We start from the raw sequence: 111,966 nt of genomic DNA, 5'->3' as shown, positions 1-111,966 counted from the left end.
GTACAGCCTGTTCGATTGCCACCGCAAACGCGTTTTGGTTTGCAGCGCCGTGGCTCTTGATCACGGTTCCCCGCAATCCTAACAGACATGCACCATTATACTGGTCGGGGTTCAGATGACCAAAACGCCTTGCCACCCTTTTTTGTAACCAACGACCCAACAATTTTAACCACCACGCCTGTTTTCCCCCATCGGAGGATGACTTGAGTAGCGACAAGAACAGTCTTATCACACCTTCCATGGTTTTCAGAGTGACGTTGCCGACAAAGCCGTCGCAGACCATCACATCGGTTTTACCGGTGAGCAGGTCGTTGCCTTCCAGATAACCAATATAGTTGATTGCCTGCGTTTTTTTAAGTACGGCGGAGGCTTCGCGGATATTATCCAGTCCTTTGGTTTCTTCTTCGCCGATATTGAGCAGTGCCACACGTGGCTGCGCGATACCCAATACCTCTTCCGCCATCACTGCTCCCATGACCGCGAACTGCACCAGCATCGTGCTGTCGCATTCTACGTTGGCCCCCAGATCCAGCACCACGGTTTTACCGCGCTGTTGGTTAGGTATTACTGTCATCAACGCCGGGCGTTCAATGCCGTCCAACGGTTTGATCAGCAGCTTGGCCAGCCCCATCAACGCCCCGGTATTCCCTGCACTGACACAAGCCTGCGCCTCACCACTTTTAATCAACTCCAGCGCAATGCGCATAGAGGTGCCTCGGCTGGCCCGGATCGCTTGTGAAGGCTTCGCGTCACCGGCAATAACCGATTCGGCAGGTACGACTTGCAAGCGTTCCAGGACAGACGGATCGGCTTTGGCAAGTAACGGGGAGATGACGTCGGGATCGCCGACTAACAGGAGATGAAGCTGTAAATTAGAGGCCAGTGCCTGCAATGAAGCAGGCACTGTGACGCAGGGACCGAAATCCCCGCCCATTGCATCTAACGCCAGGGTTAGACGAGTCAAAGTATCGCTGACTTAGCCGATAACCTTGCGACCGCGGTAGAAACCGTCGGCAGTGATGTGGTGACGACGATGAGTTTCACCGGAAGTCGCATCTACAGACAAGGTGGTGGTGGTCAGGGCATCGTGTGAACGACGCATGCCACGTTTGGAACGGGTTGGTTTATTTTGTTGTACGGCCATGGACCTTACTCCTCGATTACTTACGCTTTAAACTGGCTAATACGGCAAATGGATTTGGTTTCTCCGCCTCAGGAGGCAGTTTGCCAAACACCATGTCCGCTTCGGACACTTCACAGTGTTCAGATTCATGTACCGGAACGACAGGCAGTGAAAGAATAATTTCATCTTCAATCATTGCCAACAGATCGACTTCGCCAAACTCGTCAACTTCGATCGGTTCGTACGCTTCCGGTAATGCCTCAGCCTGCTCATCATTGACGACCGGGCTAAAACAATATGTTGTGTGGACCTGATACTCAAACGGGACACCACAGCGTTGGCACATCAGCGTTACCGCGACGTCCGCATGCCCTGTTATCACCGCGAGGCGCTGGTTATCAATATCAAACGACAACTGCACTTCGACATCACTGTCCACACTGACCACGGAGTCGGCAACACGTGTAACCAGCTCAGGCGCATAGGAACCAACATAGTCCAGGCGTTTCTGAGCGGTACGTACCGCATCAATGGTCAAGGGTAATTTTACCTTTTGCATAGGGCGCGCATATTAACTTTGTAACGTCATAGAGTCAAAGAAAAAGGCCCTAAAACGGCACCTTTCACCAATATTCGCTTCCAGAGCGGCCGACAGTTTAAGATGAGCGACATATTTACGCTATGGTTTGTGGAAAAAATTATGCAAAGACTCTTACTCGCCTCAACGTCAGTCTACCGCCAGCAACTGTTGGAGAAGCTGCACCTGCCCTTTATTTGTGCGGCACCGCAAACCGATGAAACACCGCTGCCCGGTGAAAGTGCCGAGGCTTTAGTGCTGCGCCTGGCGGCGGCCAAGGCTCAGGCGCTGGCTATGGCCTACCCTGATTATCTGATTATCGGTTCCGATCAGGTCTGCGTGATCGCCGGAGAAATCACCGGTAAGCCCCATAGCGAAGAGAACGCCCGCCAGCAGCTACGTAAGGCCAGCGGCCAGCAGGTGACCTTCTATACCGGTTTGGCGCTCTATAATAGCCGTAGCCAACGCCTACAGGTGATGTGTGAACCTTTCCACGTTCATTTCCGTGCCTTGAGCGAAGTGGAAATCGAAACCTATGTGCGCCTGGAACAGCCGCTCAACTGCGCAGGCAGCTTCAAGAGTGAAGGTTTGGGGATTGCGCTGTTTGATAAGTTGGAGGGCCGCGACCCGAATGCGTTGATTGGCCTGCCGCTGATCGCATTGTTGGAAATGTTGCGGGCTGAAGGGATCAACCCGCTGGTATAAACTTATTTTTTGGCTGCGGCGGTCCGTTGGCGCAATACCTGCAGGCAATGACGCAGTTCGTCATCCATCGGCGCTTCGATGCGCATCGTTTCGCCGGTGGCAGGATGTTCAAAGCGCAGCGCTGCCGCATGCAGGAACAGGCGTTTCAGGCCGGTGCCCGCCAATTGGCGATCGAACTCCCGGTCACCATAACGGTCATCAAAGGCGATCGGATGCCCAGCATGCAAGGTATGCACACGAATCTGGTGGGTACGCCCGGTGATCGGGCTGGCCTTCACCAGCGTGGCATGTTCAAAGCGCTCTTCGATCTTGAAGCGGGTCTCCGAAGGTTTGCCTTCGCTGTTGACGCGGACAATGCGCTCCCCGCTCTGCAAAATATTCTTCAGCAACGGTGCCTGCACCGCTTTGCAGTGCGACTGCCACTCGCCGCGCACCAACGCCAGATAATCCTTCTGCATCCCCTTGAGGCGCAACTGCTCGTGCAGCGAACGCAGCGCCGAACGCTTCTTGGCCACCATCAACACGCCGGAGGTGTCGCGATCCAGACGGTGCACCAGCTCCAGAAAACGTGCTTCCGGACGTAATGCCCGCAATCCTTCGATCACGCCAAAACTCAGGCCACTGCCGCCATGCACCGCCGTTCCCGAAGGTTTGTTGAGCAGCAACAGGTGATCGTCCTCATAAAGGATGCAATCCGCCAGGGCAGCAACTTTATCCAGCTTGGCGGAAACCGGCGCATCTTCACGCTCGGCGACCCGAACCGGAGGAATGCGCACCACGTCGCCCGCCGCCAGTTTATATTCAGCCTTGATGCGGCCTTTATTGACCCGCACCTCGCCTTTGCGCACGATGCGATAAATCATGCTTTTCGGCACGCCTTTCAGGCGGGCAAGCAAAAAATTGTCGATTCTCTGACCGGCTTCGTCGTCAGAAATCGTCACTAATTGTACTGCGGGAATGTTCGTTTTCATGGGGCGGGATTCTAAATAGAGCGCGTCAATAGCGCCACCTCTTTTTATGTGCTTAACTGTCTCTCAGACTGTGAAAGAAACGCCAGCGAACAATAAGGCAGCAAGCAAGGTTGATCGTTTGCGGTTTCCGCCACAGTTAGCGCAAAGTCACCTTGCTATAAAGGTACTTGCAATGGAATAATGCTGTAACTTTCCGTGCCGATCCCCTTGAAACGAGGAGAATTGCGGAATTATACAGTTTGTCTGGTTGCACAAAAACGCAGCAATGGCGTAAGACGTAATGTGAAATCAAACAATTAGCGGGCTGCGGGTTGCAGCTTGGCCGGCAAATGGAATCAGATCTGTCAACATACATCAGAGGCTATTCCCTGAGTCAAAAGCGCTGTGTTTCACAAAGAAATACAGGCTTACCGAGATAATGCGCCCCTATGCAGGCGACAACCGTGAGGTTGACGGCTTTGCGAGAAGACACGGGGTTTTCGGTTTTAACCTGGCCATGAGGTTATTTTGCCCGCAGCTTTGTCGATAATGTAAAAAAAACGAGTAAGTTAAGATGAAAAGAATGTTGATTAACGCAACTCAGCAGGAAGAGTTGCGTGTTGCCCTTGTAGATGGACAGCGGCTGTACGATCTGGATATTGAAAGCCCTGGCCATGAGCAGAAAAAAGCGAATATTTACAAAGGCAAAATCACTCGAATTGAACCTAGTCTCGAGGCCGCGTTCGTTGATTACGGCGCTGAACGACATGGTTTCCTTCCGCTAAAAGAAATCGCTCGCGAATACTTCCCAAGCAATTACTCTTCCCATGGTCGCCCAAACATCAAAGATGTGCTGCGTGAAGGCCAGGAAGTCATCGTTCAGGTTGATAAAGAAGAACGGGGTAATAAAGGCGCCGCCTTGACCACCTTCATCAGCCTGGCCGGTAGCTATCTGGTTCTGATGCCGAACAATCCGCGTGCCGGTGGTATTTCCCGCCGCATCGAAGGTGACGACCGTACCGAACTGAAAGAAGCGCTCTCCTCGCTGCAATTGCCAGACGGCATGGGTCTGATTGTCCGCACCGCTGGCGTTGGCAAATCTGCCGACGCTCTGCAATGGGACCTGTCATTCCGCCTCAAGCACTGGGAAGCGATTAAAAAAGCCGCCGAAGGCCGCCCTGCTCCGTTCCTGATCCACCAGGAAAGCAACGTTATCGTGCGAGCATTCCGCGATTACCTGCGTCCGGACATCGGCGAAATCCTGATCGACAACCCGAAGGTACTCGATCTGGCCAAAGAGCACATCGCTGCCCTGGGCCGCCCGGACTTCAGCAGCAAGATCAAATTGTACAGTGGCGAAATCCCGCTGTTCAGCCATTACCAAATCGAATCACAGATCGAGTCCGCGTTCCAACGTGAAGTGCGTCTACCTTCCGGTGGTTCCATCGTGATTGACACCACCGAAGCCTTGACCGCTATCGATATCAACTCCGCGCGTGCAACCCGCGGTGGCGACATCGAAGAGACCGCATTCAATACCAACCTGGAAGCCGCAGATGAAATTGCTCGCCAATTGCGCCTGCGCGACCTGGGTGGCCTGATCGTTATCGACTTTATCGATATGACCCCGGTTCGTCACCAGCGTGAAGTGGAAAACCGTCTGCGCGATGCCGTCCGCCAGGATCGTGCCCGCATTCAGATTGGCCGTATCTCTCGCTTCGGCCTGCTGGAAATGTCCCGTCAGCGCCTCAGCCCGTCACTGGGTGAGTCCAGCCACCACGTGTGCCCGCGCTGTACCGGTACCGGCACCATCCGTGATAACGAATCGCTGGCGCTGTCTATTCTGCGCCTGATCGAAGAAGAAGCGCTGAAAGAGAACACCAAAGAAGTTCACGCCATCGTACCGGTTCAGGTTGCTTCCTACCTGCTGAACGAAAAACGTGATTCTGTCAGCGCGATCGAGAAGCGCCAGGGTGGCGTGAAAGCGGTCATCGTGCCAAACGATCAGATGCAGACTCCGCATTACTCCGTGCTGCGCGTACGCAAGGGTGAAGAAACACCAACCCTGAGCTACCTGCTGCCGAAGCTGCATGAAGAAGAAATGGCCCAGCCGCAGGATGATGCGCCAGTCGAGCGCAAACGCGAGCAACCGGCTCTGGCTTCCTTCTCTCTGTCACAGGATGCTCCTCCGCAGGAAGAAGAGCCTGTGGTTAGCAAGCCTGCCGTTGCCGCCAAACCGGCAGTTGCATCAGCCCCTGCTGCTGAAGCCAAACCTGGCCTGTTGAGCCGTCTGTTTGGTGGCTTGAAGTCACTGTTCGCCGGTGAAGAAACGCCAGTGGTTGAAGCTAAGCCGGTTGTAGCTGAGAAAACAGAAGACAGCGACAACCGCCGTCAGGATCGTCGTGGCCAACGCCGCCAGGGTTCTGGCCGTAAAGGTGAACGTGGCGAGCGTAAAGAACGTGGCGAAGGGCGTGACAACCGTGAACGTGGTGATCGTGAGCCACGCGAAAATCGCGAGCCGCGTGAACCACGTGAAAACCGTGACGACCAGCGCCGCAACAACCGCCGTAACGCACAGCAACAGACTGCACCAGCGACTGCCAATACCGAAGTGCAGACTGAAGAAGCAGCCAAGGTACAGCGCGAAGATCAGCAACAGCGCCGTGAACAGCGTGCCGAGCGTCAACGCCGTCGTCAGGAAGAAAAGCGCCAGGCTCCGCAAGACGTCAAAGTGCCAGAAACGGCGGAAGTCGTTGTTGCCAGCCATAGCAATGATGAAGATGAAGACCGTCATCAGCAGCCAACCCAGCGTCGTCAACGCCGTCCACTCACGCAGAAAGTTCGCGTCCTGTCGGCGGAAGAAGAACTGCATCGCGCCGCTGAAGAGCTGTTAGCGCCTAAAGTGCCAGTTGCCAAGGTAGAAGAAAGCCAGGCTCCGGTAGTGGCTGAGAACGTTAAACTGTTGCCACAGACCATTGCGGCCCAGTCTGAAGATGATGCGCAAACTGACAACCGTGGAAACGGTGAAAACGGCATGCCACGTCGCTCTCGTCGTTCTCCACGCCATCTGCGCGTCAGTGGTCAGCGCCGTCGTCGCTATCGTGACGAGCGTTATCCGAACCAGTCGCCAATGCCGTTGGCCGGGGCGTTTGCCTCACCAGAGATGGCTTCAGGCAAGGTTTGGATCAGCTATCCTGTGGCACAAGCCGCCGTCTACGTTGAACACGAAGAAGCTCAAGCGCCAGTGGCGGTAGAAACCGTAGCCGTTGCTGCTGCACCGGTGGCTGTTGAAGCCGCTCCTGTTCAGCCTGTAGTCAACGAAGCGCCAAGCGTAGTTGAAACCGCTCCGGCAGTAGCTGAATCGGTAGCAGCACCGATAGTTGAAGCCCCGGTAGAAACTGCACCGGTTGAAACCGTTGTCGAGGCTGTCGTCGCTGCCGAGCCAGCCGCTGTTGTGGTAGATGAAACCGTTGTCAGTGAAACAACTGAGGATGAGACGGTTGCAGATGCCGCAGTACAAGCTGAACCCGTTATTGCTGAGCCCGCAGTGCAAGAGCCTGTAGTTGAAGAAACTGTAGTGGAAGCCGTTGTGGCCGCCCCTGTAGAGGCTACTGTAACCGCAGAGCCGGAAGTCGTGTCAGCACAGCCAGAGGCTGCTCCAGCTCCAGTGCAAGCGGTCCCAGTGGTTGCACAACCGCAACCGGCACTCTACAAGCATATCGCTACCGCCCCAATGACCAAAGCGCCTGCGCCGGATTATCAGCCGGAAGCCGCGAAGACCAGCGAGTGGCAGCGCCCTTCCTTCAACTTTGACGGAAAAGGTTCTGCTGGCGGCCATGCAGCGGCGAATCAGGCCACTGCTCCAGCGACCAAACCGCAGCCGGTTAACGACTAAGTTAATCCCTGCCATAAAAAAACCCGCCTAAATGGCGGGTTTTTTCTTACTACTGAACACTCATACCCTTCTTTTCAGTTTGTTAACGCTCAATGCCCAAGTTGCTCTGTTCGCCTAAGCCAACTGATTTCAACTTGTCATTAACTAACAGATGCATCCAAACCGTTTTCCGCTTATCCTTTCACCCCGGCGTGAATAACCCCCGTTTATTCGCTTTTATTAAGATTTTTTGACCGCCGGAGCTCTGCACCATGACCGCACAACCCCAAGCCCTGAAAATCCGCCGCCCTGACGACTGGCATATCCATTTGCGTGACGACGACATGCTGAAAACGGTTCTGCCCTATACCAGTCAGGTGTTTGGCCGGGCGATTGTGATGCCGAACCTGGCCCCACCGATCACCACCGTTGCCGCGGCACGTAGCTATCGTGAACGTATTCTGGCTGCGCTCCCCGCAGAACATAACTTCACGCCGTTGATGACCTGCTACTTGACGGATTCCCTCGCTGCGGCGGAGCTGGTCAACGGGTTTGAGCAAGGGGTGTTCACCGCTGCCAAGCTCTATCCAGCCAATGCCACCACCAATTCCAGCCACGGCGTGAGCGATGTGACCGGGATTTATCCCCTGCTTGAGCAGATGCAGAAGATGGGTATGCCGCTGCTGATCCATGGTGAAGTCACCGATGCCAGCGTGGATATCTTCGATCGCGAGGCTCGCTTTATCGAACAGGTGATGGAGCCGGTACGCCGCCAGTTCCCGGAATTAAAAATCGTATTCGAGCATATCACTACCCGGGAAGCCGCTCAGTACGTGCAGGAAGGCAATCGTTTCCTTGGTGCCACCATTACGCCACAGCACCTGATGTTTAACCGCAACCACATGCTGGTAGGCGGGATCCGGCCACACCTGTTCTGCCTGCCAATCCTCAAGCGTAACATCCATCAGGAAGCGTTACGCAGCGCCGTTGCCAGCGGTTGTGACCGTTTCTTCCTCGGCACCGATTCGGCACCTCATGCCAAACACCGTAAAGAGACCAGCTGTGGCTGTGCAGGGGTATTTAACGCCCCGAACGCGATGCCCGCCTATGCCACCGTATTTGAACAATTGGGCGCGCTGGAGCATCTGGAAGCCTTCAGCTCGCTGAATGGCCCGCGCTTCTACGGCTTGCCGGTTAACCAGGACTTTATCACGCTGCAACGCCTGCCGGTGTCCCAGCCAGAGGAGATCACGTTGGGTAATGAAGCCGTGGTGCCCTTCCTGGCCGGTGAGACCATTAACTGGTCAGTGACCGACTGCTAAATATTTTATTTCTGCTCTTGCCTCCGGCGCCAGTTGACTGTATAAATATCCAGTAGACAGTTCCGGGGGCAATTATGCGTGTTGAAGTCACTATAGATAAAACCAAACCACTGCCGCCGGGGGCTATCGAAGCCCTGACCGGCGAATTCAGTAAACGGGTCAATCGCCAGTTTCCTGACACTACCGTCCAGATCCGTTATGCCGGTGCCAATGGCCTTTCCGTCATGGGCGGTGCCAAAACAGATAAAGACCTGATCGAGGAGATACTCCAGGAAACCTGGGAAAGTGCCGACGATTGGTTCAGTGCAGAATAATTCTGCAATGTAGTTGTTGCCGGGGGTCGCTCTCCGGCTTTTTTGTTTCTGCCGTATCGTCGTTTTGCCTGGAAGAAACAGCACTTGTGGTCTGTAATGATTAGACAACTTATGGTGCAACAAAGGTATAAACAATGGTTCCTGATAAAGACAAGCCCGAAGAAGCGATGACCTTTGGCGAGTTGCTGGCCCTGATCGCCGATCAAAAACGGCGACTGAGCGTACTCGAGGTCGCTTTCTCTTATTTGTCTTTTGGCTTGAATGACAAAGCCAACCAGTTGCTGATCCACAGCCTGAAACTGGAAGCACAAAATCAGAACCGCGATCCTGAAATGCAAAAGCATTTCGCCCATTTGGCAGCCGAATTGGAAAGTCATGCGCACGTGAAACTTCCTCCTGCCGCCGAAGAGTAATATTGTTAGATGACTTAAGCACGGGCGCAGCATGCAGCTGCCCCAACCCTTTACCTAAAACCCCCAGCTATCCACTCCGCTAGCCGATTAATTACGCAAAAAATATTTATTTGCAATAAACCGCAGGAAAACACCCCACGCCAGATCCTGAATGCGTATACTGTAAAAGCTCACCATGAAGGTGAGACACATTGATCCTCGTTAGTAACTCCAGCTAGTCACTACTTGATAAGGGGTCTTTATGGACAGAAATGATGAAGTAATACAGACACATCCGCTTGTTGGCTGGGATATCAGTACCGTCGATGTTTATGATGCCATGATGATTCGCCTTCATTACCTGTCTTCACTAGACCAAACAGCCGAAGAAGCGCAAGTGGATCGGACTCTTTGGCTAACCACAGACGTTGCCCGCCAATTAATCAATATTTTAGAGGCTGGCATCGCCAAGATAGAATCTACGGATTATTTAGACCTTGATCGAAGAAAACATTAACCCATTCACCCTCAACCGCTAAGGCGTCGGTAATTAACCGGCGCCTTTTCTTTTGTATCGACCCGCATCGGTTCATGGTGCATTACCGCCGCCAAACTCTTATCATATCCGCCATCAGCGACACATCGAAGAAAGGACATGGCACGTGGAATATGACTTGATCATCGTGGGTAGTGGCTCGGTTGGGGCTGCTGCAGGCTATTATGCGACAGCCGCAGGCCTTAAGGTCTTAATGATCGACAGCGCTTTCCCCCCGCATCGTCAGGGCAGCCACCACGGCGATACCCGTATCATCCGCCATGCTTACGGCGAGGGCGAAAAATATGTGCCTTTTCTGCTGCGTGCCCAGGCACTGTGGAATGGATTAGAGCAGAAAAGCGGCGACAAGCTGTTTCATCCCTGTGGCGTACTCACCCTGGGGTCCCAAGACAGTGAATTTGTCACCATGGCACAGCGCAGTGCCAAAAACTTTAACCTCAATACCGAGTTACTGAGCGCCGAACAGATCCAACAACGCTGGCAAGAGTTCACCGCGCCAGCGGGTTATGTCGGCCTGTTCGAACCAGATGCAGGAATACTGCGCTCGGAACTGATTGTTGCCAGCTACGTCAGATTGGCCAGAGAAGCGGGCTGCGCCCAACTGTTTAATTGCCCGGTTACCGCCATCGAGCCAATCGAGCAAGGGGTTGAGGTCGTGACTTCAGAGGGGCGCTACCAAGGGCGTAAAGCCGTGGTCTGCGCGGGAACCTGGGTCAAAAATCTGTTACCACAGCTTCCTGTTTCACCGGTGCGTAAGGTGTTTTCGTGGTATCAGGCAGATGGTCGTTACAGCGAAAACAACCGCTTTCCGGCTTTCACCGTTGAAGCGCAAGACGGCTGCCACTACTACGGTTTCCCCTCTGAGAATGACGGCTTAAAGGTCGGTAAACATGATGGTGGACAACCGATGGAGACAGCGGATCAGCGCAAGCCGTTCGGCTCCCTGGCCAGCGACGGTACCGAAGTATTCGGCTTTCTGCGCCACTTCCTGCCAGGGCTTGGCGTCTGTCTGCACGGTGAAGCCTGTAGCTATGATATGAGCCCGGATGAAGACTTTATTATCGACACCCTGCCTGGCTGCCAACGCCTGATGGTGATCACCGGCCTGAGTGGCCACGGATTTAAGTTTGCCAGCGTACTGGGTGAGATAGCCGCGCTGTTTGCGCAAGATAAGCCTTTATCCCTGGATATCACACCCTTCAGCCTGCGGCGTTTCTGACCGTTCAATCCCCTGTTCGCCCCGCTCTGGCCAGCGGCAGGGGAAAACCCCAGCGATATGAATACACCAACATACTGATATTACTGAAAAATAAGCTATAGACGGAAATATCTTCCTATAGCCACTGGATTTCCGAATTGATCCCACAACCGGGTAAGGCCTATTTTACATAGTTAGGCTCTAGCCGTTTTGTATCTTCAACAAGGACGTCACTATGAAACTACTCGTTGTGGACGAATGCTGTTTCACTCGTATTGGGATTGCCAACCACTTTACTGACAACGTATTTACGTCAGTAAACTGCTGCCCAGACATCGACACCGCACTCCCTCTACTCGCCAGTTTCAAACCCAGCCATATTTTGGTAAATCTGACCAACTACTGCCGCTGCACAACCGATAATCAACTGCTTTCCGCGTTTATCACGGCGGCGTGGCGTGCAACGGTACATATTTATCTGGATGCTCCTTATCCCTACAATGAAAGCCCACTGCGCATTGCCAGCAATACTTTTTTATTTAACAAAGCCGTACTCCCCGTTGCGCTAAAAACGCTAAGTAAAATCCCAAGTGAGCTAATGAAGGATGAAGAGGCTCATTCGCTTTTCAGCCCGCAAGAATTGACGGTAATGCGCTATTGGATGTCCGAAATGCCGAATTATCGCATCGCCAAGAAATTACAGATCAGCGCCCATACGGTGTACGTGCATAAACGCCATATCACCGAGAAAATCAACGTGCGTAACCGGCTTGAATTTTATTCACTGTATAACATACTGCGTTATTTCTATCCGCCAGAACCCACCACCTTTAAGCCGGTGGGTTCGGCTTCGTTAGAACTACGGGCCGCCGTTTAAGCTTCATTTCGGCGTGATTTCGTTTATCTGGCGCCCATCACCGAGGAGCATGGCCACCTTGCGTCCTCCATCCATGGTTTCCAACGTGATGCGCGCGATAATGGTCAAGGGGACCGAAAGCAGCATCCCCACAGGCCCCATCAGCCAGCCCCAGAAGATCAGGGAAAGAAACACCACCAGCGTAGAAAGCCCCAGCCCACGGCCCATGATCCGCGGTTCCAGCATATTACCGATGATCAGGTTGATCAGAATATAGCCCGCAGCCACTACGGCCGCATCGGCAAAGCCGTTAAACAGCAAAGCCTGGATCAGCGGCGGAATAGCAGCAATGATCGAGCCAATATTGGGCACATAGTTGAACATGAACGCCATCATGCCCCAGATAAAGGCAAAACGAACGCCAACCCAACTCAGAAAGCCCCAGACGATCAGGCCAGTTGCCAGGCTGATGGCGGTCTTTATCACCAGATAGTGTGTGACCCCCTGCAAGGCCCGGCGGATAGTGGCCATCCCTTCGGTGGGATTATCCAGCGCCTGCTGCAGCTTAAAGGGCAATACCTTCACCTCAAACAGCATAAAGACCACCGTCATCAATAACAGGAAGATGCTGGTCATAGCCCCGGAAAGGTGCCCCAGCAGGCGAGTCACCAGGTTCATGGTGGCACCAGGATCGACGTATTTGACCACCGCATCTGCCGAGAAGGTAATATCCAGATTGAAGCGTTGCGCCTGGTATTGCAGTTCACCCAGCTTCTCCAGCATCATGCCCCGATACTGCGGCAAGGAGCGAGCAAACTCATTTAATGAAGCACCCAGCATACCAATCAAGGTCAGCAACAGCACAACGATGGTAATCACCAACAGCGTCACCCCCAGCGCCCTAGGCACACGAAAGCGTTCCAGTAGCAGTACCAGCGGGTTTAACACAATGGCCAAGAACACCGCCAGCAGGAATGGCACCACAATATCTGCCGCCGCCTTTATGCCAGCCAGGATCACCACCAGCATGGCCAGCATCATGATCAAACGTAGCTTGCGGTCATTAAACTCGGGTATACCCATGAAATTTCCTTGTGTGATACAGGCCCGCCAGAGCCACTGATAAATACATGTTAGCAAATTATTCCTTGCTGTCGCAGGCATATTACCCTCAAGTTGCTGAAGGAATTAAATTAATCCTGGTCGACAGGGTGAACAAATAATCGTCGCTAGTCGTTATTCAATTATTTGCCAAGGTTTCCGATGGTATTTACGAAAAATGACAAAAGCTGACAATGAAGAATAAAATCGATAGATTTCAATTGGCCGGTGTTTCCCCAGCATTGCCAAAAAAACACCTTCTCCAACGATTCCTTTGACCAACTTGCCACAACTCAAACAAATCTACTGATTAATATTTTTATGATGTTACTTAGTTAAATTTATTATTGATTTATGTTTCTTAAAGTTTAAGTATTGCTGTCGGTAAATGAGTTTTGTAAGGAAAACTGATGCTCTGGAAAAATACCGCCGACCGCTTTGGTCACGTTTCTGTACTGATCCACTGGCTGGTGGCGCTGACCGTTTACGGCATGTTCGCCCTCGGATTATGGATGGTGACGCTGGGCTACTACGACGTTTGGTATCACCAGGCGCCGGAGATCCACAAAAGTATTGGCACGCTGCTGTTTATCGTCATGGTGGTACGGGTGGTTTGGCGCTTTATCTCGCCGCCGCCAAAGCCTCTGGCCAGTTATAGCCGTCTTACGCGTATCAGTGCCGTGCTCGCCCATATCGCACTTTACACCGTGCTGTTCGCCATCCTGATCAGCGGCTACCTGATCTCGACCGCCGATGGTCAGGCAATCAGCGTATTTGGCTGGTTTGACGTACCGGCTAGCGTGACAGGTTTGCCACAGCAGGCCGACACCGCCGGGACTATCCACCTTTATCTGGCTTGGGCCGTCGTCGTGCTTTCGGTACTGCACGCCCTGGCTGCGCTTAAACATCACTTTATTGATCGTGATGTTACTTTGAAACGGATGCTGGGTCGCAGCACCGATTAACCCTTTGGATTTATGGAGATATTGCTATGTTGAAGAAAACCGTATTAGGCCTGGCCGCAGGCGCCCTACTGTTAAACGCCGGTTCCGCTCTGGCGGCCAACTATAAAATCGACAAACAAGGCCAGCACGCCTTTATCGAATTCCGCATCCAGCACCTGGGCTACAGCTGGATTTATGGCTCTTTCAAAGATTTTGACGGTGGCTTCACCTTCGATGAAAAAGACCCTGCTAACGATAAAGTCAACGTAACCATTAACACCGCAAGCGTAGACACCAACCACGCCGAGCGTGACAAGCACCTGCGCAGCGCCGATTTCTTGAACGTCGAAAAGAACAAGCAGGCTACCTTTACCTCTACCGAAGTGAAAAAAGACGGTGAAGGTTATGCTGTAGTCGGCAACCTGACGTTGAACGGCGTGACCAAGCCGGTCACACTGGCAGCCAAACTGGTCGGCGAAGGTAAGGATCCTTGGGGCGGTTACCGCGCCGGTTTCGAAGCCAACGGTAAAATCAAGCTGAAAGACTTTGGCATCACCACCGACCTCGGCCCGGCTTCCCAGGAAGTTGAGCTGATCATCTCGGTCGAAGGCGTTCGCGAGAAGTAATACATTCTTTATACAACAAGGGCGCTGAATTTTCAGCGCCCTTGTTACTATTTCTATCCTACGCGCAACACCCTACTCTTTCGGTTCTGGGATATGCATGGTGGTTTGCAACAGCCCTTTGGACTTATTGAAGATTTTTACGCCATTCTCGCGGCCAGCCCGGCGGGCTCGCTGTTCTTCACGCGGTAATTTCAGCTCTTCACGGCAGGTCTCGCTGCAGCAGCCAGCAAACTTCTCGGCACAGCTTGGGCACTGGATAAACAGCAGATGGCAGCCGTCGTTCAGGCAGTTGGTATGAGTATCACAGGGCGCACCGCACTGATGGCAGTTGGCAATCACGTCCTCTGAGATACGTTCCCCCATGCGCTCGTCAAACACAAAGTTCTTGCCGATGAACTTCAGTGGCAACCCCTTCGCCTTCGCCTGGCGGGCATACTCGATAATACCGCCTTCCACGTGATAGACGTTTTTGAAGCCATTATGCAGCATATAGGCGCTGGCTTTCTCACAACGGATCCCACCGGTACAGTACATGACAATATTTTTGTCTTTCTGCTCCTGTAGCATCTCCACCGCCATCGGTAGCTGATCGCGGAAGGTGTCGGAAGGCACTTCGATCGCCTTCTCAAAGTGCCCGACCTCGTACTCATAGTGGTTGCGCATATCGACAAACACCGTATTCGGATCGTCGATCATCTGGTTAACGCGATCGGCCTGCAGATACTCACCCACATTGGCAGGGTTGAAGGTCTCATCTTCAATCCCATCGGCCACAATACGTTCACGCACTTTCAGACGCAGTACCCAGAAGGATTTGCCATCGTCTTCCAGCGCAATATTCAGACGCACCTGATCCAGAGCCGGGTGCGAAGCAAACAGCACGGCTTTGAACGCGTCAAAGTGACTCTGCGGCACGCTGATCTGCGCATTGATGCCCTCTTTGGCCACGTAGATACGGCCAAACACCTTCAGCTTATCGAACTGAATATACAGGCTATCGCGAAATGCCTTGGGGTCGTCAATGGTGAAATATTTATAAAAAGAAACTGTGGTGCGTGGCTCGGTTTCGGCCAGCATACGCGCCTTCAGTTCCTCATTAGAAATTCGGTTATGTAACACTGGCATGGTGTACTTTCCTGTCTTTCGGGAGGTGACTGATTGAGTGCCCACGGGCCGTTAGCCCGCGCGCGGCGCACATCATACCCGAAAATAGGCGGCAACACAGCATTAACCCAGCGGCAATGATTTCCGCACAAAGCTTGACGTTATTGGCAAATACCGATAAGCCTAGTGCAAGTTGTAGCAACGAATTTTGACGGACCTTGAGGAAATTATGAGCCAGCTGTTTACTCCGATCACCCTGGGGCTACTGCGGTTGCCTAACCGTATCATTATCGCCCCCATGTGCCAGTACTCTGCCGACAATGGCAAAGCCACCGAGTGGCATACAATGCACCTCGGCCATCTATCCCTTTCCGGGGCGGGTTTGCTGATTGTGGAAGCCACTGCGGTTTCACCGGAAGGCCGTATTTCTCCGGGGGATCTGGGCCTGTGGGACGACGCTACCGAACAGGCACTTGCCGACGTGGTTCAGGCCGTAAAAAAACACGCCACCATGCCTTTGGGGATCCAACTGGGGCATGCTGGCCGCAAAGCTTCATGCGCCCTTCCCTGGCAAGGCGGGGCTCAGTTGGCCAAGAGTGAGGGCGGCTGGCAAACACTTTCTGCCTCCAACCAGCCCTTTAACCCTCTGGATGAGGCTCCACAGGCCATGAGCCTGGAGCAAATCGAGCAGTTAAAGGCACAGTTTGTTGCAGCGGCACGGCGCGCCGACCGTCTCGGCTTCGATCTGATCGAATTGCACGGGGCGCATGGTTACCTGTTGCATCAGTTCCTTTCGCCACTGGCCAATCAGCGCACCGATCAATACGGCGGATGTCTGCAAAATCGTATGCGATTGTTGCTGGAAATTTTCAGCGAGGTGCGGGCGGTGTTCCCCGCCAACAAAGCGCTTGGCGTGCGGATCTCCGCCAGTGACTGGGTTGAAGGCGGCTGGAACGAACAGCAATCCGTTGAGCTGACCAGCGCTTTAAAGGAATTGGGCTGCGATTACATTCATATTTCCAGCGGCGGCCTGTCGCCGCAGCAAAAAATCCCGGTGGGGCCGAACTACCAGGTCCCCTTTGCCGAAACCATCAAACATAAAGTAGGGATACCAACCATCGCCGTGGGGTTGATCACCGAACCGGAACAGGCAGAAGCGATCGTCGCCACCGGTCAGGCCGATATGGTCGCGCTAGCGCGCGGTATTCTCTATAACCCCCGCTGGCCGTGGCACGCAGCTGCAAAGCTGGGGGCCCAAGTGCAGGCTCCGCCACAGTATTGGCGCTCAGAACCACACCGGGTGAAAGGATTGTTCAAAGATCATTAAAACGGCCTCAAGCGGGTGTTTAGCGCCCGCTTGACCATTCCGTAGCCCCCGAGAGGATCGTCCCCGCCAGCAACCCGATCCCCGCGACGGTTAACAAAGGGTTGTACTGCATATAGGCACCAAGACAGCCAAGTAACCCACCGATCACCAATAGCCCAGCGCTTAACCATGATGCCAACATAGTTACCTCCTGAATCAATAAACGAATAAAATACCGCCTGAGTTATAGGTCGACTCTTACTTCATTTGACCAAAAAAACAACAACCACACCTGATTTAGGCCTAAAAAGGGTGTTTTAATGCGGTGAGTTTTCCTGTTACATAAGAAAAATGTCACAATACGCTACTATAAACGGCAGAAAACCATCGCATAGACCGAGTCGTTCAAGCAACCCGTGGTCAGCAAAAAATTCTGATTGCGACCCAAAACACGACTTATGGCAACTCGACGTGTCTATGCATTTTATCTGTCATTACTGTTAAATGACTGCTTTTAAGCTGAGAACCCATGACGCAAGTTCCTTCTTTCAATCGATCTTTACTGCATCCGCGCTACTGGCTCACCTGGTTTGGCATCGCCTTACTCTACCTGCTGGTCCTGCTGCCATACCCAATTATTTATCGTTTGGGGACCGGATTGGGTCGCTTTTCAATGCGTTTCCTGAAACGCCGGCGAGCGATAACTGAGCGTAACCTGGAGCTGTGCTTTCCGGATATGCCGAGAGCCGAACGTGATGCGTTGATCGCCAAGAACTTCGAATCCGTGGGGATGGGGCTGTTTGAAACCGGCATGGCCTGGTTCTGGCCCAACTGGCGTATCGAGCGCTGGTTCAGCGTCAGCGGCCTGGAGCACATTCAAAAGGCACGGGACAATCATCAAGGGGTGCTGCTGATTGGCCTGCACTTCCTGACGCTGGAGTTGGGGGCTCGTATCTTTGGCATCCACAATCCGGGTATCGGCGTCTACCGTCCACACGATAACAAGCTGATGGACTGGCTACAGACCTGGGGCCGTATGCGCTCGAACAAATCCATGCTGGATCGTAAAGACGTCAAAGGGATGATCCGCGCCCTGAAACAGGGTGAGATCATCTGGTACGCACCGGATCATGACTACGGCCCGCGCAGCAGCGTGTTTGCCCCGCTGTTTGCAGTGGAAAAAGCAGCGACCACCACCGGCAGCTATGTGTTGATACGCATGGGGAAACCGGCGATCATTCCCTTTACGCCACGCCGCCTGCCTGAAGGTAAAGGGTACGAACTCATCATGCAGCCAGCAGTGGAAAATTTCCCGCTGGATAACGAAGTCGAGGCTGCAGCCTTTATGAACAAGGTGGTAGAAAAAGAGATCCTGATGGCGCCGGATCAATATATGTGGCTACACCGCCGCTTCAAGACCCGCCCAGAAGGTGAGCCTTCTCTCTATTAATCGCTACGGGCCGAGATGGCCCGCATGATATTGTCGCTTTCCCAGCAACAGGAGCTTCTATGTATATCGTCAGCCTGACCTACCACCGCCCGATTGAAGAAGTAGAAAGCCATCTTGAAGGGCATATCGCCTGGTTGAAGCACCATTTTCAAGCAGGCAGCTTTATTGCCTCTGGCCGTAAGAACCCACGTACTGGCGGCGTGATCCTGGCAAAAGACATGGAGCGCTCCAAGCTGGATGCCATCCTGGCAGAAGATCCCTTCGTCGCCGTGGCCAATTATGAGGTGACAAACGTCGCTCTCACCACTACCAGCGCCGGATTCGAAGCCTTGGCCGGCGCCTGAAACCCTCGTTCCCGCGTTGTCCTACGCGGGAATAGTTGTCATTCTCCGTTTTAAAACTTTATTTCATTTTCACGCAAAATCACACAGCTGCTCAATTGATAACCTGCGTTATTAGGCGCATACTTACCAAGCTAACTTTTTTTGCCTTGCGCAATCGCCAGGCATCTCTTCTCCCGCACGGAAACCTATGGCCCCGGCAGCAGAACCTATCAATTGGCAACGTAACCTGTTCATTACCTGGCTGGGCTGCTTTCTGACCGGTGCGGCCTTTAGCCTGATCATGCCGTTCCTGCCGCTGTACGTTGAAGCTCTTGGCGTTACCGGCCATCAGTCGCTGAATATGTGGTCCGGATTGGTATTCAGCATCACCTTCCTGTTCTCCGCTATTGCCTCACCGTTCTGGGGCAGTCTGGCCGATCGCCGTGGGCGTAAGCTGATGTTGCTGCGTTCTGCGCTGGGAATGGGCATTGTGATGGTGCTGATGGGCATGGCGCAGAACATCTGGCAGTTTCTGGCACTGCGCGCTGTGCTGGGGCTGCTTGGCGGCTTTATTCCCAACGCCAATGCGCTGATTGCTACCCAGGTGCCGCGCCATCGCAGCGGCTGGGCGCTGGGCACTCTATCGACCGGCGGCGTCAGTGGCGCCCTGATTGGCCCATTGATTGGCGGTTTGCTGGCTGACCAATATGGCCTGCGCCCCGTGTTCTTCATCACTGCCACGGTACTGTTTATCTGCTTCCTGCTGACGCTGTTCTGCGTGCGGGAACAATTCACTCCGGTGCAGAAAAAAGACATGCTGCATGCGCGCCAGGTGTTTGCCTCGCTCAAAAGCCCCAAGCTGATCCTCAGCCTGTTTGTTACCACCATGATTATCCAGATCGCCACTGGCTCGATTGCCCCAATCCTCACGCTTTACGTGCGTGAACTAGCGGGCAACATCAGTAATCTGGCGTTTGTCAGCGGTTTGATCGCCTCGGTACCCGGCGTTGCCGCCTTGATGAGTGCGCCACGGCTGGGCAAACTGGGCGACAGGATCGGCCCAGAGCGGATCCTGGTGTTTATGCTGGTGATTTCCGTGCTGTTGCTGATCCCGATGGCCTTTGTCCAGACACCGTGGCAACTCGGCGTATTGCGCTTCCTGCTCGGCGCTGCCGATGGCGCACTGTTGCCTGCTGTGCAAACCTTACTCATCTACAACTGTACCAATCAGGTTGCCGGGCGAATATTCAGCTATAACCAATCTTTCCGGGATATCGGCAACGTTAGCGGCCCACTGCTCGGCGCTGCCGTTTCTGCCAGCTATGGATTCCGCGCGGTATTCTGCATGACAGCGCTGGTGGTGCTATTTAACGCGTTCTATTCCTGGTGGTGTCTGCAGCGGCGGCCAGCCAGAACGCGTGAAGACACGTTGCAAGAAGAGTAATAGCGCTATTTATCGCCAGTTGTTCTGATAAATATTACCCAAGCCCCGTTTCCCTTACTTTTATTATTGTTACCATCCCGCTTCACCCCTGCCCCAACCACTAAGAATAATATTATTAACACCTTGTTTTTAGACAAAAAAATCACAATCAGAGCAATAAACCACCTGTCAATGAAAATAACGCCATAGCCAACATAAAAACTAATAAAGTAGATGTTTGTCGACTTTTCGTCTAAAAAATGGGATACAGGTACTAGACAAAACCACCATTCAGTTATCAAATGGTTAAATAATATCACGCCAGAAGTAACATTCTGACCAAGTGAATAAAATAGCCTGCAGGGTTTTCAAGCTTAATAGGCCTGCGGCTGAGGTTTTGTCAGGTAATCCGCATCAGCGGGATTACCTCACTTACAGACACAGACATACCACAGTATCTGCTGCCAGCGCGCAGCACATTATATTGGGAATATTTTATGCAATCCTCTGTTAATCAGAAAGAAAGCCGGACGTTCCTCGGCCATCCATATCCTCTCGGCTCGCTGTTCTTCACTGAAATGTGGGAGCGCTTCTCATTTTATGGCATTCGTCCGTTACTGATCCTGTTTATGGCCGCCACGGTTTATGACGGCGGGATGGGTTTGGCGCGCGAAAACGCCTCGGCGATCGTCGGTATCTTTGCTGGCAGTATGTACCTGGCGGCACTGCCGGGTGGCTGGTTAGCCGATAACTGGCTCGGCCAGCAAAAAGCCGTTTGGTACGGTTCGATTCTGATCGCTTTGGGCCACCTGTCGATTGCCCTGTCCGCTATTATGGGCAACGACCTGTTCTTCGTCGGCCTGATGTTTATCGTGCTCGGTTCCGGCCTGTTCAAAACCTGTATCTCGGTGATGGTCGGTACCCTGTACAAGAAAGGCGATGCGCGCCGTGACGGTGGCTTCTCGCTGTTCTATATGGGCATCAACATGGGCTCCTTTATCGCCCCGCTGATTTCCGGCTGGCTGATCCGCTCACACGGTTGGCACTGGGGCTTCGGCATCGGTGGTATCGGGATGTTGGTGGCCTTGGTGATTTTCAGGGTGTTCGCCGTACCGGCCATGAAGCGCTATGACAGCGAAGTGGGCCTGGACTCAACCTGGAATAGCCCGGTTGCCAAGAAAAATGGCGTGGGTGCCTGGCTGATTGCGCTGGCCGTAGGCGTTGCCGCGATCGTGGTTATGATCTCACAAGGCATCATCGTGATTAACCCGGTCGCCGTTGCCAGTATGCTGGTTTACGTCATCGCCGCCTCGGTCACGCTGTACTTTATCTACCTGTTCTTCTTTGCCGGCCTGAGCCGCAAAGAACGTGCGCGTCTGCTGGTCTGTTTTATCCTGCTGATATCTGCCGCCTTCTTCTGGTCGGCCTTCGAACAGAAACCGACCTCGTTCAACCTGTTTGCTAACGATTACACCAACCGCATGATCGGCGACTTCGAGATCCCGGCGGTATGGTTCCAATCGATTAATGCACTGTTCATTATCCTGTTGGCGCCAATCTTCAGTTGGGCCTGGCCAGCTCTGGCCCGTAACAAAATCCGCCTGAGCAGCATCACCAAATTCGTGATTGGTATTCTGTTTGCCGCCGCAGGCTTTGGCCTGATGATGCTGGCCGCGCAACAAGTGTTGGGCAATGGCGGCGCTGGTGTGTCACCGATGTGGCTGGTGGGCAGTATCCTGATGCTGACGCTGGGTGAGCTTTGCCTGAGCCCGATTGGCCTGGCGACCATGACGCTTCTGGCACCGGATAGAATGCGTGGCCAGATGATGGGCCTGTGGTTCTGTGCCAGCGCGCTGGGCAACCTGGCCGCGGGCTTGATCGGTGGCCACGTGAAAGCGGATCAGTTGGACATGCTGCCAACCCTGTTCGCCCGCTGCTCTATTGCGCTGGTGATCTGTGCCGCCGTGCTTATCCTGCTGATCGTCCCGATCCGCCGCATGCTGGAAAATACCCAGGGCAAAAGCGGTGACAAACCGGTCACGCATGCCTGATAGACACTAAGTTATCAGCCTTTAGCCAGCGCAAAGCGCTGGCTTTTTTATGCCTGCCAGGCACGTGCTTGCAACACCACGCGATAACCATCCAAATCTTCAAACGTTTGCCCATGCACATCCCAATAAGGGTTGTAGGCCTGCACTCGTTCAAAACCACTGGCTAGCATCCGATCGCACCCTCTCTGCCAACTTGCAACCTCCGGCACATAAAATACCAACAGGTTGTCCTGTGTCGGTGCGCGCCCAACCAGTACACCACGGTGATGAGTGAACTCCAAATGATAGGCATGGTGCGGATGGCCAAGCATAATGCCATCGAACCCCTGGTGATCTGCAAACTGACCCAGTTGTTCAAACCCCAGGCCCTGGCAATACATGTTGGCAATCGCGGCCAAATGATCGGTGGGCCGGGCGATCCGTAATACCGCGTTGGCAAGATCCATATTTCCTCCCGTTGGCAAACAGCTAGCCTAAGCCGTTTCATGGCAAAACGGCGTACAGGAAATGCGCTTTGCGGTAGCGGCAAGACATGGCATGCTGCAACAGACACGTCATCAGGATCCAGAGGAGAAACAATGCTGTTTAACGTCGATTTTCTCCCAGAGAATCAGTCTATCGTGCCATTTTCAAAGGACTATCAGGATGGTGATAGCGAACCGGATCACTGCCACAACTGCGCCCAACTGATCCATGGCCTTAGCGGCGTGGTACAGGTGAATACGCGCGTAGGCAGTTGGGTGGTTCCGCCAGGTCGTGGCGTCTGGTTACCGGCCAAAGTAGAACATAACCTGCGTTTTAGCGGGAGCGTGGCGGCACGCACGCTGTTCGTCGATCCCCTGGCCCGTGCAGATTTGCCTGCTCAGTGCCAGGTTGTGCAGATTTCTCCCTTATTGCGTGAACTGATTATCAGCGCGATGGATATTCAGCCCGGTTATCGACCCGGCGGACGCGAAGAGCGTATTATGGAACTGATCCTCGATGAGTTGCGTATGTTACCGATCCTGCCCTTACACCTTCCCGAGCCACGCGATGGCGTCTTATTGGCCCTGTGCCAGCACATTCAGCAATCTTTGGCGCAGCCTTGGGAGTTGGAGTTGGCGGCGCAGCACATCAACGTCAGTGGCCGTACGCTTTCCCGTCGCTTCCAACGTGAGACTGGCCTGCGCTTTAGCGACTGGGTGCGTCGTGCCCGCCTGCTGGCGGCGCTCAACGCCCTGGCTGCCGGAAGATCGGTGCTGGAGGTGGCTTTGGATCTGGGCTATGACAGCCCCAGCGCGTTTAGCGCCATGTTCCGCCGCCTGCTTGGCGTTTCCCCCAGCACCTATTTTGCCCAGGCTCAGCCAGCGATCACGGCAAACAGCGGCCAGCCACGTTGAACAGAGCCTGGAGCGAGGCACTGGCCGAGTCGGCGTCAATCCCTACGCCGTAAATTGCCTCCCCCCTTGCTGGGGTACAACGGATATAGGTTACTGCCCGGCTATGGCTCTGATGTCCCAGGGTGTGTTCATGGTAATCGTCGATAGCCAGCACCAGGCCAAAGCGCTGGCATAACGCATCTACCGCGCTGGACAACAGCCCATTACCGCTGCCTTGCAACTGCATGGGTTCCCCCGCCAGAGCCACCTGCGCCGTGAAGCTGTAAGCCGCCCCACCCTGGCTTTGCGTTTGATAGCTGAGCAGCTGTAAGCGCGGCTGTTCCACCAATCCGTAGCTGTTGCGGAACAGCCGCCAGATTTCCGCCACCGTCATCTCCTTGCCGCTTTCATCCGTGGCCTGTTGCACCACTTTGCTGAAATCGATCTGCAAGCCACGTGGCAAGCGCAATCCATGATTCTGCTCCAGCAACCACGCGGCACCGCTTTTGCCAGACTGGCTGTTAACGCGGATCACCGCCTCATAGCTGCACCCCACGTCCGCCGGATCGAGCGGCAGATAAGGCACTTGCCATAACCCATCTTCACGCTGCTGTTGGGCGGCAAAGCCTTTCTTGATGGCGTCCTGGTGCGAGCCCGAGAACGCGGTAAACACCAACTCACCGGCATAAGGATGGCGCGGATGTACCGGTAACTGGTTGCACTGCTCCACCACTTCAACCACTTCCTTCAACCGGCTGAAGTCCAACCCTGGCGCGATGCCCTGGGTGTACAAATTGAGCGCTAACGTCACCAGATCGACATTGCCCGTGCGTTCGCCGTTGCCAAACAGGCAGCCTTCCACTCGGTCAGCCCCCGCCAGCATGGCCAACTCGGCGCAAGCGACACCGGTACCGCGATCGTTATGCGGATGCACGCTGATGGTCACCTGCTGCCGCTGGCTGAAGTGGCGACAGAACCATTCGATCTGGTCGGCATAAATGTTCGGGGTACTCATCTCCACGGTGGCCGGCAGATTGATGATCATGGGCCGCTGGCGTTCAGGTTGCCACACGTCCGCCACCGCCTCACAGATTTGCAGGGCAAACTCCAGCTCGGTAAAGCAGAAAGTCTCCGGCGAATACTCGAAGCACCAGTCAGTTTCCGGATGCCGATCGCACCATTGGCGGATACGGCGTGCGCCATTCACCGCCAGCGCCACGGTAGAGGCCTTGTCCTGCTTGAAAACGATATCGCGAAACATCGGTGCGGTGGCGTTATACAGATGCACGATGGCACGTGGAGCCCCTTGTAACGACTCCATCGTGCGATCGATCAGATCGTCGCGCGATGGAGTCAGCACCTGGATTGAGACGTCATCCGGGATCAGCTGTTGCTCGATCAAGTGACGCACAAAGTCAAAATCGGTTTGCGATGCGGAAGGAAAAGCCACCTCGATTTCCTTAAACCCGCAGGCCAGTAACAGTTGGTAGAACTGTAGCTTGCGAGCGTTATCCATCGGCTCGGCCAACGCCTGATTGCCATCACGCAGATCGCTGGAACACCAGCGCGGTGCCTGCTGCTGGGTACGCCCCGGCCACTGACGATCGGGTAAATCGATGGCCGGGAACGGCCGGTACTTGCTTGCTGGGTTGGCTAACATCCTGATTCTCCTACAGACCAAAGGGTGTAGCCATTATTTCCTGCCCGTAGCCAGGCGTCTCCCGGCTGATGGACAATCATCGTCGCAAAACGGACAACAAAAAATTTGCATCCTGCGACGATGCGACAACAATTAATGCTGATGTTCCCCAAGATGATTGAAAAAGGAGATGAGCATGAGCCTGTATGCCACGCTGGAAGAAGCGATCGAAGCCGCTCGCGAAGAGTTTATCGAAACGGCGGAAGGTGGCGATGATGATGAGCCGCCGGTACCCCAACAGTTTAACCTGCAGAAATACATCATGCTGGATGGCGATACGATGTGGCAGGCCGAGTTTTTCGAAGAGGAAGGTGAGTCTGTCGAATGCATGACGATGCGCAGCGGTGCTGCCGCCCAGGCCATTTTTGACGGTGACTACGACGAGATTGAGATCCGCGCCGAGTGGATCAACGAAAATACGCTGCATGAGTGGGAGGAAGGGGATTTTCAGCTCGATCCTCCGCTGGATACTGAAGAAGGCCAGAGCGCTGCCGACGAATGGGATGAACGTTGAGCCAGTTGGGTGGGCGCCTGGTCGCCCACCCTCGCCTTGACGCCCCTGGCTACGCATTACATGCTACTACATTCTCCCCCTTGACACAGGCAGGTATCATGCTCATCAGGCAAGCGGTTCCCAGTGATTATCCCGCAATTCTGGCGCTACAGGCGCAAAATACTCCAGAGCAACTTAGCCCCCAGCAGCGACAACAGGGCTTTATCGTCTCGCAAATGAACGAAAAGCAGCTGGCAAGTATCAATAACGGCTTGGGTATTTTGATCGCTATCGAAGAAGAACAGTTGGCTGGTTTTGTCTGCCTGATGGCAACCAACGCCCAACCCCGACCGCCCGTAGTGGATGCCATGCTGCACACGTTGGCCACACAGCGGTTTCAAAACCAGGCATTGGATCAACAACGGGTATTTCTGTACGGCCCGGTATGCCTGAGTGCCGATTGGCGGGGAAAAGGCGTGCTACGCCAGTTGTTTACAGCGGTGAAAGCGCGAACTCAGCAGGATTTTGACGTTGGCGCGCTGTTTGTTAATGAGGATAACCCGCACTCGCTGGCCGCCCATGTCGCTGGCCTGGGAATGACGGCGTTGACCACTTTCGATTGCAATAACCAAAGCTATCAGCTGGTGGTCTTCGCTACTAATGGATAATAAATATCCTCCGGCATTGCCGGAGGTTTTTCATATGCGCCTCTAAGGCTCTCTTGCCAGCCGCGCCCTAACAGGCGCATCGCGATCTGACATTTGCATCTATGGATTACTTACGGCCCGTAAACGGGCTACCTGGATACGGGATCAACAACTGCTCATCCATCTTATCCTCTTCCAATTGGTGCTTTATGTATTCTTGTATTCTGGCAGTATTTTTACCAACCGTATTAACATAATACCCCCGGCACCAAAACTCCCTAGTAGGCACCCTAACCAGTACGCGGACATGAACGGCAAATTACATCTATAAGAGACTTTCCGACTTCAACAGAGGTCGGAAAGAACGATCCCGTTGTGGCAGAGAACGGAAAGTGTAATCTCGACACCGTGAAAGCGGAACGCATCTACTCGATCACCAAGTAGCTTGAGATCCACTCTGAGTCGTGCCCACGACAAGAATTGAAATCATAGATGGTTCAAACAAGGAACCCCAGACTGGAAAAGAGTGAAAAATTATCTATACTCGATAGAGTAAAATCATCTCAACAACCAAACCGACATAAGGAACGAGGCGATGTAATTGACATCACAGGGAGGGGAACAATTCAATTCATCGTCTTAATGGTCTTGAGGTGACTATGTTTTTGATATTATTACGATCATTGACTAATTATAGTTGGTTGAGAATACTCGTATTGGCACTGATTTGTAGTTCCGTAGGTTCTGGATTGACTTTTATCATGGTTTTTGGCGAGTTGGCCAGATTGAACGCAGAACCGTCTTCCTTTGCCTTGGCATTTATTCTGTCCACATCCCCCGGTTTTTTGGGAAGTATTGCAGGAAAGTATCTGCTTGCACGTATTGAAGCAAAGTATTGCTTCATGATCGCTGAATGCATCGGCGTACTGGGTTTGATTATTCCCTGGTACGGGTTAACTCATGGTTCTGTTACCATCCTGCAACTTTCTGGTGTTGCCTCATCGGTATCAGCAGGGATCACCATTCCTGCCATTAATCATTATACCAAAGCTAAACTTGCGCCAGAAGATATTGGTGCTGGTGCAGTTATCGACACGTTGGTATTTGCTTGCCAGGTTTTATTTGGTATTGGTATTGGCACATTCCTTTATGGTACCGTTCAGAGTAACACCTACTTGTTAGCTAATCTGCTCAGCTACATTATCGCCATCATATTTATACTCTCACTGCCAACGCTGGTGAGTCATGTCGAACAGAATGTATACGCTCAAGGATTGCCTAAAAGCTTGTCACCGAAACAACGTGCCAGCCTCTATTTATTGCCGGCACTGGCAATAACCGGAGCGCCAGCAATGTCGCTCCTGCCGACATTGGTCAACAATGAAAGTGAGCATAATAAAACACTTCTTTTCCTATTATTCGCACGCAGTCTTGGACAGCTTCTTGGGCCATTTCTGGTCAAGGAAGAACGTTACAAAAATCAGTCTCCATTATTTATCATTGCGTGTATGACGGCATTTGTTGTGTTTTATTTATTCGTTCCTCTGACACCATTCCTGAGTATCTCATTAATACTTGTTTTTTCTGCTCATGTTTTTTCAAATATCATCTATAGCCTTGGCTGGTATAGTTTATTGACGAACTTTGACACCGCACAGGTCGCAGCAGCCTCTGCCAATAGCTACAGAAAGCAGATTATTGTCGGTGCAGTGATCAGCATGATGGCAGGTATACTGGCTGACAGAGTAGGCAGCACTTTGGCACTTGTTATTTGTTCAATTACAGGGTTAGTACTCTCTACTTTACTCATTTTGTATGTAAAACGTCAGTCTTAATTTCCTAAAAGAGCCGGCATTGATTGCCGGCCTTGGCTTCAGCACTTATGAAAAAAACCGGCAACGGAACAACGCATATTATCCCCGGCACTGACATCAACCTTCTTGATGCAATGGGAATAGTTTGGCTTTATGATCACAAGGCGATTGGGTTTAGGGTAAATAAAGGTTCCGACGCCAGATTCATTAATACTTCGCTCACGGATAGTCCAACCAAACTCCGGTCCAACAGCCCCTCCTGTTATACCTGACATGCGTAGAACTTCTTCAGATGCATTGTAGGTTTGTTCAGACAAACCCGCACTGGAATCAACCGGCGTGTTGATGACACAAAGCTCCCCTCCCCAATTAGGCCGCCATTCAGGATGCGCATAAAATATGTATGCACCTTTATATTGTGCATCATCCTCATGCCAGCCCAGTCCGCTACCTGCGGGATACAGGAACGTTGTGAGTGAAAACGCATTCCAGTCTTCCCCTAGGAAATTACGTATTTGTGAGATTATAATGTTGATCTTTTTACTTAAAATATCAATACCTGCAGTAATGACATTGTCATCCACCATGGTTTTTTCTGTCAGCAATGAGTAAAAATAGCTAACACTCACCAACGGTTCGCCGTCGGTCATCCTCCATGATTTTGACCATCCCTGAGAATGGACGAGATAATAACTCTCAAATTGCATATATAGCTGTAGGGCAAAGAGTTCATCTCTGCTCAAAAAATCATCAAAAATTAGATAACCTTCCCCTTCAACGGTATTACTCATAATGGTTTCTCCGAATTGAAATGTTTATCCGTCTCACTTTCTGATTTCCATTCTTCGATGAGTGATTTCCATGGAGGTAAGAAGGCGTCTTTAACGCTATATAAACGTGCGGCTAGATTAACTCGCATCATTATTGCAGAGTCTAATGCCTCATTTATCCATGTTGTTCCTTCAGGCCGATACTCGTCTGAAAGATATTGTGCTACTTTACGACGATACTTAACAATTTCCCCGTAAACATAACAAGCATTGAAAGCCTGGGTATAACTAAAAGTTCGATCTTGCCGTTGAGGAAAATCGATAATCGACTCCCCAATAGTTCCCAGACAATATTGATCACCATGAAATGCGTTGAAAGTATGTACTTGATGATGTAGTGCTTCGTGATAAAGATTTTCGACGAACCCAATGAATCCATATTCTCTTGGAAGCCGATGGTACGGAGGAACAAAAAAGAGTGTAGCATCAGAGATGAAGGTAACATGTGGCAGTTCGTAAAATGAAGCACTTCCATTATTGCTGTTTTCATTCTTAGGGATCAACCATACTAAGGTTGAAATAAAATCGGCGATGAATACCATTTCATTTTCATATAACGAAGAAAATTTGCTCATGCCTTCATTGAGGAATGCCAATCGATTATCACATACTGGTATGCTGCCGACATCAGAAATCCCCATCCGCAATGCCATTGCCTCTCCTGCTTCCGCATTTGCCCAGTGAAATGACCAATTTCCTAAGCTAATCTTTGAGACGTGTTGTCGGGATAATGTAAAACTACATGTATCGCGCATGGCCTGATCGCGGACTTGTGCACAAACAGGAGGCCACTTTTCTTTGATATCGTTGTGAAAGGTCGATTCCTCGCAGCATGCGTAGTAATCATTGAGCATATCGGTTCCACTATAGGAAAGTATTGACATTTCCCCCTCCCGCTAATAAGCATTGATTTCTTTCAAAAATTCAAAGTTTACCCGCTCTTTGCTAGGTAAAGAACTTGGGATAAAAAGCGTATGGCGGTAGGTAACTTTTGAAAGTAATGTCTCGATATCAGAAAGCTCACCTTGTAACTTATCCGCACATTGTCCATTTTTAGTTGAGGCGCTCAACAAGAAAAGCGGAGTATTAGCGGGATAATGCTTTAGTAGCTTCGACTTCAAATACTTGACTTTATTTGAGGCCTGAGGTGATGAGTAATCCGTATTGGCATTCCCAATAGAGCATACATGGTAAATAAAATAATTGACACAGGGATCCATTGCATAATCATAGATAATCAACCGATTAACATCGAGTATACTGCCTCCTTCTTCCAGCGGATCAATACCAATATCATTGATCATCGCGTCGAAACTTGAAATACCAGGATAACAATGAAAAGTAAAAGTCCCATCCTGAGATAATTTCTGTAGTAATTGAACGATCGTCACGCCGATTCTGGGGTGGCCTGGGACGATAAGGGCGACATGTTTACACTCAGTAAGCACATTTTTGATATGCTGAATAATTCTGGTGTAATTATTAATATCAACTCCACCATCTTCATATAAATATGAGAGGTCCTCATGGAGTATTTCATGCTGGGAAAGATATTCTTTTAGACCCGCAATGTCTCCGATCCAGAGAACCCGATCCACACTCTGAATGACGGAAAAACCTTCGGTGGTAATTTGATTGACACCTAACATGCCACTGCCGATGACAGAGATTATGTTCATTAAAATTCCTTTTAAAAATGCCTCAATACGAGATTGAGGCATGGAATATTTAACTAGAAACCACCGATGACCTTAGCCAGGTTCATAGGGGCAGCCGCCTGCAACCGTGGATGCAAGGCCTTGGTGGAATCAAAATCACCAATCACCTTAGCCAGGTTCATGGGTGCGGCCGCTTGCAAGCGCGGGTGTAGTGACTTTGTCGAGTCAAATCCGCCAATGACCTTAGCGAGATTCATCGGTGCTACAGCTTGCAAACGTGGGTGCATTTTTACGTTAACTTTTTCCATGAATATAACCTTATTTTCTAATGAGTTAATGAAATTTGTTTTTCAAATCCAACTTTTCAGAATTACTGGTATTTCATTCATTAAAAGTGACTTACTAGCGTCTATGCATCAGTAACCTTGCAAATACTACGGCATAGACAAGATACAGTTATAGTGTATTTTTTGATCAAATCAATAACAATTCATAAACTTTTTTGACGTAAAAAGTTACGGGTAAGGTCTGGAACTCGGTCGCATAAAGGCGTTGCTGGACACGCCATTTATACATCTATCTAGCTGATATAATTGCTAAATATTTTTTATTGTTATATCGAATTTGGCATTAGAATTTTGGGGATATGAGGGCTAGTGCTACGTGTTCATTTTTTGATACTGCTCACAAATTTATAAACTAGCATGCTTATTAAAATGGAATGGGAAATAGCCAAAAAGGAAACCAATACCCTGCAAACAAAGTTGCTTGAACAGGCACGTCAGGAACAGAGATTGTGGCCTCGAAGATGTGAGTAGAGGTTTCCGCTTTTGACAGAGAACGGAAAGGGGGATTCACCACATCGTGAGGAAGGATCTCACCTGGCCGTCTCCCCCAGCCAACCAACCGAGATCTGCCGTTTACGTCCATTTCCGAGAAATACAGAGAGCGGAAAGGACGATCGTGGAACCAAGAAAGCAGATCGCACCAACGGTTGCCCGCACAGAAAACAGGCGTCGCCATTGCAAACGGAGTAATATGACACGAAAGAGGATGAGCCTAGAAACAGAGGGTTCGTGTTCACCAGGCCAACTGAGAATTGCGGAGCGTGATGATGATAAAGGACAAGCACACCCTAACTCCCAAATACCTGCTGATCAATTATGCACTTGCTATGTTGCTTTATGCCATTCTATTAGGGGGAGCCATCTATGAAAAATGATCTTGGGGAATACGGGGGATTATTATGTCATTGCACTGCCCCTCAGCTTACTCTTATTTCCCTTCTCTCGTTTCTGTGTTGAAAAAATTACCTTGATGTTTATTCTGGACTACCGGTTTTTTCCAGGAAACTGTCGGTAAAAACGGTCTGTGGGCGATCTTTTACATATTCTTTTTTGCCGTTGCCATTCCATTAGGGGGGGCCTATCTGATTTACCAAGTCTTTAATAAATATCCTCCGGCATTGCCGGAGGTTTTTCATATGCGCCTCTAAGGCTCTCTTGCCAGCCATGCCCTAACAGGCGCATCGCGATCTGACATTTGCATCTATGGATTACTTACGGCCCGTAAACGGGCTAACTGGATACAGGATCAACAACTGCTCATCCATCTTATCCTCTTCCAATTGGTGCTTTATGTATTCTTGTATTCTGGCTGTATTTTTACCAACCGTATCAACATAATACCCTCAGCACCAAAACTCCCTGTTACGGTATTTGAACTTCATGCTCATAAAGCATCAGGCTACTCTTTCCCTTCAGGTATCCCATAAAACCCGACACACTCATCTTCGGTGGGATTTCCAGAAGCATATGGATGTGATCCACACAGCATTCTGCTTCTAGAATATTCACACTTTTCCATTCGCACAGCTTTCTTAAGATGCTGCCAATCGCTTTACGTTTTTCCACGTAGAGCACCTGTCTTCGGTACTTCGGCGCAAAAACTATGTGATATTTTCAGTTCCATCGCGTGTGAGCTAAGCTCTTTTCGTCCCTCATAGGGACCCCCTTTTGGTTTCTTGTTGAACGTTTGCAGTTGCCAGACCGTAAACTGTTTTAACAAATCAAAAGGGGTTTCTATAACTGGCTCAAAGCTGAAAGCTTTACGGAACCCCCAGCCTAGCTGGAGGTTTTCTGTGCACAAAAAAAGGGGAACACGCAGTGCGCATTCCCCTTTAATTAATACTAACCGTCAGCGTTGGCCGACGGGGTGAGCCAGTTTATTATGCGGTAATTGCCGATAATGTTCGCGCCAAACCTCGCCCTGCGGCAGCAGCCAAATGCGCTGATGCAGGCGTGACAACGCCACCGGATCGCTTAACAGCTCAAGGCGTTTGGCTTTTGCCAACTTCTCTGGCCCTACTTCCAGCGCCTCGTTCACCCGCTCTTCCCGCGTCCGATCGATAATGGCGCGCAGATGGTGACGAGCCGTTGCCAGCGCGGCAGCCAAGGCGTTGTAGGACGGGTCCACCGCAGCATGCATAAAGCCGTTGCGCAAGGCACGCTGGCGATTAAGCTGCAGATAGGTGTCTGTGGCAACCAGCTCACGCGGCGGATCGTACTCTTCCGGGATCAGGAACAGCTTGGCTCGCTTGCTCTTGAGACCGAGCGTAGCGCGGCTCGACAGCGCCGAAACAAACGGTGACAGGATCAGCGAGAAGACGATCGGTGACAGCCACCACAGGAAGTTCAGATCCAGCAATGCCATGCCACCGCCCCAAACCAGCCCCAGCAGCATTTGCGAACCGTGACGCTTGAAGGCTTCGCCCCAAGGGGTGTCATCATCATCACGCTGCGGCGAGTTCCACACCACTTCCCAGCCCAGGAACGCGCTGACCACAAACACGGTATGGAACAGCATGCGCACCGGCGCCAACAGCACTGAGAACATCACTTCCATCAGCATGGAAATCAGCAGCCGGATCGGCCCGCCGTACTGCTTCGAGCCTTTTGCCCAGACCAGCACGATGCTCAGCAACTTCGGTAAGAACAGCAGCACCATGGTGGTGGAGAACAGCGCAATCGCCAGTTCTGGCTTCCACTGTGGCCACACCGGGAACAACTGCCGGGGTTGCAGGAAGTATTGCGGTTCCACCAGCGTATGCACTATCTGCAACGCGGTGGACAGCGCCAGGAACATAAACCACAACGGTGCCGACAGGTAGGACATTACCCCAGTCAGGAACACCGCGCGGTGTACCGGATGCATGCCTTTTACCAGGAACAGGCGGAAGTTCATCAGGTTGCCATGACACCAGCGGCGGTCGCGTTTCAGCTCGTCCAGCAGGTTAGGCGGTAACTCTTCATAACTGCCCGGCAGATCGTAGGCGATCCACACGCCCCAGCCAGCCCGACGCATCAATGCGGCTTCCACAAAGTCATGGGAGAGGATGGAACCGGCAAACGAACCTTCACCCGGCAACGGTGCCAACGCACAGTGCTCGATGAAGGGTTTCACCCGGATGATGGCGTTATGGCCCCAGTAATGGGATTCGCCCAACTGCCAGAAGTGCAGACCAGCGGTGAACAACGGGCCATAGAGGCGCGTGGCGAACTGCTGCACACGGGCATACAGCGTATCCATGCCTGAGGCTTTTGGCGCAGACTGGATGATACCGGCGTTCGGGTTGGCTTCCATCAAGCGCACCAGGCCGGTGAGGCACTCGCCGCTCATCACACTGTCCGCGTCCAGGATCACCATGTAGCTGTACTCACCGCCCCAACGACGGCAGAAGTCGTCGATGTTGCCGCTCTTGCGTTTCACACGACGGCGGCGACGGCGGTAGAAGATACGGCCGTGGCCCTCAACATCGCGGCACAACTCCATCCAGGCTTTCTGTTCGGCGACGCAGATATCGGGATCGTAACTGTCGCTCAGCACATAGATATCGAAATGCTCGAGCTGACCCGTCGCCTTCACCGACTCATAGGTTGCCCGTAACCCGGCAAATACCCGTTCGACGTCTTCGTTACAGATCGGCATGATCAACGCGGTACGGTGCGCTGGATCGATCGGCTCATCACCTTTGATAGTCGAAGAGATGCTGTATTTATCTTTGCCAATCAGCAGTTGCAGGAACCCCATCAGCGCCGTCCAGAAACCGGCAGAGACCCAGCAGAACAGAATGGCAAACAGGATCAGAATACCGGTCTGCAAAAGATAAGGTAATATTTGCAACATCGACTGCATCAGATCCTGATCGAACATGGCGATAGGATCGATCAGCGCCCAGCCCTGATAAGGCAGGATGGTTTTCATGTACCAGGTGGCGATACCGGTTTGCACCAACATCAGGATCAACAGTACATAACGGCGCATTGAACCGACAATACGCCAGCGGTTTTCCGCCTCGGCTTCTTCTTTGCTGGCATGACGATTGTGCGTCTTACGGCCCAGCAGAGTATCCCAGAAACGCCCCACCGGGTTGGTGCGCCAGGCTTCAGGGAACATGGTGGTCCGTTTTACCGGCGGCGTGGCTTTCAGGATGGTGCGCCCTTCCGGGTCACAATCAAAATCGTCGTCATCGACAGCATCCGGCCAAGCCTGGCTGATGCGCGCCTTGACCGAGGCCAGGGCAATGTCATCGGCAGGCAGCGACGCCACATTGACATCAGAAGCTCCCATCTGACGATGCAAAGCCTCCAGTGCCGGGGTATCACCCGCCATCACTTGTTGTTTGAGCACCCCTGACCGCTCATCGGTCAGGGGCATTGCCGCAAGATATTCCTGGGCAGTTTCAGTAAACTTATTCATTGGCAGGTAGCTGATAGCTCCAGGTTTCCGTCAAGGTCTTGTCACCGTTGACCAACGCAGCACGCATTTCTACCGGCTGTTTCTCATCTTTCACTTTCAGACGCACCGTCAAACGCCAGCCTTTGGTGACCGGATTATAGCGAACGCTGTTTTCCACCATTTCGCCGTTGTCACCAATGCTGATCTGAGAAGCCACCGGCGTATCGGCATCCAGCGCTTTCAGTGCCGGGCCGACGAAGTCAACCAGGAACGCCACGCTGCCGTCCGGCTCACGGATCAGGTTTGACTGCTTCACATCACCGGTTGAACGCATGGTTTTACCCACGTAGCCGATATCCTGCGAATGCAGCTTCTCTTCGTCGCGGGTGAAGTACAGGCGGTAGTTCAAGGCCAACGGCGTTTTTGCATCAGGCAACACGTCCGGCGTCCAGAACGCCACGATGTTATCGTTGGTTTCATCCGCAGTTGGGATCTCTACCAGCTCAACCTTGCCCTTGCCCCAATCGCCGCGCGGCTCAACCCAGGCGCTTGGACGCAGATCGTAACGATCGTCCAAGTCTTGGTAGTCACGGAAATCACGGCCACGCTGCAGCAGACCAAAACCTTTCGGGTTTTCGATACTGTAAGTGCTGACCGACAGGTGCTTAGGATTGTTCAGCGGACGCCAGATCCACTCGCCGTTACCGGCATGGATAGACAGACCGTTGGAGTCATGCAGCGCCGGGCGGTAATTCAGCGTTGGCGAAGGATTGCTCGGCCCGAACAGGAACATGCTGGTCAACGGTGCCATACCCAACTTGCCCACTTTGTCGCGCAGGAACACTTTGGACTGGACATCTACCGTGGTATCGCGGCCGGGGTAAACCACAAAACGGTAAGCGCCGGTGGCTCGTGGAGAATCCAGCAAGGCATAAATCACCAGATGTTTGTCGCCCTGCTTAGGACGTTCGATCCAGAACTCGCGGAAACGCGGGAACTCTTCGCCAGATGGCAAGGCGGTATCAATCGCCAGCCCACGGGCAGAAAGCCCATAAACCTGCCCTTTACCCACCACGCGGAAATAGCTGGCGCCCAGCATGCTCATGATTTCGTCGTTCTTATCCGCACTGTTGACCGGATAGAGCACTTTAAACCCGGCGAAACCGAGCTTCTTCACCGAGTCGGGATCGTGCTTGACGGGACCAAAGTTGAAATAGTCCGGGCTGTATTTGATCTCTTTGACGCTGGTGGCCGTAACCTCGTTGATGGTCACCGGCGTGTCGAAGTACATCCCTTGATGGTAGAACTCAAGCTTGAAAGGGGTTTTCAGCTTACTCCACACGGCTTTATCGTGATTGAACTGGATCTGCTGATAGTCCGCGAACTTCATATCGCGAAACTGAGAAGGAAGGTTGCTCTTCGGGGCTTCAAAGCTTTTTCCTGCCAGATCCTGTGCCTGTTTGGCCACATCGTCGATAGAAAAAGCCCAAGCCTGCGAACTCAACAACGTGCATAAAACGGTAGCACCTAACCAACGTACGCTCGTGGCGCGTGGTTTTTTTGATAATAGATTTACTAGCACATCCCCCCCTATTCGTGTGCTCAAAATATTCAAAATCCATATTAATGGATTATTCTGCTCGCCGACAACATGATAAACGTGTGCTGATGTTTACGGCCTAGAGTTTAAGCAGTTGTGCAGCGTAGCAAGCCGTGCTCCAAGACGCTATGGAAAAATGTCGGTCGCTATAGTAGGGTTTGAGTTTGCGATTACCCCATTGCCGACTTATTAAGCGGGTTTACACTCCCCTGATGCAACCACCAGCGGTAACCTATGACTAACAGCACTAACCAGCGCGAGTTTTTCCTGGATTCGATCCGGGCTTATTTGATGCTGCTGGGCATTCCTTTTCATCTTTCTCTGATTTACTCCAGCCACTCGTGGGCGGTAAACAGCGCGGCCCCGTCGTTTTCGCTGACGGTGCTGAACGACTTTATTCACGCCTTTCGCATGCAGGTGTTCTTCATTATCTCCGGCTACTTCTCCTACATGCTGTACGAACGCTATGACAGCCACCGCTGGTTGAAGGTACGCCTGGAGCGGGTTGCCATTCCGCTGTTGAGCTCTATCCCATTGATTACCCTGCCACAGTTTTTTTTACTCAAGAACTACACCGATAAATTAGCCGGCTGGGATGATTTTACCCCTTATCAAAAAATAAACGTGGCGGTTTGGGAGTTGGTCTCCCATCTGTGGTTTTTATTAACCTTGTGCTTATTGACCTGCGCCTGTTTTTATCTGTTTAAAAAAATTAAGGCGATAAAAACGCCGATGGCACCGCGGCCAATAAATAAAATGACCACTCTCAGCAATATCTCATTGTGGTTTTTATTGTATGCCTTTATATACGGCGTGTTTCATCGCATTATTTTAATCACCGCCCCGCATTTACTGTCTAACGGTCTGTTCAACTTCGTGGTGATGGAAACCCTGTTCTACCTGCCGTTCTTCATTGTGGGTGCCTATGCGTTTAAGTACTCATGGCTGAAAGCGGTGTTCCTCAAACCCTCGTGGCCAGCCGTACTGGGCTCACTGCTGCTGTTGGTAGCCTACATGCTCAACCAGAAACTGCTGGCGCACAGCAGCTTTGGGTTTGAACTGGAGATCATGATCAAAGCCGTGCTCGGGGTCCTGATGACCAACGTGGTGTTCGCATTTGGCCATGCGCTGCTCGATTTCCATTCGCCGCGCATTACCTATCTGGTCAACGCTTCGCTGTTTGTCTATCTGGTGCACCATCCGCTGACGCTGATATACGGCGCCTTCGTGACTCCGCTGATCGATAATAATCTGCTGGGTTTCCTGCTGGGCCTGGTGTTCGTCTTTGCTTGCGCCTTCCTGTTATATGAGTTGCACAAGCGCATCCCGCTGTTACGCTTCCTGTTCTCTGGTAAAGCCTAACCTCCCGCGTAAGGGCGTTGCTTGCAGCGCCCTGCAAACATAATGTTGCCCTCTCGTAGGGGCGCCGCATGCTGCACCTGCTAAGTTATAATTGATCGGTGGTCAGGCACATATTGCTCAACCTATCACGGCCCGCTGCTGCAAATTTGTGCTGGAGCATATTGCAGTGAGTTGTTATAACTACAGTGCATAAGAAAAAATCCACATCCCTGCCTTACGGTAGCGATTGGGCTCACAAACCCTAAGGGATGGCGCATCACCATCGCGTGTGCCGGTAACATTTCCCTTCCGTCACGACAGAGAGGATTTTTAATGACCGATAAACCGACCGCGGCAACCGAAGCCGTAGCAGAAAACGCCACACTTCTGAAAATCTTGGGTAGACTGCTGTCCGCACTGGATTCTTCCATCAGTGGCAAAGATCGCAGCGTATTGGTAACCGAGCTTTCCAGCCTCAACCTGGACGGGATCTCTGAGGCCGAAAGGAAACTGGCAGCCGAATTAATCAAGCGTGCTCTGCAATCACTCGATCACTAACCTCCCGCCTGCAAACCATTAAGCCTCCTGCTGGGGGGTTAATGGTTTTTCATCAATAACCTGTTTCCTACCGTTCTCAATGAGCTGATAAATAGGCACAAAAACCGCAATACCCACCTTTCACCTGTCTTTTCATCAAATTTTGCGGCAACTAGCCATAATGACAGCGTTTTTTTGGCAATCAGCCTTGGCGTTGCACAGGATAAACAGGCTATTATGATCCTGTGTCTTTGCTTTGGCGCCCCCCCTTTCAGCTCAACTCGCAGGAGAACATTATTTTGGATGCCAGCACGATCAACAGCTTGTTCATCATCGGTGCCGTGTTGGTGGGAGCAAGTATTCTGCTCAGTTCTTTCTCTTCACGCCTGGGTATTCCCATTCTGGTGATCTTCCTGGCAATAGGTATGCTGGCCGGTGTTGACGGCCCTGGAGGCATCGCCTTCGATAACTATCCCGTCGCTTATCTGGTCAGTAACCTGGCTCTGGCAGTGATCCTGCTCGACGGCGGTATGCGTACTCGCGTCAGCTCCTTTCGTGTCGCGCTGTGGCCAGCATTGTCACTGGCTACCATCGGCGTACTGATCACCGCCGGTCTGACGGGCCTGGCCGCCGCCTGGCTGTTTAACCTCGATTTGATCCAGGGGCTACTGATCGGTGCCATTATTGGATCGACCGATGCGGCTGCGGTGTTCTCACTGTTGGGTGGCAAAGGCCTGAACGAGCGTGTCAGCGCAACGCTGGAAATTGAGTCCGGCAGCAACGACCCGATGGCGGTGTTTTTAACCATCACCCTGATTGCCATGATTTCCGCTGGCGAAACCTCGCTAAGCTGGATGTTCATCGTCCATCTCTTGCAGCAGTTCGGCATGGGCATCGTACTCGGCCTGGGCGGAGGTTGGTTGCTGATAACGCTAATCAATCACATCAAGCTGGCGGAAGGGTTGTATCCGCTGCTGGCGGTAAGCGGCGGCATCTTGATCTTTGCGTTGACCACGGCTCTGGATGGCAGCGGCATTCTGGCGGTCTATCTGTGCGGCCTGCTGCTGGGTAACCGCCCAATCCGTAACTACCACGGCATTGTGCAAACTTTCGACGGCCTGGCCTGGCTGAGCCAGATCGGCATGTTTCTGGTGCTCGGGCTGTTGCTTAACCCGCACGACCTGTTGCCTATCGCCATCCCTGCCCTGCTGCTCTCGCTGTGGATGATACTGTTTGCCCGCCCGATATCGGTGTTTATCGGCCTGCTGCCGTTTCGCAACTTCAACCTGCGCGAACGCATGTTTATCTCCTGGGTGGGTTTACGCGGCGCGGTGCCGGTGATCCTGGCGGTGTTTCCGATGATGGCCGGGCTGCCCAATGCCAATCTGTTCTTTAACGTCGCGTTCTTTGTGGTGTTGGTTTCACTGCTGTTGCAGGGCACTTCGCTGTCCTTTGCCGCCAAAAAGGCCAAGGTGGTGGTGCCACCGGCATTAGCCCCGATCTCCCGCGTGGGGCTGGATGTTCATCAGGAAAACCAATGGGAGCAGTTTGTCTATCAGCTAAGCGCAGAAAACTGGTGCGTTGGCGCGGCGCTGCGAGAACTCAAGATGCCACCGGGAACGCACATTGCCGCGCTGTTCCGTGGCAAAGAACTGTTACACCCTAGCGGCAGCACCCGCTTGCTAGAAGGCGATACCCTGTGCGTTATTGGCCATGAACACGATTTGCCTGCGTTGGGTAAACTGTTCAGCCAGGCACCTACGGTTACGCTGGATGAGCGGTTCTTCGGTGATTTCATTTTGCAATCTGATGCGCGCCTGAGTGATATCTCTCAGGTCTACGGCCTGAATCTGCAAGACGGTGTGGACGATCAGCAAACGCTCGGCCAGTTCGTTACCCGGTTAATCGGGGGCGAAGCCGTGGTGGGGGATCAGGTGGAATGGGATGGTTTGACCTGGACTATCGCGGAGATGGATGCTAATCAAATCAGCAAGATAGGCGTCAAGATCGTTACCGATTAACCCGTTAATCGCCATTAACCATTCTGTTACGGGAACTAATTCGGCCCGGATAACTCTTAATGACAGTCATTGATGCCCACCCCAACGTTGGGTGGGCCGTTTGCGGTACATCAACCGTCGGATAAGATATTGAACAGCAAAGCGAAGTTCTTTTCAGCCTTGACCATCATCGCTTTAAGCGTTGCCTTACTGGATGTGGGTATCGCCGATTTGGTCCATAGAATACTACTTGGATGATGTAACCTGATGCAAAAACAACAAGAGAAAGATTTACTGGGAAAAGTGCTACTGACCGTATCTGCCCTGTGCCTTGTCACCGTGGCCGGGCTGTTGATCTGGGGTTTTGTGCTGGATTGAAGCTATGTCTGGCGAGCGAGCATAAAAAAACCGCCGCAGCGGTTTTTTTGGCAATTCAATCAGATTTTACAGCCTTCGCAGTCTTCTTCATCTTCAAGAATCTCAGGAACTTCCCGGGCCTTTTGCGCCGCATTTTTTTCCGCTTTGGCTAATTCATCATCAATGTCAAAATCAAAAATATCATCACTCATCGCTATTTCCTAAGAATAGTCTCATGCCAACAGCTATTATAGCCAACCTCGACACCGGTGCAACCAATTCAGCTCAGCGCGGCCTGCGGCGCTGGCTGGGTGGCTAACCTTTTGGCATAAGCCAGATCGTAAACGTCATAGAAATCAATCTCGCCCTTGTTGGCGATGATTTCCTGCATACGGGTTTTCAACACCGAGCTTACCGTAGGTTCGTTCAACAGTGCCTGAATAGCCTGCGGCGACAGTGCGCGCGTAAAGTACCATTCCCCATTGTAACAAACTCGCAGATCCAGTACGCCGATGTCCTCAAAGCGGTAAACCGGCTTGATTTCAATCAGCAGCATAGCAAACATAAACAGCACAAAGGCAGTAAAACCCAGAAACGAATACAGCCCCATGTAGGGCACCGGGTACATCACCGCGATCACCGCAAAATAGCCAGCAAACATGGCAAAACACAGCCAGCGATGGGTACGAGCAAACTCGCTGTTGAAGCGCGGCTTACCGTCACGCCCTTCCCGCCGGTTAATCTGTTCTATCTCCGCAACCAGGATGTTCTTAATCGTATCCATCGCCATACCTTAATGCCTCAGCGCATCGTGACTATCACCAATCTCAGCCCAAGCTATCACAATGACAGTTTATTGAGGTAGATCAATTCCTGCATTATTCGCCGCAAACTGTTATAGGATCAGCGTGACTGTGATGCCCTTCCCTGCCCCTGCGCGACCATAAACATACGCTGTGCAACATCATCCGCCTGCTTGATTTTACGTTTCTGCGGTTCGTCACAGCGATGTGCAGCACGTACATAGGCGATTTCATGTGCCTGATCGATCATCGAAATCACCTTGTCGCAGGCTGTTTTATCCATATTACCTAATAGGGTGGTGATGATTGCCTGGTAGGCATTGGAGGCCGCAGTGAGTGCCTGTTCACGGGCTTCCAATGCCTCTATACGCTGCAAAAGCACTTGAAGCAGTTCGGTATCAGACATATCCACCTCCACTCACCAGGCAACGCTGCCTGTAATAAGTGTAGCAAGGGTTGCGCTATCATGATGGGTTTCAATATGTTGCTACTGGGATAGAATAGCGGCACATCCTTTGGGACCTTCAATACCTATAACAAGGAGCATCACATGCCATCAAAACGTTATCGTTCTATCCCGTTGCTTGCTGCGCTGTTGCTTTGCGCCTGCACCGCGTCACAAAGTAGCGTTGAAAGACACGCTCGCCATGCCACTTATCAGTTGGCGAATGCACATTTCGATCCCAACACGCAGACCAATATCTCGAAGTCAGCTAAAGCCGCCATCCCATTCTTCGAACAGTTTTACCAGGCAGGAAAAAAAGATCGCCAAGATGGACTGACCCGCGAACAGGCACAGCAAAGGGTGAATGGGTTCCGCAACCCTGATTTTTTACCTGAGTCAGAACAAAAGGCGACGATGTATAATCAATCCTATACGGCTGACTCGCCGAAAAAACAGCGCGAGATCCTGCTTGAAAATGCTATCGCCACTTACTGGGATGGCTATGACGGCAAGCCTTAACCAGACGACCAGCTAACAGCACCGCCCCCGCTCTTGCGTCTGTGTGGGGGCTATAACTCTGTATCATTCCTGTACTGTTCGGGGACATCGTAGACAGGTGTTCGGGGACATACTGAACACTTTTCAACCCCCTTTATTGATGAAAATCCACCCATCCCTCAGACTTTCCTGCCGTAAAAGTCACTGAAAAACATAACATTTTTTACTCGGTTTGATTCAAGCTCCAGATAACGCTAAGCTATATGACAAGAAAAACTAATCCTAAGGATGACATTTTTTGTTTAAAACCCTAATTATTGTGATGAGACTCTCAGAAAAAAACCACGAGGACGATCTGCAAAACAGAGGTAACATTAGCCTGACTGATATCTTGACCAATAAAAATGAGCGGGCCGACGAACTCGCCGACGATCAATTTTGCATGGGATGATTTATGAAGCTAAGAAAAAAAAAGCATAAACCACTACAGATTAATGACATCACTATTATTGATGACAGCAAGTTAAAGAAAGCCATTACCGCCGCCGCATTAGGCAACGCCATGGAATGGTTTGACTTCGGTGTTTACGGCTTTGTCGCCTACGCACTTGGCCAGGTGTTCTTCCCTGGCGCCTCGCCTGGCGTGCAAATGATTGCCGCTCTGGCCACCTTCTCGGTTCCTTTCCTGGTACGTCCTTTGGGCGGTGTCTTCTTCGGTGCCATGGGCGATAAATTCGGCCGCCAGAAAGTGTTATCCGTTACCATCATTATTATGGCGATCAGTACCTTCTGTATCGGCCTGATCCCGTCCCACGCCTCTATTGGCATCTGGGCCCCTATCCTGCTGTTGCTGGCCAAACTGGCACAGGGCTTCTCCGTCGGTGGGGAGTATTCTGGCGCAGCCATCTTTGTGGCCGAGTATTCACCGGACCGTAAACGCGGATTTATGGGCAGTTGGCTCGACTTTGGCTCCATCGCCGGCTTCGTATTAGGGGCAGGTGTGGTGGTACTTATCTCCAGTATCGTGGGTGAGGCCAACTTCCTCGACTGGGGCTGGCGTATTCCGTTCTTCCTGGCAGCACCGCTGGGCATAATTGGCCTGTATTTGCGCCACGCTTTGGAAGAAACGCCAGCGTTCCAGCAGCATATGGACAAAATGGAACAGAACGATCGTGCGGCCATTGAGAACCCGCCGAAAACCTCGTTCAAAGAGATCGCTACCAAGCACTGGAGAAGCCTGCTGGTGTGCGTAGGTATCGTGATCTCGACCAACGTAACCTACTACATGCTGCTGACCTATATGCCAAGCTACCTGTCGCATAACCTGCACTATTCCGAAGACCACGGCGTGCTGATTATCATTGCCATCATGCTAGGTATGTTATTCGTCCAGCCACTGGTCGGCATGACCAGCGACCGCATTGGCCGTAAACCCTTCATCATTGGCGGTAGCCTCGGTCTGCTGGTGCTGGCCATCCCTAGCTTTATCTTGATCAACAGTAACGTTATTGGCCTGATTTTTGTTGGCCTGTTGATACTGGCCGTGTTGCTCAACTCCTTTATCGGGGTAATGGCCTCCATTCTGCCTGCGATGTTCCCTACCCACATCCGTTACAGCGCGCTGGCGATTTCATTCAATATCTCGGTACTGGTTGCGGGTGTCACGCCAACGCTGGCCGCCTGGCTGGTCGAAACCACCGGTAACCTGTATATGCCAGCCTATTATCTGATGGTGGTGGCCGCGATTGGTCTGGTTACCGGCCTGTATATGAAAGAAACGGCCAACAAGCCGCTGCGCGGTGCTGCTCCTGCCGCCTCTGACCGCTCAGAAGCCAAAGAGCTGCTGCAGGAAACTTACGATAATATCGAGCAGAAAGTCGAAGATATCAGCCAGCAAATCGCCGATTTGGAGAAGAAAAAGCAAACGCTGATCGACCAGCATCCAAAACTGGATTAATTCTCCTCGGTGAACAAACAGGCCAGAGCTCTTTAGCGTAACGACTCTGGCCTTTTTATTACTCTCAATGGGCGCTGCATGAAGCCGGTCAAGATGTTGTCAGCGGCCTCGTTCAACTTAGCCAAATTATTAGCCTGTAGCAGATTCGCTACGGAGTCTTAACGCCCCTTACCGATGGTTTTACCGTCACGATAAAAATACCCGCCATAATGACCAGCAGGCCAATACCCAGCGTAAGAGTCAATTGCTCCCCCAGGAAGACAACGGACATCAATAAACCTATCACCGGCACCCCGAGCATTGCCGTCGACATGCTGGTGCTCGACAACCACATGCTGGCGGCGTTCACCGCAACAAAGCAGAACGCGGTCGCCAGCGGCCCCATAAACAGCAGTATTTCTATTAACGATGTAGAACCATCGCCTGTATATGGCCCTTCGAAGACCCGAGCCATCAACGCCAACGGTACGCTTGCCAGCAGCATCTGCCAGGGAGCAAGCTCATACGCGCTGCACACTCCTTTATGATAACGCAAGTGCAAAATGCACATCGCCCAGGCAAAGGAGGCCGTCAGCAACATCAGGTTAGCCACAATCAGAACCTTATCGCCCCAGTTAAACGTGAACGGATTGAACAGTACAATGACCCCTACACCACCCAGCAACGATCCCATCAGTTGCCGACGTGACAGTGACTGACGGAAAAACAGCACTGCGATAGGCGTGACCCAGAGCGGCGTGGTGTAAGCCAGGATAGCGGATCTGCCTGCAGGCACTTCGGTCATGGCAAAGGCACCGAGCACGGTAAACGTCAGCATTTGCAGCAGCCCGACGCTCACCACCAACGGCCAGTCCTTGCGGGGCGGGAATCGCAATTTTTTGGTCAATATCTGTAGAGCAAACAGGCACAGCGCACCACTGACAAATCGGGTGGTAGAAAGCCAAATCGGCGTCATATGTGAAAGCCCAGCCTTCATCACCGGCCAGTTCGCCCCCCAAATCACAATGGCCCCAACCAGCAGCAGGACGCCTTTGATTTTCACGCTATCAGGTGCATAGCTCGGCACGCTTGGCGAGCTGGTTAAGTATTTACCCTCAGTATCCACAGCGGTTTCTCATCCATTCATTCAATATGCTAATTTTATCTGGATAACCGGGGAAACTTTCTCTTATTATGTTTTTCAAATCGGTTTTTATGAGTCATTTTAACCTCATAAATCACATTTTAAGGGTAAATTTTCTCATATGAAGAAGCTTGATCGCACAGACGTTGCCATTCTGAACTCGATGCAAACCAACTCGAGGATCACCAATGCGGAGCTGGCCCGTTCGGTCAATCTATCCCCAACCCCCTGCTTCAACCGTGTAAAAGCCATGGAGGAGTTGGGCATCATCAGGGGACAAGTGACTTTGCTGGAACCAGCGGTGCTTGGGCTCCATGTGAACGTATTTATTCAGGTGAGTTTGGAAAAGCAGGTAGAAGGTGCGCTCAGTAACTTTGAGCAAGCCATTGATCAGCGCCCAGAAGTGATGGAGTGTTACCTGATGACGGGCGATGCCGATTATCTGCTACGGGTATTGGTGCCCGATATCCGCGCGCTTGAGCGTTTTATTCTGGATCATCTGACCAAGATCCCGGGCGTAGCCAACATCCGCTCCAGCTTTGCCCTCAAGCAGGTGCGCTATAAAACGGCGCTGCCGCTACCCGCAGAAGGCATCAGCATAGTCTCGATGAAATAGCCGTTTAATAACCAGTTACCTCTGAGCTGACAAACTTCAACCTGAAATAAACTGCGCGGAAACGGGCGCCTCCGCGCATAAAAAAATTATTTTTTCTTGGCTGTAGCCGGGTTTGGTTTGGCTTTCTTTGGTTTGGCAACGACGTCTGCAGTAACGGTTGACTCATTAACCGCTGGAGCCGATGTCTTGGCCCTCGATTTTGCCGCTACGGGGGCCTTGTCGACATTGTTTTTTGCTTTGGCCGCAACCACTGCAGGTTTACTCGGCGCTGTCGCCGCCTTCACTTCCGCGGCTGGAGACTCAATACCATTCTCCTTGGCCACAACGGCAGCGGGTTCAGCAGCCAATGCCTTATACTTTTCCACCAGGTTTTGATAGGTATTTAACGCTTTGATGCCATTAAAGGAGTTATCAATTTTCCCCGCGCGGATCAACTCGATAACCACTTGCTGCGCCGCTAACTCTGGGTGTTTCGCCGGATTAATAATCTCAATTTCAAATTCCATCGTCATCTCCTGACTGAATAGCCGAGCTTGGCAGCATACCATTTACCGCTGACAACGAAATCGCGCTGAATCCATTCAATTTATAAAAAACTGGCATTCATCGGTTGGCCTGCCGAAAAATGCCCATCACGCGAGTGATGGGCACCGTTGTAGCAGCACAGAGGAATAGTTATCCGGTATGTACCCCAAACAATTTTGGCAGGAACAGGGAGATGGCCGGAATGTAGGTGATCACCATCAGCACCAGGAAGAGCACCGCATAGAATGGCAGCATCGCCTTCACCACCTGCTCGATTTTCTGCTTGCTCACCGCACTGGCCACAAACAGCACGGATCCCACCGGCGGCGTGATCAGGCCAATCCCCAGGTTAACCAACATGATCATGCCAAAGTGTACCGGGTCAATACCCAAGGAATTGGTCACGGGCAACAGTACCGGCGTGAGGATCAGGATTAACGGCGCCATGTCCATCAGAGTGCCAATCAACAGCAGCATGATGTTGATGCACATCAGGATCACATATTTGTTATCTGAAATGGAGGTGAACATCTCGGTAATACGCGCAGGCAGCTGCATGTAGGTCATGATGCCGCCGAACGCCGCCGCAAAACCGATCAGGATCATCACGATGGTGACCGTTTTTACCGTGCGGTACATCAGTTTCGGCAGTTCCGACCATTTGTAGTCACGATAAATAAACATGGTGACGAAGAACGACCACAGGCAGGCGATTGCAGCTGATTCAGTGGCGGTAAAGATGCCTGAGAGGATCCCCCCCATGATAATGACGACGGTCATTAATCCCCACAGCGTATCAACGAAAATTTTCACCGCCTGGCGGAAAGGAATCTTTTCGCCTTTCGGGTAACCCCGTTTATGGGCAAAGCAAACGCACATCACCATCAGGCTAAAGCTGAGTAGCAACCCAGGCAAAATCCCGGCGATGAACAGCGCTGCAATCGAGACCGTTCCCCCTGTCGCCAGTGAATAAATTACCGAGTTGTGGCTCGGTGGGGTCAAAATGGCTTGCACCGAACCACTGGCCGTTACCGCTGCGGCAAAATCGCGTGGATAGCCTTTCTTATCCATTTCCGGGATCATCACTGAACCGATAGAGGCAGTATCCGCAACTGAAGAACCAGAGATCGCCCCAAAGAACGTTGATGCCACAATATTGACCAGGGAAAGGCCACCGCGAATAAACCCGACAAAGATATAGGCAAAGTTAACCAACCGCCGGGCTATTCCCCCTTCGGCCATGATCGCCCCTGCCAGGATAAAGAAAGGGATGGCGAGCAATGAGAACTTGTTTACGCCATTGGTTAACTGGATCATCACCGCTTCAAGCGGGATATCGATCCACAAAGCCCCCACGATAGCACTGATACCTACGGCATAGGCAACGGGCACGCCGATAGCCAACATTACGGCTAACGAAGCAACTAATATGAAAGCATCCATGTAATGGCTCCTGGATAGTCTGCTGTATTAACTCTCTGCTGACCCCAACATCACAACCGGGCGCTGCTGTTGAGAACCAAAAAGTATCCGTTCAACAATAAAGAGTATCGTTACCGCCGATCCGATGGGCAGTGGCAAGTAGGTTTCCCCAGCAGTAAGCAGAGGGAATTCCGCCACGGGTTGTTCCCACAGCTCCCGGCACAATGCATAGCTGTAAACCAGAATAAACACGCTGATCGCCAACATCATCAGGTCAGTCAACAAGGCACTGGCTTTTTGCAAATGAGGTGGGAGCCGGTCTGTTACCATGGTGACCGCAATGTGGGAGCCGGCACGATAACTCACCGCCGCTCCAATAAAGGTAAAGGTCACCATGCACATAATTGCGACCGGTTCAGGCCAGGATAACGCGCTATTTAATATATAACGCGCAAAGATACCCACAGGAATTACCGACACCATGAGTAACAGGGCTATCCCTGAAATCCACATAGAAATGCGATAAATAACATCCATGAGCAACGAATAGTATCGTCCCATAATAATCTTACCTATATGAAGAGGTCGCTTGCCAGAACGCCGTGATACCAAATGCTCTGGGCGAGGAGCGTACGACTCCCCTCGCCCTTTTGCCGAGATTAGCCTTTGGTTAGGTGCTCTAAAGAAAGTTACTGTACGTCAGCGATACGTTTGAGCAGCTCTTCGTGGCCCTTTCCGAATTCATCACGCACCGACTGAGTCGCTTTGTAATAATAGTCGGTATCAATATCATGGAATTGCACCCCACCCGCCTTCATCACTTCCAATGATTTCTGATTGTATTCCTTCCACAGTTCACGCTGCTCAACCTGGGCTTCTTTGGCTAGCTGGATCAGCAATGTCTGATCTTCTTTGCTTAACTTATCCCACTTGGTTTTAGAGAACAGGAACACTTCAGGAATAATCGAGTGGCGGCTGTAGGTATAGTTTTTCGCAACCGGCAAATAGTTATGAGCAACAAAAGTAGGCGGGTTATTCTCAGTGCCGTCAACCACGCCGGTCTGCATACCGCTGAAAACTTCACTAACCCCCATCACGACCGCGTTGGCCCCCATGGCTTTCAGCGTGGCCAAGGCGACCGGGCTTGGCTGAACACGGATCTTCATGCCCTGCAGCTCTTCGGGTTTAGTTACCGGGCTTTTGGTGATGAGGTTACGAGTACCGCTATCCATCCACCCCAGGAAGACCATCCGCGATTTTGGGCTGTTCGACAAACGGTCGCCAATATCTTGGCCAACCGCACCATCGAGGACTTTATGCATATGATCTTCATCACGGAATATGTAGGGCAGTGTGAACATGTTGACATCAGGTAGAATTGCCCCAACCGGTGTCATTGAGACGCGAATAATATCAATGGCCCCGATCTGCGCCTGTTCGATAATCTGCTTTTCATCACCTAACACCCCTCCAGGGAAGGTTTTGATCTCCAGACGACCATTGGTGGCAGCTTTTAATTTTTCCCCCATGTGCTGAATCGCCACGACGTTGGGATATCCTTCCGGGTGCACATCGGCAGCCTTAAACGTTTGGGCCAAAGCAGAATGATGACTCAATAGCGTGGCAGATGTCAGGCAAATGCCGAGCAGAATTTTGGATAATTTCATCGGTATATCTCCTGGGGTAATAGTTCTAATTGATTGTTGTCATGACCAGAGAACGTGACGGTCGACGTTGTTCATCGACTTCCCTGCAGCAAGCGCTTTGAAAAAACCAGCAATGAAACACATCGTTACAATAGAAGCACCGTAACTTATCACACAGGTTTTTAAGTTGAACCCAATCACAAAAATGCAAAAATATGAAATGGCGTTCTTATTTTAAAGAACCATTATTTCACAACAATAAAATCAGAGAATGGTGAGCTTACACGGTGGGTAAATGTGATTTATTTAAAAAATATACAATGCAATTGGTTTGAAATTTCACTTCCATTTTAACCACATAGCATATTGAAAAATAAAACAAAAATATCATTGACTAAAGCTACGAATGAATACGATTTCAAGACTGACAAATTAATCAGACGTCCCCCAACAGCAAGGTTGTCAATCCAATTAAAAATCATAGAGTTATAATTATTCCTCATAAAAAATGGGTTGCGGCAGCAAGTTAGTTTGTGTAAATGAATGTTGCTCATTACTTTTTTTGTTTTGTGATCGAGCAGGAGATGTCATAGAGGTTATTGGCTTTGGTCTTACCAAAATCAGGATAGGAAGAAGGCATTTTTTCGTTTCTTGTCGCATCGCATTAAGGGTAGTTGGATGCTAGATTTAGAAAGTTCCTATCGTTCTCGGCGGCAATAGCTTGGCTCATTTTGGAGGAACTCAATGTCAAAAAATGCAGCTCTTATGGTGATGATCTCTCTACTTGGCCTCACCCCGGTCCACGCCATCAACACCAAATTTGCCCAGCAGTTGGAGCGTTCTGGCTGCACCCAAGTGACCGAGGCCCAAGGCTGTGACATTCACAAAACCAAGGCCGAGAATGCCAAGGCCGGTTTTGGAGTCGCCCCCACTGCTGACGCCAGTACCAGCCCATATACCGGTGAGTGGGTTGCCACCTTTCCAGAGACGGGTGCCACGGTAGCGACAATCAGTATCGATGGTAAGGATCGTGTATTGGTCAACGGCAAGCAGGTCAAAGCAAAAAAATCTGATGGCGCGCTGGTGTTCAGAAATGGTCACGTCACTTATACCATTCAAGGAGATCGTCGCCTCAAGGGGGAAGATGTCTGGGTGGATAATGATGTAGGCAGCAAAGGAGTGATTAATGCCAGATAGAGGATATCAGTTGTGCTATTTTTAGCCAGTGAGTGGATTTCAGGCACAAAAACCCCGGCGACTGAGCAGGAGTTTTTCTATAAGGTTGTGGTGGTTGGTGCTGACCTCCGGCATGTGACAGGATGACAATATTCACATTCTTGCCCCTGCGCATTCACCACATATTCAGTTAACCTATCAGCTTACGGTATGTGTGGGTTGCTGATGGCTTTGCTTGCGCATTACGCAACAGCCTCGCAAAGCTGCTCTGCGATGGTCAATCAAAAACCGCCCTGAGGCGGCCAAAATGAATATAATTAGGTAAATATCCTTATCCATGTCATGACACTTTCTTCCATGTCCAATCCGGAACCTCAAAAGGAAACACCTTGAACGTTGCAGTGGCCGTCGCGATAATATCCCCAGCCTCGTTAAATAATTCACCAGATGTAAATATAATCGAACTCTTTGCATGAGCAATGCGTCCTTTGCCATAAATTTTCCCTGGGTAAGCTGCATTTACAAAGTTAGTCTTGGACTCAATGGTTATAGCAACTTTTTATAAATTCAACCTGGTTGCAAAACGCGGGGCCCTTCAGATTTCGAATAGGCAATCAGCGAAGTCTACTTTCGTGGGGTAATTCTGCACGCCAAATATTCATCGTGCCTATCTGTCCGGCGCAAATTTGTAGTGAGTTTTGAAGCGTCAGTGTGTAGCTAAGCGTGTTCGTTCATCACCAACCGTCATGATCCAGGTACACCCGGGACAGCTTTAACGCACATTGGATGAAGCCTAACAAGGCAGCATCGGAGAAGCACCTAAGCCTGAGTTTCGATTTCACGTTCCACGATTTGAAAGTAAAAGGCATCTCTGCTCTGAGCGGAAGCCTGTACGACCAGCAAGCAGTATCTGGCCACAAGAACGTGAGGCAAACGGCACGGTATGATCGGAAAATTGCGGTTGTGACGGTGTTCGGCGGCCAGAATAGGGTGAAATGATATGGCAAAGGGTGATTTCAGGCACAAAAAAACCGCCTCTCGGCGGTACGACATTACTACATATTGCTTTGATTATTCTTAGTGTATTTTCCTGGTACCCGGGGCGGGACTTGAACCCGCACAGCCATAAGCCGAGGGATTTTAAATTCATGGTTAACATAATTAAAAACAATGAGTTATCGAAAATTTCATAACATGGACTACTAAACGCACACTGATAAATCATCGAGTTACCACGCCGAAATAGCCCATCTTCCGAAACCTACCTTGCATTAATCACATGCATTCTTTGCCGCTAACAGCTCCCGTTCATACCCGATCCGCTGGTGACGTTCCGCACGTAGGGCGCGCATCTGAACATCGATAGAAGCACCAATTTTCAGCCGATCAACGGCGAACGCAGGCACGGCTACATCAGCGGTTTTGCATGGCACCGGCACTGGCACTTTAACTTCAACATACGCAGGCGGTGGTACCGGGGCATTACCACAACCAGCAATGACCAACGCGGTAATCACGATCAATTTTTTCATTTGGCGCGCTCCCTGCGTAACTCATCGTCAAAAGCAGATGAGGCAGCGGCACATACTTCACCGTCGCTGCGCTCTGCGAGCACTTCATTGGCTTTACCGTAATCCTCCTGGGCTGCTCTCTGCGCTTTCTGTTGGGCTTCTGCTGCCGTTGCCTTGCGTAATTCTCCCAGCACCTGCAACGCATTAACCCCGGCGTTCTGGCTAGCGATAGATGCGGCCTGCTGCCGATTGCTGCCCTGGCACTCTGTCAGCGCTCGGTTGAGGTTATCGATTGTGGGCTGATAGTGACGACTGGCCAGCCATACGCCAGCACCAATGATGGACGCCAGCGCCAGCAGGATCACCACACCGGCCGCAATCATTGCTGCAGGCGTCAGTTTGACAGGCATAATGCACGCTCCTTAACTCGCCGATTTTCCAGCCCTCTGGACTTCACTCCATTGACGAACACCCAGCGCGGGAACTGGTTACATGCGTCAGCAATGCGCCCCTCTCGGAAGCGCATAAACATGGTTGATTTCTGCATCGCCCCGCAGCCAGCGTTAAACGTAATGCTCACAGCTGCATCGAACGCGCCGATCGGCAGCTTGTCGCCGTTGGCATAACGGATCACGCACTTCTCTGCGTCAAGAATATTGCGCTCCCAGTCAGCAGCTACCTGATCAACGGTCTTGCGTACTCCTGGATTAACCCCGCGCGTATTGCCGATCCCGTCGGTCCACACATTCGCCGGGCAGAGATACGGCTCAAGGCGGCAAGCTTCCGCATTGCCGATAATCTCCAGTCCCTTATGACTAGTGCGCACATTGCCATTGGCTACAACCAGGCCGATAATGACCATCACGGAGCAGGCCACCCCGGCTAATCCCGTCTTTTTCGAATTCATACCTTGCGTTCCCCTCCTGGTAATGACACATAGATGTCGGCATCGTCCTCAGTAATTGCCGGGCGATCGATACGTCGTTTCAGATATGCTGCGTAAAGTTCTGTGCGGCGCTGCTCGTTAAGTCTCCTTGCGCGTGCATCGATACGGCCAAGCGCAAACGATAGAACGGAGATGATTACGCCTACCGCGCCAAACGCGATGAATATCAGGTCTTGTGTTGTTATTCCGGCAGCGCTGGCAATTGCTGCCAGCCATGCGAAAAGCTGAGTAACAAGATTATTGGGATGTTCATTCATTTTCATACCCCACCCCATTGGGTTAGATTTTTACCGCCCCATCAAACTCGGGAAGTGCAATAACTTGCTCCTCGGCCTGCTCAAAAATAGGTTTATCCAAGGTATAAACAAACGGGTAGCTACTATAAGTAACCATATCAGTGCCGTATGCGGTCTTGGATACATTGGCAGTTCCAAAGCCTTCGGCTAATGATGTAAAGCTTTCCACTTTGTAGATGTGCGTAACATCCCTTGATTCGGTGCTTAGAATCTCCCCGCTTTCACTAACCACATTAACTGGTATATTCTTTTTGATTGAAAAAGACATAAAGCCCCCTTAATTTACTTAAGATAAATGTTAACTTCCCGCTCGATTGAATCTGTCGGGGTTAACACCACATCGAACGTAGACGCATCGCTACTCAAATTAGCAATAGCCACTGTTACAACCGCACCAGATGTTCCATATCTATTGGCTGGAACAGATTTCTCCTCTATTATGTAATGCCTTACACCAAAACTTTCCGTAGCAAATTGAATCGTCATCCAATAGAACTCACTATTTCCTGTGTTAACATCCCTAGAGATTATTTCTATTTCACGCGACATATAACGTGAAGTCTCACCGTACTTAGGCTGTGATAGCGGTAGTGTAACAACCTGCCTAGGCATGGAATGCTGCTTTGTCAGTGCGTCAACAAAATTAAACCCGTTGACTGTTCGATTAGCCCCAACGTTTGAGTAGTCATTAATTCCAACATTACCGGAAATTCTTACAGTATCCGGCCTTACCGCCATGTAAACATGCGTCCCTGTTGAGCCTCCAAAGTTGGACCCGTTAATAATTAACGTCATGTCGGTTGAAGCGCCACTGGTGTAAATGGAGTATTCAGGGGTTGTTGCTCCACCACCTACATCATCTGCACCAATTTTGGTTTCTACGGCTGAAATGATAAGTTTTGCGCCCGGGCCTTCCATACGAAAGTGAGTTGAATTTGATGTTCCCGATGCAAAGCGCCCGTTCCTGCGCATCCGCACCCCAGTTACAAACATTTCGGCGCTAATGACTGCAATACCAGCCTTCCCGGCCCTATCGTTCAATTCACCAATAATTGTATTATTTCGCGAACCACTAGCTACAACGTTATTTCCGCCGTTCCATTCTATGCGGCAGTTAATAAAGGAGTTATCGTTAGCGCCCTTCTGAAGGTTGACACCATCATCATCATTTGCGTTGATAGTTACTGACGTAAACATGGAATCGATAGTGTTATAAACGCCCCTGAAATTGTTAGCTATTTGGCAGTCCGTTATCTGAGCACCAATATATTTACCCGCAGGCCCACCGATAGCATGCTGATGACGGTAAAAGCCACATCGGATCGCCCTGAAATTTCGCGGCATATAAGAATCTGCTGTTTGAACGAATGCGATTGTTTTATCGACACCATCAAACACAATGCCTTCCAGCGTGGTTCTTGACCTAAATTTAAAAATAGATGTTGCTCCACGCATTTTCCGTATTACCGAGCCGCACCCGTAAAAATCACTGTCTTCAACTACTGTATAAGGTTTATATGCACTACCCAGTAACCGCATCCCAAACGGCGCTTCTACATCTCCAACGTTGTAACACGCGGCAACAGGTGGAGCATAAATAAACGCTGACTTAGAAAGTGCCTCAATAAATGCACTTGAGTGATCCATTACAGGGTTTGATGAATTAGCGTCGGCCCACTGCTCCTTTGTCATAAATCTGCGTACGCTGAGGAATCCGTCTAGTACATCACCAACGGTGCTAAGCCCATACCCGATTCTATATGCGCCATAATAACCAGCTAATTTAATCGCCAAATCAGCGGTTTCTGTCATAGCAAAAACGGGGATCGGTTGCCCCTGGTCATTCCAGCCTAGCAAGGAATCAGCGCGCTCGGCGGCTGTCGGTAATTGGCTCATTGATGATTCAGGAACGCGCAACGTACGCTTAAACCAGTTATCTCCGACGCTATCAACATAGTTCTTTGTTGCCGCGTCCTGTGCGTTTACCGGGTTACCCAAATTTTCAATGCGGTACCCGTACGCGTTAAACGGGCCGCCCAGCAGCGGGCGTGTTAGCGCTAGGCCAAGATAGATAAAGGCCTGCTGTATCGCCATCCACAACCGATCGAAATCCTTGTTGACCGTTTCGGCCAGCAGATCACCATTGTCCTGGTATTCGGTAAGACGGTAAGTCGGTACCACTCGCTCGAGCAAAACCACTGAGCCGTTAGCCGGTGGCGTGAGGAATGCCACTTCACCACCAGCAACAGTGCCGATACCTGAAATGGTGAAACCGGAGGTCAGTTCCGCGCCGTTGATCGATACGGTAAGGTCGAACGCATTGAGCAGGTAAAACTCATACGGGAAAACGCTGCTGATGCCGTTCGCTGTGAAAATGTTATATGGGGTCTGGTTCGGGATCGCCATGTCGGGCCTCGGTCAATAATCCACGGTGACCTCGTGATCTCCGTCTGATGGTTGCCAATCTTCCCGCCCCTGCGCGGTCGGTTTCCCGACCAATTTACCTATCCTCACTGGTGTTTGACTGATTGCCCCGGCCCCGGAGTCGATATAGTCGTCGTCCTGGTCGGTCAGTATTGGGTTAAAATCTTGCATCTGATCATAGGCTGGCCCGTCGAGAACCTCCGTGTGCGCCCATAGGAAGCGTGAGGATAGCGGCGCTTCAAAGGCATCAAGAATGCGCTTCTGTTTATTGACGACTGAGAACTCCTCGGTCACGCCGCAGCCGGTACCCTTAAGCGCCTGGCGCAAAAGTTTAGGGGCGAAACCGCCCGGGCCGTTAACCTCTACAATGACGCGCGGGATCTGGAACTTGGTTACCAGCTCTCTGATCTGCACCACCTGGCCGCCGTTAATTCTGTCCCGTTCGTCAAAGTCGGCCAACTCCCCCGTTAACCCCTCGCATTTATGCCAGTACAAATGCCCGCGCGAGTCGGTAAACACTATCGATAATGCGCTGGCATCTGACTTTATCTTGCCCAGTGCAACGTCCCAATAAGCCACGGCACCGACGATCTGGATATTGCCCAGCCACATGGAACAACCGCCGTTGGCGTAACGTATTTCCGGCTGCATGTTGTATTCACGCATCCGTTCAGGATTAAGACGCGACTCACTGACAGGCTTACTGTGAAGCTGGTACTGGCTATCCCATTCGTTAAGGGTGCGCGTTTCCTTGCGGCGCTTGGTCATTTCCTCGGGTGTAAAACGTTCTGGCCATTCACAATCGGCGTAACAATCGACCGTTTCATCCGGAGGGCTGGCAAACTCGATACCATCAGCCGTTAGCCGGTAATCGGTACCCTCCACCAGCAGGCGTGCGCCGATATGGATGCCAACGAAAATGTACTCAGGCACGAACGGCAGCGCGTAATGAGTTTGGGTGGCATCCTTTTCTTCGATGCGGTGTTCTTTGTTGAACAGCTTGATCGTGAGGCAGTCGGCGCCCATAGCTTCCACCTCGTCGTATAGGCTGTCGTGCGTGTGCGGGGTGCCGATATAAAGCTTACGGCCACCAGGTACCAAGATGTGCGTTTGCTCCCCCAGCCGGTACCGGAGTTTTTCGCGGGCCTCAGGGGTTTGGATGTTGCGCGGTACTTCCACATCATCGTTTTGACATTCGTCGGCACGGGCCGAGGTGACGTTCGATAAAATGCCCTTGGCGTACATGCTGCCGTTACGCATATCGAGCGCGCCGTTAACCCACCATTGTTCTACAGTTCCCTGACCATCAGGCAGCATGCCACGCGTTAAGGGGTGATTGCGTAGAACGTTCTGTGTGTCGCGGCTGGTCTTGTACGCGGTACCGTCTGCCTCTGATTGGTGAAGAATGCGGTACTGCCGATCCCGGTAATACCGCCAAGCGTTGTACACGGCCAGAATTGTGGATTTTCCGAAACCACGGAAACACCGAAGCACCGCAAGATCCCCGCGATGCTCCAGCCAGTGACAAGCGCGATAGTGGCAGTCCGGCACATCCCACTTCATCCGCTCGGCCCACATGATGAAGAACGCAACGAACGAGATCATTTCTTCTTATTCTGTAGGCGCTCCAATACAGCCATTGCGGCTTTTTCAGCGCTTGCCACCTGCTGGCCTAGCTTGAACGCTTCATCGTCCGGATCATCACCGTCTTTCGGTACCCCGCCGCGCGTGTGCATGCCAATAAGGGAATGCACCTTCACAAGCAGCGTGAGCGATGCAGCCGCATTCTTCTTACACCAATAGCGATCGCCGCGTTCCTGCTTGGTATGCTTCGTGGGTTCCTTGCCTGCGCCCGGCCAGTTATCCGGATCGGCCTCATCAAGAACGACATCGGTTAGCTTGTCGCTCAGTACGGTAAGGCGTGTTCTGTAATCGTTGTGCATAAAAAAGCCCCATAGTTAACATGAGGCTATGGTGCTGCGGGTGTGTGGTCGGTTTCCTGACTATCTGGTTATCTTGCTCTTATTAAAAATCTCTTCGGCTTCAGATGAGGTTGATATCCATACACGGCCACACTGCTCACATCTGCACTGGTATTTTCCATCACCTTTTTGTTCTAACACTGTGATTTGGCGATAATAGTCTTCACCTATTTTTGCCCTTGCCCTGCTTTGCCCTGAGTTATCTCGACATTCTCTACAATACATCCGCTGCGCAGTAACCATATAACCTCCTGTTAACACATTAAAAATGTGACGCTCGTCCTTTATACGGCAGTGTTATATGAGAGGTAAGCTATGTGTAACACGTCACGATTTGCCATCAGATTGGCTCAAAAGTTCCATCTCTTCTTCTGTTGGTTCAACAAACCTCACCCTTTCTATCGGCACTATTTCGTAAGCGCCGTTGCGATAAATGGTGATCGCCTTAGTCAGCCAGTCTATCCCGTAGACAAAGTGCCGATTGTCAGAGCTGCGCATCATGGCAACCATCTTGGGGAAAGGCGGCATGATGCCGTACTGTTTCTTTGCCATGGTGATCATCTCCTTGTCGTGAGAAGTCCCGTTGTGGGCATAGTTTGGGTTGCTCGTTTTTACGCTTAAGGGTACCTTATTTGCCACTTGTACTTATGAGTCTGGGGTTAGGATAATGAAGATAAACAAAAAAAGCTGTACCATAGCCATAACTTTTTTATGCGTAGGTTTTGCAAGTTACCCATTAATTGGGATTATAAAAGACAAGCTTAATGAAAATGACGCATTAGTACTTTCAGGAGATATGGCTTCTTTTTTTAATGAATACTTGGTGCCTATAGCTCAAAATGCAGGGGGTACAAAATTAGACTATCGTTTATTTTATGGTTACGAGGATAAGAAAAAAATAGAGATAAGTGCAAAAAGCATGAAGCTTTCTTATGATGACTTCTATTCACTTGAAAATATATTAGAAGTCATTGATTTAACAAATGAAAAATTAAATGAAGTATATTGTAAATATAGCGAACTTGAACCAGTATTACCGAACACACCAGATGCAGGTTTTATCATGGCAAGAAGAGAAAATAAGGTGATTGGAATCTCATATTACGATAGAACAGGGCAAACCTTTTTATTTGGAATTGGGGTTAGCCCTTCATCTTGTGATAAGTAGTGTTATATCTACTTCATATGATCCTCAACTTTATTCAGTATTGGAGCAATCCAAAACAGGTTCTGCCCCGGGATAAGCTGTCGCGTTGAGTTTACAGCTTTATCATCAAAGTCACCACTAAGTACCCCGGTGGCTATATCAGACAGTTTTCCCATCGAGTCAAACGACGGGCCGAGGATAGAGCCGATCGCGTTGCGGCTAGCGTAGCGCGACTGTGTGCCGGTGCCTAAGGTTGGACCAAGGCCAAGGGTTCCGGCGCTGACCTTTTCCAAGGTGTTATTAAACTCCATTAGCGGTCCTAGGGCACCAGAGCGATCTATACCCTCAAGCACTAATTTCTCCGGTGCATAATCAACTTCTCGACCTGCTAGTGTGTTCTTGATCGCATAGGTCATGGCTCCCAACATGAGTTGAAGCCCTAGACCATAGTAAAATTGCGCATCCCCTGCCTGGATCCCACCAACAGTGGCACGATTGTATGACCCGAAAATGAAGCTCTTAAATTGAAAAACCAATTTGCCCATTTGAGAACTTGACCACAATGGAGTATCACCAATACCCGGCGTTACAATAGTATTATTCACATCCTTTACCACTGCAGACTCGAAAGCGCTGCGCACTACAGGATCATCCCATGCGCTGCTATTGCCGATTCGCAAGCCGTCCACCGTTTTGCCATGTGTCGTAAATTGCTGTTGGATACGGGCAGCCATGCTGTCATCAATGCCAAGCTTCGCTAGGCGCGGATTGGATTTTGCGGAACCAAGGATAATATCTGCTGTATTCATCCCGTTCAGCGACTTATGGAAGGAGTTCCATTGGTTCATTAGTGTGAGATTGCCAAACTTGCCTGTCGCATAATCAAGCCCAGATTCCAGCATAGTACGTTGCGAAAAACCATCAGCTATATCAGCGATCGCCCGGCTGCGGTCTGACAGAACAATATCTAATGCTGTACCCATCTTTCGCATCTCTTCACGGCTGGCCTTCCATGCTGGGGAACGAGACAACCATTTGCCGTAGGCACTGAAAGTCCGACTGAACCCGTTAACCATCACGGCGCGGGCTAAATCTGGCACCGCTGATACCGTCATGCCGCCAAGCTTCGTGAGATAGTTAACATTTCGGAGTATGTTCCCTGCACGCACAAACGTACCAGACGGATCATCAGGCATTTTGTAAGTACCAAGAAGGCGATCGCGCATCGCTATAATATCCGCTTCGTCACGATTCATTCTCTTATGCAGCTTTGCCTGCTCTGCCGGGTTATTGCGTATCATCTCTGTGTACTCGTCGCGAATATCTTTAAGCACTCGCTCCATGGATGAATCACCAAAGTTACGGGTTAACTCGATGTTAGGCGCGGCATCGCGGATATGGCGTTGCATTACAAAACGCACGTCTGATTCAAGGAATGGTTCAAGCAGATCGTCAGGAACATTTAGAGAGCGTGATTTTGTTGCGCCTGGTAGCTTCACGGAAAAGGCGTTAGCGTAGTCCTGTGGTCGCATTGCCCCGACAATTTTATTGATCACTTCATCAGCCGCTATTTCGAGATCTTCCAACGGAACCTTGTTACCGCTACGAGACCACCACCCAGTGATAATATTTCGGAACTCATCACGCCTTGCCAATATTTCCCCCTGGCGATACATACGCGGGAAATAGCTTTGCGCACCAGTAACCTTTAGGTTATCAGCGAGCATGCCAAGAGACTGCATTTCAGTACGGATGTTATCAAGGATAGGTCGTAGAGCCTTTGCTGTTTCCTGCACAACAGCATTAGGGCTGGTATCATTGCGGCGCATTGCCCGGCCAACTTCCTCTGCAAAATCCAGCTTGCTGCCAGTACCGCCCTGCGTCCTGAATTTAGCAAACCCATCATTAGCCGTTATAGCGGAGGCTGCTTCCTCCCTCGCCCACATACGAACCTGTGTTTCTGCGGCGGATGGAGTTGCGATCCCCTCCAGGTTCTTAGCAGTGGTGAGGTTGTTCTCTGCCAGTTGTTGGACAGTCCGGCGCACGGTTACAGAGGGGGAATCCATTGTGCGGCCAAGCGGCGTCATGTTCATTACCTTGTTGACGAATTTTGGCCCCCGCATGGTTTCCTGGGCAAGCGTTGTGGCCGGAACGTTCATCGCCCCCACACTACCGCCGGTGTTGATGTTCCTGAGCGAATCGGCAATCTCTGTTTGCGCAGCGTTTCGAACCTCAGGGCTGAGCAGGTGAGAACCAGCACCAAGCATGCCGCCCAATACCGCGCCGGCTGCCGTGTGAAACAGGCTTTCCTCCGCTGTTCGGGTGTATTGCTGTTGATGCAGAGCCAGCTCACTTATCGCTGTGCCACCAGCTGCAATGGCAGCATTTGAAGCAACGCGAGCAACAAAGCCACCCTGGGCACCAGGTACGAACAAGCTGGCAATAGTAACCGGATCCACAACTCCAGCGGCAATGCTGGCCAGAACACCGGACGCACCGGACTCCGCAAGGAATTGCCTATCCTGATTTTCATCATCAATTCGTTGCCTTATCGATGCTGTCTGTTGTGGAGAACGAGAATCAGAGAAGGCGGTAGCCCAAGGTTCATACCCGCGGATCTCGTCTGGGTCGGTGAATGGATTATATCCTTCCTGTTCTTCGAAATCCGGCGCCGGGTTAAGCAGTCCTGACATGAGATTGTATTGGCGAAACGCAGCCCCCAATACCGATGGACCTTCTTCAACCGGTGCAGGGTTAACACCAGGTGTTGGTGGTGTATCCCAGCCAGGCGCTTGAGGTGCAGTGAAGTTGTTGGCATAAGAATCAGGCGTTGGATAAACAGGCATTATTCTTTACCCCATCTGAAATAGTTTTTAAGTTGAGTTTTTTGTTTTTCAATGCGCTTCTCATGACCTTTCTGATACTGTTCGTCAAACCCACGGTGCGCGTCATAGAACCCCCTGCGCTCTTGGGCCTTCTGCATAGTTTGTTCAACGTTCGCTTTCTGGTCAGTAAGCAACTCTTGATATGGCTTCCAGCTTTCGAGATCGGGCCTGTATCGCAGTGGTCGCCCATCGGCATCAAAGTAAGGTTGTAGCGTTGGCACGCCATCCTTGTCCTTATCGCTGATCATGATGGCGTAATCGCCATTGCGCGGCGTGCTGACGTCAGGAACAAGAATCACGTCACCCTTGACTTTCCGTTCCTGTGTGGTCGTTGTGGCAATGCCTGGACGCCCGGATGTAACCCCAAGAGCGTTAGTGCTGGTTTCAATTGGATCACTCTTTTCGCCGTACGTGAGGCGCTGTTTTTCTTCTTCCCACTGCTGCGCCTGCCACCCACTAGGCCCACCTTGATAAAGTGCCTCTGGCGCGTACTTCATCAACTGTGCGCTGCCGTTAACCTCACTTATCGACCAGGCGCGAGCGATCTGCTGACTTGTAAGCTTCTTGGCAATGTCAGCATCGCCGCCGGATACACGATAGTTGAGGTCATACAGAGATTCATAGTCTTGGCGGAAACGGGTTGCATCTGTGTTCGTATCTTTTGCTGATGGATCGATTCTGAAAAACTTCGAGCGATCGCTGACAAAATCGCTGGCCGCCTTGAGCCGGTCTTTCTTATAGGATGACGATCCCTGTTCAGATGCCAGTTGTGCTTTGAGCGCGTCGGTTTGGTTGTAGGCCAAGTTGTAAGCCTGTTCCACTGCCTTTTCAGGATTAACACCGGCGTCTTTCAGTCGCTTGGCATTCAGGTAAAACGACTGCTTTTCTTTCGGCATGCTGGATACTGCCGCTGGGTTGGTATCATAAATCCGGCTTACAAGCTCCGCTGCTGGAATAGATACGTCAGCGTCTTTAACCGACGACGCAGCATTAAGCAGTGATGCTAATTTGGTTGGGATGACTCCTGTCTTGGCGACAAAGCTGGCCACCTCATTAACATCATCATTGTTATTGATGTCGAATTTGCTGAGATTACTATCAAAATAACTATCTGCGGCGTCCTTATTGCTCTTGTTGGTTGGATCCAGCGCTACGCCATTATTCAGTGCGTTAGCAACCATGGTGCGGCCCTGGTTCCTTTCCCACTCTTTATCCAGCTCGTTGAATTTGGCCTTCATTTTTGTCCAGCGCTGCTGATTGGCTGCGAAGTTTTCAGCATTCGGATTGTTAGGGCGTAGGCGTTCGAGCAAGTCCTCACGTGCAATTGGTGACATATCTTTAGATGCCGCAATAACACTTCCGTAGACCTGCTGTTCCTGCATATCCTGCCACTGTTGCTGGCCTTTCACTGGTCCATAAGCACGATGGAAATCATCTTGTGACGGTATGGCTTGGGGTTGCAGTCCCTCATCAAGAGCGGCGTAAGCGTCCTTTATCGATGTGCCGAGCTGTTGCGCGTACTGTGTACGTTGCTGGTTTAGCTGCCCCTGTGCCATGCTGCGCAGCCGTGCAAGCTGTACAGGGTCAAGTTGTGTGGCCGCAGTTGTTGCGCCAGCTGCGCGCAGCTTAACGCCATCAGGCTGTGGCAGGCTGGTTAATCCAAGGGCCGCCATAGCGCCGGTAGTGATCTGCTCCTTGGAATACGGATTACCGCCATTCTCATGCTGGGTGATGCTGGCGCAGAGTGCGGTAAGCGTATTGATATCGGTCAAATCAAGGGGCTTGTCTGCCGGTACGCCCAAAGCCTTTGATACAGCGGCGGTATAAGCAGCGGTGTCGTTCTGATTCGGCGGTGCCCAGCGGCCAATAATTTGCCCTACCGTGGTATACCCACGTTTGTTATAGGTCAGCAGGTTTTTACACAAAGCACGCAAGCCATGTTCAGGTGTGGCAAACGATGCAAACCGGCCCTCGCCTTTTACCTCACCATCCCAAGTGTTATCAGTCTTAACCAGGTTCCCCGGATTGTTGTTTCGTAGGCCAACGGGATCGGTAGCACTGCCACCACTAAAACGCACCGCGCCACCGACATCCGAAGGCTCGCCCATTAGGCGGGTTGCAGTGGCGGGGTCTGAAACGACAAGATTCTCCATTGTCTTGTATGCGGTTGTTCTTAAATAGTTATTCTGATTTTCTGTAATCTGCTCCGGCGTCCAGCCGTGGGCCTTGCCATATTCTGCAATCTGCTGTTGTGCGCTACCAACCTCTAACTGATAGCTGACATTATCCCCCCAGTAGCTCTGGGCGCGCGTGGAGCTGTTCGCTATTGTTGATTCAAAATTACCCTGTTCAACCTGGCGGCGCTGGCCTAACTCATGCGTTAAGCCGGTGCGTTCAAGCTGAATGCGTTTTGCAATCGCCTGTTGTTGGAACTGCGTACGCATTTCCTCCGGGAGGTCAGCCGCCAGGTTATTGGCGAAATCCTCATACTGCCTGGTGTAGTTTTTGGTTGCCCCTTCGGCGTTCGTTCCCTGTTGCGCCAGTAACCCATGGTCGGGGTCGTTAACCAAGCCGTTGCTGAAATCATCAAGTTGCAATGTCAGCGCCTGCAGTTGGCTCTGGTTGTCCTGTGCAATCCTGCGCTGTTGGTCTTCTGCAACACCGATCCCCACAGTGGCTAAATGCTGTAATGCGTTACCCACCGCGCCTGTATTGCCGACATCTACGCGTGTCGCTTGCGCTGTCGGCGTGACGTTACCGAAATTGCCCGTTGGTATACGCATCAGCGGATCCCCATATTGCTAAACATGTTATTTGATGATGCGCCGGTGCTGCTCGCTTTACTGGCCGCCGGTGTCGGGTTAGCCTTCTTCCATCCGGTATAGGCAGTACCGCCCGCCTGTAGCAGTGAACCACCCGCATTGATATAGCCAGCTGTCGCGGCGTTCTTACCGCTGATACGGTCGGCTTGGGCCTGCGCGTTATATCGTGCGCCGGTATTCATGCCGTTAATGATCGTGGTGTAGGCGTCCTGCTCTGCATCGCCGGTAATATCGGACGTGATGCGCAGTGCGGTACCCTCCCCAGTTTCCACACCAGAAGCCGCTAGCGCCGCGTTAGCCTGTGATGCCTGTTGCCTACCAGCCTTGCGGATACGATCGGCTTCTACCCTGCCAGCTGCGCGTGCTGCATCTGCATCGGCGTTAGCCTGTGCCGCCTGGTAGTTCGCCATTTTCTGCTGCTGCATACCGCCAAGAAGTGATGCACCACCAGACAGGACAGAGCCACCGATAACCGCCATTTCTATGCCAGTACACATATCAAACCTCTACTGAATACAGGGAACCAACGCGGCTCAGGCCAAGACGCTCATACATTTCGCCGGTACGTGCTTCATGTACGCCGGTGGTAATGCCCATATTGACCAGCACCGCACCGTTATCTTTGGCCCAGGCCAAGAACGCTTTCACCATGCGCGGGCCTGCAGATCCGCCGCGGTGCTCCGGCGCAATGAATAAGCCGTACTCGAAGGCCATCAGGCTGTGGGAAAACCACTGTTCACCAATGCCGCCCCCCAGCCAGCCGATGACCTGGCCGCCCTGTTCTGCAACGAGCACAATCCCCGCGTCAGCATCGATCAGCTGTTTGGCCAACACCGCGCACTTATCGGCGTCGAACGCTCCAGACGCATAGCGGGATTCGAGGTACATGCGGGTACCCAGTTCAATCAGTGCCGGAATGTCACCAGCGGTAGCGTGTCGGATCATGGTTACCCCGCGTTAGCTGTGAATGTGGTCATGATGGCCAGCAGATGGAACGGCAGCGGTTGCGGCTGCTGGATGATTAGGGAGTCCTCTCCCCGTTCCCTGCCCAGTTTTCCAAAGAAGTGATCACCGGTGAAAAGGGGGGCGGGCTGGTTGAGGATTTTTGGGCCGAACGTACGGAACGGGATCACTTGCCCGTTACAGGTAGCGCCAGTGGTATCGAGGAAACGCATTGTCACTTCGCTGGTGCGCTTCTTGGCGTTCTGCGTGGTACCTTCGGACGTGGCTACTTCTGGCGTCAGCGTTTGAATGGTGGTTTCAAAGTGCAGGCCAAACTCTACTTTTTTGGCTTTGCGCGGTAGTGTGATCTGCCCACTGGAAACCACGCGCTGCGGCATCACCGAACCGTCAGCGACGATATCAATCAGCTTGCCTTCCAGGTGCTCTAAACCGTCCCAAATTTCCGCACCGTCGTCTGCTTCGCCAGTGGTGGCCGAGTCTGTGCGCACGTCCGGATCGAGAACCTCGACATAACGCACTGTCTGCCCGTTTACCTCACGGCGCACCAGCACATAAACCGCATCGTTATTTTCCGTGGGGATTGAGGCGACAGATTCGAACGCGCCCTCGGTGGTCTGCCGTGACCAGGCGATCACGTCTTGCGCCCGGTCGATGGCCAGCGAGATTAAGACGCCGTCATTACGCACCAACCAGATAAAAGCATCAGGCTGTTGCTGGTACGCCATATCGAGCACACCGGTACCGGTGATGTGTTCGGCTAAAACGGTCATGTCATTGGCGGAGTAAGAGACAAAGCTATCCGGGTCATACGCCACGGCATACAGCTTTTTGCCCGCACGCTGGATAAACATGATCTCGGTACCGACACGCACCGGCCGGATATTGTTGCAGCCGTACGGGCTTGGGTTTTTAACCGAGATATTGGTCGGGGTGATTGCCGCGTCATTGCCTGCGGTGATCGTAAACTCCCCGCCGAACGTCAGCGCGATTAGGGTGTTCATCTGCGCCAGGTGAACGATCGGGTTGAGCTGGTCAGATGATAGCGTGAAGCTGATCGCGTCGTCATCGTCGGTACCCAGCTCAAAGGAAAGGTAAACGCCGGTTTCGCTGAACCAGATAGCCTGAGGGTATTTAGTGGAACCGGCCAGCACCAGGCGCTGCTGGTACAACGTCACCGCGCCCGGATAGCCGAATTCATCCGACCATACGGTATCCTCTCGCGTCCATGCTCCCGGCGATGCGGCTTGCGTTGCGCTAAGGTCGGTGCGAATGGTACCCACAGCGACCTGTGCGCTCGTTATGCTATTGAGCAGCACCAAGCCACTGTTGATACGCACGTACGAACCCACATCCTCAGCAACCCAACCGGCACCAGTAAAAGGCGGTAAATCCTCGCTATCCTCTGGCGGCTCTGCATCACTCAGGGTTAACGTGATTTCCGAGCCTACAAACTCTTTTACCGACGGCTTGCACCACTTATCTGGCGTGTCGCGGATCTCGTCGAACGGCTCCACGATAAATGGAGCAGGCTCCAGCACCCAATCAAGTTGGCCACGACGTTGCAGCCGGTGCGGCTTCACATCCTGATTAACCAGGAACATGGTATCAGCGCCTTGCACGTAGTTAATTGCAGGCAGTTGATCCACGCTGTAAGGACTGGCGATTTCGTACGGCGTACCGTCGCCGTTAACGAGCTGCTGGCCATCCTGGTAAATCCGCATGTACCGATCGCCAAACTCCAGCATGTAGGACTGCGAGCGGTTGAACACGTACGGGATTAAACGGGCCTTACGGTCACCGAATTTAGCAGCAGCCGCAAAGCGAGTACCAGGGCGACGCATCACGCCCCCCTGCACCACGCACACGGCGTTTTCGATAACCTTGGCACCATTGGCGTACCGGGTGATATCAACACGCCCCATCAGGCGCGGAGAGATTTCCCCGGCGGTAAAGTTGGTTTTGATCAAATTGGCGCGCATTATGAAAACCTCGACGCCAGTGTTGGATAGCCGCCCAATTCTTCCGGTGGCTCCTCTTGGCCATCGATCGCTTTAGCCTGGCGAAGCAGATAGGCGGCCTCTTGCGTCAGCGTGTCACGCAACGACGCGGAACTGGTAACCGCGTAGGCTAGCTTGGCTGACATCATGGCTTCGGCCAAATGAACCAGCGCCGGATCCCACGTTGATTCGTCCTCGTTTCGCCAGATGTAACGCAGCCGTATAGCGTTGATATTTGCCAGCAGCCTGTTACCTTCAATCCGGTACGGGATATCGTCGAATTCTTCCCCAACGGAAAGAATACGGATCAAGTCACCTGGTAGCGGAAACTGGAACCCAAAACCAAAAGCAGGCGGCGTGCTGCTGGGTGAAAGAATGACGCGCTTAACAGCACAGTTCCACGGATGAGCACGCAGCAGGTTATTGCGTACAGTAGGGTAGATGTTCGAGCAAAGGCGCGCATGCTCGGTTGCCTCATCGAAACTGTTAATCGGGTGAGCACCGAGAGCGAGTAGCGCGTTTGAGCAGATAGTTACACTGGAAGCCATGAGCGGTACCTTTCAAAAAAAGCCGGGTGTTACCCCGGCAAGGGCGCTGGCATTAAGCGTCGAAATCGATCGCTACTACTTTCTTCTCATTCGCACGGCCAGAGCCGTAGGAAGCAAGCACAGAGATCTGAATGGTGTTGTTCTTATCGCGGCGTGGGCCAATATCAGTGTTGTAACTGATACCGGTACCGAAGTGCGCAGCGGTACCAGACCAGGCAACTGTCGTCGCTGTGCTGTCGGTAACGTTGAGTTCTTCGTATGGGATCCAGTTAAAGCCCAGCCATTTACCAGCAACGGCACCCTCTTGAAGCATCTTGCCTGCCATGAAATCAGCAGATGTGAGTTGCGTGTCGCTCAGGATCTGCGTCAGCATGTCGGCGTTGTATGCCATGTACAACTCTTCGCCGTTCTTCTCATCCGCTTCATTCCTACGGAACATGGCCTTGGCCGCAATGATTTTGGCCTTGGTCATTCCGGTACCGCCGGAAACAATCTTCTGACTGACTGGTAGCGCCACCGGGGTGTATGCGCCGTTGTTTTCCTGTTTGCGCAGGATGCTACCCAACAGCGCGGCGTAGATAAGGCGGTCTTTCGTCCGGTTGGCGGCGGCAACAGTCAGCCCCATGTACTCACCCTGGGGGTTGGCAAGCAGCTTAGGCAGGTCGGTAGGCTCAACGGGAATATGCAGATCGAAGTCTGCCATGATCACGTTGCGGGTACCGGCTTCCGGTACATCCCACACCGTATCGGCAAAACGCGTGGTGCGTTCGTGCATTTCTACGGTACCCATATCATTGATTGTGTAGCTGGCACCAGTGATCATGCCACGGTCTTTAACCGTTCCCTGAAAGCGGCTCTCTTTCTGCTGAGTGGCAATCTCGAAACCGTCGTGAAACTCCTGTACGAATGCGGCGGTGATCATTGCCTTATTGGCTGTAAAGGACATTTTTATTACTCCAAACATTATCGCCTGCGAGGTGTCGGTTTCCCGGCTCGGTTCAACGCTGGCCGATTGGCGCTTACGGACAGCGGGAATTCAGGTATCCGGCTACCACGCCGGGCTGTTGGAGTGATAATGTGTGAAGTACGCGGTCGGTTTCCCGACCAAATGAATTACTACGATGTCGTTTTTATAAAGGAGGTTTCTATGCTTAAAAACTCAGAACATTCGGAAATGATTTTCAACACAGATATTCAATATCCGATAAGGAATTTCTACGTATTAAATGGAGCTAGGCCTGGGGAGCCGGTGAACCCTAACGACTATTGCATATTGATAGATGAGTCGGGTGATAGGTATGCATGGTACACCCCAGAATGTTTATGGAACTCATTTCAGAATTACCCAGTCAAAAATGTTAACAGTGCAGATAAATACGTACACAAGCTGTTAGTTGGTAAAGATGAGCCGTATGTATACAAGGAAGAAAACTAAATACAGCCGGCTTAAAGCCGGCCTAAATTAAGCAACAGTTTGGCTGCCATATGATTTTTGATAGAACGCCCGCACTTGGGCTGATACGCGTTCGTGATCTGCGTGTTTCGGGTTGGTGTACGCCTCAGACTTCATCAGGTCGCGGATGCTCTGCTGTTCTTCGAGATTGATATCACCACCGGCGGGGGTGTCCTCGCTCATCTCTGCGCCAATCTTTGCCAGCATGCGGATCACCATCGGGTTATTACCGATTTCATCCATCTTGCCCTTATCAGCGGGATCGGCCAGGTTGTTGAATGCGCGATAAGCTAGGCCGATATTCTGTTTAAACTCGGCGTCGGTTTTCCATGTTTCACGCAACGCAGTGGTGGCGGCTTCCGCGTCTAGTTCTGCGGCGCCACCCACCAGTCCAGGGGCGCGCTGCATGTACTCACCCAGAACGAAGCCAAGCTGATCGTTGGTGATGCCTTTGGCATGAGCCGATTTGAGGAACCCCTGCATTTCTGGATCGGCTTTGAACTCGTCCCAGTTGAAGCCCTCGGCCTCTACCTTCGGCGCATAATCCTCTACAGTTTTTGGTGGCACATCACCACCGCCCAAGCGTTTCTCAAGGTGCGTATGCGCCTCTGCAAGCTTACGAGCAGAACCCTCCATGTTGAACTTGCCATCTTCGCCAGTAACGCGGTATTTCTCCGGTATCCAATCATTCGCGCCCGGCTGTTCTGCCGCGCCGGTACCGAGAAGAGAAGCAGGGCTATTACCCTGAGAACCAGCATCATCACCATTACCGCCCCCTTCGCCGCCCTCGGTTCCTGCGGCATTCATGAATAAGTGTTTAAGCTTCCACATCGTCGTTTACTCCATTGGCTCTATTGACCTGCATCAAAATGAAATCGAGCACGGAACGTTGTCCGGCCCTGTAACACGTTTCCCGATCGCCCTCTGGCCCACCAGGCACAAAAACAGGGCGCCCGAATCGTTTGGTTAATTCCTCCAGAATCTGCAGGCCGCCTGCCATCTCTTCAAACACGCGCTTGTAATCTTCTGGTGTGATTTCTTTGTGGATCATTGGTTACCTGCCAGTTGTTGCCCGATTGCCGCCCCGGCTTCCTGCCCTGCTGCGCTGGCGGCCTGCTGGCCTGCCTGCATCATGAGAGCCTGCTGTGCCTGTTGCTGCTGCGCCTTGGCCCGCTCATCACGCATGCTGGCAACGTCAGCCGATGAGCGTAATACCTTGGCCGGTACGCCAAGCCCTTCGGACATAACCCGTACTGCCTCATCAGAATCCACGTTGTCTTTTACTTCGGGATACATGGCTGCCAGTTGCCCAACTGATGCCGCTAGTTGCTGGATTGCGGTCACGTCCTCCAGTTTCTGGGCGCGTGCCAGTGGTGATATGTATTTCACGTTGAAGTTGGCAGCGTTCATGCTTTCCGGCGGCTCAGGGAACACACCGGCGCGGAACGCCAGGCCAAAGCAACGCACAACCAACGGTTGCAGATATTCAGCTTGGAAACGTCCGTACACTGGCCCCAGCAGTTGCCGGATGAGTGCCACACGCACATGCACTTCGGTAGCGGTCATGGCTGGGCCGTCTTGCGGTTGCAGCTGGTCGGCCATCATGATTTTGCGGATAGCGGCTTGCAGGCGTTGTTCTGCGGTAAACGCGACGTTGAAGTCGGCACCGGTCAGTAACGGCTTCATGCTGTCCACGCTGTTGGCCACGATGATTTTGCGCGGGCCCACTTTGACGGTGCGCGGGTTGAGTACGCCGTCATCCTCGGCGATCCACATGCCGGAAATAGCCAGGTCTTGCGCGGCCTTCTCCATGCGCTTGGTTTCGTTCAGTTCCTTGCAGTCTGGCAACGCGTCGTACGTTGGCCCGATGCCGTAACTGGTACCGGGGATCTTCATCCAGCGCGGTACGCATACAGGGAATTCGTGGTACCCGGATTCACGCACCACCTTCTTGCCGGTCACCTCAATGTTGTACGATGCAAAGCGCATATTCTTGGCCAGGCGCGCATTCACGACATAGTTATCGCGTGGGAAGATGGCATGCAGGAAATCAAACTTGTCGTCTGGTTTATCCTTGGCGGCCTTGCGGATCTTCTCGCTCACTTCCTTGTCGCCGAACTTCTTAACCGCCTGTGCGGCTGTGAGTTGATAGCAACGGAACACGGTATCGATAATGCCGTCGCTGCGTGTTGATGCCACGAACACCTGCGCCAGTGGCCACTGTTGGAACGAGTAGCCGCCCTCCTCCTGATTCTCTTCGATGTACAGCGCAAACCAGCCAGCACAAACCACATCGAGATTGGCCTCGTAGCCTTCTGCGTCGAAGTTTGAAGAGTGGATGTTTTCCCAGATGAGACTGGCGCAGGTTGATAGCCAGGCTTTGGCGTCGTCGGGTAGTGATTCGCTATCAAGGCTCAACCATTGGGCGTTGGCCGGTGTCATACCAGACATAAGCGCAGAGGCCAGCATGCGTGCGCTGTCTGTCGCGGTACCGTCCAACAGTTTCGCCACCTTGGATTTAGCGCTTTGGGCATCCAGCACCTGGGTGGAGAATCCCGAGCCGCGCAACGGGTAGGTAAAGTCGTAGCATTCCCGCCAAACGCTCTCATGCGACTGACGGGCCGCCTTGAGTGTGTCCACGCGCTTGATTAAACGGTTGGCGATTTCATCCATTGGTTAAGCACCTAAGGTAGGTTTGCCGGTCGCGCCGGTAGATAGCAACGAGCTGCCGGTATCAGTAGCACCTTCGGCACCGGTGGCCAGCAGCGATGAGCCTTTCTTGCGCTTCTTGCGCGATGCTGCGTCAGCGTTCGATGCTTTGGCCGCTGCGTTTGCTGCTGCGTCTGCCTCGGCTTGTGGGTCTGTTTGCACAGGGCTTGGAACTCCGCCTCCACACATGGCTATTCTCCTATTCCGGTACGTGCCAGCCGTGCTCGGTCAGCACTGGCTTGCCTAGGGCTGCTATGCGAGCGCCGTCCTCGTTCACCACTGTGGCTGTGCGGTTACCGCGCATCGGAGCTGGTGCAGTGGTGGCGGTCTTCACTAGGTCGAGGAAATCGAGGCAGTTGGTCAGCGGGTGGCCTTGAGCATCAACGAACCCGTAAGCCTCGAATCTAGTGACGATCTCGAAGCCTGCGGCGGGCAACGCGGAAAGCATGGCGTTACGTTCTGCCAACGCCGTACCATCCAGCAACGTGGCTACTCGTTGTTGCGTGGTCTGCTCGGTGGCTGTTGCGCCTGCAGTGGCGGCGTGCAGTTCTGCTGGGGTGTTGGCGGGTTCGGTGACTACTGGCAGGTCAGCGGCATTACCGGCTAAGGAATTCTCCAGCGTGGTGTCTGCCGTATCTGCGGGGGTGTTCTGCTGCCCCGGCACCTCGATCACTTTCTTTGGACGGGCCATTGTGGTTGCTCCGTGGATTGATAGAGCGTTCATTGTTGGCGGTTCTTGCGGTCGGTTTCCCGACCAATTGCAGAGTGGTACTTGCGAGGTTTGCTGATGAACGGTGGTGCTGGGCAGATTCCTTTGAGGTAAAATCTAGCGATTAACTCAAAGGGGTGAAAATGGACGCTGATACTATTTCTTACGAAGCGATGCTGGCAGCCAAGGAGTCCGCTCACTGGGCGTATGTGGCTATGTGGGCCACATGGTTTTCAGGTCTTACTACGTTAATTGCTGCTATCGTGGCACTGAGGGCCATGAATGTTTGGAAAAAGCAGGAGCGACGTTCAGAAAAAAAAGCTCTCAAAACTGCCCTGATAAATTATCGAAACCTTGCTCTTACCTTACCTCCTAGAATCGAGCCACAAAACCCTGATGCATATAGGGAGGCTGCCTTTGCATCTCAAAATTCAATAAACCAAATATGGAGCATTGTTACTCTAATGGAGATTGATCTTACTGGTACTGATGAGTTAGCGCGTAAATTTTTAGAACTCAACGATGTCCACGGCAAATATTTACGTGGTGAAGTCGAGCACAAGCAGGTTATGAGCGTGTTATTTGACTTTTTGGTCATTCCATTTGTAAACAGCGTAAAATAAAAACTCTGGCGGTTATGGCTTACCGCCGGAACATCCACATTTTTCTATACACCACCGTCGGTACTACCTCCCTCGCCTTACCAGTCACTTGGCACCATAAAGCGATCAGCGCCTCACCATCACCATGGCGAGGCTCCGATCCAGTTTTCCAACCAAGCACAGCAGACTTGCTCACACCTAATTCCTTGGCGATTTCTTGCGTTGAAAGGGAGCGTCGATTCAGGTCGGTGATAACGCGAAACCATTCGGTGCGGAAAGTGGCGACGAGAGGCATTTTTAACCCCCTAAACGCGCGCGTGCGCGAGGGCTATGGGAAGTGAACACGCAATCCCCGCTTGTGGAAAAGGGAGCCAAACAGAATTTTGTTCTATCTGCCCGCGTGTGTCCATGTGACTTTTCAGGATTTCCTGTTGCCCTGAAGAGCAGAATTAAATTCTGATTACTCATAGCTTCCCCTCACTGCGCAGTAACGCTTGTGTGCGGAATACTCCTTCTGCGTGGTAAAGGCGTGCTGTTTCCTCGTCTATGTGACGTGTACGGCGGTCTATCTCATCGTGGCAGCTACTGCATGCGTGAGCGCCTTGGGCGTCGTGTGGCTTGATACCGGTACCGCATGTACCCGCCATTCTGTAATGCGCTAATACAGTGGTTTCAGGATTGAAGTTGCATATGCCTGGCATGCGTACCTGACATTCCCGGCCTTTGGCCTCTTTGCGTAGGTTTGTCATGCCGCATAGTCCAGCAATTGTGATGCGGCGTTCTCTGCTGCCTGCTGGGTGGGGAACGTGCGGTACAGGATGAAATTCCACAGTACATCGATGGTGGCTTTGTAGAGCTGGGTGAATTCGATATCGTCCATCTTGGCGAATGAAATGCTTTTTGGCTCTTTGCGGATTGAGCCATCAGGCATCTGGTATTCGGTGCAGTGGCCTGATTGGATGGTTACCCAGGCGCGGAATGCTTCGAAGGATTTTGTGGCGCTGATATTACCGGCGCGCTTTAGTGCTACATCCTGTAAATACTCATCGGCGGCAGCCTGCAGAGAATCCTCATTACCAGCATAGTGGGCTAGGAATAATACATACCCGCGAACGAGTTCTTTGTCTGCCGGTGATATTGTCCCGCCGGTCGGTTGCCAGTAGTGGTACCCGAGATTCAGCAGGGAAAAATATTTACGGTGAAGCCCAGGATTACGGGCCTGTTTGAAATCGGCGTACAGTACCGCGCCGAATTTTACCGATTGCAGGTATTCGCGGGCCTCTGGCGTAAATGGCACCAGTAAACAACCTGCGGATTTTACAAATGAATACTGCGCCATTGGATATCCCCATATTGGCGCAGCGATTGTTCAGAATTAAAGCGGCTGGGTGTTCAGTCCAGCCCGTTAATTATAGCGTAATACCCTCAGGTGATACAACCGTATAACCTGCCATTTTTTGCATTTCAATCAATGCCTTAAATGTCAAAATAAACTCATCATCTTTGATATCTCTGGTGCCAACAACTCGGTTATTAACCATCCGGATAGCAACGTAGCAATTGGCAGGGAGCGCGTTTATAGCATCTGTCATGTCAGCCATGAGTACCTCAAATAAATCAGATAGATATAATTTCTCCTCAATCCCTGCCCGCCCGCACTCAGTGCCAAGCCGTTCGTTATTAGTTATGCTGTGTTGATTGGTTTTTTATCGACCGCTTTAGCTGATCGGTCACCCCAGAAACACTGTATATAAAAACAGTATCACCAACTTTGTGATTGATCAATTTTTTCAAAAAATATTTTACGGGCACTTAGCTAACCAACTAGAAATCAAAAAGGATAGATTTTCTTGTTTGTTCTACCACTACACAACAAATTTCACTGGCACTATCTCAACGGTTAGTGTACTGAATAGCCTAAGTCCTGCATGGAAGGAGTCCTTTCTCATACTCCACCCAGCAGGATAATTGAGGAACTTATATCAGGTCTATTGAGTTGTTTTTTCTTTTGCTTTTATTGCACACGCCGCCATCATTGCCTCCAGCGTATATCGCTTATAAAACTTAACAAATCCTTTGTAAAATATAAATGATAAAACACCAGAAAAGAAAATGGGTCTGTATCCGATACTTGACTCGAATACAAATTTCATTGTGACTAACGTCCAAAAAGTAATAATAAAAACCATTGCTATGTTTCTGGTGAACCCATACAAAGCAACATAATTCTGCAACTTTGCCGCATGTGGTTCGGAATTTTCAAAAGAGTAATGGTATATTAGTCTAAAACTATCACCATCAATACCTTTTGAGTCATCCATATCATCCACTTTCATTAAGAATTTTTCGTTTAATACTTCCTTGCATGTTTTAAAAACCACTGGACGCAACCTATCATCCATCTGTTTATTTTGTCGAAACTTAAAGCCTGTTAAGAAATCAAGCAATGAAATAGGCAACACAATCAAAAGCAAAATAAAACGCCCTATACAGGATAGGAAACCTGAATTATAAAAATATCCATTGCCGCGATCCGATATAAGATATTGTGATGGATATCCATTCCTACAATTTGAGTATTTCTCAATTAAAAACGAAGATAACAGTGACAACAAATGGCCAGAAATGTAGGATAAAATGACAAATGGTAAGAAGTTTAATAATTCACTAAGTGAACTACTATCGCCTACCATAAACGTTTTTGCTTCACCAGAGATCTTCCAACCATAATGCATTCCTCCAAAGTAGAATAAGTAGAGAAGAGATGCTCCAGGTATCAAATACCCTAAAAAATCATAGAACGAAAAAGGGTTTTGCTTCATGCTTCACTCCTGAAATTTTTTATTAAGATAGACTTTTTTAAAAAAAAACTCAAAGAAAAACCACTAAAAACATCGAACTCTCATATCATAACCATAAGCGTTTTATAGATAACAGAGCACAACCAAGCCAATAAGTCCCCATAATATTAGGTACTCCTAACTTAACCACCTACAGTAACTGCGCTACCAAAGCAACCATGCAGACAACCAGCACAGCCACATAGCAGCCCAAGAACACCCAAACGCCGATTGATAATCTCTTCACGATCTCCCTCTATTATCTCTCTGATCACGCCAGTAATTCAGGCGTGCTCTGAAATGCTCCTGGTGCTGTTCCGGTACCGCGTCGATCGCCTCTTCAACCGCTTTGCGGGTAACTTTCCGCGCATACAGGTATTTGATTAAGCCACTGGCGCGCAGATCGAGATTTTCCAGATCCCGATATTCCTGCGGCCAGGCTCCGCGATTGAACGGTAAGCCGGGCGGGAGGTAATCCGATTGCCCGGCCATGTGTTACCTCAGCACTTTGGCAGCGCGGTCCGAGTTGACGTAATACTGCGGATCGACGTAAGTGAGAGTGAACTCAGGGATTGGTTTTTCATGCCGGGTGAGTTGGCAGTGGGGAGATTTCAGCATTGCAGTGATACGGGTCTGCAAGCCGTGTTTAGTCAAACCGTGCTCAGGAGCGTTGATATCAAGAGCGGCTAAAATACTGGAATGCGATAAGGTTTTACCGAGCATGACCTCTACCAGTTTTTCGGCTGGGAATCCCGGTTTCTTGATTTTCTTCTCGGCGGCCTTTTTGCTGGTAGCTTTGCGATCAAACTTCGGCCGCATCACCTGGACGGGTACCGGCGCAGGGACGAACGGCGAACGTGTACGGGCGCGAGCCTGAGAATTCATGTTCCAGATAATCAGCGCGGTGTGGTCGCAACCGTCATCGATCATTGAAGGGGATTTTGCGTAAACAATTTCAGTATGCATGTTGGTCTTTCCTGTTGGTTTGGTTATTACGCGCTGGTCAGGCGCGGTTAGAATGCGTCTACTTTTTTATCGTCTTTAGCGTACTTTCGGGTTCTCTCTTGGCCGGTCTGAGATCGGCGTTCTGCCTCCTGGTCTGAGACGTCTTTGATGTATCCATCCACCATCAAGGCGTGTGCTGTTCCGCTGGCACCTTCACGGTTGTATCGTAAAATTAACTCCATCAGCTCCTTGTCTGATTTCTTGTTGTAAATGGCATCGCGATATAGCCCGATCCAAACATCGCAATCCTGCTCAATCTGTCCAGTGTCTTTACTGTCGCTAGGTACCGGGCGTTTGTCGGCACGCTCTTCAAGTTTGCGGTTGAGTTGGGTTAGTAGCAGAACGACGCAATCCAGCTCTTTCGCCAAGTTCTTCAATCCGGTGGTGATGTCACCATATGCAATATCACGCCGTTCTGCGGCCTCTGCTTTCATTAGGGTGAGATAGTCGATTGCAACCAGACCGATAGAGCCGCGCTGGCGCTTTACCTTCCTGCACTCGGCAACAACATGCGCTAATGTGGCGCCAGGGGTGCTGTCGATCATCAAGTTGGATTCTGATAGCTCCATCGCCTTGGCCATTGCGAGTGACATCTCGCTTTCGGTGTTAGCGCCCACGTAAAAAATCTCAGATTTAACACCCGCCTCTTGGGCAACCATGCGCTCGATGATCCCTCGATCCGTCATTTCCAAACTGAAAACCAACGTTGGCAGGCGGTGATTCAATGCGAAGTGAGTGGCGATTTTGTTGTATGTGGCTGTCTTGCCCATTTTTGGTCGAGCGCCGATAACTACCAGGGAACCGCGCAAGGCCTGTTTTGGGTACATCAAGCGATCCAGGCTTTCAATTCCCAACGTTAGACCGGCGGCACCTTCTGGGTCATCAAATCGGCGTCTAATATCATCAACCCACTCACCAACAATTTCGCCAGCCGGACGCAGGCCGCCACGCTTTCCGGTTTTGGCATGATCGCTAACGGCGGTGATCAACTGCTGCACGCTGGCCAGCTTACTTGCCGCGTCCATGCCGTTATTCGCTCCAACCATTTCGACGCAGGCGTAAAGTTTTTCGAGTGCATACCGCAGAACCGCTTTTTCTCGAATGGCATGGGCATAGCTGGTCATGGCATACACGCTGGCTTTGCGGCCCGTTTCGGCCAGGTAAGCAAATCCCCCCACCTGTTCCAATAACCCCTTACTTTCGAGCGCGTCACTCAGGCTGATTAGATCTGTTGGCTTACTGGCGTTCGCCAGCGTACGTAGTTCAGCGAAAATCGCTCTGTGCGAGGCAAGGTAGAACGATTCCGGTTTTACCAGGCCGAATACCGTGGCCGCCCTATCCTCTTCGGTGTTGTGCATTAGGCTGCCTAGAACGGCCTGTTCAACATCGATGTTGTACGGTGGTTGTGGCAGATTATCGGTCATTGGCCCGCTCCTCTTTCACGGCCACGTAGCAACGCTCAGTGATCAGGTAATCCAGGTTCTTACGCTTCCAGAAACCATCCCTGCCGTTTGGCCGGTCTTCCAGCATCCAGCGGCAATGCACAGCGATGTAGCGCAGATAGGCTACCCAGCGGTCCTGGTTGAATTTAAATTTCTTCCAGAAGTTACGAATGGTTTTCTTGCGTGAGTCGGTTAATACCCGTACCTCTGCCATTTCTGGCAGGATTTCGTGATAGGCGTCGAGTATCACCTGATAATTCATTCGATCATCTGCTGGCGGTTCCTGGGGGTCAGCGTCAGCTGATCCAGTATCAATAGGTTCTATGACTGGTTCTAAAGAGTGACTGGTTCTGGGTGCAGCTCCTGCACCATCTACCGGTGCAGCATTTGCACCAGGGGGTGCAGGAAATTCACCATATGGTGCAGCATTTGCACCACCACGCTTTAAGGTAATGTGATAGATATTTGACCGGTTCAGACCGTTCTCTGCCTTGCGTATTTCTACACGTACGAAACCATCTTTCACCAGTTGCTGAATGTGGTTCTGTACAGAACGCTCGGATACTTCACACTGTTCTGCGATGTAAGGTACCGATGGCCAGCATTCCCCCTGATCGTTGGCATTGTCGGCCAACTTGATCAGCACCAGCTTACGCAAGGGATTACCTACCTTGATGCTCATGGCTTGCGCCATCAGGTTCATGCTCATGTTTAGGCCCCCAGCGCTTCCGCGATCTGGCGGCAAGCGTCCTGGTACTGCTCCGGCGTCAGTTTAAGATTCTGCAGCGCTGCCTTGCTCTGCTCGTATTGTTCCCAGATCGATAGAGCCGCAATGCGCCGCCCTTCGAAAATGTGTTCGATTTCTTCCAACGGAACAGGATCACCGTTCAACCGGTACCCGTTACGCCAGGTAATGCGATCGATAGAATTAAGCATGTTGGTCTTTCCTAGTGCGGTCGGTTAAACGCTGGTCAGGCGTTGGGTGTTCTGCAATGCGTTCAGTGCTCCGGCAATCAACTGCGGTGTATCGTTGGCACCCAGGAGGATCGCGATAATCGCCGCTGCAAACTCCCGTATGGCCACTGACAGTAAATATTGAACCGATGCCCCACCTAAACGCGCTCGTCGCTCTGCAGGCAGCGCTGCGGCCATTGCGTCGGCCATTTCCCGGATCTTTGCCCTGGATGCTTTCGACTCACCACGCAGCCACCGGAATATTGCTTGCCGATTGGTGTTGATCGCCCGCCAGTCAGCACGCCCGAACTCGTCTTCAATCGGGTACAGCCGTACTGTTTTTGACTCGGTACCGAACAACTGCCACATGCGCGTTATCTCGATCGCCACATGTTCCTGGCCACGTTCTGCCGCCCACCCTGCAATTTCGCTTTTCAGTTTTTCGATGTTTTCCACTTGTCGCGTCTCCTGTCGCTCGAAACTTGATTACGCGTAATCAGATTTCGGTGGTTGTCGTTGTTAAGCTGCGTCTGGTGAGTGTTTCTCACCACCGTACAAAGCTGGGTCATACTTAAGAGCACCGCCTGTTACTTTCTCAAGGCGAGCTGCACAGCGTTCCGGAATGAGATCTCCCCAGCGAGATACAGCGGCTTGGGAAACACCTGCGGCCTTGGCCAGCTTGGTTTTGCTGACGAAGAATTCTATTGCGTGGTCTTTTAACACGTTCACCTCCTGTCATTAACTTTGATTAGGACTTTATGACTTAACATATGCTAAGTCAAATTAATTTATATTAACCCCTATGAAAATCGAAACGCTGCACGAGCGCATTAAAGCGCGTAGAACTGAACTTAAAATGTCACAGCAGAAACTTGCCGATGCTGTGAAGGTTTCGCACGTCACTATTTTCAAGTGGGAGAATGGCGATACAGAGCCAAAGGGAAAGAACCTTTTCAGCCTGGCCAAAGTGCTAAAATGCACTCCGACTTGGTTGCTGTACGGGGATGAAGCCAGCACTCCACTACCTGTTGATGAGCTACCGACCGAATTGGATGAAAGACAACAAAAATTATTAGACCTATTTGACTCTCTTCCCGAATCCGAGAAAGAAAGGCACATCGCGGATCTCGAACTCAAGGTTGATGGATTCAACGCTTTGTTCGAAGAGCTGCTCATGGCAAGAAAAAACTCAAAGAAAAAATAATCTAAAATTCAATAAATTACCCCTCATCAACTTGCAACTTAACTTTTTGTAAGTAATTTTTATTGACCAATTACTTACCTTTAGTTAAGCTTCATTCCATCAACAGCGCACAACAATGCAGCGGTTGTTCAGATAAACAAGTTCTGACGGTGTGAAAGAACACAAAGGGGAGTGCTATGAGAGCCACCAAAAAATCAGCAAAAAGTTTCCAGATTCAGTATCGCCAAAGCGGCTCATGGGTAAACGGCAACACCTACCCAACCCGTAAGCAGGCCGAAGATTATGCCCGCCTTACCGGTCGCGATTACCAAGTAGTACCTAAGCGTTAAAAGAATTTGGGATGTTGTGGCAATGGAGAACCGACCTCTTAACGCGTGATGCATAAAGTCCATGATTACCTTGCCACAGCAACCCAAACGTTATGCCTCGTGAATGCGGTCGTAACTCCTGAAAAGGTAAAGCGACGCCGGAAAGCGTAACCGGCACTTCTAGGAAAGACCAACTGCCTCACCAGGGCGAATACGGTCGTAGAGCCTGACCAGCGAAACGACGCCGGATAACGTAACCGGCAACCTTTAGACGTAAAAAAGCCCACCGAAGCGGGCTTAATTACCTCAACGGGAACCACCCCATTGAGAGGGTGCCGGGAACCACCCCGACCTTACTTAGGAAAGACCAACGGCTTACGCCACTGATCTACGTTAATTATATCGGAGTTGCTATGAAAGCACTACAGATACCAGTCACGCTGTACATCCACGTTACCACATATCCATTATCCGAAGGCTTCTATGTCAGCACATCTGATATGTCGTCTTTCCGTGGCAACGTGTTGATTGAAACCCGCCAAATCTTCATCGACATTAACCAGCCCGAGCCGATCGATATCATCGGAAAACAGGTTGAAGCGCTGCAGGCCCAAAAGGCCAGCCTAACCCAAGCGACCTACCTCCAGATCGCCACCATCGATGATCAGATCCAGCAGCTTCTTTGTATCGAGCATTGCCCGGTAACCGTTGACGAACTGCCGTATTGAGGTGAGCCATGGATATCAACTCTGTTATCGACAAAATCATCGCTGCGGGCCTCTCTGTTTTCGAGCATGAGAACAACTGCGATTACAGCCACGGCACAAAGCACATCACCATTATTGGCGGTAAGCGCCGCGTTGAGTTCTACCCTACCACCGGCATGATTTACGCGAATGCGGTTAAGGGTGAATTCAAAGCCGTACGCCTGCCCAAATCCAGCGTTAAAGCAGCCATTCGCCTAGCGAAAACAGGCCAATACTAACCGCGCCTAACCAGCGTGTAACAACCAAAGGAAAGACCAACCATGTCTATTCAAATCGTTAAATTTGAGCCGAGCAAAAAGGCCAGAAACAACGGGGCGATAGCGTTAGTTATTGCTCTTGAAGCACCGAACAAAAAGGCGGCAGAAGTAATGGCCACCGGCAAGCTGTGGGAGGCTTATCCAGCCGCTGCAGATAACTTCCTCAAGCCAGAAATTGTTGAAGATCAGCCTGGCTGCCCCCGTCCTGCTGTTGGTGTTTTCGATGAACAGTTTGCTATCGATAACGAGCTTAATAGTGAGCTTAAATGCTGGCAACCGCGTGCAGTTGATGCGCCACCGGCCGGGCCTGTCGATTTGATGGAACAGCCCGCAAACGTCAGGATCGCCGCGGTTGTGATGTACGGTGAAGGTGAGATCGATAATAGCCAGCTATCGCTGGTTGTCGATATGCTCAATGACGAAGATACACCTGATGATACCGGCATGCGTGAGGTGATCGATGCTCTGGTGTCTGTGACGCAGGTCGGCGCCATGTATCCAAGCGCAGTTTATAGACTTGTTTCTGCCATATTCGAACAAGCTGGTGAAGCCGTTCCTGCAAAGGCTGACATTTTGGCATTTGCTCAGGAGTGGGTGAGTAATCCGAGTGAGCGGGAAAAAATCAAACTTGGCAGCCCGACCATCACCAGCACTAAAGTAGAGCGCACTGAAACTGGCGCAACAGCTGGCGTACCAAACAAAGATGATCGAGGCTACCCACACACTTTAGATACCCTCGATTACGAAATTGGCGCGGCTCTGCTACCAATGGACTTCGATATTTTTAACATACCGCTCGCTATCCATCGCAGAGTAAAAGAGGTTGTGGCTAAAAAAGAAAGCCCATGGAAAGAGTGGTCGGCAATGCTCCGCAAAACTACTGGTGTTCTGGAGTTTTCCCGCGCACAAATCTTCGAACTGATCCGCGCCGCTAAACCTGATTTGCATCAGTTCCCAACCAGCCATCGGGAATATATCAACGCCAACCTTGGCCGCCAGCCAGCAGCTAAGACCAAAGAACCTGAGGTTTCTAATCTTGGTGACGGTAAATTTAGCGTCGAAGGTCTGATTGACGAACAGCCGATCACTGCCTCAAATGATGGTGAAAAAACGGAAGTGGCCACCACCGAACCGGTCAGCGATGCGGCCGCCCTGCAGGCTAAAGAGGCGCTGGATAACCTGGGTTACGGCGTATATGCAACGGAGCCAAAGCAGAAAAGCGAAATGTTGCAGCGTGCGGAGGAACTCGCCGTTGAAGCCACCCAGTTGGCCGAACAGATTAAGGCAGATGATTTCCAGCAGCGCGCAAACTTGGTAGAGCAGTTTTTCGCTGAACAGCAGCCGGAAGAGCGCGATAACCTGGCTATCTGGAACAAGGTTTATAAGACCGACCCTAAACACACAAAGGCGTTTTCCAATAATGGCGGCGGGACGTCGATCAATGGTACCTACATGGTCATGGAGGCCACCAAGCTTTTCGGCCCGCAGGGTATCAACTGGGGCGTTGAAGTTGTCGAGGAACGTTTCGATAACGGTGCGCCAATCATGCAACCCATCAAGCAGGAGGATGGCACCGTAATCAAAGGCGTTATTCCTAACGGTGTCGGGGGGTACCTTTGCGAGGTTAACCATACAGTGAGAATAAACCTGTGGTTCGAACAAGGCGGAAAAACCGCCGTGATACCGTCCTACGGCTGCACCCCTTATATCTACTCAACCAAGTATGGCCCCGTGAGTGACGGTGAAGCACCTAAAAAGTCGCTGACTGACGCCACCAAAAAAGCTCTTTCACAGCTTGGTTTCTCTGCCGACGTGTTCCTCGGTCTGTATGACGATGTTAACTACCGCCAAGAGAACGACGCCGAGTTTGCCCTCAAGAACGCCAGCGACAAGGCCGAAGGTGTTACCCGGCTACGTGAAGAGCTGGACGAGAAGCTGACCAAAGTCGCCGAGACAATCAGCAAGGCCGTAACGGTTAACGAGGCCAACAAAGTACACGCCTCGATCGCCCGTGAAGTGGACGCCCACCGTAAAGCCGCCGAGGGCAAAGGCGATACAGAGCACGCCAAATACTTGGCTGGCCGCCTACGCCGTCTCACCACCCTGAAAGATGAACGCATCAAAGCCCTTTCCGCTTCCGAGGAGAAAACCCAATGAGCATCACAGCCATCGCATTAGCATCTGATTACGCCAAGCTGCAGCAGTTGGTCGAAACCTCCGACGAGCTTACCCCGGAAATGATCGCGGATACGCTGGAAGGTATCGAGGGCGCACTTGGCGATAAGTTGGACGCCGCTTATACCTACGTTCGCAACCTCGAAGGTTTAGCCAAGACCGTTGACGAAGAAGTTAAACGCCTGGCGGATCGTAAAAAGTCATTCGAGAACCGCGCTAAATCCATCCGGCAGTATGTGCTGACGTGTTTACTTGCGTCTGGCCAGGACAAGTTAAAGACCGTAGCCAATACGTTTACTGCACGAAAAGGCTCCGTCAGTGTAGTGATCGATAACGTGGATTTGTTGCCAGATGAGTTAGTCGCCGTGCAAACCCTCGTTGCGCCAGATAAAAAGGCCATCAAGGAAGCGATCGAGTGCGGAGTGGACGTCAAGGGCGCCCACATCGAGATCGGAGAACGTACGCTGCAAGTCCGATAATCACCCGGCCCCACCACTGGGGCCACTATCGAGGCAACAATAATGCTGAGAATGTATTTAGCCAAAGGCGACGCCGTACACGTAACCTTCTCCGATGGTGAAACAGGGATCATCCAGGTGGAAAGTCGCAGTGAACTCTCTTTCCATTTCCCGAAAAAAGTCAGGCTAGTTCGCGAGAAAGAAGCCTTTAAAAAAGTAATTACGCCTAATCAGAAATAAGGGCCCTTCCCCTGCATTGTGGCAACCCAATAACCAAGGGGAACCACAATGCAGGCATGGCAACCAGGCGCGCGCCTACTCTCAGATTTTGATATCAAGATAGGCCGCTTATCCGCAAGCGTACGGAAAAAACAACTCAGTGAAGAAGATATCATCCGGGCGTGTCGTGTGACCGACGACGCAATCGCCCTGATGGTTAAACCGGGGAAAGACCAACATGAAAAACGACCACGACATAATCACAAAGGAGGAGATGATCGAGCTGACCGGTCATCATTATAAATCTAAGCAATGTGAGGCATTACGCCGCGCAGGCATATTCTTTATTGAGCGCCCCGACGGCCACCCTAAAACCACCTGGGGGCATTTTTTAAATCCTGTTAAATATCGCAACGAACCGCAAAAACCGGCCACGAAAGAGCCTAATTTCGAGGCGATGTAATGGCCGGAAAAAGAAAAAACCACGCTGATAACTGGATGCCGCCACGTGTATATCGTGGCCGCTCCGTCTATGAGTTTCGGCATAACAACGGGCGTACGATAAAGCTATGCCCTCTTGATGCTGCTCAGTCCACGGTATGGCTGGAGTATGAGAAGTACATCGAACAGCAGAAAAACGAGGAAACATTCAAAACCCTGTCCAATCGGTTCCTTACTTCGGCTGAGTTTACCGATTTGGCGTTCGAAACCCAGAAGGATTACCAAAAATACGCCAACAAATTAATGCCGGTATTCGGGGATGTAGCCCCGGATAATATTAAACCTGAGCACGTCAGGCGGTATATGGATAAGCGCGGATTAAAAAGTAAGACACAGGCGAACCGGGAGAAAACGTTCATGTCGCGGGTATTTGGCTGGGGGTACGAGAGAGGATATGTGAAAGGGAATCCCTGTAAGGGCGTCAGGCAGTACAAAGAAAAGGCTCGTGAGCGCTATATCACTGATGCTGAATATGCCGCTGTTTTTGCCGTTGCTGACGATACAGTCCGCGCAGTAATGGAGCTGGCTTATCTCTGTTGCGCAAGGCAAAGCGATGTAATCGCATTAACCCGCGACCAGCTTTTAGAGCCCGGGATCTTTATCTGCCAGGGTAAGACCGGAGCCAAGCAGATCAAAGCCTGGTCCGATAGATTACGCGCTGCCGTGGAGCTGGCCGACGCGGTACCCATTGCGAACGGTATCGCCAGCGTCTATGTAATCCATCAGCAGAACGGTAACCGGTACACGCGCGATGGCTTTAACTCGAAATGGCGTAACGCGAAGCTGGCGGCCAAGGCTGCTAACCCGAGCTTGGATATCGATTTCACATTCCACGATTTGAAGGCGAAAGGCATTTCGGATCTGGAGGGTTCACTCAGTGAGAAACAAGCAATATCAGGCCACAAAAATTCGAGCCAAACGGCAATTTACGACAGAAAAGTTAAGATAGTGCCTGTGGTGGGTAATCAATAAAAGTGAATGGATATGCTGCTTTCGGAATTGATCTTCGGAAATCATCTTCGGAAGATGTTCGGAAAGCAGATTTCAGGCACAAAAAAACCGCCTCTCGGCGGTACGACATTACTACATATTGCTTTGATTATTCTTAGTTTATTTTCCTGGTACCCGGGGCGGGACTTGAACCCGCACAGCCATAAGCCGAGGGATTTTAAATCCCTTGTGTCTACCGATTTCACCACCCGGGCTCGGGAAAATTGGAGGCGCGTTCCGGAGTCGAACCGGACTAGACGGATTTGCAATCCGCTACATAACCGCTTTGTTAACGCGCCTTAATTCTGTTTGCCTTTGCAGGCTAAAGCTCGCAATCACCAGCTTTACTAAATTTGGAGCGGGAAACGAGACTCGAACTCGCGACCCCGACCTTGGCAAGGTCGTGCTCTACCAACTGAGCTATTCCCGCATTAATCAGAACTTGCTGATTTTTTTAAATCTTTTGGCAACTCACCGCTGCCGTCTGATGCGATGCATTCTACTTATCTGGCGTGGTGAGTCAATAAAATTGTTGTCTCACCGGGTTCGTTTGCCGATTTTTACATCGCTTCGATCAAGGTTCCAGCAAATCGCGGCGTGCCGCGTTCAAATATTGGAACATTGACCAGAAGGTCAGCACTGCGGCGATGTACAGCAAGCCGAACGACAGATACTCCACCGTAGGCTCCGGCCGCCACAACAGGCCAACCAATGACATCATCTGCGCCATGGTTTTCACCTTGCCAATCCACGAAACCGCCACGCTGCTGCGCTTGCCAATTTCCGCCATCCATTCGCGCAACGACGAGATAATGATCTCGCGGGCAATCATGGTTGCCGCAGGCAGAGTGATCCACCAGGTGTGATAATGCTCCGCTACCAGCACCAGGGCCACCGCCACCATCACCTTATCGGCAACCGGGTCGAGGAACGCACCAAAGCGGGTTGTCTGCTTCCAGCGACGGGCTAAAAAGCCGTCAAACCAGTCGGTTACAGCAGCAAACACGAAAATGACCGCACAGAGCATCGGAGCCCAGACGAACGGCAGGTAAAACGCCAGGACGAAGAATGGGATCAAAACTACGCGGAACAGGGTAAGCCAAGTCGGTATATTCAATTGCATAATGCTGGTAACTATCTGGCTGGAGTGGAAATTAAGAGTATGTTGCTACATTGCCCTCAGTGTTTCAATGCATTGTAGATCTTTTCTGCCAATGCTTGTGAAATACCCGGCACTTTTGCAATTTCCTCAACGCTGGCGTTCAATAATGGTTGAAGTCCACCCATATACTTCAACAGCACCTGACGCCGTTTTGGCCCAACGCCGTCAATCAGTTCCAAGGCGCTGGTGTTTTTGACTTTCGCCCGTTTCTGGCGATGGCCGGTGATCGCATGGTTGTGTGAGTCATCACGAATATGCTGGATCACGTGCAGTGCCGGCGAGTCCGAAGGTAACGAAATCCCCTCCCCCTCAGGGACGAAGAACAACGTCTCCAGCCCGGCTTTGCGATCGCTGCCTTTGGCAATACCGATCAACAATGGTTTGTTCTTGTCCCAGGTCACGTTCAGCGAATTGAACACGTCAATCGCCATACCCAGTTGCCCTTTCCCGCCATCAATAAAGATGACGTCCGGGATCTTGCTCTCTTCCAGAGCTTTACCATAGCGCCGTTTCAGCACTTGCGCCATCGCGGCATAGTCATCACCCGGCGTGATGCCGGTAATATTGTAGCGCCGATACTCCGAGCGCAATGGACCATTGCTGTCGAACACCACGCAGGAAGCAACTGTCTGCTCCCCCATGGTGTGGCTGATATCGAAACACTCCATCCGGTTTATTTCGGTCAGGTTCAGCGTTTTAGCCAGTTCCGCCAACCGCTGATGGATAGTCGATTGCTGAGAAAGCTTGGTGACTAGCGCCGTCGAGGCGTTGGTACGCGCCAGCTTCAAGTAGCGGGCACGATCACCACGCGGCTTGCTCTGGATCTGGATCTTGCGGCCAGCCAGTTCGCTTAGCGAGCTAGCCAGCAGATCTTTTTCCGGTAACGTAAAGTCCAGCAGGATCTCGGCTGGCAAAGTGCGCGCCTGGCTGCCTTGTAAATAGAACTGGCCCACAAAGGTTTGCACCACTTCACTCAATTCTGTACCACCCGGCACTTTCGGGAAGTAGCTGCGGCTGCCTAATACCTTGCCCTGGCGAATAAACAGCACGTGTACGCAGGCCATACCCGCATCGAAAGCTACGCCGATCACGTCCAGATCGTCGCTGTCTCCTGAGACAAACTGCTTTTCCGTTACTCGCCGTACCGCCTGGATCTGATCGCGGATGCGCGCAGCTTCTTCAAAATTGAGCAGTTTGCTGGCGTTTTCCATCCGCGCAATCAACTGGTGCAAGACCTGCTGATCCTTACCGGACAAAAACAGGCGAACATAGTCTACTTGCTGGCGGTAATCTTCCTCACTCACCAAACCGGCAACGCATGGCCCCAGACAACGGCCAATCTGATACTGCAGGCAAGGACGGGAGCGATTGCGGTAGACGCTGTTATCGCATTGACGCACGGGGAACAGTTTTTGCAACAGCGCCAGCGTTTCACGCACGGCGTAAGAATTGGGGAACGGGCCAAAGTATTCACCTTTGGCATGCTTGGCACCACGGTGTACCGTCAGCCGTGGGTGGCTATCGGCACTCAAAAAAATCAGCGGATAGGATTTATCGTCACGCAACAGAACGTTATATCGGGGCTGATACAGCTTGATATAATTATGTTCCAACAGTAGCGCCTCGGTTTCCGTATGGGTAACGGTAACGTCAATTTGCGCGATATTTTTGACCAGCGTTTCCGTCTTGCGGCTACTGACCTGAGTGCGAAAATAGCTTGCGAGACGTTTTTTCAGGTCCTTGGCTTTACCCACATAGATCACCGTCCCCGTCAGATCATACATGCGATAAACGCCAGGCTGACTGGTTACGGTTTTAAGAAATGCCGGTGCATCAAAACGATCATTCACTGCTTAACAATGTCTCCGCGTTGAACAGCCCGTGTCTGATCGCCAGATGGGTCAATTCAACATCCCCGCTGATATTCAGCTTGGTGAACATACGATAACGATAACTATTCACTGTTTTAGGGCTGAGATTCAGCTGTTCTGAAATCTCATTCACTTTCTTCCCTTTAGTGATCATCAACATAATTTGTAATTCACGCTCAGACAAGGTGCTGAACGGGTTTTCCGCCTGCGGCTCCAACTGGCTTAATGCCATTTGCTGGGCGATGTCCGAAGCGATGTAGCGCTGGCCAGCATGTACCGAACGGATCGCATTAATCACCTCTTGCGGTGCTGCGCCTTTGCTCAGATAGCCAGCCGCCCCCGCCTGCATCACCTTGGCAGGCAACGGATTCTCAGTATGAATAGTCAACATGATGACTTTGATATCGGGCGTGTAACGCACAATCTTACGGGTGGCTTCCAGCCCCCCAATACCCGGCATATTCATATCCATCAAAACGATATCGACAGTGTTACCGCGGCACCATTTTACGGCATCTTCACCGCATTGTGCTTCGCCAACAACTTTAATGCCTTTGATATCTTCAAGAATGCGTCGTATCCCTGCGCGCACCAGTTCGTGGTCATCAACAAGAAGAACGCTAATCAAGGAAAATTCTCCAAAATAAGGGAGTAACGCAATCAATCAGCCTCTGTCATCTAAACAGATATTACTTGGTTTTCAGCAAAGAATGAATACAGATTAATACTTACTCTCGGTTAACTATGGCCAGGTTTGTCGACCCCTGTACCACCTTTGTTACGATTAAAGCACTGGTTAACGGATAAAAAACCATCAAGCCTATTAGGCTCAATACCTTACCACCATGATACGCCATTTTACGCCTTCTGGCGGGAAAATTAATCGCTGTTTTCACAAAACCAGATAATAATCACCCTGCCAATTATCACCCGTAACTATATGAATTACAAAAAAATAACAAAATTACGCCATTTTTAATCACGTACAAACCGCTGTAGGCAAACGCTTATTCAGAATACATAACCGTTGTAGACGGGGAAAAAGGTGACATTTCAAGAGAAAATAACCAGCCTAAATGTCAATAGCTTGCAGATGAAATAGTTATTCATCACGTCGAATTAAGCCAGTATTACTTTATAAAATCCACATTATCTGAAAGCACACATCCCGTCGCTAACTATAAATGAGTATGCAAAGGAATTACACCACTAGCGCAAAAAAATGCCCTGCCGACCAGCCCTCACGGGCATCGTGCCCTCGCCACGCGGCCTCAGCGATACGAACTGCCGATGCTGTGATATACTTCGCGCCCTAAATGAGGCACGGGGTCTGCCTGGGTGAGTCGGCAGCGGGTTGTTGTGCATCAAACCACATTTCACATTTCACTTCAGGCTTATGCCTTAAAATTCAGGAGATAAAATGAGCAACGTTGACTTCACTACGTCTGCAAACCCGCAAGCGCTGGCCACCGAAGTTGCCTGCCTCAAAGCGACTTTGACGTTGATATTAAAGGCAATTGGCCAGGCTGATGCCGGTAAAGTGATCATCAATCTGGAACGTTTTGCCGCTCAGGTAGATGACCCGGATCAGGCTGAAATCTTCAAGAACAGTATTCAGCAGATCAAGCACGCCTACCGCCAATAATCCGTGCGCTATCAGGCCCCCGTTTGGGGTCTGATAACGGCTTGGCGGCGTTATTAGAGCCCTCCTTAGCGGTTGAATGATAAGTTTCGTAACAGAATATTTTCTATCATTAACTTTACCAGCATTCACTATAGCGCATTAAACATTAGTTGAAAAAACAACAATAGGATTAGTCCCATTTAATCATTAATAATGTTGTGGGATTTTTATTACCCCATTATTGTTCGTGACGCGAATAAATAGCCCTATAGACTAGGAATTAACTCACCTTTCGCGCAGTATCTGCACGGGCATGCTGGCAAGCACCGTTTTCTTTGGGGTAATTGGCCCGCAAGGCGCGGGCCGGGTTTGATGAAGACTAACTACTGATTATCGGACTACCATCACCGAGATCTTGGCGTGGCGGACAATGGCGGCCGCATTCGAGCCGAGCAGGTAGGTTTTGACACTAGGACGGCGAGAGCCAATCACGATCAGATCGGCTGAGATTTCCTCAGCAAGTTGTAACACCTCGTCACGTGGCGAACCGAAGCTGATGGTATAAGAAAGACGCTCCAACGGCAGATCGATCCCCGCCATCAGCTTCTTCAACCCCTCCACCGCCTTCACTTCAGCCTGATTTTCAAACTCTTTGATGCCAAACGAATAGGCGGTCACAAACGCCGAAGCATCCGGCAAGGCATGGAAGAAATGCACCTTGGCCCCAGACATCTTGGCCAGATACTCCACGTGTTCGAGCGCATGTTCAGTCAATACGTCTTCTGCAAGATCTACCGGTACTAAAATGGTCTTGTACATATTCAATCCCCTCTCTGTATTACCGTGATGAACACAGCTTACCGCTGGCCAATGGGAGCTTGTACCTATTTATGATGCTTTTGTGATCAACAGGTGTAGCTGGTGGCTTCTCGACCTTTTGGCCACCATTACTCAACCAATGATTTATACTTTTGTGATTTGAACCGCAAAACCAACCAAATGTACGCTGGACGCCCGGCGATCCTCTGCCAAGCCGCGCCAGCTGCAGCAATAAACTGATTAGAACTCAACTGCTCCCCGCGCAAAACCCGCTATTAGCGCCCCTCAAGCACAGACAGGGATCCGGATTAGTTTAATCGTCTTTTAACATTAGTTTTTCTCATGCGAATTTTATAAGCCCCTGTTTAATCAATGAGATAACCACTGTCAGCACTGTTCATTTGCCGCGGTAAAGAGTAATCTTCCGCCCCCTGGACGTCCGATTTGCCTCCCCTGAGTAAAGAATAATCGGCTTTTATCCCACCCCATTATGTTGTAAATATGTTGCACAAAGGTGGTGATATTGAGTTACCTTAACTTTTGTCGGAAAAACCGGCTAATACAGATAAAAAAGAGCCACTTCAGAGCTCGCCACTCCACTCATGACAGGTAAAAACAGGACAGCATAAGATGGTAGATCATTCTAAAATAGCAGTGGACACCACGCCCGGATCAGAAGATCACCTAAGGCGAAACCTCTCAAACCGACATATCCAGCTGATCGCTATCGGCGGTGCCATTGGTACAGGTTTGTTTATGGGTTCCGGTAAGACCATCAGCCTGGCCGGGCCTTCCATCATCTTCGTATACATGATCATCGGCTTTATGCTGTTCTTCGTGATGCGCGCGATGGGCGAGCTGCTGCTCTCCAATCTGCAGTACAAATCTTTCAGCGACTTTGCCGCCGATCTGCTCGGCCCCTGGGCAGGGTTCTTCACCGGTTGGACTTACTGGTTCTGTTGGGTGGTGACGGGCATTGCCGACGTGGTGGCCATTACCGCTTACGCGCAGTTCTGGTTCCCCGATCTCTCCCAATGGATCGCCTCTTTACTGTGCGTGTTGCTGCTGCTCAGCCTGAACCTGGCAACGGTGAAAATGTTCGGTGAGATGGAGTTCTGGTTTGCGATGATCAAAATCGTCGCGATAGTGGGCCTGATCATCGCCGGTCTGGTGATGGTGGCGATGCACTTCGAATCCCCAACCGGCAGCGTAGCCTCCTTCTCCCACTTATGGAATGACGGCGGCATGTTCCCGAAAGGCATTAGCGGCTTCTTTGCCGGCTTCCAGATTGCGGTATTTGCCTTTGTGGGTATCGAGCTGGTGGGAACCACCGCGGCCGAAACCAAAGATCCGGAAAAAGTGCTGCCACGCGCCATCAACTCCATCCCGATCCGCATTATCATGTTCTACGTTTTCGCGCTGATCGTGATCATGTCGGTAACGCCTTGGAACTCGGTGGTGGCCGATAAGAGCCCGTTCGTCGAGCTGTTCGTACTGATCGGTTTGCCAGCCGCAGCCAGCGTGATCAACTTCGTGGTGTTGACCTCTGCCGCCTCTTCCGCCAACAGTGGCGTGTTCTCCACCAGCCGTATGCTATTTGGCCTGGCGCAGGAAGGCGATGCGCCTAAATCCTTTGCCAACCTGTCCAAACGTGCGGTACCGGCAAACGGCCTGACCTTCTCTTGTATCTGTCTGCTGGGCGGCGTGGTGCTGATCTATCTGATCCCGAACGTCATGACCGTATTCACGCTGGTCACCACCGTGTCGGCCATTCTGTTCATGTTCGTCTGGACCATCATTCTGTGTTCGTATCTGGTCTACCGTAAGCAACGCCCGGCACTGCACCAGAAATCGATCTACAAGATGCCTGCCGGTAAGTTGATGTGCTGGGTATGCATGGCGTTCTTCGCATTCGTGCTGGTGCTGCTGACGCTGCGCGAGGACACGCGCCAAGCGCTGGTCGTCACGCCGCTGTGGTTTATCATTCTGGGGATCGGTTATCAGTTTGTGCGCCGTAAGAAGGCGGCCTAACCCTAGTTATTACAACGCCGCGTTCTCACGCGGCGTTTTTACAGGAGCAGCATGCAGTGCCCGCCCCTATGTCAACTCTACTGGCTTTGGTTTACGCCGAATACGCAACTCACTGACAATCACCCCCAGCACAATCAACCCTGCGCCAATCAGCGCCAACCCAGGCAAACGCTCACCGGCGATACGGCCGACTATCCCAGCCCATACCGGTTCACCGGCATAAATAACCGTGGCACGGGTAGGTGAAACGCTGCGTTGTGCCCAGTTCATCGTCAGTTGGATCACCGCACTGGCGATCCCCAGGCCTACCGCGCTGTAAAGCAGATAGTTGGAAAACGCCGGAACCGACTCCCCGGTAGGAGCCATCATCAAAAACGATAACAACGACGCAGTAGCCAACTGCACAATGGTCACCCGCCGCACATTGACCTTGCCCGCAAAAGCACCGATTAAAATCACCTCGATGGCGATCGCCAGCGCACTGACCAACGTCAGGAATTCACCACCGCTGAATGCCAGGCTGGAACTGCTTGGCCCACTCAACAGCATCAGCCCGACGAAGGCCAGCAGAATGCCAATCCAGGACATGACCCCCGGCATACGGCCAAGGACTAACCACTGCAATAACGGCACAATCGGCACGTACATGGCGGTAATAAATGCCGACTGGCTGCTGGTGATGGTTTGCAGCCCCATGGTTTGCAGGCCATAGCCGAACATGATCGAGGTGCCGATAAACACCCCGGCCTTGATTTCGTACCAGGTCATCCCCCGGAGCGAACGCAGAGAAAACAGCACCAGCGCCAACGTCGCAGTGCCAAAACGTAGCCCAACAAAAAAGAATGGCCCACTGACCAGCATCGCCTGATGCACGGCCAAAAAGGTGCCGCCCCAGAGCATGGTAATAAGGACCAGTACGGCTTCCTGAGGTTTGATCTTCAGAAACAGTATGGGAGTAGAGTTTTTCTTGACCGTTGACACTGACTTGCCCTTCCTGCTGGCTGCAATAAAATACACAATTTCTGCCAGTATGGGGAAAAGGCTAGCAATGGGCAATATCGTGCCGGATTGGCAACAGAAATCGCCGCCCGGTGCCGAGAGTTGACAACCAATCCTCCCGGACCTTTTTACTCTTCTTGGGCCGGGACTTCCGGCAGCGTTTCCAACGGCGGTTGTATCCCCTCAGAGATGTAATCTACGGCAGCCAGGGTGCGCTCGCTGCCCATAGCGTCTTCCACCACCACATGTTTGATAGCGCCATCAGAAAGTATCACTCGCTTAATGCCACGTTCGGGTTCCATATCTCCTCCCTGTGTGAATGTCTGCCCCTCAAGTTTAGCCTGTGCGGCGCTTGTCGGGTTGCGGTCTAAGCGTTTATCTGAATACCCTTCGCATTTTTTATCATAGGGCACCGGTTATCAGAGCTCCAGGCGGCAATACACTTTGTATAGACAGCGAAAAACCATCACTAGCAGTTATACATAGAAGGCAAACCATCAATCATCCCTATCTTGTTTGCGGAACCCGAGCAGGGTTAAAATGCCGACCAGCCTACCGCTCACCCGTTGAACGTCCGGTCAATTCAAGCTGTGTCCGCCTGTCAGCCAACCAAAGCCAGGCGTTCTATTTTTTGCGTACTGCAAAGGGAAATAAGTCAGTGTCTAAAGATTTTGATGAACTAATAAGAGACATGGATCTTATTATTGAAAATGTAGACAGTTTCAAGGCTATGGCCCCACGCATGCCGCCACCGGCGGTAGAAGCGCCGCCAACAGCCCACTCCTACGATTCATTCTGCGAAAACATTGCGCTGAAAGTGGTATTGAAAGTTCTGTTGTCATCGGTAGACAAGATCGTCAAGGTGCAAATCGCCAACCGGGTTGAGCAAGAGATCGCCCAGATCGAGCAACAGGTCGTCTTGGCTGGCGGTGGCCCGGTTGCGCCCGAAGACCTGGCACAAATGACCCACTACGTGCGCCGCACCGTTCACGATTTACTCAATTGAGTTCCGCCAGAAAAGCGGTTGTGCGTTGGGATGGATTGTTTCAGCCCGGATAGCATGGCTTGGCGAGTATCAGCATTCAGGGAATGGTTGAATAATCATCGGATATACCCGAATCAAGCGTACTCCAGGCGTTTCGGCTGCAAGCCGGGCGTTTGGGGTTTCGTCACCTTGACGGCTTTCGCCGGATCGCCTGCCACAAACTCCAGGGTGGGCGAATAGTAAAAAGGCAACCATGCCTCGAAATTCTCTTCCCACTCCCATTTGACTGGGCATGGCCACAGAATATCTTCGTGCAGAATGTAATAGATCCACCTCCCATGAGGGCGGCGTGGCTTAAGTGTTTTCATAATGCCATCAATACTTTCTCACCTGTTGCGAACTGGCCGCGAAATGGGCCGCTCGGCCATAATACCTCAGTGGAGCCACTTGAAGCGAGGAGCACCACGAAACGCGGTGCTTAACAGGTAATTATACGATAAAGGCACGGATTTTGCGGCAAAGTAGCGGAGTTTAATCCGCTACTTTGCGCAATGCATTACTGCGAAGTGATGGTAAATCTTACTACATGTTCAGTGAGGCATAGTGCGGTTGGCAAGTTAGCTTGCTCTTGTCACTATCCTCTGCCCTAAAGGGCGTATCCCTGGTGAAGCACAATATTCTCTATTCGGTATACTCTTGAGAAAGGTCAATTATTCCCTTCTCTTACCAACAACATACCCATTTTTTGCCACCAGGAAAACAGGTGAAAAACACCCTTGTAATCACTGCCAATAAATGTTAACAAAAGCTAATCAATACAGACACTTTAATGAACGTTTGAATTATTAGCATGAAAAGGAAAGATTGGCCATGAAGATTAACGTAACGGACACTCCAAATCCGCAGGACGAAGAGTTCGTGATTGACAGCCTCTGGGCGCACAACCATCAGTATGACGCGGTAGATATTCATCCGTTATTTCTGACCGTCACCGACGATCGCGGGCAGATTGTGGCCGGACTGGTCGCCAGAACCTGGTGGGGTGGATTAGAAGTCCAGTACCTGTGGGTGGGTGACGAGTATCGCAAAAAAGGCTACGGCCGTGACCTGATGCTGCGGGCAGAACAGGAAGCCGTCAAGCGCGGTTGCCATATGGCCTATGTCGATACCTTCAGTTTTCAGGCGCAGGCGTTTTACGAAAAACTGGGGTACCAGCCGTATGGCAACTTAGCGGGTTATGCGCACCGCCATACTCGCATCTATTTAGCGAAAAACATCTGATAGCGCTGAAGTATGAGGGGTTCAAATGGATTCATTTTGGCAGAGCAATGAATTATATTTAAAAGGTCTCATCACCATGATGGAACATTTAAATGAGCCTTGGGGCATTAAAGATTTATCTTCACGCCATATTTATATGAATAAGGCGGCCTATCTTTATACCAACACACCTCTCAATTTCGATATTGCGGGCAAGCTTGATGCCGAGTTCCCCGCCGATTGGGCAGAGTTTGCCCCCGACTTGCAAGAACACGACAGGAAAACCGAAGGAACGCGGGATCGCGTAGCCGTTATCGAGACGCACTTCTGGTACGGCAGCGACAGCCTGGTCCCCTTTATCAGCGAAAAACTGCCTATTTATAATGACAAGGAAGAGCTGGTTGGCACCATGTGGAACGCCCGTCCGCTGGACAGTTTTTCACCGCTAAAATATATCAACCAGCAAAAGCCCAGCATATTAACCACCGAAGTCAGCATCCAGATTTTTACCCAGTCGGAGCTGGACATCATATTTTTAATGCTGCAACGCTACACCAACAAAGAGATTGCCAGGTTATATGACGTCAGCAATAAAACCATAGAAAATAGAATCTACAACATCTACCAAAAAGCCGATGTGCATACGCTCCAGCAGTTCGAAGAGTATTGCAAACAGGTAAACTTGGACAGCTACATTCCAGTACGCCTGATTGAAAAAGGCATCCAATTTATTTAAACGTTAACGAGAGATTATCGTGATTAAAATTGAAGACTACCCACTGAGCCGGGTACCGCAGGATAAGAGGGTCTCCTTCCTCAGCGTCGCCATCGTGCATATGGGTATGCTAACGGCCTTGGACCAGTTTATGCTGGGTGCCGTGCTGGGTAACTCAATGACCCTGACCGATGCCTTTATCGCCATCTCGATTGGCAGCCTGATCTTTGGGGTCGTGACGTTCGGGCTGGGCTTGGCCGGGATGAGAGAAGGTATCTCCGGTAGCCTGCTGGCTCGCTGGTGTGGTTTTGGCCGCATAGGCTCGGTGCTTATCGGCCTGGTAGTGGCCGTCAGCCTGTTGGGCTGGTTTGGCATTCAGAACGCCATCTTTGCCAAATCGCTTAACTTCGCCTTGGGCGATCGCCTGGGCTTCCCGCTGTCAGCTTCACTCTCCGGCCTGTTTTTGACGGTGCTGGTCGCTTTTGGTTTTAAAGCGCTGCGCATTACAGCTCGTATTGCTGTGCCGCTGTTTATCCTGCTGGTGTTCTTTATTTCCTATAACGTCCTCTCTGGGCAGAAACTACATGAGGCCATTCTGCTGGCACCGATGGGGGACGCGTTAACCATCAGCGCGGGCATCACCATCGTGGTCGGCGGCGCCATTGTCGCCAGCCTGATGACCCCTGACCTGACCCGTTACTCCAAAAACAAACGCCACGTGTTTGGTATTACTTTGCTGACCATTATTGCCGGTGAATTCGTGGTTAACGGTCTGGCGATTTTTATTGCCAAAACGCTCGGCACCGCAGACGTGGTGACGATCATGGCCCAGAGTGCGGGCGGTATCGGCTTGCTGGTGGTGGTGTTCTCGACCCTGCGCGTCAACGATCTGAACCTCTATTCGTCGTCCTTGGGCGTGGTGAATGCGGTTGAAGGGATCACCGGTAAAAAGCTCAAATATACCGCGACCACGGTGATTATCGGTCTGTTGGGCACGCTGCTTTCGGTTCTGGGGATCCTGGATCGGTTTGTGGATTTCCTGACCGTGCTGGGCGTGGTATTCCCACCGATCCTCGGCGTCATGCTGGTGGATTATTTCGTGCTGCGCAGCCACCGCGATGCGCTGGACGCCAGCCGCCAGCTCGGCCAACTGCCGCAAGAAACGCCACTCATCGGCTGGGCAGCGATTATCGCCAGCATTGTCGGTAGCGTGATCGGCCTGGTGACGGAATGGGGTGTGCCAACCATTAACTCACTGCTGGCAGCCAGCGTGATTTACTGGTTGTTCAAACGCCTGTTTGGCCGTGCAACCAACCTGCAAACTGCTTAATTTGTCGCATTAACAGGGTCGAGCATATGTTCGACCCTAGCTAAGCGGGCGGCGCCCCTACAAGGTAAAATCTTGGTGGTGGTATTCAGCCGTTCAGGTCGCGTTACCGGGAATAACGATATTACTGTCCGCCAGCGAGCCCATCTGATTGAACATCACGCAGGCCGCATCCACGATATGCATGGCGATTGCGGCACCACTCCCCTCCCCCAGCCGCATATCCAGATGCAGATAAGGCGCTAATTGCAGGTGCTCGAGTGCGGCAGCCGCGCCCTTCTCCGCAGAGAAATGGGACGGCAACAGGTAATCCCGAGCCTGAGGTGCAATGCCGCAGGCTGCCAACGCAGAGGCATAAGAGAGAAAACCATCGAGGATCACCGGCAAGCCGGCGGCCGCAGCTCCCAGCATCACGCCAGCCATTCCCACCAGATCGTATCCACCCAGCTTTGCCAACACGTCCAGCGCGTCTTGGGCATCCGGCTGATTTACCTCAATCGCCCGACGCACCACATCCACCTTATGGTGCAAATGATCGCTGGGGAAATTGGCCCCAATGCCGACCACTTCCTGCGGATCGCGGCCGGTAAAGACGCTGACTAACGCCGCGGCTGGCGTCGTATTGGCCATCCCCAACTCCCCGACGCCAAACAGCTTCACCCCAAGCGCCGCCTGTTCCAGCGTCAGTTGAGCCGTGGCCAACAGCAACGCCTCCGCCTGCTGGCGTGTCATTGCCGCCCCGCGCGCAATGTTGCCGCTGCTGCGCCCAACTTTCATATCGATCAGGCCCGGCAAAGGTTCGCTGTCGATGCCAACATCCACCAGCTTCACCTCGGCACCGGCATTGGCCGCCAATACGCAGACGCCGGTATTGCCTTTCACCATATTCAGCGCCTGGATCACCGTTACTTCACGCGGTGACACCGCTACCCCTTCGGCATAAACGCCGTGATCGGCCATCATGACGATGATTTGCTTGCGGCTGGCGGCCATCCCGCTAAAACCGCGCATCCCGGCCAGTTGGGTTGCCAACTGTTCCAGGCGGCCAAGGCTGCCCGGTGGCTTAAGCAGGCCATCAATCTTTGCCGCTGCCTGTTGCATGGCGGCCGCGTCCAACGGCTTAATCAGGTCGATTAACGATGACAATGTTTGCATACTTTATTCTCTACTTGCAGGCTGCCAATGAGCCTGGCTGTTAAATAATTTTAGCGTGACAAACCCCTGGTTGAGTTCCACCACGCTGTAGGCTCCCTGGGTAAACGGGAAGTGCCACATCCCGGCGGCAGGCAGCTTTAGTAACCCTGCCAGCAACAGGCTCAGAGAGCCTTGGTGCGCCACCAGCAGACGATCGCCATCGCCCTGTTCGTCCAGCAGACGTTGGGCCTGCTGGCTAATCCTCTGGGAAAACAGTGGAAAGGACTCCCCCGCTGGCGGGCAGGCTAGCTGCCAATCCGCCACCCAGTCGGCCCAGGCAGCACTATCCTGCTGCTGCAAATCCTGGTGATGGCACATTTCCCAGTCACCAAAATTCATTTCGTTAAAGCCGCCGTCAGGTTGGATCGCCAGTTCCCGCTGCCCAATCACAATCTCGGCGGTATGCCGGGCACGTAGTAACTCACTGCTGATCGCCTGGGTAAAAGGCACCTCGGCCAGCCATTGTGCGATCTGCCTGGCCTGCTGTTCACCTTGCTCGGTCAACGGCAAGTCGGTCATGCCGCAAAATACGCCCTGTCGATTCGCCGCCGTTTGCCCGTGTCGTACCAAAAATAGCCGCATAGCGCCCACTCACAGCAGTGCCAGTAAGAAGATCAATTCGGCAATTTCTATCGCCGCTCCCAGAGTGTCGCCCGTTTGCCCGCCCAGACGGCGGCGCAGATAGGCCCGCAGCAACAGCACGGCGATCAGCGCACAGCCAAGCGCAAACAGCCCCTGCCCATGCCCTAACAAGGCGACCAAAGCGGCTCCCAGCGCCAGAGTGAACAGCGTTTGTCCGCCACTGATCTTGCCAATATAAAGGTTCCCCAGCCCGTTACCCTCACGAGCATAGGGCTGGCGATACATCATCAATACCACCAGGCTCCGGCAAGCAACTCCTGCTGCTGCCAACGTGGCCAACATCGGTACTCCGCGCAATGCCAGTTCGCTGATCACCAACACCTTGGCCACCACGATAAAGATCAGTGCCAACCCACCATTGGTACCTAAGCGACTGTCGCGCATGATCTCCAGCATTTTTTCCCGAGTACGAGCCGAGAAAACACCATCACAGGTATCGGCCAATCCGTCGAGGTGGAAGGCACCGGTAACCAGAGCCAATGCCAGCACGTAGCCCAACGCCGCCAGCGGCACCCCACACCAGGGGGCCAACAGGGTAAAGACGGCCCCACCGATTGCACCCACGATCAGGCCAATCAAGGGGAAACCGACGATGCCGCGCTGGTAATTATCCATCGCCAACCCCTGTGTCCAACTGGCGGGCAGCGGGATACGCGTCATCAATTGCAGGGTGGCCCAAAACAGTCGCAGACTCATTTGATCTTGACCTCAATACCAGAAATAACCAATAGCACCGACTCGGCGGCAGCGGCCAAACGCTGGTTAACACGCCCGGCAATATCACGGAAGTGTCGTGCCAAACGGTTTTCCGGCACGATGCCCATCCCCAGTTCATTGGTGACCAGATAGATCGCCGCCGGGCTGCGGGCGCAGGCGGCCAGCAGATCATCGATCTGCCGTTGGATTGCCGTTTCAACCACGGCAAAGTCGATGCTTTCCACCGGCGTCTCCCCGGTCAGGTCAAACATCTGGTTGGCGATCAGCGTGGTAATACACTCCAGGATCACCGCATCTCCCGCCCCCGCCTGTTGGTCGATCACACTGGCCAGTTGCTGGCTCCCCTCCCAGGTACGCCAATGAGCGGGCCTGGCTTGGCGATGTAGCTTGACCCGTTCAGCCATTTCCTCATCGGTGACCACCGAGGTGGCGATATACAACACCCGGTCACTGACACCGCTCGCTAACCTTTCGGCCAGCGAACTTTTGCCGCTGCGTGCTCCACCGGTGATCAAGATCATTGGGCACCCATTTGCTGGTGCTCGGTCATCAAGCGATAAATTTTATCCATATCAATATGTTCCCGCATCTTTTCGGCCAACAGATCAAACTGTTGCTGCTTGTAATCGGCATAATCGAAAGCCGGGCCGTCGTAAACCGCTAGCCCTTTACGCTGTCGTAACTGGTTTAGCAGCGCCCGGCAAAAAGGCGCGCTGTCGAATAAGCCATGAATATAGCTGCCCAGCACGTTACCGGTGGGGTTTACTGCACCGTCGACGGCGTTATCCGGCTGCCCATTGCGTAGGGAAAGACGGGAGAAAGGCGTAGCCTCTGAGCCAAGCTGGGTGGTGCCCATATGGATTTCATAACCAACGACGTCCTGCTCACCACAGCCAGACCAGAGGCCGGGCAACCCAGGCTCACATTGTGCTGTCACCTGCGTAGTGACTTTTTGCGGTGCGAAGCGGGTGGTGACATCCAGCAAGCCCAAACCCGCCATCTGTTCCACACCGGACTCCACGCCATCAATAATGTGCTTACCGAGCATCTGGTAGCCGCCGCAAATACCCACGATCTGCACTCCGGCCCGGTGCTGATCCTGTAACGCCGCCGCCAAGCCGCTCCGTTGTAGCCACTGCAAATCCCCCAGGGTGTTTTTGCTACCCGGCAGGATAATCAGATCGGCACCGGCCAGCGCCGCCGGGTGCGAAACATAGCGCAGCCCAACGTCCGGCTGGGCCGCCAAGGCATTAAAATCGGTAAAGTTGGACATATAGGGCAGTTGTACCACCGCGATGTCCAGCTCATGGCTACTGCCTGTCGGGGCATATTTGCCATTTTGCAACGCCACACCATCCTCATCTTCCAGATCGATATTCAACCATGGCATCACGCCCAGCACCGGCACACCGGTCAGCGCCTCAATCTGCTCCAAGCCCGAATAGAGCAAGGCAATATCACCACGGAATTTATTGATGATCACCCCTTTCACCCGAGCTTTTTCTTCCGGTTCTAGCAGTGCCAACGTGCCATAAATAGCGGCAAATACCCCGCCGCGATCGATATCGGCCACCAACAGCACTGGCGCATCGGCGATCGCCGCCATGCCCATATTGACGATGTCGCGGTCGCGCAGGTTGATTTCCGCCGGGCTACCCGCCCCCTCCAGCACCATGATGTCGTAGCCGCTGGCCAGACTGTGATACACCTCGCTAATTTGTTGCTGCAACTGCGGCTTGTACTCGTGATAGCTGACCGCGTCCATATTGCAGGCCACTTTGCCCATCAGCACCACCTGCGCCTGACAATCGCTGGTCGGTTTCAGCAGGACCGGGTTCATCCGCACATCGGGTGCGATACCGGCGGCTTCGGCCTGAAAGATCTGCGCCCGGCCCATCTCTTCGCCACGGACGGTAATACCAGAGTTGAGCGCCATATTCTGCGATTTGAACGGCGCACAGCGATAGCCATCCTGCATGAAGATCCGGCACAATCCGGCCACCAGCACGCTTTTACCCACATCGGATGCGGTTCCCTGCACCATCACACACCGTTTCATCGCTTATTCTCCACGTCGCGCTGGCCAAGCCGCGCTAACCATTATTATTTCAAGCGCCAAGCCATAGCAGGCGCAACGCGGCAAACAGCAGCAGAGCCAACAGCGAGGCCGTCATCATCAGACGCGTGCTGCGGGGAATATCTGCCAGCTCGATCTCCCGCCGAGCCTCACCGATCCACGGCTTTTCGACCCGCTGACCAAAGTAGTTGTTAGGACCGCCAAGCAGCACTCCCAGCGCTCCAGCCACGGTCGCTTCCGACCAGGCGCAGTTGGGGCTGGTATGCTGATAGCGATCGCGCCAGCCGATACGTAACGCCTGGCGATAGTCCAATCCGTGCAGCCGGGCCGCGCAGCTCAGCAGTAGCCAGCTAAGCCGGGCGGGTAACCAGTTGGCAAAGTCATCCATCCGCGCCGACACATAGCCGATGGCGCGGTATTTCGGCGTTTTATAGCCCACCATCGAATCGAGGGTGTTAACCGCTTTATACGCCATCGCCAGCGGTGCTCCGCCGACCAACAGGAAGAATAGCGGCGCAATTACGCCATCCACGCTGTTTTCCGCCACCGTCTCCACCACTGCCCGGGTAATTTGCGGCTCTTCCAACTGTGAGGTATCCCGCCCGACAATCCACGACAGCTTGCGGCGGCTCTCCTCAAGATCGGCACTTTGCAGTGCCCGGTGAACCTCCATGGCCGACTGTTCCAGGCAGCGCCCGGCGAGCAGGGTATAAATCAGCCAGACTTCCGCCAACCAGCCCAACCACGGGTGAATATGCTGCATCAGCGTTAAAAAGCCCCAACTGACCAGCCAAACCAACCCAACTACGCCCAGCCACAGTAACCCGCCACCAAGTTTTAGTGCCCTCTCGCTATGGCAAATCCGACGGATCGCGCGTTGCAACACCGTGATCAGGTTGCCGATCCAGCGCACCGGATGCGGCCAGTGCGGCGGGTCGCCTAACAGGCTGTCGAGCAGAAAGGCCACGAACCAGGCTAGCAGCGTCATGGCACGCACCTTATAGCCGCGATCGAGAAAACTTGATGGTGGGTTAATGGCATAAAAAAATCCCGACCTCTCGGGCGGGATTTGGGTGTCAACAGGATACGACCAAGCGGTGCAACATAGCTGCACGTATCTCATGACAACCCCCTTCCCACCGAAGGTGTTGAATGTGTGACCAACTGGCCGGTCTTCTGGCTTAGCGTCATCCTTATCCACTCCCTTCCCAATCCTCAGATCAGTGGCGCAGTGGACTCGTCGGCATCACAGCAGCGGGGGCTGCGGGGGAGTTACACCCCCTTCCCAACCACAACCTGTTATCGTTCAGGGTGTGGGTTATCCAGTTGGCAATAATTCGGTTAATTACCACGTTTTCGCTTCAATAAACGCAACGCTTCAATTTATCACTTAGTTATCATCTCGATAGCCTCGACAATTGCCATGCCATAATAACCTGTTGATCTCGCGAATACACGCCAAGATCTGGCATTCACCAGAGCGACAGGTTTGGTTTACGCCGGATCAACGGCGATTACCCTGTGTTATCCTGCACGCAAACTTGACAGGGGGAATAGCAAAACCGTGAGTGAACATGGTGGTAACGTACTGGAAATGGCGTTGAAAAGCGGCCTGGATCCGGCCGAGATTATTGATTTCAGCGCCAATATCAATCCATTGGGCATGCCCGCCAGCCTGAAGACGGCGATTATCGAGCATCTGACCAGCGCCGAATGCTATCCCGACGTTGAATACCGGCGTCTGCATGCGGCATTGGCGCGGGTTCATCACTGCCCGGCGGAAAATATCATGGCAGGCAACGGGGCCACCGAGCTGATTTACGCCATAGTGAACCGGCTACGCCCCCGCACGGCGCTGCTCCTAACGCCTGGGTTTGCCGAATACCGCCGGGCATTGCAGCGGATTGACTGCCAGATCGAGGACTACCCGCTGGATGAAGCCGGTGGATTTCAGCCCGATGAGCGGTTGCTAAGGGTGCTGGCCGAGCGCCAACCGGACTGCCTGTTCCTGGCTACCCCCAACAATCCGACCGGGCTGATGCCAGACCCCGCGCTATTGCAGGCCGTTGTCGCCTGCTGCCGTCAGCACAATATTGCGTTGATCGTTGATGAAGCCTTTATCGACTTTCTGCCAGATGCGCCGGGGCTGATCCCACAAATGGCGGACTATTCACGCCTCTACATTCTGCGTTCATTAACCAAATTCTTCGCCATTCCCGGGCTGCGGCTCGGCTATCTGGTCAGCAGCGATCGCGCTGGCCTGCAACAGATGAAACAGCAGCGCGAGCCCTGGACCATCAATGCCTATGCAGCACTGGCAGGCGAAGTGATCCTTGACGATCTCGATTACATCCAGCAAACCCACCAATGGCTGGCCGAGCAGCGTGCTTGGTTGTTTGACGCGCTGACAGCCTTGCCGCACTTGCGTATCTGGCCAGGGGCGGCGAACTATATTTTCCTACGCTGCCTGCGCCCCGGCTACGATCTGCAGCAGGCGTTGTTGCAGCACCGCATCCTGATCCGCCACTGTGCCAACTACCCTGGCCTGTCCACCGACTATTACCGGGTGGCGATCAAAAGCGAAGCGGCCAACCGCAGGCTGATAGCAGCGCTACAACAGGTGCTGGTGGAGAACTGAGGCGAAGGAGTTTTTAGCCCAGGGAAAGCCCGTCGCAGCACGCGGCTTAGGTTCGGCTCGTTAACGTGGGGCTCCTCGTCCTTCAGGGTGAGGCTCAGTCAAGGGTGCTAACGACCAGGCACGGATTAAAAACGATGTTCGAGCAACTTATCCTGCTCTACGGGATAGGCTTTACCATCGAACTTGAGCTCGACGCGAGTCTTGGCAACGATGCTGTTGCTTTCCACACAGTCCTCCCCTTTTTTGCTGGCTTCCTTGTGCGTCGCCATCGTCTGTAGTTGCAGATCCTGGAAGCCGTGATGTGCGTTCTTGCCAAGCGCCAATGCGCGATGGGTCGTGGCAAAATCCCCGGCACACTGGCCATCCCACTCACCGCTATATTCATTCATGGTGAGATTGTTGAGCACCAGAGTGACTTGCCGATCTTGCAGGGTATAGAGGTTAAGGCGTTCGATGCTAAGGGGATTGACCGAGGAGGAGCCACGGTGGATAAAACGCACCCCGAAGGCGCGTATCGCCGGAGATAATTGATAGCGCGCGGTGTCGATGGTCACGCTACTGGTGTAGATGGCATCATCCATAATCGCCTTGGGATGATATTTGCTAGCCAGCACCTTGCCGGTCTGGCTATCAACCACCCAAACGGCGACGTCAAAGTCGGTAAAATCGGGTTGGGCCTCTTCCTTGGGTTCCAGCATCAGTACCGCAATGGTTTTATCCGGGGCATAGGGCCACACCTTACAGGTGGACAGCTCGGTATTCATGCTCACTTTGGCGGCGAAGGGTTTAGCCAGATCGGCCAGGAGGGGCTGGCAATCGGCCAGAGAAGAAAAAGAAACCAGGCATAACGCCAGTACACCTATCACCCTGTTCATAGCAATATTCCCTGTAACTTTTTAATTAACTCATAGGGTTAAAAGTTGTGCGATAGCACAGTATCAAGCGCACATAGCTAGCAGGGAATCTAACGATAAAATTGGCACAAATCCAGCCGCTTGTTATTTTTGAGATCAACAGGGGAGACTGCTGGCAGCTATCGCAAAGGAACTGCCAGCAAACTAGGGTTAATAGATTGATAGACTCAGATCACACCGCTGAGCAGGCCAATCCCCAGCAGCGATGAACCGCCGCCAATCACCCGCGCCCAGCCACTATGCGTGGACGAAGATGCCAGCAGATAGCCGATACCCAACCCTGCCACGTGCAGCAGCGCCGTTGCCATCACCATACCGGAAAGCGCCGCCACCGAATGGGAAAGCTCCGCACCGTGGGCCAGACCGTGGAAAATGGCAAAAGCACCGATAATCAACGCGCCCGTTATCGCCGACAGTTTCAGCTGTAAGGCAACCATCACACCTATGCCCAGCAGCGAGGCGGCAACGATAAACTCAGTGCCAGGTACGGTGACGCCTGCCATGCCAACCAACGCGCCAGTCAGCAGCAAACCGGCAAACGCCAGCGGCGCCAGCCACCACTGCTTGGTATTCATGGCGCTCCAGATACCCACCAGAACCATGGCGACCAGGTGATCCATCCCGGTCAGCGGATGGATAAAGCCTTCGGTAAAGCTTAATACGTGATGTGCGCCGCCGTCATGGCCCACATGAGCAAAGGCCAGCATGGGGAACAGCGCCAGTAGGGATACAGCCACAGCTTTGACATTAATACGCATAATGAATACCTAAATTTTCCAGTGAATGAAGGTGGTGGTTTTACTCATAAAAACAGTTGATTACGTTATAAATTCATCCTTATGCCTGCCTTGAAAGTCGGTTGGCGGCAATCAGCGCCTGCCCCAGAGCCAGACCGCCATCGCCTGCCGGTAAACGGGATGGCAGCAAGACTTGTAATCCGTCTAACTGCTGGATCAATAGTTGCCGCAGCAGCGCGTTATGCATCACTCCACCGGACAGCACGACGATGTTGATACCGTATTGCTGCATGGCTCTGCGGGCCAGTGCGGCAAACCCCTGGGCCAAGGCAGCATGGAACGCATAAGCTCGCTGTGCCGGGGGGGCCTGATAGGCCAGCCATTGCTGCCAGAAGGTGGCCAGATCCAGCTGATTGCCAAGCAGCGGCAGCGAAACCGGCGGCTGATGAGGCGGGCTTTGCCATGCCAAGGCCTCCAACTGGCAGGCAGCCTCTCCCTCCCAGGAAATTTGTGGCGGCACGATCTGCAATGCTGCGGCCACCGCATCAAACAAGCGCCCGGCGGAAGAGGCCAGCGGCGAGTTGATTTGCCGTTCGACCGCCCGCAGTAAGATCGTCGCCTGCGGTTGAGGGATTGCGGCGGCCTCTGGCAACGTCTGCCAATCGGGGACAAAACGCTGTAACTGGGCCAACAGGTTGCGCCACGGCTGGCGAGCGGCCACATCGCCCCCCGGCAATGCCACTGCGGGCAACCCGCCTAAATACTCACAATGCTGATAATCCACCAGCAGGCATTCACCGCCCCACAGTTGCCCGCCAAGACCATATCCCAGCCCATCCAACGCCAGACCAATCACCTTACCGCCGTCGCGCGGCCAGCCATGTTCCGCCAGGCAGGCAACCAGATGGGCATGATGATGCAGCGTGGTGACACAAGGGATCGCCCGCTCATTGGCCAACGCCTGGCCCTGCTGGTGGCTGAGATAGCCGGGGTGGGCATCAATGGCGATCGCCTGCGGCACCACACCGTAGATTTCGCCAAACAGCGTCAGCAGTTGTTGCTGCTGTTGCCGGGTGGCCTCATCCCCCAGCGAGCCTAGATGCTGGCTGACCACCGCCCGGTCATCCCACAGCAGGCAGAAGGTATTCTTGCTGTCGGCTCCCAGTGCCAGAATGGCCGGTTGGGTGGTGAAGCCAGGGGGTAAGGGCATCGCATCGGGGACATAGCCACGTGCCCGGCGCAACATCTCGCTACCCTGCCCGGTCAAGCGAACTAAAGAGTCATCGGCTCGCTGGACGATCTCACGGTTATGCAGCAGCCAGACGTCGGCCACGCCAGCGAGTTCTTCCAGTGCCTGTTGATTGCTCAGAGCTGGGGGTTTACCTGCCGGGTTGCCGGAGGTCATCACCAGTGGCCGCGCGGTCTGTTGCAATAACAGATGTTGCAGCGGATTTGCCGGTAACATCACCCCTATCTCATTGAGCCCTGGTGCAATCTCGCCACACAACGGGCTTTGTGGGTGAGCCGCCACCAGCACTATCGGTGCGGGTGGGCTGCGTAACAGTTTCAGCAGTGCCGTCGGTTCCGCGACCTGAACACATTGTTGCAACCAGTGGGTATCCGGCATCATCACCGCCAAGGGCTTGGCTGAGCGATGTTTGCGCGCGCGCAGGCGCTGTACCGCAGCAGAATTGGTAGCATCACAGGCAAGATGAAAACCGCCGATCCCCTTCACCGCGACGATCTGCCCGGCAATCAGCGCCTCAGCGGCCAGTTGCAGCGCATCGTCGGCGCTGGCGGTGGTTTGGCCTGCGGCATCGCTGAGCCACAGGTGCGGACCACACTCCGGGCAGGCGGTAGGTTGTGCATGAAAACGACGGTCGGCAGGATCCTGATACTCCGCCAGGCACTGCGGGCACAGCGGGAAAGGCTGCATGGAGGTATTGGGCCGATCGTAGGGCATCCGGCGGATGATGGTGAAACGTGGGCCACAGTGGGTGCAGTTGATAAACGGATAGTGATAGCGCCGGTTATGCGGTGAGTTCAGCTCTGCCAGGCAGGCATCGCAGGTGGCCGCATCCGCCACGATATGGGTATCCACTTGCCCTGCACCGCTAGTGGCAATGGTGAAACTCGCTGGCCGTTGCGGCCAGTTAAACGGTGTACAGGTGACGCTATCGATCCGCGCCAGGGGCGGACACTCTTGCGGCAGTACCCGCAAAAAATCCGTTATGGCAGGCGATTGCCATAGCTGGACGATCACCCCGGCGCCGTCATTGCTGACCTCGCCGCACAGGTTAAAGCGCCGGGCCAGCAGCCAAACGTAGGGACGAAATCCGACCCCTTGCACCTTGCCCTTGATCCGCAGGCGAAGGCCGTTGCTGCTGGCGATATTCTCCGGCTCAAAATCTGCCATGTTGTCCTGATCCTTCTGTTGGTCCTGCGCCCCTCATCCCAACCCTCTGCCGCAGGAAGAGAGTTAATTCGGTGCCTTGGTCAGCTATCACGATCAATCTGTATCTCCCTCACCCCAACCCTCTCCCCAAGGAGAGGGGGCTGATTCGGTGCCGTGGTTGAGTACCGCGACCGACCTGTTGTCCTCAGCCATGATCAGGTGACTCTCTGCAACTGAAGCGAACTCGGTCGATCCCCTATCCCTGCGA

At 52.1% G+C, this 111,966-nt stretch carries 118 protein-coding genes, 3 tRNA genes, 3 pseudogenes and 1 riboswitch (1 of these 125 only partly in view); of the genes and pseudogenes, 46 read left to right on the top strand and 78 right to left on the bottom strand.

Annotated features, from left to right (window positions below; genetic code table 11):
* The 3 genes in view from plsX to yceD are tightly spaced (at most 16 nt apart) and all read right to left on the bottom strand, a layout consistent with a single transcriptional unit that may run on beyond the window.
* On the bottom strand, window positions 1-964 hold the 5' portion of the coding sequence (gene plsX / locus AC6HVW_RS10940) for a phosphate acyltransferase PlsX (RefSeq protein ID WP_071680507.1). 71 nt of this gene lie to the left of the window's left edge; only the first 964 of its 1,035 coding nucleotides appear in the window; the start codon lies at window positions 962-964; its stop codon lies beyond the left edge, outside the window.
* A 12-nt stretch (window positions 965-976) separates the two neighbouring features.
* Window positions 977-1,144, bottom strand: coding sequence for a 50S ribosomal protein L32 (gene rpmF / locus AC6HVW_RS10935; protein ID WP_004943042.1), 168 nt, complete (start codon window positions 1,142-1,144; stop codon window positions 977-979).
* Window positions 1,145-1,160: 16 nt separating this feature from the next.
* Window positions 1,161-1,682, bottom strand: coding sequence for a 23S rRNA accumulation protein YceD (gene yceD / locus AC6HVW_RS10930; RefSeq protein ID WP_497569426.1), 522 nt, complete (start codon window positions 1,680-1,682; stop codon window positions 1,161-1,163).
* A 141-nt stretch (window positions 1,683-1,823) separates the two neighbouring features.
* Between yceD and AC6HVW_RS10925 the strand changes: the two genes are divergently transcribed.
* Window positions 1,824-2,405 carry a Maf family protein gene (locus AC6HVW_RS10925; RefSeq protein WP_071680508.1) on the top strand — a complete coding sequence of 194 codons (582 nt, stop codon included), beginning with the start codon at window positions 1,824-1,826 and terminating at the stop codon, window positions 2,403-2,405.
* A 2-nt stretch (window positions 2,406-2,407) separates the two neighbouring features.
* Here the strand turns inward: AC6HVW_RS10925 and rluC are convergent, their stop codons facing one another.
* Window positions 2,408-3,376, bottom strand: a complete 969-nt coding sequence (rluC, locus tag AC6HVW_RS10920) for a 23S rRNA pseudouridine(955/2504/2580) synthase RluC (protein WP_021178312.1) — start codon at window positions 3,374-3,376, stop codon at window positions 2,408-2,410.
* Between the two features lie 553 nt (window positions 3,377-3,929).
* On the opposite strand from rluC, the gene rne reads away from it, so the two are divergent.
* From rne to AC6HVW_RS10885, 7 genes are all read left to right on the top strand, one after another.
* Window positions 3,930-7,250, top strand: a complete 3,321-nt coding sequence (rne, locus tag AC6HVW_RS10915; protein WP_071680509.1) for a ribonuclease E — start codon at window positions 3,930-3,932, stop codon at window positions 7,248-7,250.
* A 251-nt stretch (window positions 7,251-7,501) separates the two neighbouring features.
* Entirely contained in the window at window positions 7,502-8,551 is a 1,050-nt protein-coding gene (pyrC, locus tag AC6HVW_RS10910) for a dihydroorotase (protein ID WP_179244624.1), read from the top strand.
* Between the two features lie 74 nt (window positions 8,552-8,625).
* The gene (gene dinI / locus AC6HVW_RS10905) at window positions 8,626-8,865 is read left to right on the top strand and encodes a DNA damage-inducible protein I (protein WP_021178315.1); all 240 of its coding nucleotides are present in this window, start codon (window positions 8,626-8,628) and stop codon (window positions 8,863-8,865) included.
* Between the two features lie 134 nt (window positions 8,866-8,999).
* Window positions 9,000-9,278: a hypothetical protein gene (locus AC6HVW_RS10900; protein ID WP_021178316.1), complete on the top strand. Its 279-nt coding sequence runs from the start codon at window positions 9,000-9,002 to the stop codon at window positions 9,276-9,278.
* 241 nt (window positions 9,279-9,519) lie between these two features.
* The gene (gene bssS, locus AC6HVW_RS10895) at window positions 9,520-9,774 is read left to right on the top strand and encodes a biofilm formation regulator BssS (protein ID WP_024485935.1); all 255 of its coding nucleotides are present in this window, start codon (window positions 9,520-9,522) and stop codon (window positions 9,772-9,774) included.
* A gap of 145 nt (window positions 9,775-9,919) precedes the next feature.
* Window positions 9,920-11,032 (top strand): N-methyl-L-tryptophan oxidase, encoded by a 1,113-nt coding sequence (gene solA / locus AC6HVW_RS10890; protein ID WP_497569425.1) that lies wholly within the window; start codon window positions 9,920-9,922, stop codon window positions 11,030-11,032.
* Between the two features lie 214 nt (window positions 11,033-11,246).
* The gene (locus AC6HVW_RS10885; RefSeq protein ID WP_071680512.1) at window positions 11,247-11,888 is read left to right on the top strand and encodes a LuxR C-terminal-related transcriptional regulator; all 642 of its coding nucleotides are present in this window, start codon (window positions 11,247-11,249) and stop codon (window positions 11,886-11,888) included.
* Between the two features lie 3 nt (window positions 11,889-11,891).
* On the opposite strand, the gene AC6HVW_RS10880 is transcribed toward AC6HVW_RS10885, so the two are convergent.
* Window positions 11,892-12,950: an AI-2E family transporter gene (locus tag AC6HVW_RS10880; RefSeq protein ID WP_071680513.1), complete on the bottom strand. Its 1,059-nt coding sequence runs from the start codon at window positions 12,948-12,950 to the stop codon at window positions 11,892-11,894.
* Window positions 12,951-13,378: 428 nt separating this feature from the next.
* Between AC6HVW_RS10880 and AC6HVW_RS10875 the strand changes: the two genes are divergently transcribed.
* On the top strand, window positions 13,379-13,933 hold the full coding sequence (locus AC6HVW_RS10875; RefSeq protein ID WP_071680514.1) for a cytochrome b: 555 nt from the start codon (window positions 13,379-13,381) through the stop codon (window positions 13,931-13,933).
* A 26-nt stretch (window positions 13,934-13,959) separates the two neighbouring features.
* Window positions 13,960-14,538 carry a YceI family protein gene (locus AC6HVW_RS10870; protein ID WP_021804728.1) on the top strand — a complete coding sequence of 193 codons (579 nt, stop codon included), beginning with the start codon at window positions 13,960-13,962 and terminating at the stop codon, window positions 14,536-14,538.
* Window positions 14,539-14,610: 72 nt separating this feature from the next.
* Here AC6HVW_RS10870 and trhO read toward each other — a convergent pair whose 3' ends face one another.
* Window positions 14,611-15,663 carry an oxygen-dependent tRNA uridine(34) hydroxylase TrhO gene (gene trhO, locus AC6HVW_RS10865; protein ID WP_071680515.1) on the bottom strand — a complete coding sequence of 351 codons (1,053 nt, stop codon included), beginning with the start codon at window positions 15,661-15,663 and terminating at the stop codon, window positions 14,611-14,613.
* A gap of 208 nt (window positions 15,664-15,871) precedes the next feature.
* On the opposite strand from trhO, the gene AC6HVW_RS10860 reads away from it, so the two are divergent.
* Window positions 15,872-16,969, top strand: a complete 1,098-nt coding sequence (locus AC6HVW_RS10860; RefSeq protein ID WP_046808173.1) for an NADH:flavin oxidoreductase/NADH oxidase — start codon at window positions 15,872-15,874, stop codon at window positions 16,967-16,969.
* 19 nt (window positions 16,970-16,988) lie between these two features.
* On the opposite strand, the gene AC6HVW_RS10855 is transcribed toward AC6HVW_RS10860, so the two are convergent.
* On the bottom strand, window positions 16,989-17,150 hold the full coding sequence (locus AC6HVW_RS10855; RefSeq protein WP_071680516.1) for a histidine kinase: 162 nt from the start codon (window positions 17,148-17,150) through the stop codon (window positions 16,989-16,991).
* Between the two features lie 327 nt (window positions 17,151-17,477).
* On the opposite strand from AC6HVW_RS10855, the gene AC6HVW_RS10850 reads away from it, so the two are divergent.
* The 4 genes from AC6HVW_RS10850 (at window position 17,478) to AC6HVW_RS10835 (ending at window position 22,195) form a co-directional block, all read left to right on the top strand.
* A complete protein-coding gene (locus tag AC6HVW_RS10850) occupies window positions 17,478-18,398 on the top strand; it encodes a Kdo(2)-lipid IV(A) acyltransferase (RefSeq protein WP_024486561.1) in 921 nt (306 codons plus the stop codon).
* 59 nt (window positions 18,399-18,457) lie between these two features.
* Window positions 18,458-18,742 carry a YciI family protein gene (locus tag AC6HVW_RS10845; RefSeq protein WP_071680517.1) on the top strand — a complete coding sequence of 95 codons (285 nt, stop codon included), beginning with the start codon at window positions 18,458-18,460 and terminating at the stop codon, window positions 18,740-18,742.
* Between the two features lie 187 nt (window positions 18,743-18,929).
* Window positions 18,930-20,165 carry a multidrug efflux MFS transporter MdtG gene (mdtG, locus tag AC6HVW_RS10840; protein WP_021804734.1) on the top strand — a complete coding sequence of 412 codons (1,236 nt, stop codon included), beginning with the start codon at window positions 18,930-18,932 and terminating at the stop codon, window positions 20,163-20,165.
* 476 nt (window positions 20,166-20,641) lie between these two features.
* Window positions 20,642-22,195 carry a peptide MFS transporter gene (locus AC6HVW_RS10835; RefSeq protein ID WP_024486558.1) on the top strand — a complete coding sequence of 518 codons (1,554 nt, stop codon included), beginning with the start codon at window positions 20,642-20,644 and terminating at the stop codon, window positions 22,193-22,195.
* Window positions 22,196-22,242: 47 nt separating this feature from the next.
* Here AC6HVW_RS10835 and AC6HVW_RS10830 read toward each other — a convergent pair whose 3' ends face one another.
* Window positions 22,243-22,641, bottom strand: coding sequence for a VOC family protein (locus AC6HVW_RS10830; protein ID WP_071680519.1), 399 nt, complete (start codon window positions 22,639-22,641; stop codon window positions 22,243-22,245).
* Window positions 22,642-22,773: 132 nt separating this feature from the next.
* Between AC6HVW_RS10830 and AC6HVW_RS10825 the strand changes: the two genes are divergently transcribed.
* A complete protein-coding gene (locus AC6HVW_RS10825; RefSeq protein WP_071680520.1) occupies window positions 22,774-23,574 on the top strand; it encodes an AraC family transcriptional regulator in 801 nt (266 codons plus the stop codon).
* Here the strand turns inward: AC6HVW_RS10825 and leuA are convergent.
* The gene (gene leuA / locus AC6HVW_RS10820) at window positions 23,546-25,213 is read right to left on the bottom strand and encodes a 2-isopropylmalate synthase (RefSeq protein ID WP_497569424.1); all 1,668 of its coding nucleotides are present in this window, start codon (window positions 25,211-25,213) and stop codon (window positions 23,546-23,548) included. The genes AC6HVW_RS10825 and leuA overlap by 29 nt on opposite strands.
* Window positions 25,214-25,388: 175 nt before the next feature.
* On the opposite strand from leuA, the gene AC6HVW_RS10815 reads away from it, so the two are divergent.
* Together AC6HVW_RS10815 and AC6HVW_RS10810 are read left to right on the top strand one after the other, a co-directional pair.
* On the top strand, window positions 25,389-25,766 hold the full coding sequence (locus AC6HVW_RS10815; protein ID WP_021804739.1) for a MysB family protein: 378 nt from the start codon (window positions 25,389-25,391) through the stop codon (window positions 25,764-25,766).
* 98 nt (window positions 25,767-25,864) lie between these two features.
* Window positions 25,865-26,413 carry a GNAT family N-acetyltransferase gene (locus AC6HVW_RS10810; protein WP_166734769.1) on the top strand — a complete coding sequence of 183 codons (549 nt, stop codon included), beginning with the start codon at window positions 25,865-25,867 and terminating at the stop codon, window positions 26,411-26,413.
* A gap of 106 nt (window positions 26,414-26,519) precedes the next feature.
* Here AC6HVW_RS10810 and AC6HVW_RS10805 read toward each other — a convergent pair.
* A pseudogene (locus AC6HVW_RS10805) lies at window positions 26,520-26,672 on the bottom strand (IS200/IS605 family transposase); the annotation flags it as partial.
* Between the two features lie 379 nt (window positions 26,673-27,051).
* Between AC6HVW_RS10805 and AC6HVW_RS10800 the strand changes: the two are divergent.
* Window positions 27,052-28,227 (top strand): MFS transporter, encoded by a 1,176-nt coding sequence (locus AC6HVW_RS10800; RefSeq protein WP_137751148.1) that lies wholly within the window; start codon window positions 27,052-27,054, stop codon window positions 28,225-28,227.
* A gap of 38 nt (window positions 28,228-28,265) precedes the next feature.
* On the opposite strand, the gene AC6HVW_RS10795 is transcribed toward AC6HVW_RS10800, so the two are convergent.
* The 7 genes and pseudogenes from AC6HVW_RS10795 to AC6HVW_RS10765 all read right to left on the bottom strand — a co-directional run bounded on the left by AC6HVW_RS10795 (window position 28,266) and on the right by AC6HVW_RS10765 (window position 37,013).
* Window positions 28,266-28,997: a 2OG-Fe(II) oxygenase gene (locus AC6HVW_RS10795; protein ID WP_071680525.1), complete on the bottom strand. Its 732-nt coding sequence runs from the start codon at window positions 28,995-28,997 to the stop codon at window positions 28,266-28,268.
* Window positions 28,994-29,920, bottom strand: coding sequence for a hypothetical protein (locus AC6HVW_RS10790; protein WP_137751147.1), 927 nt, complete (start codon window positions 29,918-29,920; stop codon window positions 28,994-28,996). The genes AC6HVW_RS10795 and AC6HVW_RS10790 overlap by 4 nt, the downstream gene beginning before the upstream one ends.
* Before the next feature lie 12 nt (window positions 29,921-29,932).
* On the bottom strand, window positions 29,933-30,715 hold the full coding sequence (locus tag AC6HVW_RS10785) for an SAM-dependent methyltransferase (protein ID WP_071680527.1): 783 nt from the start codon (window positions 30,713-30,715) through the stop codon (window positions 29,933-29,935).
* Between the two features lie 53 nt (window positions 30,716-30,768).
* Entirely contained in the window at window positions 30,769-31,002 is a 234-nt protein-coding gene (locus AC6HVW_RS10780; protein ID WP_071680528.1) for a hypothetical protein, read from the bottom strand.
* A gap of 1,247 nt (window positions 31,003-32,249) precedes the next feature.
* A pseudogene (gene tnpA / locus AC6HVW_RS10775) lies at window positions 32,250-32,646 on the bottom strand (IS200/IS605 family transposase).
* A gap of 244 nt (window positions 32,647-32,890) precedes the next feature.
* Window positions 32,891-35,452 carry a glucans biosynthesis glucosyltransferase MdoH gene (mdoH, locus tag AC6HVW_RS10770; protein WP_071680529.1) on the bottom strand — a complete coding sequence of 854 codons (2,562 nt, stop codon included), beginning with the start codon at window positions 35,450-35,452 and terminating at the stop codon, window positions 32,891-32,893.
* Window positions 35,445-37,013, bottom strand: coding sequence for a glucan biosynthesis protein G (locus tag AC6HVW_RS10765; RefSeq protein ID WP_081366967.1), 1,569 nt, complete (start codon window positions 37,011-37,013; stop codon window positions 35,445-35,447). Before AC6HVW_RS10765 ends, mdoH begins: the two co-directional genes overlap by 8 nt.
* 252 nt (window positions 37,014-37,265) lie before the next feature.
* Here AC6HVW_RS10765 and mdoC point away from each other — a divergent pair, with 252 nt between their 5' ends.
* The 3 genes from mdoC (at window position 37,266) to AC6HVW_RS10750 (ending at window position 40,930) form a co-directional block, all read left to right on the top strand.
* Entirely contained in the window at window positions 37,266-38,393 is a 1,128-nt protein-coding gene (gene mdoC / locus AC6HVW_RS10760; RefSeq protein WP_071680531.1) for a glucans biosynthesis protein MdoC, read from the top strand.
* Window positions 38,394-38,705: 312 nt separating this feature from the next.
* On the top strand, window positions 38,706-38,930 hold the full coding sequence (locus AC6HVW_RS10755) for a hypothetical protein (protein WP_021178338.1): 225 nt from the start codon (window positions 38,706-38,708) through the stop codon (window positions 38,928-38,930).
* Window positions 38,931-39,208: 278 nt separating this feature from the next.
* Window positions 39,209-40,930 carry a potassium/proton antiporter gene (locus AC6HVW_RS10750; protein ID WP_059200542.1) on the top strand — a complete coding sequence of 574 codons (1,722 nt, stop codon included), beginning with the start codon at window positions 39,209-39,211 and terminating at the stop codon, window positions 40,928-40,930.
* Window positions 40,931-41,346: 416 nt separating this feature from the next.
* Here the strand turns inward: AC6HVW_RS10750 and AC6HVW_RS10745 are convergent, their stop codons facing one another.
* The 3 genes from AC6HVW_RS10745 to AC6HVW_RS10735 all read right to left on the bottom strand — a co-directional run bounded on the left by AC6HVW_RS10745 (window position 41,347) and on the right by AC6HVW_RS10735 (window position 42,475).
* Window positions 41,347-41,478: a hypothetical protein gene (locus tag AC6HVW_RS10745; protein WP_021178340.1), complete on the bottom strand. Its 132-nt coding sequence runs from the start codon at window positions 41,476-41,478 to the stop codon at window positions 41,347-41,349.
* Between the two features lie 68 nt (window positions 41,479-41,546).
* Window positions 41,547-42,050, bottom strand: coding sequence for a YlaC family protein (locus tag AC6HVW_RS10740; protein WP_071680532.1), 504 nt, complete (start codon window positions 42,048-42,050; stop codon window positions 41,547-41,549).
* 119 nt (window positions 42,051-42,169) lie between these two features.
* On the bottom strand, window positions 42,170-42,475 hold the full coding sequence (locus AC6HVW_RS10735; RefSeq protein WP_071680533.1) for a hypothetical protein: 306 nt from the start codon (window positions 42,473-42,475) through the stop codon (window positions 42,170-42,172).
* 144 nt (window positions 42,476-42,619) lie between these two features.
* On the opposite strand from AC6HVW_RS10735, the gene AC6HVW_RS10730 reads away from it, so the two are divergent.
* Complete coding sequence (locus tag AC6HVW_RS10730; RefSeq protein ID WP_071680534.1) at window positions 42,620-43,033, top strand: Exc2 family lipoprotein; 414 nt, start codon at window positions 42,620-42,622, stop codon at window positions 43,031-43,033.
* A 433-nt stretch (window positions 43,034-43,466) separates the two neighbouring features.
* Entirely contained in the window at window positions 43,467-44,969 is a 1,503-nt protein-coding gene (proP, locus tag AC6HVW_RS10725) for a glycine betaine/L-proline transporter ProP (RefSeq protein WP_021178344.1), read from the top strand.
* A gap of 148 nt (window positions 44,970-45,117) precedes the next feature.
* On the opposite strand, the gene AC6HVW_RS10720 is transcribed toward proP, so the two are convergent.
* On the bottom strand, window positions 45,118-46,074 hold the full coding sequence (locus tag AC6HVW_RS10720; protein ID WP_081366968.1) for a DMT family transporter: 957 nt from the start codon (window positions 46,072-46,074) through the stop codon (window positions 45,118-45,120).
* Between the two features lie 139 nt (window positions 46,075-46,213).
* Here AC6HVW_RS10720 and AC6HVW_RS10715 point away from each other — a divergent pair, with 139 nt between their 5' ends.
* A complete protein-coding gene (locus AC6HVW_RS10715) occupies window positions 46,214-46,708 on the top strand; it encodes an Lrp/AsnC family transcriptional regulator (RefSeq protein WP_021178346.1) in 495 nt (164 codons plus the stop codon).
* Window positions 46,709-46,794: 86 nt separating this feature from the next.
* On the opposite strand, the gene AC6HVW_RS10710 is transcribed toward AC6HVW_RS10715, so the two are convergent.
* The 4 genes from AC6HVW_RS10710 to AC6HVW_RS10695 form a co-directional block, all read right to left on the bottom strand.
* Window positions 46,795-47,214 carry a hypothetical protein gene (locus tag AC6HVW_RS10710; protein ID WP_071680535.1) on the bottom strand — a complete coding sequence of 140 codons (420 nt, stop codon included), beginning with the start codon at window positions 47,212-47,214 and terminating at the stop codon, window positions 46,795-46,797.
* 169 nt (window positions 47,215-47,383) lie between these two features.
* A complete protein-coding gene (locus AC6HVW_RS10705; RefSeq protein ID WP_071680536.1) occupies window positions 47,384-48,676 on the bottom strand; it encodes a TRAP transporter large permease in 1,293 nt (430 codons plus the stop codon).
* A gap of 27 nt (window positions 48,677-48,703) precedes the next feature.
* On the bottom strand, window positions 48,704-49,216 hold the full coding sequence (locus AC6HVW_RS10700; protein WP_071680537.1) for a TRAP transporter small permease: 513 nt from the start codon (window positions 49,214-49,216) through the stop codon (window positions 48,704-48,706).
* 128 nt (window positions 49,217-49,344) lie between these two features.
* Complete coding sequence (locus AC6HVW_RS10695; protein WP_071680538.1) at window positions 49,345-50,322, bottom strand: TRAP transporter substrate-binding protein; 978 nt, start codon at window positions 50,320-50,322, stop codon at window positions 49,345-49,347.
* A gap of 723 nt (window positions 50,323-51,045) precedes the next feature.
* On the opposite strand from AC6HVW_RS10695, the gene AC6HVW_RS10690 reads away from it, so the two are divergent.
* Window positions 51,046-51,498 carry a hypothetical protein gene (locus AC6HVW_RS10690; RefSeq protein WP_071680539.1) on the top strand — a complete coding sequence of 151 codons (453 nt, stop codon included), beginning with the start codon at window positions 51,046-51,048 and terminating at the stop codon, window positions 51,496-51,498.
* A gap of 319 nt (window positions 51,499-51,817) precedes the next feature.
* On the opposite strand, the gene AC6HVW_RS10685 is transcribed toward AC6HVW_RS10690, so the two are convergent.
* Complete coding sequence (locus tag AC6HVW_RS10685; protein ID WP_367875396.1) at window positions 51,818-52,021, bottom strand: PaaI family thioesterase; 204 nt, start codon at window positions 52,019-52,021, stop codon at window positions 51,818-51,820.
* Window positions 52,022-52,197: 176 nt separating this feature from the next.
* On the opposite strand from AC6HVW_RS10685, the pseudogene AC6HVW_RS10680 reads away from it, so the two are divergent.
* Window positions 52,198-52,476, top strand: a pseudogene (locus AC6HVW_RS10680) (site-specific integrase); the annotation flags it as partial.
* A gap of 272 nt (window positions 52,477-52,748) precedes the next feature.
* Here AC6HVW_RS10680 and AC6HVW_RS10675 read toward each other — a convergent pair.
* From AC6HVW_RS10675 to AC6HVW_RS10635, 9 genes are all read right to left on the bottom strand, one after another.
* A complete protein-coding gene (locus AC6HVW_RS10675) occupies window positions 52,749-53,009 on the bottom strand; it encodes a hypothetical protein (RefSeq protein ID WP_497569423.1) in 261 nt (86 codons plus the stop codon).
* On the bottom strand, window positions 53,006-53,398 hold the full coding sequence (locus AC6HVW_RS10670; RefSeq protein ID WP_497569422.1) for a hypothetical protein: 393 nt from the start codon (window positions 53,396-53,398) through the stop codon (window positions 53,006-53,008). The genes AC6HVW_RS10675 and AC6HVW_RS10670 overlap by 4 nt, the downstream gene beginning before the upstream one ends.
* Window positions 53,383-53,895: a lysozyme gene (locus tag AC6HVW_RS10665; RefSeq protein WP_497569421.1), complete on the bottom strand. Its 513-nt coding sequence runs from the start codon at window positions 53,893-53,895 to the stop codon at window positions 53,383-53,385. Before AC6HVW_RS10665 ends, AC6HVW_RS10670 begins: the two co-directional genes overlap by 16 nt.
* Window positions 53,892-54,197: a hypothetical protein gene (locus tag AC6HVW_RS10660; protein ID WP_497569420.1), complete on the bottom strand. Its 306-nt coding sequence runs from the start codon at window positions 54,195-54,197 to the stop codon at window positions 53,892-53,894. Before AC6HVW_RS10660 ends, AC6HVW_RS10665 begins: the two co-directional genes overlap by 4 nt.
* Window positions 54,198-54,213: 16 nt before the next feature.
* The gene (locus AC6HVW_RS10655; RefSeq protein ID WP_497569419.1) at window positions 54,214-54,498 is read right to left on the bottom strand and encodes a hypothetical protein; all 285 of its coding nucleotides are present in this window, start codon (window positions 54,496-54,498) and stop codon (window positions 54,214-54,216) included.
* 14 nt (window positions 54,499-54,512) lie between these two features.
* Window positions 54,513-56,636 carry a hypothetical protein gene (locus AC6HVW_RS10650; RefSeq protein ID WP_497569418.1) on the bottom strand — a complete coding sequence of 708 codons (2,124 nt, stop codon included), beginning with the start codon at window positions 56,634-56,636 and terminating at the stop codon, window positions 54,513-54,515.
* 12 nt (window positions 56,637-56,648) lie between these two features.
* Window positions 56,649-58,259 (bottom strand): phage terminase large subunit, encoded by a 1,611-nt coding sequence (gene terL / locus AC6HVW_RS10645; RefSeq protein WP_497569417.1) that lies wholly within the window; start codon window positions 58,257-58,259, stop codon window positions 56,649-56,651.
* Window positions 58,256-58,597, bottom strand: a complete 342-nt coding sequence (locus tag AC6HVW_RS10640; protein WP_497569416.1) for a hypothetical protein — start codon at window positions 58,595-58,597, stop codon at window positions 58,256-58,258. Before AC6HVW_RS10640 ends, terL begins: the two co-directional genes overlap by 4 nt.
* Window positions 58,598-58,963: 366 nt before the next feature.
* Window positions 58,964-59,188 carry a hypothetical protein gene (locus tag AC6HVW_RS10635; protein ID WP_497569415.1) on the bottom strand — a complete coding sequence of 75 codons (225 nt, stop codon included), beginning with the start codon at window positions 59,186-59,188 and terminating at the stop codon, window positions 58,964-58,966.
* 115 nt (window positions 59,189-59,303) lie between these two features.
* On the opposite strand from AC6HVW_RS10635, the gene AC6HVW_RS10630 reads away from it, so the two are divergent.
* A complete protein-coding gene (locus AC6HVW_RS10630; RefSeq protein ID WP_497569414.1) occupies window positions 59,304-59,804 on the top strand; it encodes a hypothetical protein in 501 nt (166 codons plus the stop codon).
* 8 nt (window positions 59,805-59,812) lie between these two features.
* On the opposite strand, the gene AC6HVW_RS10625 is transcribed toward AC6HVW_RS10630, so the two are convergent.
* From AC6HVW_RS10625 to AC6HVW_RS10570, 12 genes are all read right to left on the bottom strand, one after another.
* Window positions 59,813-62,629 (bottom strand): hypothetical protein, encoded by a 2,817-nt coding sequence (locus tag AC6HVW_RS10625; protein WP_497569413.1) that lies wholly within the window; start codon window positions 62,627-62,629, stop codon window positions 59,813-59,815.
* Window positions 62,629-65,451 carry a hypothetical protein gene (locus AC6HVW_RS10620; RefSeq protein ID WP_497569412.1) on the bottom strand — a complete coding sequence of 941 codons (2,823 nt, stop codon included), beginning with the start codon at window positions 65,449-65,451 and terminating at the stop codon, window positions 62,629-62,631. Before AC6HVW_RS10620 ends, AC6HVW_RS10625 begins: the two co-directional genes overlap by 1 nt.
* Window positions 65,451-65,987 carry a hypothetical protein gene (locus AC6HVW_RS10615; RefSeq protein ID WP_497569411.1) on the bottom strand — a complete coding sequence of 179 codons (537 nt, stop codon included), beginning with the start codon at window positions 65,985-65,987 and terminating at the stop codon, window positions 65,451-65,453. Before AC6HVW_RS10615 ends, AC6HVW_RS10620 begins: the two co-directional genes overlap by 1 nt.
* 1 nt (window position 65,988) lies before the next feature.
* On the bottom strand, window positions 65,989-66,435 hold the full coding sequence (locus AC6HVW_RS10610) for a GNAT family N-acetyltransferase (RefSeq protein ID WP_497569410.1): 447 nt from the start codon (window positions 66,433-66,435) through the stop codon (window positions 65,989-65,991).
* A gap of 2 nt (window positions 66,436-66,437) precedes the next feature.
* Complete coding sequence (locus tag AC6HVW_RS10605; protein WP_497569409.1) at window positions 66,438-68,432, bottom strand: phage tail protein; 1,995 nt, start codon at window positions 68,430-68,432, stop codon at window positions 66,438-66,440.
* Entirely contained in the window at window positions 68,432-68,998 is a 567-nt protein-coding gene (locus tag AC6HVW_RS10600) for a phage connector family protein (protein ID WP_497569408.1), read from the bottom strand. Before AC6HVW_RS10600 ends, AC6HVW_RS10605 begins: the two co-directional genes overlap by 1 nt.
* 52 nt (window positions 68,999-69,050) lie before the next feature.
* Complete coding sequence (locus AC6HVW_RS10595; RefSeq protein WP_497569407.1) at window positions 69,051-69,944, bottom strand: phage capsid protein; 894 nt, start codon at window positions 69,942-69,944, stop codon at window positions 69,051-69,053.
* A gap of 516 nt (window positions 69,945-70,460) precedes the next feature.
* Window positions 70,461-71,282: a hypothetical protein gene (locus AC6HVW_RS10590; protein ID WP_497569406.1), complete on the bottom strand. Its 822-nt coding sequence runs from the start codon at window positions 71,280-71,282 to the stop codon at window positions 70,461-70,463.
* The gene (locus AC6HVW_RS10585) at window positions 71,269-71,502 is read right to left on the bottom strand and encodes a Bbp19 family protein (RefSeq protein WP_497569405.1); all 234 of its coding nucleotides are present in this window, start codon (window positions 71,500-71,502) and stop codon (window positions 71,269-71,271) included. Before AC6HVW_RS10585 ends, AC6HVW_RS10590 begins: the two co-directional genes overlap by 14 nt.
* Entirely contained in the window at window positions 71,499-73,124 is a 1,626-nt protein-coding gene (locus AC6HVW_RS10580; protein WP_497569404.1) for a portal protein, read from the bottom strand. The genes AC6HVW_RS10585 and AC6HVW_RS10580 overlap by 4 nt, the downstream gene beginning before the upstream one ends.
* A 3-nt stretch (window positions 73,125-73,127) precedes the next feature.
* The gene (locus tag AC6HVW_RS10575; protein WP_024529648.1) at window positions 73,128-73,349 is read right to left on the bottom strand and encodes a hypothetical protein; all 222 of its coding nucleotides are present in this window, start codon (window positions 73,347-73,349) and stop codon (window positions 73,128-73,130) included.
* A gap of 10 nt (window positions 73,350-73,359) precedes the next feature.
* Window positions 73,360-73,851 (bottom strand): hypothetical protein, encoded by a 492-nt coding sequence (locus AC6HVW_RS10570; RefSeq protein ID WP_497569403.1) that lies wholly within the window; start codon window positions 73,849-73,851, stop codon window positions 73,360-73,362.
* Between the two features lie 161 nt (window positions 73,852-74,012).
* Here AC6HVW_RS10570 and AC6HVW_RS10565 point away from each other — a divergent pair, with 161 nt between their 5' ends.
* Window positions 74,013-74,492, top strand: a complete 480-nt coding sequence (locus AC6HVW_RS10565; protein WP_497569402.1) for a hypothetical protein — start codon at window positions 74,013-74,015, stop codon at window positions 74,490-74,492.
* A gap of 19 nt (window positions 74,493-74,511) precedes the next feature.
* Here AC6HVW_RS10565 and AC6HVW_RS10560 read toward each other — a convergent pair whose 3' ends face one another.
* The 12 genes from AC6HVW_RS10560 to AC6HVW_RS10505 all read right to left on the bottom strand — a co-directional run bounded on the left by AC6HVW_RS10560 (window position 74,512) and on the right by AC6HVW_RS10505 (window position 81,435).
* Entirely contained in the window at window positions 74,512-74,766 is a 255-nt protein-coding gene (locus tag AC6HVW_RS10560; RefSeq protein ID WP_497569401.1) for a hypothetical protein, read from the bottom strand.
* A gap of 169 nt (window positions 74,767-74,935) precedes the next feature.
* Window positions 74,936-75,220: a DUF1364 domain-containing protein gene (locus AC6HVW_RS10555; RefSeq protein WP_497569400.1), complete on the bottom strand. Its 285-nt coding sequence runs from the start codon at window positions 75,218-75,220 to the stop codon at window positions 74,936-74,938.
* Window positions 75,217-75,810, bottom strand: a complete 594-nt coding sequence (locus AC6HVW_RS10550; protein ID WP_497569399.1) for a DUF1367 family protein — start codon at window positions 75,808-75,810, stop codon at window positions 75,217-75,219. The genes AC6HVW_RS10555 and AC6HVW_RS10550 overlap by 4 nt, the downstream gene beginning before the upstream one ends.
* 70 nt (window positions 75,811-75,880) lie before the next feature.
* Window positions 75,881-76,072, bottom strand: coding sequence for a hypothetical protein (locus tag AC6HVW_RS10545; RefSeq protein WP_497569398.1), 192 nt, complete (start codon window positions 76,070-76,072; stop codon window positions 75,881-75,883).
* 387 nt (window positions 76,073-76,459) lie between these two features.
* Window positions 76,460-77,293 (bottom strand): hypothetical protein, encoded by an 834-nt coding sequence (locus tag AC6HVW_RS10540; RefSeq protein ID WP_497569397.1) that lies wholly within the window; start codon window positions 77,291-77,293, stop codon window positions 76,460-76,462.
* A 261-nt stretch (window positions 77,294-77,554) separates the two neighbouring features.
* Window positions 77,555-77,803, bottom strand: coding sequence for a hypothetical protein (locus AC6HVW_RS10535; RefSeq protein ID WP_497569396.1), 249 nt, complete (start codon window positions 77,801-77,803; stop codon window positions 77,555-77,557).
* 3 nt (window positions 77,804-77,806) lie between these two features.
* The gene (locus AC6HVW_RS10530) at window positions 77,807-78,277 is read right to left on the bottom strand and encodes a hypothetical protein (protein ID WP_497569395.1); all 471 of its coding nucleotides are present in this window, start codon (window positions 78,275-78,277) and stop codon (window positions 77,807-77,809) included.
* Between the two features lie 47 nt (window positions 78,278-78,324).
* On the bottom strand, window positions 78,325-79,740 hold the full coding sequence (locus AC6HVW_RS10525) for a DnaB-like helicase C-terminal domain-containing protein (RefSeq protein ID WP_497569394.1): 1,416 nt from the start codon (window positions 79,738-79,740) through the stop codon (window positions 78,325-78,327).
* Window positions 79,730-80,467: a helix-turn-helix domain-containing protein gene (locus AC6HVW_RS10520; protein ID WP_497569393.1), complete on the bottom strand. Its 738-nt coding sequence runs from the start codon at window positions 80,465-80,467 to the stop codon at window positions 79,730-79,732. Before AC6HVW_RS10520 ends, AC6HVW_RS10525 begins: the two co-directional genes overlap by 11 nt.
* Window positions 80,468-80,469: 2 nt before the next feature.
* Window positions 80,470-80,694, bottom strand: a complete 225-nt coding sequence (locus AC6HVW_RS10515; RefSeq protein ID WP_497569392.1) for a hypothetical protein — start codon at window positions 80,692-80,694, stop codon at window positions 80,470-80,472.
* A gap of 24 nt (window positions 80,695-80,718) precedes the next feature.
* On the bottom strand, window positions 80,719-81,168 hold the full coding sequence (locus AC6HVW_RS10510) for a toxin YdaT family protein (RefSeq protein ID WP_497569391.1): 450 nt from the start codon (window positions 81,166-81,168) through the stop codon (window positions 80,719-80,721).
* Window positions 81,169-81,231: 63 nt separating this feature from the next.
* Window positions 81,232-81,435 carry a Cro/CI family transcriptional regulator gene (locus tag AC6HVW_RS10505; RefSeq protein ID WP_261282124.1) on the bottom strand — a complete coding sequence of 68 codons (204 nt, stop codon included), beginning with the start codon at window positions 81,433-81,435 and terminating at the stop codon, window positions 81,232-81,234.
* 79 nt (window positions 81,436-81,514) lie between these two features.
* Between AC6HVW_RS10505 and AC6HVW_RS10500 the strand changes: the two genes are divergently transcribed.
* The 10 genes from AC6HVW_RS10500 to AC6HVW_RS10455 all read left to right on the top strand — a co-directional run bounded on the left by AC6HVW_RS10500 (window position 81,515) and on the right by AC6HVW_RS10455 (window position 87,573).
* Window positions 81,515-81,916 carry a helix-turn-helix domain-containing protein gene (locus AC6HVW_RS10500; RefSeq protein WP_261282123.1) on the top strand — a complete coding sequence of 134 codons (402 nt, stop codon included), beginning with the start codon at window positions 81,515-81,517 and terminating at the stop codon, window positions 81,914-81,916.
* Between the two features lie 176 nt (window positions 81,917-82,092).
* A complete protein-coding gene (locus AC6HVW_RS10495; RefSeq protein ID WP_497569390.1) occupies window positions 82,093-82,245 on the top strand; it encodes a hypothetical protein in 153 nt (50 codons plus the stop codon).
* A 392-nt stretch (window positions 82,246-82,637) separates the two neighbouring features.
* Window positions 82,638-82,952: a hypothetical protein gene (locus AC6HVW_RS10490; protein ID WP_497569389.1), complete on the top strand. Its 315-nt coding sequence runs from the start codon at window positions 82,638-82,640 to the stop codon at window positions 82,950-82,952.
* 8 nt (window positions 82,953-82,960) lie between these two features.
* Window positions 82,961-83,209 carry a hypothetical protein gene (locus AC6HVW_RS10485; RefSeq protein ID WP_497569388.1) on the top strand — a complete coding sequence of 83 codons (249 nt, stop codon included), beginning with the start codon at window positions 82,961-82,963 and terminating at the stop codon, window positions 83,207-83,209.
* 42 nt (window positions 83,210-83,251) lie between these two features.
* Entirely contained in the window at window positions 83,252-85,405 is a 2,154-nt protein-coding gene (locus AC6HVW_RS10480) for a RecE-related exodeoxyribonuclease (RefSeq protein WP_497569387.1), read from the top strand.
* The gene (locus AC6HVW_RS10475; RefSeq protein ID WP_497569386.1) at window positions 85,402-85,902 is read left to right on the top strand and encodes a siphovirus Gp157 family protein; all 501 of its coding nucleotides are present in this window, start codon (window positions 85,402-85,404) and stop codon (window positions 85,900-85,902) included. Before AC6HVW_RS10480 ends, AC6HVW_RS10475 begins: the two co-directional genes overlap by 4 nt.
* 42 nt (window positions 85,903-85,944) lie before the next feature.
* On the top strand, window positions 85,945-86,121 hold the full coding sequence (locus tag AC6HVW_RS10470; protein ID WP_497569385.1) for a hypothetical protein: 177 nt from the start codon (window positions 85,945-85,947) through the stop codon (window positions 86,119-86,121).
* 48 nt (window positions 86,122-86,169) lie between these two features.
* Window positions 86,170-86,403 (top strand): hypothetical protein, encoded by a 234-nt coding sequence (locus tag AC6HVW_RS10465; protein WP_497569384.1) that lies wholly within the window; start codon window positions 86,170-86,172, stop codon window positions 86,401-86,403.
* Window positions 86,339-86,563 (top strand): DUF4224 domain-containing protein, encoded by a 225-nt coding sequence (locus AC6HVW_RS10460; protein ID WP_497569383.1) that lies wholly within the window; start codon window positions 86,339-86,341, stop codon window positions 86,561-86,563. Before AC6HVW_RS10465 ends, AC6HVW_RS10460 begins: the two co-directional genes overlap by 65 nt.
* On the top strand, window positions 86,563-87,573 hold the full coding sequence (locus tag AC6HVW_RS10455; protein ID WP_497569382.1) for a tyrosine-type recombinase/integrase: 1,011 nt from the start codon (window positions 86,563-86,565) through the stop codon (window positions 87,571-87,573). The genes AC6HVW_RS10460 and AC6HVW_RS10455 overlap by 1 nt, the downstream gene beginning before the upstream one ends.
* A 147-nt stretch (window positions 87,574-87,720) precedes the next feature.
* Here AC6HVW_RS10455 and AC6HVW_RS10450 read toward each other — a convergent pair.
* The 6 genes from AC6HVW_RS10450 to uvrY form a co-directional block, all read right to left on the bottom strand.
* Window positions 87,721-87,806, bottom strand: a tRNA-Leu gene (locus AC6HVW_RS10450).
* Between the two features lie 10 nt (window positions 87,807-87,816).
* Window positions 87,817-87,890 (bottom strand) — tRNA-Cys (locus AC6HVW_RS10445).
* 55 nt (window positions 87,891-87,945) lie between these two features.
* Window positions 87,946-88,021: transfer RNA gene (locus tag AC6HVW_RS10440), tRNA-Gly, on the bottom strand.
* A 144-nt stretch (window positions 88,022-88,165) separates the two neighbouring features.
* Window positions 88,166-88,714, bottom strand: coding sequence for a CDP-diacylglycerol--glycerol-3-phosphate 3-phosphatidyltransferase (gene pgsA, locus AC6HVW_RS10435; RefSeq protein WP_021804755.1), 549 nt, complete (start codon window positions 88,712-88,714; stop codon window positions 88,166-88,168).
* 56 nt (window positions 88,715-88,770) lie between these two features.
* Entirely contained in the window at window positions 88,771-90,603 is a 1,833-nt protein-coding gene (gene uvrC, locus AC6HVW_RS10430) for an excinuclease ABC subunit UvrC (RefSeq protein ID WP_071680541.1), read from the bottom strand.
* Complete coding sequence (uvrY, locus tag AC6HVW_RS10425) at window positions 90,596-91,252, bottom strand: UvrY/SirA/GacA family response regulator transcription factor (protein WP_021178351.1); 657 nt, start codon at window positions 91,250-91,252, stop codon at window positions 90,596-90,598. Before uvrY ends, uvrC begins: the two co-directional genes overlap by 8 nt.
* A gap of 792 nt (window positions 91,253-92,044) precedes the next feature.
* On the opposite strand from uvrY, the gene AC6HVW_RS10420 reads away from it, so the two are divergent.
* Window positions 92,045-92,269, top strand: coding sequence for a DUF2594 family protein (locus AC6HVW_RS10420; RefSeq protein ID WP_021178352.1), 225 nt, complete (start codon window positions 92,045-92,047; stop codon window positions 92,267-92,269).
* Window positions 92,270-92,638: 369 nt separating this feature from the next.
* On the opposite strand, the gene AC6HVW_RS10415 is transcribed toward AC6HVW_RS10420, so the two are convergent.
* Window positions 92,639-93,067 (bottom strand): universal stress protein, encoded by a 429-nt coding sequence (locus tag AC6HVW_RS10415; protein ID WP_021178353.1) that lies wholly within the window; start codon window positions 93,065-93,067, stop codon window positions 92,639-92,641.
* A 630-nt stretch (window positions 93,068-93,697) separates the two neighbouring features.
* On the opposite strand from AC6HVW_RS10415, the gene cycA reads away from it, so the two are divergent.
* On the top strand, window positions 93,698-95,098 hold the full coding sequence (gene cycA / locus AC6HVW_RS10410; protein WP_071680542.1) for a D-serine/D-alanine/glycine transporter: 1,401 nt from the start codon (window positions 93,698-93,700) through the stop codon (window positions 95,096-95,098).
* A 66-nt stretch (window positions 95,099-95,164) separates the two neighbouring features.
* Here cycA and AC6HVW_RS10405 read toward each other — a convergent pair whose 3' ends face one another.
* Complete coding sequence (locus tag AC6HVW_RS10405; RefSeq protein ID WP_071680543.1) at window positions 95,165-96,079, bottom strand: DMT family transporter; 915 nt, start codon at window positions 96,077-96,079, stop codon at window positions 95,165-95,167.
* Window positions 96,080-96,225: 146 nt separating this feature from the next.
* Window positions 96,226-96,399, bottom strand: coding sequence for a hypothetical protein (locus tag AC6HVW_RS10400; RefSeq protein ID WP_166734755.1), 174 nt, complete (start codon window positions 96,397-96,399; stop codon window positions 96,226-96,228).
* Between the two features lie 389 nt (window positions 96,400-96,788).
* Here AC6HVW_RS10400 and AC6HVW_RS10395 point away from each other — a divergent pair, with 389 nt between their 5' ends.
* Window positions 96,789-97,103, top strand: coding sequence for a hypothetical protein (locus AC6HVW_RS10395; protein WP_081050627.1), 315 nt, complete (start codon window positions 96,789-96,791; stop codon window positions 97,101-97,103).
* 113 nt (window positions 97,104-97,216) lie between these two features.
* On the opposite strand, the gene AC6HVW_RS10390 is transcribed toward AC6HVW_RS10395, so the two are convergent.
* Window positions 97,217-97,450, bottom strand: coding sequence for a hypothetical protein (locus AC6HVW_RS10390; protein ID WP_024486733.1), 234 nt, complete (start codon window positions 97,448-97,450; stop codon window positions 97,217-97,219).
* Window positions 97,451-97,952: 502 nt separating this feature from the next.
* On the opposite strand from AC6HVW_RS10390, the gene AC6HVW_RS10385 reads away from it, so the two are divergent.
* From AC6HVW_RS10385 to AC6HVW_RS10375, 3 genes are read left to right on the top strand one after another with little or no spacing between them, the layout of a single operon-like run.
* Complete coding sequence (locus AC6HVW_RS10385; RefSeq protein WP_021178360.1) at window positions 97,953-98,363, top strand: GNAT family N-acetyltransferase; 411 nt, start codon at window positions 97,953-97,955, stop codon at window positions 98,361-98,363.
* A gap of 25 nt (window positions 98,364-98,388) precedes the next feature.
* Entirely contained in the window at window positions 98,389-99,078 is a 690-nt protein-coding gene (locus AC6HVW_RS10380) for a helix-turn-helix transcriptional regulator (protein ID WP_037374900.1), read from the top strand.
* 19 nt (window positions 99,079-99,097) lie between these two features.
* On the top strand, window positions 99,098-100,387 hold the full coding sequence (locus tag AC6HVW_RS10375) for a cytosine permease (protein WP_021804762.1): 1,290 nt from the start codon (window positions 99,098-99,100) through the stop codon (window positions 100,385-100,387).
* A 93-nt stretch (window positions 100,388-100,480) separates the two neighbouring features.
* Here AC6HVW_RS10375 and cobT read toward each other — a convergent pair whose 3' ends face one another.
* From cobT to cbiB, 6 genes are read right to left on the bottom strand one after another with little or no spacing between them, the layout of a single operon-like run.
* Window positions 100,481-101,539, bottom strand: coding sequence for a nicotinate-nucleotide--dimethylbenzimidazole phosphoribosyltransferase (gene cobT, locus AC6HVW_RS10370; RefSeq protein ID WP_071680544.1), 1,059 nt, complete (start codon window positions 101,537-101,539; stop codon window positions 100,481-100,483).
* A 3-nt stretch (window positions 101,540-101,542) separates the two neighbouring features.
* Window positions 101,543-102,160 (bottom strand): adenosylcobalamin/alpha-ribazole phosphatase, encoded by a 618-nt coding sequence (locus tag AC6HVW_RS10365; protein ID WP_071680836.1) that lies wholly within the window; start codon window positions 102,158-102,160, stop codon window positions 101,543-101,545.
* A gap of 9 nt (window positions 102,161-102,169) precedes the next feature.
* A complete protein-coding gene (gene cobS / locus AC6HVW_RS10360) occupies window positions 102,170-102,916 on the bottom strand; it encodes an adenosylcobinamide-GDP ribazoletransferase (RefSeq protein ID WP_071680545.1) in 747 nt (248 codons plus the stop codon).
* Complete coding sequence (gene cobU / locus AC6HVW_RS10355; RefSeq protein WP_071680546.1) at window positions 102,913-103,458, bottom strand: bifunctional adenosylcobinamide kinase/adenosylcobinamide-phosphate guanylyltransferase; 546 nt, start codon at window positions 103,456-103,458, stop codon at window positions 102,913-102,915. Before cobU ends, cobS begins: the two co-directional genes overlap by 4 nt.
* Window positions 103,455-104,996: a cobyric acid synthase gene (locus AC6HVW_RS10350; RefSeq protein ID WP_186485998.1), complete on the bottom strand. Its 1,542-nt coding sequence runs from the start codon at window positions 104,994-104,996 to the stop codon at window positions 103,455-103,457. The genes cobU and AC6HVW_RS10350 overlap by 4 nt, the downstream gene beginning before the upstream one ends.
* Window positions 104,997-105,045: 49 nt before the next feature.
* Entirely contained in the window at window positions 105,046-106,002 is a 957-nt protein-coding gene (gene cbiB, locus AC6HVW_RS10345; RefSeq protein ID WP_186485997.1) for an adenosylcobinamide-phosphate synthase CbiB, read from the bottom strand.
* A gap of 161 nt (window positions 106,003-106,163) precedes the next feature.
* Window positions 106,164-106,356: riboswitch (cobalamin riboswitch) on the bottom strand.
* Window positions 106,357-106,578: 222 nt separating this feature from the next.
* Between cbiB and cobD the strand changes: the two genes are divergently transcribed.
* Window positions 106,579-107,652, top strand: a complete 1,074-nt coding sequence (cobD, locus tag AC6HVW_RS10340) for a threonine-phosphate decarboxylase CobD (protein ID WP_071680549.1) — start codon at window positions 106,579-106,581, stop codon at window positions 107,650-107,652.
* Between the two features lie 125 nt (window positions 107,653-107,777).
* On the opposite strand, the gene AC6HVW_RS10335 is transcribed toward cobD, so the two are convergent.
* From AC6HVW_RS10335 to hypF, 3 genes are all read right to left on the bottom strand, one after another.
* Complete coding sequence (locus AC6HVW_RS10335; RefSeq protein ID WP_186485996.1) at window positions 107,778-108,527, bottom strand: PA3715 family protein; 750 nt, start codon at window positions 108,525-108,527, stop codon at window positions 107,778-107,780.
* 206 nt (window positions 108,528-108,733) lie between these two features.
* Window positions 108,734-109,324 (bottom strand): HupE/UreJ family protein, encoded by a 591-nt coding sequence (locus AC6HVW_RS10330; protein ID WP_071680551.1) that lies wholly within the window; start codon window positions 109,322-109,324, stop codon window positions 108,734-108,736.
* Window positions 109,325-109,403: 79 nt separating this feature from the next.
* A complete protein-coding gene (gene hypF / locus AC6HVW_RS10325) occupies window positions 109,404-111,719 on the bottom strand; it encodes a carbamoyltransferase HypF (RefSeq protein ID WP_071680552.1) in 2,316 nt (771 codons plus the stop codon).
* Window positions 111,720-111,966 lie beyond the last annotated feature (247 nt).

Source organism: Serratia sp. NCCP-200 (assembly GCF_059697885.1).
Note: the sequence above shows the minus strand (reverse complement) of the source record. Positions and strands in the feature narration are given on the sequence as shown.

Excerpts from the sequence above, each read along its gene's own strand:
- rpmF (WP_004943042.1), bottom strand. The coding sequence starts at position 1,144 with ATGGCCGTACAACAAAATAAACCAACCCGTTCCAAACGTGGCATGCGT.
- yceD (WP_497569426.1), bottom strand. The coding sequence starts at position 1,682 with ATGCAAAAGGTAAAATTACCCTTGACCATTGATGCGGTACGTACCGCT.
- AC6HVW_RS10925 (WP_071680508.1), top strand. The coding sequence starts at position 1,824 with ATGCAAAGACTCTTACTCGCCTCAACGTCAGTCTACCGCCAGCAACTG.
- rluC (WP_021178312.1), bottom strand. The coding sequence starts at position 3,376 with ATGAAAACGAACATTCCCGCAGTACAATTAGTGACGATTTCTGACGAC.
- rne (WP_071680509.1), top strand. The coding sequence starts at position 3,930 with ATGAAAAGAATGTTGATTAACGCAACTCAGCAGGAAGAGTTGCGTGTT.
- pyrC (WP_179244624.1), top strand. The coding sequence starts at position 7,502 with ATGACCGCACAACCCCAAGCCCTGAAAATCCGCCGCCCTGACGACTGG.
- dinI (WP_021178315.1), top strand. The coding sequence starts at position 8,626 with ATGCGTGTTGAAGTCACTATAGATAAAACCAAACCACTGCCGCCGGGG.
- AC6HVW_RS10900 (WP_021178316.1), top strand. The coding sequence starts at position 9,000 with ATGGTTCCTGATAAAGACAAGCCCGAAGAAGCGATGACCTTTGGCGAG.
- bssS (WP_024485935.1), top strand. The coding sequence starts at position 9,520 with ATGGACAGAAATGATGAAGTAATACAGACACATCCGCTTGTTGGCTGG.
- AC6HVW_RS10885 (WP_071680512.1), top strand. The coding sequence starts at position 11,247 with ATGAAACTACTCGTTGTGGACGAATGCTGTTTCACTCGTATTGGGATT.
- AC6HVW_RS10880 (WP_071680513.1), bottom strand. The coding sequence starts at position 12,950 with ATGGGTATACCCGAGTTTAATGACCGCAAGCTACGTTTGATCATGATG.
- AC6HVW_RS10875 (WP_071680514.1), top strand. The coding sequence starts at position 13,379 with ATGCTCTGGAAAAATACCGCCGACCGCTTTGGTCACGTTTCTGTACTG.
- AC6HVW_RS10870 (WP_021804728.1), top strand. The coding sequence starts at position 13,960 with ATGTTGAAGAAAACCGTATTAGGCCTGGCCGCAGGCGCCCTACTGTTA.
- trhO (WP_071680515.1), bottom strand. The coding sequence starts at position 15,663 with ATGCCAGTGTTACATAACCGAATTTCTAATGAGGAACTGAAGGCGCGT.
- AC6HVW_RS10860 (WP_046808173.1), top strand. The coding sequence starts at position 15,872 with ATGAGCCAGCTGTTTACTCCGATCACCCTGGGGCTACTGCGGTTGCCT.
- AC6HVW_RS10855 (WP_071680516.1), bottom strand. The coding sequence starts at position 17,150 with ATGTTGGCATCATGGTTAAGCGCTGGGCTATTGGTGATCGGTGGGTTA.
- AC6HVW_RS10850 (WP_024486561.1), top strand. The coding sequence starts at position 17,478 with ATGACGCAAGTTCCTTCTTTCAATCGATCTTTACTGCATCCGCGCTAC.
- AC6HVW_RS10845 (WP_071680517.1), top strand. The coding sequence starts at position 18,458 with ATGTATATCGTCAGCCTGACCTACCACCGCCCGATTGAAGAAGTAGAA.
- mdtG (WP_021804734.1), top strand. The coding sequence starts at position 18,930 with ATGGCCCCGGCAGCAGAACCTATCAATTGGCAACGTAACCTGTTCATT.
- AC6HVW_RS10835 (WP_024486558.1), top strand. The coding sequence starts at position 20,642 with ATGCAATCCTCTGTTAATCAGAAAGAAAGCCGGACGTTCCTCGGCCAT.
- AC6HVW_RS10830 (WP_071680519.1), bottom strand. The coding sequence starts at position 22,641 with ATGGATCTTGCCAACGCGGTATTACGGATCGCCCGGCCCACCGATCAT.
- AC6HVW_RS10825 (WP_071680520.1), top strand. The coding sequence starts at position 22,774 with ATGCTGTTTAACGTCGATTTTCTCCCAGAGAATCAGTCTATCGTGCCA.
- leuA (WP_497569424.1), bottom strand. The coding sequence starts at position 25,213 with ATGTTAGCCAACCCAGCAAGCAAGTACCGGCCGTTCCCGGCCATCGAT.
- AC6HVW_RS10815 (WP_021804739.1), top strand. The coding sequence starts at position 25,389 with ATGAGCCTGTATGCCACGCTGGAAGAAGCGATCGAAGCCGCTCGCGAA.
- AC6HVW_RS10810 (WP_166734769.1), top strand. The coding sequence starts at position 25,865 with ATGCTCATCAGGCAAGCGGTTCCCAGTGATTATCCCGCAATTCTGGCG.
- AC6HVW_RS10800 (WP_137751148.1), top strand. The coding sequence starts at position 27,052 with ATGTTTTTGATATTATTACGATCATTGACTAATTATAGTTGGTTGAGA.
- AC6HVW_RS10795 (WP_071680525.1), bottom strand. The coding sequence starts at position 28,997 with ATGAGTAATACCGTTGAAGGGGAAGGTTATCTAATTTTTGATGATTTT.
- AC6HVW_RS10790 (WP_137751147.1), bottom strand. The coding sequence starts at position 29,920 with ATGTCAATACTTTCCTATAGTGGAACCGATATGCTCAATGATTACTAC.
- AC6HVW_RS10785 (WP_071680527.1), bottom strand. The coding sequence starts at position 30,715 with ATGAACATAATCTCTGTCATCGGCAGTGGCATGTTAGGTGTCAATCAA.
- AC6HVW_RS10780 (WP_071680528.1), bottom strand. The coding sequence starts at position 31,002 with ATGGAAAAAGTTAACGTAAAAATGCACCCACGTTTGCAAGCTGTAGCA.
- mdoH (WP_071680529.1), bottom strand. The coding sequence starts at position 35,452 with ATGAATAAGTTTACTGAAACTGCCCAGGAATATCTTGCGGCAATGCCC.
- mdoC (WP_071680531.1), top strand. The coding sequence starts at position 37,266 with ATGACTAACAGCACTAACCAGCGCGAGTTTTTCCTGGATTCGATCCGG.
- AC6HVW_RS10755 (WP_021178338.1), top strand. The coding sequence starts at position 38,706 with ATGACCGATAAACCGACCGCGGCAACCGAAGCCGTAGCAGAAAACGCC.
- AC6HVW_RS10745 (WP_021178340.1), bottom strand. The coding sequence starts at position 41,478 with ATGAGTGATGATATTTTTGATTTTGACATTGATGATGAATTAGCCAAA.
- AC6HVW_RS10740 (WP_071680532.1), bottom strand. The coding sequence starts at position 42,050 with ATGGATACGATTAAGAACATCCTGGTTGCGGAGATAGAACAGATTAAC.
- AC6HVW_RS10735 (WP_071680533.1), bottom strand. The coding sequence starts at position 42,475 with ATGTCTGATACCGAACTGCTTCAAGTGCTTTTGCAGCGTATAGAGGCA.
- AC6HVW_RS10730 (WP_071680534.1), top strand. The coding sequence starts at position 42,620 with ATGCCATCAAAACGTTATCGTTCTATCCCGTTGCTTGCTGCGCTGTTG.
- proP (WP_021178344.1), top strand. The coding sequence starts at position 43,467 with ATGAAGCTAAGAAAAAAAAAGCATAAACCACTACAGATTAATGACATC.
- AC6HVW_RS10715 (WP_021178346.1), top strand. The coding sequence starts at position 46,214 with ATGAAGAAGCTTGATCGCACAGACGTTGCCATTCTGAACTCGATGCAA.
- AC6HVW_RS10710 (WP_071680535.1), bottom strand. The coding sequence starts at position 47,214 with ATGGAATTTGAAATTGAGATTATTAATCCGGCGAAACACCCAGAGTTA.
- AC6HVW_RS10705 (WP_071680536.1), bottom strand. The coding sequence starts at position 48,676 with ATGGATGCTTTCATATTAGTTGCTTCGTTAGCCGTAATGTTGGCTATC.
- AC6HVW_RS10700 (WP_071680537.1), bottom strand. The coding sequence starts at position 49,216 with ATGGGACGATACTATTCGTTGCTCATGGATGTTATTTATCGCATTTCT.
- AC6HVW_RS10695 (WP_071680538.1), bottom strand. The coding sequence starts at position 50,322 with ATGAAATTATCCAAAATTCTGCTCGGCATTTGCCTGACATCTGCCACG.
- AC6HVW_RS10690 (WP_071680539.1), top strand. The coding sequence starts at position 51,046 with ATGTCAAAAAATGCAGCTCTTATGGTGATGATCTCTCTACTTGGCCTC.
- AC6HVW_RS10675 (WP_497569423.1), bottom strand. The coding sequence starts at position 53,009 with ATGAAAAAATTGATCGTGATTACCGCGTTGGTCATTGCTGGTTGTGGT.
- AC6HVW_RS10670 (WP_497569422.1), bottom strand. The coding sequence starts at position 53,398 with ATGCCTGTCAAACTGACGCCTGCAGCAATGATTGCGGCCGGTGTGGTG.
- AC6HVW_RS10665 (WP_497569421.1), bottom strand. The coding sequence starts at position 53,895 with ATGAATTCGAAAAAGACGGGATTAGCCGGGGTGGCCTGCTCCGTGATG.
- AC6HVW_RS10660 (WP_497569420.1), bottom strand. The coding sequence starts at position 54,197 with ATGAAAATGAATGAACATCCCAATAATCTTGTTACTCAGCTTTTCGCA.
- AC6HVW_RS10655 (WP_497569419.1), bottom strand. The coding sequence starts at position 54,498 with ATGTCTTTTTCAATCAAAAAGAATATACCAGTTAATGTGGTTAGTGAA.
- AC6HVW_RS10650 (WP_497569418.1), bottom strand. The coding sequence starts at position 56,636 with ATGGCGATCCCGAACCAGACCCCATATAACATTTTCACAGCGAACGGC.
- terL (WP_497569417.1), bottom strand. The coding sequence starts at position 58,259 with ATGATCTCGTTCGTTGCGTTCTTCATCATGTGGGCCGAGCGGATGAAG.
- AC6HVW_RS10640 (WP_497569416.1), bottom strand. The coding sequence starts at position 58,597 with ATGCACAACGATTACAGAACACGCCTTACCGTACTGAGCGACAAGCTA.
- AC6HVW_RS10635 (WP_497569415.1), bottom strand. The coding sequence starts at position 59,188 with ATGGCAAAGAAACAGTACGGCATCATGCCGCCTTTCCCCAAGATGGTT.
- AC6HVW_RS10630 (WP_497569414.1), top strand. The coding sequence starts at position 59,304 with ATGAAGATAAACAAAAAAAGCTGTACCATAGCCATAACTTTTTTATGC.
- AC6HVW_RS10625 (WP_497569413.1), bottom strand. The coding sequence starts at position 62,629 with ATGCCTGTTTATCCAACGCCTGATTCTTATGCCAACAACTTCACTGCA.
- AC6HVW_RS10620 (WP_497569412.1), bottom strand. The coding sequence starts at position 65,451 with ATGCGTATACCAACGGGCAATTTCGGTAACGTCACGCCGACAGCGCAA.
- AC6HVW_RS10615 (WP_497569411.1), bottom strand. The coding sequence starts at position 65,987 with ATGTGTACTGGCATAGAAATGGCGGTTATCGGTGGCTCTGTCCTGTCT.
- AC6HVW_RS10610 (WP_497569410.1), bottom strand. The coding sequence starts at position 66,435 with ATGATCCGACACGCTACCGCTGGTGACATTCCGGCACTGATTGAACTG.
- AC6HVW_RS10605 (WP_497569409.1), bottom strand. The coding sequence starts at position 68,432 with ATGCGCGCCAATTTGATCAAAACCAACTTTACCGCCGGGGAAATCTCT.
- AC6HVW_RS10600 (WP_497569408.1), bottom strand. The coding sequence starts at position 68,998 with ATGGCTTCCAGTGTAACTATCTGCTCAAACGCGCTACTCGCTCTCGGT.
- AC6HVW_RS10595 (WP_497569407.1), bottom strand. The coding sequence starts at position 69,944 with ATGTCCTTTACAGCCAATAAGGCAATGATCACCGCCGCATTCGTACAG.
- AC6HVW_RS10590 (WP_497569406.1), bottom strand. The coding sequence starts at position 71,282 with ATGTGGAAGCTTAAACACTTATTCATGAATGCCGCAGGAACCGAGGGC.
- AC6HVW_RS10585 (WP_497569405.1), bottom strand. The coding sequence starts at position 71,502 with ATGATCCACAAAGAAATCACACCAGAAGATTACAAGCGCGTGTTTGAA.
- AC6HVW_RS10580 (WP_497569404.1), bottom strand. The coding sequence starts at position 73,124 with ATGGATGAAATCGCCAACCGTTTAATCAAGCGCGTGGACACACTCAAG.
- AC6HVW_RS10575 (WP_024529648.1), bottom strand. The coding sequence starts at position 73,349 with ATGTGTGGAGGCGGAGTTCCAAGCCCTGTGCAAACAGACCCACAAGCC.
- AC6HVW_RS10570 (WP_497569403.1), bottom strand. The coding sequence starts at position 73,851 with ATGGCCCGTCCAAAGAAAGTGATCGAGGTGCCGGGGCAGCAGAACACC.
- AC6HVW_RS10565 (WP_497569402.1), top strand. The coding sequence starts at position 74,013 with ATGGACGCTGATACTATTTCTTACGAAGCGATGCTGGCAGCCAAGGAG.
- AC6HVW_RS10560 (WP_497569401.1), bottom strand. The coding sequence starts at position 74,766 with ATGCCTCTCGTCGCCACTTTCCGCACCGAATGGTTTCGCGTTATCACC.
- AC6HVW_RS10555 (WP_497569400.1), bottom strand. The coding sequence starts at position 75,220 with ATGACAAACCTACGCAAAGAGGCCAAAGGCCGGGAATGTCAGGTACGC.
- AC6HVW_RS10550 (WP_497569399.1), bottom strand. The coding sequence starts at position 75,810 with ATGGCGCAGTATTCATTTGTAAAATCCGCAGGTTGTTTACTGGTGCCA.
- AC6HVW_RS10545 (WP_497569398.1), bottom strand. The coding sequence starts at position 76,072 with ATGGCTGACATGACAGATGCTATAAACGCGCTCCCTGCCAATTGCTAC.
- AC6HVW_RS10540 (WP_497569397.1), bottom strand. The coding sequence starts at position 77,293 with ATGAAGCAAAACCCTTTTTCGTTCTATGATTTTTTAGGGTATTTGATA.
- AC6HVW_RS10535 (WP_497569396.1), bottom strand. The coding sequence starts at position 77,803 with ATGGCCGGGCAATCGGATTACCTCCCGCCCGGCTTACCGTTCAATCGC.
- AC6HVW_RS10530 (WP_497569395.1), bottom strand. The coding sequence starts at position 78,277 with ATGCATACTGAAATTGTTTACGCAAAATCCCCTTCAATGATCGATGAC.
- AC6HVW_RS10525 (WP_497569394.1), bottom strand. The coding sequence starts at position 79,740 with ATGACCGATAATCTGCCACAACCACCGTACAACATCGATGTTGAACAG.
- AC6HVW_RS10520 (WP_497569393.1), bottom strand. The coding sequence starts at position 80,467 with ATGAGCATGAACCTGATGGCGCAAGCCATGAGCATCAAGGTAGGTAAT.
- AC6HVW_RS10515 (WP_497569392.1), bottom strand. The coding sequence starts at position 80,694 with ATGCTTAATTCTATCGATCGCATTACCTGGCGTAACGGGTACCGGTTG.
- AC6HVW_RS10500 (WP_261282123.1), top strand. The coding sequence starts at position 81,515 with ATGAAAATCGAAACGCTGCACGAGCGCATTAAAGCGCGTAGAACTGAA.
- AC6HVW_RS10495 (WP_497569390.1), top strand. The coding sequence starts at position 82,093 with ATGAGAGCCACCAAAAAATCAGCAAAAAGTTTCCAGATTCAGTATCGC.
- AC6HVW_RS10490 (WP_497569389.1), top strand. The coding sequence starts at position 82,638 with ATGAAAGCACTACAGATACCAGTCACGCTGTACATCCACGTTACCACA.
- AC6HVW_RS10485 (WP_497569388.1), top strand. The coding sequence starts at position 82,961 with ATGGATATCAACTCTGTTATCGACAAAATCATCGCTGCGGGCCTCTCT.
- AC6HVW_RS10480 (WP_497569387.1), top strand. The coding sequence starts at position 83,252 with ATGTCTATTCAAATCGTTAAATTTGAGCCGAGCAAAAAGGCCAGAAAC.
- AC6HVW_RS10475 (WP_497569386.1), top strand. The coding sequence starts at position 85,402 with ATGAGCATCACAGCCATCGCATTAGCATCTGATTACGCCAAGCTGCAG.
- AC6HVW_RS10470 (WP_497569385.1), top strand. The coding sequence starts at position 85,945 with ATGCTGAGAATGTATTTAGCCAAAGGCGACGCCGTACACGTAACCTTC.
- AC6HVW_RS10465 (WP_497569384.1), top strand. The coding sequence starts at position 86,170 with ATGCAGGCATGGCAACCAGGCGCGCGCCTACTCTCAGATTTTGATATC.
- AC6HVW_RS10460 (WP_497569383.1), top strand. The coding sequence starts at position 86,339 with ATGAAAAACGACCACGACATAATCACAAAGGAGGAGATGATCGAGCTG.
- AC6HVW_RS10455 (WP_497569382.1), top strand. The coding sequence starts at position 86,563 with ATGGCCGGAAAAAGAAAAAACCACGCTGATAACTGGATGCCGCCACGT.
- pgsA (WP_021804755.1), bottom strand. The coding sequence starts at position 88,714 with ATGCAATTGAATATACCGACTTGGCTTACCCTGTTCCGCGTAGTTTTG.
- AC6HVW_RS10420 (WP_021178352.1), top strand. The coding sequence starts at position 92,045 with ATGAGCAACGTTGACTTCACTACGTCTGCAAACCCGCAAGCGCTGGCC.
- AC6HVW_RS10415 (WP_021178353.1), bottom strand. The coding sequence starts at position 93,067 with ATGTACAAGACCATTTTAGTACCGGTAGATCTTGCAGAAGACGTATTG.
- cycA (WP_071680542.1), top strand. The coding sequence starts at position 93,698 with ATGGTAGATCATTCTAAAATAGCAGTGGACACCACGCCCGGATCAGAA.
- AC6HVW_RS10400 (WP_166734755.1), bottom strand. The coding sequence starts at position 96,399 with ATGGAACCCGAACGTGGCATTAAGCGAGTGATACTTTCTGATGGCGCT.
- AC6HVW_RS10395 (WP_081050627.1), top strand. The coding sequence starts at position 96,789 with ATGGATCTTATTATTGAAAATGTAGACAGTTTCAAGGCTATGGCCCCA.
- AC6HVW_RS10390 (WP_024486733.1), bottom strand. The coding sequence starts at position 97,450 with ATGAAAACACTTAAGCCACGCCGCCCTCATGGGAGGTGGATCTATTAC.
- AC6HVW_RS10385 (WP_021178360.1), top strand. The coding sequence starts at position 97,953 with ATGAAGATTAACGTAACGGACACTCCAAATCCGCAGGACGAAGAGTTC.
- AC6HVW_RS10380 (WP_037374900.1), top strand. The coding sequence starts at position 98,389 with ATGGATTCATTTTGGCAGAGCAATGAATTATATTTAAAAGGTCTCATC.
- cobT (WP_071680544.1), bottom strand. The coding sequence starts at position 101,539 with ATGCAAACATTGTCATCGTTAATCGACCTGATTAAGCCGTTGGACGCG.
- AC6HVW_RS10365 (WP_071680836.1), bottom strand. The coding sequence starts at position 102,160 with ATGCGGCTATTTTTGGTACGACACGGGCAAACGGCGGCGAATCGACAG.
- cobS (WP_071680545.1), bottom strand. The coding sequence starts at position 102,916 with ATGAGTCTGCGACTGTTTTGGGCCACCCTGCAATTGATGACGCGTATC.
- cobU (WP_071680546.1), bottom strand. The coding sequence starts at position 103,458 with ATGATCTTGATCACCGGTGGAGCACGCAGCGGCAAAAGTTCGCTGGCC.
- AC6HVW_RS10350 (WP_186485998.1), bottom strand. The coding sequence starts at position 104,996 with ATGAAACGGTGTGTGATGGTGCAGGGAACCGCATCCGATGTGGGTAAA.
- cbiB (WP_186485997.1), bottom strand. The coding sequence starts at position 106,002 with ATGACGCTGCTAGCCTGGTTCGTGGCCTTTCTGCTCGACAGCCTGTTA.
- AC6HVW_RS10335 (WP_186485996.1), bottom strand. The coding sequence starts at position 108,527 with ATGAACAGGGTGATAGGTGTACTGGCGTTATGCCTGGTTTCTTTTTCT.
- AC6HVW_RS10330 (WP_071680551.1), bottom strand. The coding sequence starts at position 109,324 with ATGCGTATTAATGTCAAAGCTGTGGCTGTATCCCTACTGGCGCTGTTC.
- hypF (WP_071680552.1), bottom strand. The coding sequence starts at position 111,719 with ATGGCAGATTTTGAGCCGGAGAATATCGCCAGCAGCAACGGCCTTCGC.